Origin of the sequence: Vibrio sp. Vb1166 (assembly GCF_033338695.1) — a bacterium.
Classification (GTDB): Bacteria; Pseudomonadota; Gammaproteobacteria; order Enterobacterales; family Vibrionaceae; genus Vibrio; species Vibrio alginolyticus.
Genome location: NZ_JAWOTE010000002.1, coordinates 288,358 through 403,700 on the forward strand (window position 1 = coordinate 288,358; position 115,343 = coordinate 403,700).

The window sequence follows — 115,343 nt, forward strand, 5'->3', positions numbered from 1 at the left end:
GAACCGCATCCGTCACTTGATCAGCAATCACAGGAGAAGGAGTCACCAATACCACTTGAGAATCAGGACCGTGTTCCGCTTGGCTCAAAAGATCCGCAGCGATAAAGTCTGCATCTGCGGTTTCATCTGCAATCACTAGCACTTCTGATGGCCCTGCTGGCATATCAATCGCAGCACCGCGGAAATCATTGCTAACCTGTCGTTTTGCTTCGGTCACGTAAGCGTTGCCCGGACCAAAGATCTTATCTACTTTCGATACAGTCTCGGTGCCATAAGCCATTGCAGCAACTGCTTGGCCACCACCGACGTTGTACACTTCATCAATGCCACACAGCTTCGCGACATAAAGGATCTCATCAGCGATTGGCGGTGGAGAACAAAGAACGACTTTACGACAACCTGCAATTTTTGCAGGAACGCCGAGCATCAAAACAGTCGATGGCAAAGGCGCACTGCCACCAGGAATGTACAAACCCACTTTTTGAATTGGACGTGTTACTTGTTCACAAAGAACACCTGGCTGCGTTTCCACCTTGAGCGGTTGCGGCTTTTGCGCTTTGTGGAACTTAGAAATATTGGCGTAAGCTTGCTCTAGTGCGCTCTTCATTGACTCTGACAAACGCTCTGACGCTGCCTTAATTTCCTGAGAAGAAACACGAATGGATTCAGGCTTAACACGGTCAAACTTTTCTGTCAGCTCAATAAGAGCAGAGTCACCTTCTTCTCGAACTTTAGCAATAACTTCGGCCACAGCAGTGGTGATATTGGCACCTTCTGCAATAGCAGGGCGCTCCAAAATAGAGTCTTGCTGATTCTCACTTAATGATTGCCAAACGACTGTTCTCATGATGCTTACTCCATCATTTTTTCAATTGGTAGAACGAGAATTGAACTTGCGCCCAACTCTTTCAGCTGTTCCATTGTTTCCCAGAATAGGTTTTCAGAACTCACTAAGTGAACAGCCATTTTCTGCTTATCTGCAGAAAGAGGAAGAACAGTTGGGTCTTCAGCACCTGGCAGTAGTGCTTTAATTTGATCTAACTTCTCTGCTGGGGCGTGAAGCATAATGTACTTAGATTCTTTCGCTTGCTGCACGCCTTGCATGCGAGTTAACAGCTTTTCGATTAGCGCCACTTTGTCTGCGTCGAACTCACCTGTGCGTTGAATCAATGTCGCTTTTGATTTAAAGATAATTTCAGCTTCTTTAAGGCCGTTCGCTTCCAGTGTTGCACCTGTAGAAACCAAATCAGCGATAGCATCAGCGAGACCCGCGCGAGGGGCAACTTCTACAGAGCCTGTCAGCATACATGTAGAGAATGGAACGCCGGCTTCATCCATGTACGCTTTTAGAAGTTGAGGATACGTTGTAGCAATACGCTTGCCAGCTAAGTCTTGTGGACCGTTGTACTCTTCGTCCTTGTCGATTGCGATAGATAAACGACAGCCACCAAAATCAAGTCGACGAAGCTGAACAAACTCGCAGGGTTCACCTAATGCTTTGCGGTCAAGGCGAACTTCTTCTAGTTCATTTTCGCCAATAAAGCCAAGGTCAACCACGCCATCCATAATTAAACCTGGGATGTCGTCGTCACGAACCAAGAGTAAATCAATTGGCATATTTTCAGAATGGACAACTAAACGCTCGCCCATTACGTTGAACTTTACGCCGCACTGTTTTAGTAGAGCTTGACTCTCTTTGCTAAGACGACCTTTTTTCTGAATTGCGATTCTTAAACGTTGTGTTTGCATTGCTTTGTCCCTATGCAAGATTTTGATATCTAAGTATTTTTCAAACTAATAAAACTAAAAAACCCTCGGGAGATTGAAGTCTCCCGAGGGTTTAAAATCTGCTTTTACTTTGATTTTACCTCCGGGAGTTTCCTGCCTCCCGGGTATGCGTACATCGCCCGAAAGACTAGATTGGGTGATGATGGTGATGAATGTTCATTACAAAATTACGCATACTTATTTCAAGGCTCTTCTCATTTGCTTTGTTACCAACCACACTAACCAAGCTGATTACTTTTTTCAACCCTTAATTTTAAAAAAATTCGAATTGTATAATACAAATAAAAAAGGAGGCCGAAGCCTCCTACAATTTCACCTTTTAAATCAGTGAATTACGCACTCTGGCAAGATGCCATTTTTGACTTTGAAAGCCATGACAAAATCGCGCAAACGATAACGAATGTAATCGACGCTGCGATGAAAGAGAACGCAATTGAAGCTGTCATACCAAGAGCAATAAAGCCCACGCATGAAACAAGCGCGACTGATAATGCATAAGGTAACTGTGTTGATACGTGATCAATGTGGTTACAACGTGCACCCGTCGATGACAAGATAGTCGTATCTGAGATTGGTGAACAATGGTCACCGAATACCGCACCAGCTAAAACCGCACTCAACATCGGTAGCATTAGCGCTACGTCTGTTGCACCAGCCATGTCTCCGGCGATTGGAAGCATGATGCCGAACGTACCCCATGAAGTACCTGTTGAGAACGCCATCAGGCCAGACAGCAGGAATAAGATAACTGGGAGCCAATGAGGGTTGATATTTCCCTGCGCCATTGTCGAAAGGTAAGTACCAGTCTTCATATCACCGATAACAGAGCCAATGGTCCAGGCAAATACTAAGATTAGAATCGCACCAAACATAGACTTAGCACCAATCCAAAGTGTACGTGCGATCTCAGCCATTGGTAGACCTTGCTTCACAACAGTAAACAGTGCAACTGCTAAGCCAAGCAAGCTACCGTAGATTAGTGATGTACCTACATCTGTATTTTCAAAAGCACCAAGAAGCGCAAACTCCTTACCATCAGCAGCCAATGCTTGGCCACCCGTGTAAAGCATTGAAGCGATAGTCGCGATAATCAGCGTCACGATAGGAAGTATCAAATCTGACACTTTACCCTTTTCACTTTCACGGATATCTAGCTCTTCATTTAGGTCATGCGCTTCTTGCGAGTCATTTTCTTTGTCTTTATCAAAGCCACGACCTTGCGATGCAGAGATCTCATGCTCACGCATTTTACCAATATCAAGACCAAACCACGCAACAGCGAACACCATTAGCAGCGCAAAAACGGCGTAGAAGTTCATTGGGATAAGACGAACATATGCGCCAAGAGCCGAATACTCTGTGATCCCATGTGAGACTAAGATCCCGCCAATAATAGTAATAATGTAAGCACCCCAGCTAGAAGCAGGCATAATTACACACATTGGAGCAGCGGTTGAGTCTAGAATGTACGCAAGCTTAGCGCGAGACACATAAAAGCGATCGGTTACTGGGCGAGAGATCGCACCAACAGCAAGGCTATTAAAGTAATCATCGACAAAAATGAATACGCCTAAAAAGGCGGCAAGAAGTTTGGAGCCGCGTTTACTCTTCACTCGAGATTGTGCCCATTCAGCAAAAGCACGAGTACCGCCAGAAAGCGTTAATAAAGCTGTTGTCATACCTAATAAGATTAGGAAACCAACAATGCTCATGTTCCAAGTGTTAATTCCGCCATCTTCAATAAAGACAGAAGAAACTTGAGAACTGACGTAACCTGCGGTGTCGCTGATAGACCAGCTATTAAGTAGCACCGCACCTAGCACGATACCTACACCCAAGGAAACTAATACACGTCGAGTCAAAATCGCCAAAGTCAAAGCGACAATAGGTGGCAATAATGAAACAGGAGAACTAGAAAAATCTATTAAATTCATGATCTTCAAAAACCAAAGTTTGGCTAGAGATCTACTGCAGACAAGTCACGTAGCATACGATACGTGCTCATGTTGAACTTAGCGACAGGGAAGCGAACACTCCACCCAACCCTACAGTAGCGCTCCATAGTTTAATGTGAATATATACTATGGCAGTGTTGTTCCTTTCAGATACAACCCCAGCAAGTAACTTTGATGAGTTACTTACTTCGGCAATCTTCGCCTTCCACTATTATTCATTGGCATCACCCCAATAATAGCTACTCTTCGAGACCGCGCCTCTACGGCAACAACAAACAATTAACCACTAACTGTACAAATTAACAACAAATTGTCTGCAATATTGCATCAGGTGGCAGCCATTGTACTTATGATGAGAGTCAATGCAACACATCAAACTAAATTAAACAAATAAATAATGACTGAGATAATTTATAAACCTTGCCTACTTCCATAAGTTTTGTGCAACTGAAATCACATCAATCATGTTATTTATGAAACATTATTACTACCTTAGAAATATCATGGTTTATCTTATATCAATAAATTAAGGATATATGACACACCATTAAAGATGGATGCTTCATATTTTTAAGTAATAACTCAAATTTTTTTATAAAAAACCAAGCTGTCGCTCTCTCTATACAATAATGATTGTTGATTTTAGTTCTCATCTAATAATGATTTATTTCGAGTGTAATAATATTAATTGCTTTAAAAAATAGTCAAATTTAAACAAAATCTTGATTTAGCATTTGCACATAAGGAAAAGATAAAGTTAAATATAAGGACTCTTTGTTTATTTATAGATTGGCATTATTTAATCGTAACGATAAAAAGTGCCCAACACATTAACCTTTTAATAGGAATCGTTATGTCAGAGCTGACTAAAACCCTTCTAAATATCCGTAGCCTTCGTGCATTTTCTCGTGAGCTGACTCTAGAACAATTGGAAGAAGCTCTAGATAAACTCACTACTGTCGTAGATGAGCGTCGTGAAGCAGAAGAAGCAGAACGCGCAGCACAAGCAGAGCAAGAAGCTAAGCTTGCAGAGATTGCTGAGAAAATCGCTCAAGACGGTATTGACGTAGAAGCACTTATTACTGCGCTATCTGGCGAAACTAAGACGAAAGGCAAAGCGAAGCGCGCACCTCGCCCTGCTAAATACAAATACACAGATTCAAACGGTAATGAGAAAACTTGGACTGGCCAAGGTCGTACACCTTCGGCGATTCAAGAGCAACTTGATGCAGGTAAATCTCTGGATGAGTTCCTAATCTAGATCCGTGCTATTTTTAAAAGGCTCCCATAGGGAGCCTTTTTTATTTAAACCATTACAAATAAAAAAGCCACATTTCTTAATGTGCCTTTTACTTTAGTTACAGAATAGTTAATTAAACCGCTTCGTATTAACGTTCCCAGTATGCTTCTTCTAGGCTATCTTCTCGCTCAGGAAGTCCGCGCGACAATCGTGGTGAATGTTGCACGAGAACTTCGTAGCTAGCACGGTTTGCGTATTTGCAGACTTGAGAAAAAGAAGAGTAAGTTAAATACTCGTTACTGTGCTTGCTTGAATTAGGCACATTTTCTTTATGGTATTTATTTGCTGCCATATCATGAAGAACAGCAGATAACGCGGCATCACCTGCGCCATTTGTATTCTTAATTTTTTCTGGGCCACCCATATATGGCGAGATATGCGAGTACACTTTTATTGGCGTCTCGCATGAGTCTTTTTTCGCCGGACGACTGAATTCATAACGATTAAATTCAGCAATTGACCCTGGAAGTAATGGCAAAGAAGTTTCGCGCTTCGCGCTATCTTCCGTATACCCAGCCATAAATAGACCTACAGGACCCGCCGTGCACAATACTAGATCAGCCCACTCCAATGTTTTATCAGACGCAGCAAGTGGATCAGATTCCCCCGTCAGAGCTTCTGCTTCATCTTCATTCATCGCAACGACAGAAACGTTATCTCGAATGAATTCTTGCCAATATTTAGGATCATCTTGAATAACAAACTTTGTGCCTAGAGTCAGAACAACAGGCACATCATTCTTTTTCGCGTACTCAATCGCTTTCATTGTTGCTTCCGGCATTGGGTCGCCGTCTTTGCAACGTACTAGATATGACGTCAGTACAAGTGCTGATGCATTTTTAAAGATTTTCTCTGGAATGCTATCAGGATGGAGTTGGTTCATTTGCCCTTCGCTGATAGCAAAAGTACGTTCACCGTCTTCTGTGATAAGAGCAAAACAACGGCCAATTGCACCATCTACACCTTGTAGGTAGTTCAAATCCATGCGGCTTGATGTATTACAAAGATAACGGTAACCGTAGCTGCCAATCTTAATATCCTGGCTCATCACTCCAAGTAGTGTGGAGCGATCATCCGCTAGCACGGAGTAGTTATGTAGCGTGTTACCAATTGTACCGCCCGCATACTCATTGGTAATCAAGTTCTCTTCTTTCAGTTGCTGGTATAACTCTTCTGCTCTTTCGTCATCGATAACCAGAGAGTGACCTTTACTCAGACCGTACTTTTCAATCACATCCGTTGTAACTTTTGCTTCAATATCAACCAAGGTTTGGTCAATACCAATGATGTGAGTGCGCGTCATCTTCTTGCTTTCTTGTGCTTGGCTCACCAGCGGGTCACGAGCATGAACAGGAAAATAGTGCTTCGATTTGCGTTGTCCAGGAAATTTCATATTGTCAGTCTGAGTAAGGGGATGAAAAGGAGAGCGGATTCTATACCGCTAATAATAAAGCAGCAATAAAAGCGATTATAGCAAACGTTTGCTGACTACTTTTTTCTTTTAGGTGGCTTATTCACCTTCCATAAAGCTGAGATCTGGTAGTTGCTCAAGGTGCTCGCTATAACGCTTTAGGTTGAACTCACCCTCATTCTTCATTACATCAAAAATCTCAATTGACATCGCACATGCCATCATCGCAACCGCATCTTCACGTGGTGTGCCAGTCATCATTAAACGCATAAGGGTTTCTTTTACTTTAAGCGGGTTACCATCTTCGAGCTGATTTTCAACAATTTCAATCAACTCACTTTCTTGCATAAATTGGTTTTCTTCTGTCATTTGATGTTTCCTCTTGGATTTTGGCCAACTATGCCATATATACCTCTTCTATACTTGCGAAATTACTCGTTCGAATCTTTGTTGAAGAAAAATCCAGCGAAACGAATTGTGATTTCGATCTCGGATCTGTCACCGGTCTGTGGATTCTGATAGAATCTGCATCCCGTTTATTTAAGTGGTGTTTAGTAATGTCTGATAACAGCCAAAAGAAAGTCATCGTCGGTATGTCCGGCGGCGTTGATTCATCTGTTTCCGCGTATCTTCTAAAGCAGCAAGGCTACCAAGTAGAAGGCCTTTTCATGAAGAACTGGGAAGAAGATGACAACGAAGAATATTGTACAGCGGCAGAAGATCTTGCTGACGCTCAGGCAGTATGTGACAAGCTAGGCATCCACCTACACACTATCAACTTTGCTGCCGAATACTGGGATAACGTATTTGAGTACTTCCTTGCTGAATACAAAGCGGGCCGTACTCCGAACCCTGACATTCTTTGTAACAAAGAAATCAAGTTCAAAGCATTCCTAGAATTCGCTGATGAAGTACTTGATGCTGATTACATTGCAATGGGCCACTATGTGCGTCGCTCTTTCCCAGAAAACGGTGAAAAACCACAGATGCTACGTGGTCTAGATGGCAACAAAGATCAAAGCTACTTCCTGTACACATTAAGCAACGAGCAAATCGCACGTAGCCTATTCCCTGTTGGTGACCTAGAGAAACCAGAAGTACGCCGCATTGCGGAAGAACAAGACCTAATTACTGCTAAGAAGAAAGATTCAACTGGTATTTGTTTCATCGGTGAACGCAAGTTTACGGAATTCCTAGGTCGCTACCTTCCAGCTCAGCCTGGTAATATCGAGACTCCAGAAGGCGAAGTGATTGGTCAACACCAAGGCCTGATGTACCACACACTTGGTCAGCGTAAAGGTCTACACATCGGTGGCCGTAAAGGCGGCGGTGGTAACGAGGCCCCATGGTTCGTTGGTGAGAAAGATCTAGAACGTAACGTTTTGATTGCTGTTCAAGGTAAAGACCATCCAATGTTGAAATCAGAAGGTCTACTTGCATCACAACTTCACTGGGTAGATCGTGAGCCAATTCGCGATGTTATGAAGTGCACAGTGAAAACTCGTTACCGTCAGGAAGATATTCCTTGTACAATCATCCCTATCGATGATGAAAACATTAAAGTTATCTTTGACGAGCCACAAATTGCTGTAACTCCAGGTCAATCAGCAGTGTTCTACAAAGGTGACGTGTGCCTAGGTGGCGGCATCATCGAGCAACGCATTAAATATTCTCAAGCTTAGGAGTCGTTACGTGGCGAATACACTTTATGACCGTACTATCGCTTTCGCTGGGATTTGCCAAGCTGTTGCTTTAGTTCAACAGGTAGCGAGAAACGGACATTGTGATCAAGATGCTTTTGAAACATCAATCAACGCTATTTTGAGCACGAACCCTGCTAACACAGTTGGCGTATTCGGTCGCGAAGCCGATCTAAAGCTCGGCCTAGAATGCTTGGTTAAAGGGATTGATAGCACACCATCAGGCAGTGAAATTACTCGTTACATTATTAGTTTAATGGCGTTAGAGCGTAAGTTAAGCTCTCGTAACGATGCTATGTCTCAGCTTGGTGATCGTATTCAAATGGCCAAGCGTCAGTCAGAGCACTTTGAGCTACTAGACGATCAAATGATCAGCAATTTAGCGAGCATCTATCTGGATGTCGTTAGCCCTATTGGCCCACGCATTCAAGTAACGGGCACGCCATCTGTACTGCAGCAGACGGCAAGCCAACACAAAGTTCGTGCGCTGTTGTTATCTGGCATTCGTAGTGCAGTTCTTTGGCGTCAAGTTGGTGGTAAGCGTCGCCACCTAATCTTCGGGCGCAAGAAGATGGTAGAGCAAGCACAAATCCTTCTTGCTCGTCTGTAGTAAAATATCAAATAAGCAGCTCGCGTTTATCGCGAGCTCATTTTTTTCGACTAAAATAAATCTCGCGCAAACGTTTGCGCAATATTCGTGACAATTGCCACAGTTATTGGTATAAAGCTCACGAAATTTAGAAACCCAATTCAGGAGAACATCATGGAACTGTCAGCATTGACTGCTGTTTCACCAGTAGACGGCCGTTACGGAAGCAAGACAATTGCGTTACGCGAAATTTTCAGTGAATACGGTCTACTAAAGTACCGTACTATCGTTGAAATCCGCTGGCTACAAAAGCTTGCTGCTACTGCTGAAATTGCAGAAGTGCCAGCGTTTAGCGCAGAAGCAAACCAATTCCTAGACGACCTTGCAGCAAACTTCTCTGAAGAAGATGCACGCCGTATCAAAGAGATCGAGCGTACAACTAACCACGACGTAAAAGCGGTTGAGTACTTCCTAAAAGAGAAAGTAGCAGACGTTCCTGAACTGCACGCAGTAAACGAGTTCTTCCACTTCGCATGTACTTCTGAAGACATCAACAACACATCACACGCTCTAATGCTTAAAGAAGCGCGTGAGAACGTGATTCTTCCAGAAATCCGTAACCTAATCGACGCTATCAAAGCACTAGCAGTGGAATACCGCGACATTCCTCTTCTATCTCGTACACACGGTCAGCCTGCTTCTCCATCTACTATGGGTAAAGAAATGGCAAACGTGGCGTACCGTATGGAGCGTCAATTCAAGCAAATCGAAAACGTTGAGATCCTAGCGAAAATCAACGGTGCAGTAGGTAACTACAACGCACACCTTTCTGCTTACCCAGATCTAGATTGGCACAAGTTCTCTGAAGAGTTCATCACAGAGTCTCTAGGCGTAACTTGGAACCCTTACACAACTCAAATCGAACCGCACGATTACATCGCTGAGCTGTTCGACGCTATCGCTCGTTTCAACACTATCCTGATTGACTTCGACCGTGACGTTTGGGGTTACATTGCACTAGGCCACTTCAAGCAAAAAACTATTGCTGGTGAGATCGGTTCTTCAACAATGCCTCACAAAGTTAACCCAATCGACTTTGAAAACTCAGAAGGTAACCTAGGTCTTGCGAACGCTGTATTCGGCCACCTAGCACAGAAACTGCCTATCTCTCGTTGGCAACGTGACCTAACTGACTCAACGGTTCTACGTAACCTTGGTGTTGGTGTTGGCTACGCAATCATCGCTTACACTTCTACGCTTAAAGGCATCAGCAAGCTAGAAGTAAACCGTGAAGCGCTTCTTGCTGAACTAGACAAGAACTGGGAAGTACTAGCGGAGCCAGTACAAACAGTTATGCGTCGTTACGGCATCGAGAAGCCATACGAGAAGCTGAAAGAGCTAACTCGTGGTAAGCGTGTAGACGGCGAAGCAATGCGTAACTTCATCGACGGTCTTGAGCTTCCTGAGCACGAGAAAGCACGTCTGAAAGAGATGACGCCAGCGAACTATATCGGTCAAGCAATCGAGCTGACAGATAAGCTGTAATCCTCCTGTAACGACCAGATACCTAAAAGGTTGACGCGAAAGCGTCAACCTTTTTAGTTAGGGGAGTTAGGTCGGGAGAAAATAATTTTAGTTATATGGCATGGATTATTAATTGAAGATCTTCCCCATTTGTTATGGCTGCTTTTGGAAGAACAAGGTTATTGTTCCTACTTCCACACCAAACTTTTTTATTTTCGTTAGATTGAAAACGTGTCTGTCATCCTGACGGTAAAGCCAATCATCAAAAGCAACCGTCACTGATGAATCCTCCATTTGTAGCTCAAAGTCATATTGCCACTGTAGCGCATTGCCCTGCTCTTCCCCTGTTGCCACACCTATAATATCGTCTGCCTTACCTTCATAACGACCGTCTTCTAATCTAGTGATAACCCAAATTCGCTGGTCCACCTCTCCGTCATCAAACGCGAAGTCTTCCACTAGCGTCAGCGTATCACCCGCTACAGTACCCACTATATCGACTTCAAAGCGACGCGTTTGCTGTCCGGTATAATCTTGCACCATCCCCCACGCCTTTATGTCGCCTTCGAAATAACCGAATACGTCAAAAGTCGGTGTAGAAGAGCGGTAATTATCAATGTCTGCGGAACATGCCGAAAGAAAAACAGCTGCCACTAAAGTCGCTGATTTAAAAATTCGTTTAAACACTATCTAACCTGCCCTATCAATTGTTTTCGGAGTTTCGGAAATTCTGTGTTGGGTGATAACCATATAGCCAAAAATGCATCGTTCATTCGTTCGTCTTCAATGATGCCAACGTTCTTTACTTGCACGTCCCCAACCTGCTTATAAAACAGCTGACCAGATTTTCCATCTGTTAGATAAGTAAGCTCGTCACCTTTTTGAATATCAGGAAACATACGATCGAGCTCGCTGATCCAAGCTTTTCGATATGAGTCAGTAAAACCCAATTTCGCCCACTGCTCATCCGTCACATCAAGCAGCTGTTGCTTACTGATGTCTCTCTTGTAATTAATTTCCAACGCAAGGGGATGTGGCGATACGTCATCGCTTACGATGAACTTTCCATCAGGCGCTTTTAATCTTGAGTGATAAATATCGAAGATGAACCAAGTAAGTTGGGCTTCTCCAACAGTTTTCCATCCCTTCCAATTCGCAATGTTGCTTGCGGCTTCGCTGTTTCCAACAGGTTGAGCTTGCAGAGCAAAAGAGCCAGTTACTATTACCAACGCAAGCAGCCTAGTCAGTCTCTGAGTTAAGTCTCTCTTCAAGCTTTTCATTTCCGTACACCTTGAGTATCAAGAGCATCATGACGCACCATTCGACAAACAACATTGCCAGTGTAGCGCCAGTGCTAAATCCAAATTCAACGGCTTGGAGCTTATAGCCAGCAAAGTAACTCGCTGTTCCTCCGAGTCCGCCTACTATTGATACGTAGGTTTTTGGGAAACGGTACAAAATTGACTTAAGTTGATAGGCATACCAAGAAAACAAAACCCACAAGCATAATAACCAGACTGGCAGCCATGGGGTAGGAAAGACAAAGACCGAGAGTTGTTGATTGAGCGTATCAATCACGAGCCCGCTCGTGACGATCACACCAATACTTTTGAGCGAAGATGCATCGCTTTTCAGACAGTATAGTAGGGTTGCCAAAGTAAGGAATAACGTCACCCATTGCCATTGATAGGTTCCAAGCACCGCTGCAAACCAGCAGAGTTGGAACCATGTCGAAGCAAGAAATACCTTCATAACGAACTACGGGCGTTGAAACGTCATGTGAACTGCACTGATCGTGCGAGCCAAAAAGCCACCTTCACAGTAGCTCAAATAGTAGCGCCACATACGCACAAAGCGATCGTCGTAGCCAAACGAGCGCACTTCATTCTCTGCTCGATTAAAACGTAGGTGCCATTCGTTCAGCGTCTTGGCGTAGTCCAAACCAATATCGAACAAGTCTCGCGTCACTAAGTCACTGTATTTTGTTGTGGCTTGGGTTAGTGAGGTTACCGACGGTAAAAAACCACCCGGGAAAATGTACTTTTGGATAAAGTCGACGTTGTTACTGTAGTAATCGTAACGCTGATCGGCAATCGTAATTGCTTGAATCGCCATCAAGCCACCGGACTTCAACAAAGACTCACAGACCTTAATGTACGAAGGCAGGAATTGTTTGCCCACAGCTTCAATCATTTCAATAGAAACGAGCTTGTCATAAGTGCCGGTTAGGTTGCGGTAATCTTCTTTGAGTAGAGTGATTTTGTCTTCTAAGCCACGCTCTTTGATTTTTTGCTCCGCGTACGCGTGTTGCTCTTCAGATATCGTTGTTGTGGTGACCTGACAGCCGTATTGTTCGGCCATGTAAATCGCCATAGCGCCCCACCCAGTGCCAATTTCAACAACATGATCAGTGGGCTTCAGCTCAAGTTGCTGACATAGACGATCCATTTTGTTGATTTGAGCCTGCTCTAGAGAGTCATCCGCATGATTGTAAAGCGCCGACGAGTACAGCATATTGGTGTCAAGGAACGCTTCGTATAGGTTGTTACCCAAGTCGTAATGCGCATGGATATTTTTACGTGAGTTCTCTTCAGAGTTTCTGTTTGACCAATGGCTGAACTTGTACAGTATTTTAGTCAACCAACTGCCTTGCTCTTCGAGTTTATCTAGAGCACGCATGTTAAGGGCCATCAGCTTCATTAATGAGGTTAAATCGGGGCTATCCCACCACCCATCCATATAAGCCTCACCAGCAGCAATACTGCCGCCCTGCAAGATCCGTGAATAAAAACCTGGATGTTTTACCTCTATAGTAGCGACAACAGGTTGACCACTGTACTCCCCATTTGGCGCACTAAAACGCTCGCTTCGCTCTGTCGTTTCCGTCTTAAAACTTTCAATAACTGTTAAGCAGCCGATTTCCATTTTTTGCAGACATTGAAAAATAACTCCGCGAGCCGCTTTTTGCGTTGTAGTCAATTTACGCGGCAATGTCATAGAACTAGTATTTAACATGCAGAATTCTCCTTGTGCTTTTTATTTTTTTTGTCTGTTTTTTCAGTATCGGCTTCTATTTCTTCATGCGTTGAATATTTAGGATGAGAATAAAAAGGTGCGCCTTTCACCCAAAGTTTTAATGCGTGCCAATAAATACCAACCATTACTTTTACCGTTTGTATTGGTGTAACGATCAAACACCTCAATAAGGTTTTGCTTGAAAGTGGCTTGGCTTTCATAACCATGGTGGCATCAAAGTGTTTCTCTCCTTTGTGACATTCAAGATGAATATTCAACTTGTCTGTCAAAGGTTTAATTCTCCAGCGGTAGAGTTGGTCAATCGGGTTGAATGGTGAAACATGGAATGCTTTAACTTGTTCCCAACCAAACTTTTCTTCTTCTTTATCTGCTGACACCACGTAGTAATGTCGTTCATTCCAAGGAGTGTTACTCACCTCTGCGAGGAGATACTTCCATTCTCCTTCCGTGTTATAAACGTAGTAGAAATTAACGGGACTGAAATAAAGTCCTAGATAACGCAAGTGACAGACTGCGATTACTTTGCCGGTACAGCGAACACCTGTCAGTTCTTCAACTTTGCTGTGCACTGCCGACTTGACGCTACCTTCACCAATGTAATCACTGCGCTTGAAGCGAGCCCAATGCCACCAACGCGAACCAAAACCCCATACTTTTTTCTCTAAAGCATCGAGCTCGTCTACATCGATGGCGGGCATAAATAAAGAGTAGTTCAACTCATGATTCACCGGCGTGAATCGACGGTGACGAACGTTGCCTATAAACAATCGGCTGTTCATTTGGCTATCCATATCACGCCGCGCCTTTTTCAAAAGGAACCACATTTTGTTCACGATACTTTTCTTCTAATCCCTTAACTACGTCAATCGCGCTGCGCACACCATCTTCATGGAAACCGTTATACCAATAAGCGCCGCAGAACCATGTGCTCTGTTTACCTTGAACTTCGTCTTTGCGCTGCTGCGCTGCTATCGACTCCGTTGTAAATACAGGATGATGATAAGTGAACGAGCGCAAAATTTTATTTGGGTTGATTTGATTGGTGCTGTTCAACGTTACGCAAAATGTATGTTCTGATTGAACGTGCTGAAGGATGTTCATATTGTAAGTAAGCGAAGGAAGACGTTGCTGCTCATCTTCGCTACCTTCCAATAGGTAGTTCCAAGATGCCCACGCCGCCTTGCGTTTTGGCAATAGGCCGGTATCGGTATGAAGAACAACCTCATTAGCTTGATACGTCATATCCCCCAAGATTTCCTGCTCGATTGGGCTGATATCCTCTAGCATTCGCATTGCTTGATCACTGTGACAAGCAAAGATAACGTCATCAAACCAATGCGTTTCTCCGCGAACTTGAACGCCAACCCCTTTTTCGTTGCGAACCACTTTTTCGACAGGACTATTAAGACGAATACTCTCGGCAAAGCCTTTGGTCAATGGTGGAATGTATGATCGTGAACCACCTTTAATCACATACCATTGTGGCCGGTTAGTCACATCTAGCAGACCGTGGTTGAGGAAGAAACGTAAGAAGAACATAAGAGGGAATGCGCGCATGTCAGCTAAAGTCGACGACCAAATCGCAGCACCCATCGGTAATATGTAGTTATCGGTAAAGAAAGCACTGAATTTGTGTTCATCAAGGAACTCACCTAACGTCTGAGAGTGCGAGGATTGCTCGCTAGCGAAGCGCTTGGCAAGTTTATTGAAACGAAGTATCTCGAAGATAAATCGATAAAATTTAGGGTTTGCCCAGTTGCGTTTTTGAGCGAACAATGTCGACACTGTGTGGCCGTTGTACTCTAGTCCGTTCCCATCGTTTCTGACACTGAAGCTCATTTGAGTCGGCAGACCTTCAACGCCAATCTCGCTCATCATTTTAATGAAATTAGGGTACGTACGGTCGTTATAGACGATGAACCCAGTATCTATCGCGTATTCTTTACCATCAAGGCTCACATCAACGGTTGCAGTATGGCCACCGATGTAATCGTTCGCTTCAAACAGCGTTACATCATGTTCTTTATGCAAGTAATAACCACAAGTAAGGCCAGAGATTCCCGTTCCCACAATCGCTATCTTCTTTCTTCCTGCTGTTTTCATTCTTATTCCTTCTTATGCTACGAGTTTAGCAGTTAGGCGAGCTTGCCAACTGTATGGAAGTAACGAGATAAAACGTAAAATACTGGTAAATCTCGCTGGGAAATAGATATAGGTCTTGTTGGCGGCTAACTGCTTCCTGATAGAGTCCGACGCTTGCTGAGTAGAAATGATCATTGGCATTTCGAAGTCGTTTTTGTCAGTCAACGGCGTTTCAACAAAACCAGGAAACACCGTTACCACATTGATCCCTTTCTTTTTCAAGTCGACGGCGAGCGTGCGTGCAAAATAACTGACTGCCGCTTTGGATGCGCCGTAAGCTTCAGCACGAGGCAGTGCCACTTCTGATGCGATAGAGCCAACAATAACAATGCGGTGCCCTCTCTCTAAATGCACTTGGCAGCCTTCAACGCAGTTGGCAACACCGACAACATTTACGTTCATCACACGCGCCATGAGTTTCGCGTCGACCACTCCCTCATCCATGTACTCACAATCGCCTGCGTTAAAAACCCATGTGTTTGGCGTAAATGGCAAATTAGAGAGCGCCTGCTGAGTTTCCTCATAATTTGTCACATCAAACTGCAATGTATGAATTTTGGAGGAAACTGCCTCCAGTTCTGCAAGAACATCTTGATTCCGACCACAAGCAATCACATTCCATTCTGAGTTCGCGTAATCTAGGGCAAGCTGCCTTCCTATTCCGGAGGTGGCGCCTGTGATTAAGATGGTGTTGTTCATTGTCCTAACCTCTGCTTGATGGTTTTAACGACTGAACCAAGTAACGGTAAATGCTCATAGAGCATCTCTCCGAGATCAAAATAGTCTCGGTGATAAATGACCTGACCTTCGCTAAATTTGAGGTGCGAAACACCATTGACGAGAATAGGCGCACCCTTCTGAAGTTTGGGATGCTGAAGGTCCATTGTCCAAGTTAGGAAGCCTGTATCTCCGACTTGTTGATGCTCATGGATTACAAAATCACAACTGATGACGTTGGCATATAATGAGGTGAAATAATCCGAAAGTGCTGGCCATCCTTCTAAACGATGCGCTGCGTCCTCAAATACTACATCTTGGTGATATATATCCTTAAGCAGATGTAAGTTCGCTTTGTTGAGCTTTTGATAGATATTGCCAACAGACTGTATGTCCATTTTTTACTCCTACACGCCCATTAAGTTGTACAAAATTATTATATGTACAAGATAGTTCATTCCACCAAAGTTGTACAAAAATAATTTTGTATAACTTTATTTCTGTAAGTAGTACGTGATGAAGTTCGCACGCGATCAATCGGCGAAAAAAAAGGCTTGGTCAAAACCAAGCCTTTTCAGCAGATTAACAATTATTTAAGTAGGAACAATTAGTATTGCTGGCCTCGCAACGCTGCAATACGTTTATCTAGCGGAGGGTGGCTCATTAATAGCTCAGTCAGCGACTGCTTGCCATTGATACCAAACGCCATCATGGTGCCATCCAGTTGAGATTCATGACTCACCTTCAAACGCTCTAGAGCCGCAATCATTTTTTCTTTGCCAACGAGGCGCGCAGCACCTGCGTCCGCGTGGAATTCGCGATGACGGCTGTACCACATAGTCAAGAAGCTAGCTAGGAAACCAAATACCAGTTCAAGCACCATGGATACGCCAAAGTAAACCATCATATTTGTACCTTGGCCTTCTTCATCATCGTTCGATGCCACGATATTGGCAATAAAGCGTGATAGGAAGATAACAAACGTGTTCACGACACCTTGCATCAACGTCATCGTGACCATATCACCATTTGCAATATGGCTCACTTCGTGTGCAAGTACTGCCTCTGCCTCATCACGAGTCATATTGTGTAAAAGACCAGTAGAAACGGCGACAAGAGAGTCATCTCGTTTTGCACCTGTCGCAAATGCATTGATATCTGGTGAATCATAAATAGCCACCGTTGGCATACCAATACCCACTTGTTGAGCTTGACGACCCACAGTTTCGACTAACCAATGCTCCGTTTCGTTGCGCGGGCTTTCAATGACCATACCACCAACCGAGCGTAGCGCCATACCCTTTGACATCATCAACGAAATAAATGCGCCACCAAAACCAAATACAGCAGCCATTACAAGTAAACCTGACAGACTGCCTGGTTGCATTCCAGTTACAGCGTAAACAATATTCAGAACAACACTAAGCACTAGCACGACAGCTAGGTTAGTTGCTAGGAATAACATAATTCGCTTCATTACTTTTCTCCGAGGAAGCTTATCGTTTTTTTAAAACGGATTGTTATAAGGAACAAATGGTAATCGCTATAAAAGCCAATTCCGTTGATTTTCATGTTCCGTGCGTTATAGATATAGTCTATCCGCGATAAAAACAAGGTTAAGCAATAAATTGCAACATTTGTTTTCGGGACTGAAATATTTGATTCAAGCGATTTCAAAACATGCTTTGGTAGGAGCCGGAACCTCCGTTCATATACATTTATCAAAATGATAAAATAAGCTCTGAGCTACCCATCATCTATTGATAGATGATCTTGGTGTTAAATCTATCACCTCTTAGCAACTTAGCTAGAAATTTTTTAATAGACCAAAAACAGTACGTTAGCTCTGCTATAGACTTTGGTCTTATTGTGCGGCCACATGGACATGCTAAATTCGAATGAGATGAACAAAACAGAGCCACTCTAAGTACATTGCAAAAAGTGCATTGGGTGAGTTCAAAAACTCCATGTATTGAGGGAAAAACCATGGTAGAAACTAACGACTATCAAATGGCTATTGATTTACTACGTTGTCACCTAGGCATCTCAGAGGACGAGGCAAAGCAACAACTTGGTATTTCAACCGATCATCATATGTCTCAGCGTGTTGCAGAAACACAACAAGCATTGATGGGGCTCAGCCAAGATAAGTAATCTGACTTTTTAGGTTACACCAACAAGAAAGGGCTGCATTGCGCAGCCCTTTGGGTTTTTAGTCTTTTATCCTAAACACCATTAGTCAGTGTTTAGCAACGGCTCTACATTAATGTACTTGCCTAGCTCTTTGCGTTTAGCACTTGGAATATATGGAATTTCCCCAAGCTTAGGTGCATCGATACGTGCTTCTAGCATCTCGATAATGTCAGCGTAGTGCTCTGTGCCTGGGTTGACGCGGTTTGCCACCCAGCCAACAAGATTCAAACCATCCGCTTTAATACTCTCCGCTGTGAGTAAAGCGTGGCTCAAACAGCCTAATTTAATGCCAACCACCAGTACAACAGGTAACTGCTCTTCTTTTACCCATGTAGATAAACAGTCCGTATCGGATACTGGCACACGCCAGCCTCCAGCACCTTCAACGAGAACAACATCGGCTTGCTGCTTATGTTGAGCCAGTTTTTGACTCAGAACATCGTAACTTATTTCGACATGTTCATGCTTCGCTGCAATGTGGGGAGAAGCAGGCAACTCTAAAGCGTATGGGTTCACATCATCATAGGCCACATCGAGTGTTGCGGCGTCTTGTAAGTGTAAAGCATCAGAGTTACGCCATCCGGCTTCAGTCTTGTCACTCCCTGCTGCCACTGGCTTATAACCAATAGTGTTTAGTCCTTTTGCTGCGATCGCTTGCAAAATGGCTTTAGACGCTACCGTCTTTCCAACATCAGTATCCGTACCAGCAATAAAAAAAGCATCAATCATAGATGTATTACTCCAAAACAAACCTGATAACTTGCAGGTAGAAGACCTTGATCGTTTTTAAACGCTTGGTACGCATGCTCAACTTTTAACAAAGTCTCGCGACTAGTTAAACCGTGTGAGCGCCCGCTTACGTGATTTGCACCTATACCTTTGAGGTCACGCATAACTGAAAATGCAGAGTCGTACCAAACTGTGATGGTGGTCAAGTCTAGTTGATGGCTGTCACATCGAGATTGCGCTAACGCAATTTTTACCTGATTGAGCGTTAGAAAGTTATTGACGTGTTGATATGCATCAACTTTTTCCCATGATGCACGCAGCTCATACAGTGATCCATCAACCAGTGTAGAGAACCACGCTTTCCCACCATTTTTTAGCACGCGGCGCACTTCTTTTAGTGGGTAACTTAAATCTGTACACCATTGCAGCGCTAAACTTGAAAACACGTAATCGAAGCTATCATCGTCAAATGGTAAGTTTTCAGCATCAGCAACTTGGTAATGCATTCGTACTGCACCACAACGCTGCTCTGCTTTATCTAACATGGCTTGAGAGATATCGCCGCAGACTACTTCCGCACCGCGTTGTTGAAGTAGTTGGGAGAAATAACCCGTGCCACAACCTAAATCCAATACACGTTTTCCCGTCAAGTTTTCAGGAAGTTTATCAAGCAGCTGATGCCCGACATCACGTTGAAAAGCCGCATGTTTATCGTATGTTTCTGCTGCTTTACCAAACGAAGAGGCAATCGCGTCTTTATCTTGATGGAAACTCTCTAACGCGAGCGTTTGCGCTAATGCGGTAGTTGCATTATCCATTACAGCGCTCCTAATGCTTGCTTCAATGCGATTGAAAGCGTTTTAACTTGTTCATTAGTGTGATTGGCAGTGAGTGTGATTCGAAGACGAGACGTTCCTTTAGGCACCGTCGGAGGGCGAATAGCAGTCACCCAAATACCGTTTTGGCGACAAGCACCTGCTACTCGCAAAGCCAATTCAGATTCACCAATCAAAAAGGGCTTAATCGAAGTTTGAGTCTCAACAAACCCCTCAAGGTCGCTAAGGCTATCTCGATACACTTCACTAAGCTCAGAGAGCTTTTCACGTCGCCAAGACTGCTCTTGAACCATAGAAACCGCATGCGTGAGCGCGTAGGCTTGTGCCGGAGGCATCGCTGTGGAATACACATGGTGACGAGCAAACTGAGTCAAAAAGTCTCCCGTTGCGTGGTCACATAAAATAGCCGCGCCAGACATACCAAACGCTTTGCCGAAAGTAACGATCAGTATCTCGGGTTTAACCGTTGCCAACTCGCAAGAACCACCACCGGATTGACCAAGAACGCCAATACCATGAGCGTCATCGACAGCAAACCAAGCATCATGACTACGAGTGACTTCAGCTATATCGCTAAGCGGCGCACAGTCGCCGTCCATGCTGAATACCCCTTCAGTCACAACTAGATGGTTGTCTTCGCTATTAATCAGCGACTTTAGGTGCTCGATGTCATTGTGTTTGAAGCGCTTCATCTTAGCTGGTGACAACGCCCCCGCTTCCATCAGTGAGGCATGGTTCAAACGGTCTTGGATCAATACGTCTGATTTTTCCAACAAGGTGAACAACAAGGCTTGATTAGCACTGAATCCAGAACCAAACAGAATTGCTCTGTCGTAACCCAACCATTCGGTCAGTGCGGCTTCTAAATTGCTGTGCGCGGCACTAAAGCCAGTCACCATCGGTGATGCTCCACTGCCACTACCATATACGCTTAAACCTTGCTGCCAAGCCCGAACAAGCGCTTGGTCATTAGCCAATCCCAAATAATCATTACTTGAGAAATTAATGTAGCGTCTACCTTCGTGTTCCAAAACGGACTGGTTACCGGCAAACACCACATTCATAGAACGATTCAACCCTTGCGTTTTACGCTCAGCAAGGGCGGACTCGATACGAGATTTAAACGCTGGCATCGTAGAAAAGGTCGTCTTTTGTCGGACGGGCAGCAACGCGCTCTACGACGCGATCGAGTAACTCGTTTTCTTCGATTTCATCAGGCTTTTGAGACACCTCTTGGCTGTTAATACCGAGCTTATTGAACAGCATCATGTCCTTATCTTCAGAAGGATTTGGAGTCGTCAGAAGTTTGCAGCCATAGAAGACTGAGTTTGCACCCGCCATAAAACACAGCGCTTGCATTTGTTCGTTCATGTTTTCACGGCCAGCCGATAGACGAACCGCTGATTGAGGCATCATGATGCGCGCAATCGCAATCAAGCGAATGAAATCGAATGGCTCAACATCGTCCACCTCTTCCAGTGGTGTGCCTTTCACCTTCACGAGCATGTTGATTGGCACACTTTCAGGATGCACTGGCAAGTTAGCTAATTCAACCAACAAACCTGCTCGGTCGTTAGCACTTTCACCCATACCGATGATGCCACCGGAACAGATCTTCATGCCAGCATCACGAACATGAGACAAAGTATCTAAACGGTCTTGATAAGTACGTGTGGTAATGATGTTGCCGTAAAATTCAGGAGACGTATCTAGGTTGTGGTTGTAGTAATCCAAACCTGCGGTTGCCAGTTGTTTTGCTTGATCTGGTGTCAACATGCCTAATGTCATACACGTTTCTAAACCCATGCCCTTCACGCCTTTGATCATGTCGGTCAAATGCGGCATGTCACGCTCTTTTGGATTTTTCCATGCTGCGCCCATACAGAATCGAGTAGAACCAGCATTTTTGGCTTTTTGCGCAGCATCGAGTACGCGTTCTACTTCCATCAGACGCTCTTTCTCGATGTCTGTGGTGTAACGAGCACTCTGAGGACAGTACTTACAATCTTCTGGACAAGCACCTGTCTTAATCGACAGAAGCGTGCTTACTTGAACATGGTTGGTTTGTTGATATTGACGATGTACAAGCTGCGCTTCGAATAGGAGATCCATGAATGGTTTTTCCATGAGATCGCGCACTTCAGCATGCGTCCAGTTATGACGAACTTCCACGTGTATTCCTTTAGTCACTTTTGTTGTTGTGTTGACAGTCTACTGAGTCTCGATAAACTGTCAACACAACGCAAAAGATCAAAGTTTACACCTGTCTGTTTTTTAGCCTCAATTATTATTGGAATCGCACATGGATCTCGCCTTCGACCGCCAGCATATCTGGCATCCTTACACTTCGACATTGACACCTCTGACCTGCTACCCAGTGGCATCGGCAAATGGTGTTCATATTAAATTGGAAGACGGTACTGAGCTGGTCGATGGCATGTCTTCTTGGTGGTCGACGATCCACGGCTACAACCATCCGCATTTAAATCAAGCCGCTCACCAGCAAATCGATCAGGTCTCTCACGTGATGTTTGGCGGGATTACCCACCAGCCAGCAATCAGTTTGTGTAAGAAGCTATTGTCCCTTGCACCAAATAACCTTGAACATGTATTCCTTGCCGATTCAGGCTCCGTTGCCGTAGAAGTCAGCTTAAAAATGGCACTGCAATATTGGCATGCAAAAGGCGAACGCCGACCGAAGTTTCTTACTTTGCGACACGGTTATCACGGCGACACCTTTGCAGCTATGTCGGTTACCGATCCTGATAACTCAATGCACTCTCTTTACAAAGGCTTTTTGCCTGAGCATATCTTTGCGGAGTCAGCAACTTGTGGTTATTGGGATGAATGGAAGCCAGAGGACCTTACCGACTTCGAGCACAAGATTGAAACGCACCATGAAGAACTTGCTGCGGTGATCCTAGAACCTATTGTTCAAGGCGCAGGCGGCATGCGCATCTACCATCCAGAATTTCTCAAAGGCGTGCGTAGGCTTTGCGACAAATACGGCTTGTTATTGATTGCAGATGAGATCGCTACCGGATTTGGTCGTACCGGTAAGTTGTTTGCCTGCGAACATGCAGACATTCAACCAGACATTCTGTGTGTCGGGAAAGCACTCACTGGCGGCTACATGACCCTCTCTGCGACCCTGGCGAGCAAACACGTAGCAGACACCGTTTGTGGTGGTGATGCAGGCTGTTTTATGCACGGTCCAACCTTTATGGGGAATCCACTCGCCTGTGCTGTTGCCACCGCAAGTTTGGAATTGATTGAGCAAGGTAATTGGCAGCAACAAACCCAACAAATTGAAACGCTGTTTTCTGAGTTACTACCAAAACTTGAAGAATACGAGTTGGTGAAAAACACCCGTTGGCTAGGTGCCATTGGCGTAGTGGAGACGCATCGCCCTGTGAATATGGAAACCATCCAAGCCTTGTTTGTTGAACACGGAGTTTGGATTCGTCCATTTGGCAAACTGATTTATATGATGCCGCCGTTCATCAGCAAGCCGGAAGATATTGAGAAGCTAGTTAACGCGATTGATGCGGCGTTGCAACGTAAAGACTGCTTCGCTTCATAGTCCAATTCAATACGAAAACGGTTTGAGTATGAGACTCAAACCGTCTCATTATTTATTAGAACAGTAAAGTTATCGGAGTTGACTGTCTTTACTCGCTCGTCGATTGAACAATGCTTGGCGTTGAGACACCAATTCGATTGTTGACTGACATTCGATACACAAACGAACGCCTTTCATAGCAAAACGACGTGCTTCTGGGATCTCATCACCACACTCATCGCAATAATGGGCGCTTTCACCCCTTGTGATACTGCCACGAACACGGGAAATCTCGTCGTCTATTGTGTTTTGAATTTGTTGGCTGACGCTATCGTCATTTGCCACCCTACGGCCATAAGCCCTCCTCGTTACTTGAATGAGAAAATCTACTTACCGTGGTAAGGTGGATGATTATATCGATTACAAATAACAAGATAATTAGGGTAAATTCGAAAACACTATTGCAGCTTAGTAATAATCAATTTTCACTCGACGCAGATAACAAAAAACCCAGCACTAAGGCTGGGTTTTGGTGTTCTAGTGGTTAATGAATTAACCGATGTGCGTTGCGCCCGCCATGTACTTCTGAAGTACTGTAGGGATTGCAATGCGGCCGTCTGCTTCTTGGTTGTTTTCTAGGATAGCAACCATTGTACGACCTACAGCAAGACCAGAACCGTTTAGCGTGTGTACAAGCTCAGGTTTCTTCTCGCCTTTACGACGGAAACGTGCTTGCATACGACGAGCTTGGAAATCCCACATGTTAGAACATGAAGAAATTTCACGGTAAGTTTCTTGAGCAGGAACCCAAACTTCTAGGTCGTAAGTCTTACGAGCGCCGAAGCCCATGTCACCTGTACATAGAACCACTTTACGGTAAGGAAGCTCTAGAAGTTGTAGAACTTTCTCAGCGTGACCTGTTAGCTCTTCTAGTGCGTTCATTGAATCTTCTGGCTTAGTGATTTGTACTAGCTCAACTTTGTCGAACTGGTGCATACGAATCAAACCACGAGTATCACGACCGTAAGAACCTGCTTCTGAACGGAAACATGGCGTGTGAGCTGTCATCTTAATTGGTAGATCCGCTTCGTCAGAAATCGTGTCACGAACTAGGTTCGTTACAGGTACTTCTGCAGTAGGGATTAGAGACAGTTTACGTGGCTCTTCGTCGTTTACTTTTTCTACTAGCGGCTCAGTGTGGAAAAGATCTTTACCAAACTTAGGAAGCTGACCAGTACCGAATAGGCTGTCAGAGTTTACTAGGTAAGGTACGTACATTTCTGTGTAGCCGTGCTCTTCAGTGTGAAGATCCAGCATGAACTGAGCGATTGCACGGTGTAGACGAGCAAATTGGCCTTTCATCACGATGAAACGTGCGCCAGTGATCTTAACTGCACTTGCGAAGTCTAGACCGTCGCCCATTTCGCCTAGGTCAACGTGATCTTTCAGTTCGAAGTCGTAAGACTTTGGCTCACCCCAACGAGAGATTTCAACGTTGTCGTTTTCATCTTTGCCATCTGGCACTTCATCTGCTGGGATGTTTGGTACAGAAAGCGTGAATTCGTCTAGTTGAGCCATTACTTGCTCAAGTTCAACTTTCTTCGCATCAAGATCGCTACCTAGCGTACCGATTTGTTTCTTGATCTCTTCTGCGCCTTCTTTGTCGCCAGCCGCCATTTTTTGGCCGATTTGCTTGGAGATGGAGTTACGCGTGGATTGTAAATTTTCTACTTCTACTTGAATGGACTTACGTTGTTCTTCAAGTTTACGAATAGTATCTACGTCTAGCTTAAAGCCACGACGCGCCAGTTTAGCAGCTGTTTCATCCAGCTCTGTACGAAGTAATTTAGAATCCAGCATTGTTAATCCTATGCTTTTTGTTGTGAAATCACGCGCACTTTCCAAGCGTACGCGTTAAAAAAATTTACTGCACAAATGTATCCAAAAACGCCTACTTTTCATAGCGCTTTTGTGGGCTATTTGCGTCTAAAGTAGCCAAGTAATCTAACTTTTCGCCGATTTTGGTCTCTAGACCACGATTTGTAGGCTGATAGTACCTACGATCGCCCATTTCAGGTGGCAAATATTGCTCACCCGCAGCGTAAGCGCCAGGCTCATCGTGAGCATAACGATAATCTGCACCGTAACCCATGTCTTTCATCAAACTGGTTGGTGCATTTCGAAGGTGATGCGGCACTTCATATTCAGGTAAGTTATGAGCGTCCGTGAGCGCTTGTTTCCACGCCACGTATACCGCATTACTTTTTGGCGCACACGCTAAGTACACGATCGCCTGTGCAATCGCACGTTCACCTTCTGCTGGACCAACGCGCGTAAAACAGTCCCACGCGGAGAGTGCCACTTGCATGGCTCTAGGGTCCGCATTGCCGACATCTTCCGATGCTATCGCAAGTAATCGACGGGCAATGTAAAGAGGATCACATCCCGCTGCAATCATACGTGCAGCCCAGTAAAGCGCCGCATCTGGGTTAGAGCCACGAATTGATTTGTGGACCGCAGAGATTAAGTCATACCAGATATCACCTTTGTTATCGAAGCGAGAGACTTTCTCCCCTGCCACTTCAGCCAGCAACTTAAGCGTGATCTCTTTTTCACCTTGCGCATTGTCTTCTGCCATGTCGTAGAGCAGCTCAAGATAATTGAGAGACATGCGAGCATCACCGTTTACCAGTTCTGCTAGGCGGTCTAATACGTTATCAGCGAAGTGTGCAGGTGTGTTACCCAAGCCACGTTCTTTATCGCTGATCGCTTGGTTCAGCGCCAGTGAGATTTCATCTTTATCGAGAGACGTCAGCTTGTAGACACGTGCACGTGACAGCAATGCGTTGTTTAACTCAAACGATGGGTTTTCTGTCGTCGCACCAATAAAGGTAACCGTGCCATCTTCGATATGCGGCAAAAACGCATCTTGTTGAGATTTGTTGAAGCGATGCACCTCATCCACAAATAAGATGGTGCGGCGGCCCGCCATTTTGTTCTCACGTGCTTTCTCGATTGCAGCACGGATTTCTTTCACACCAGACGTTACCGCAGACACACGCTCTACTTCAGCATTGGCATAGTTTGCAGCCACTTCCGCTAATGTCGTTTTGCCTGTGCCTGGTGGTCCCCAAAGGATCATAGAGTGAATGTGACCCGCCTCTAGCGCACGGCGCAGTGGCTTACCAGGGCCTAAAATGTGCTGCTGTCCAATGTATTGCTCGATTGTTTCCGGTCTCATACGAGCAGCAAGGGGACGAAAATCTTCGTCCCCCGAGAAATCTAATGTGTAATTACTCACTACCAATTAATTCCTTTGGTCATCCACTTCCACACCTTTTGGAATTGTGAATGTGAATCTGTCTGCTTTTGGTTTACCCAGCTTCACGTTGTTAAAGGTGAACAAACCTTTTTGACCGTCTTGCTCAACCACGTTGAAGCCTTTCACGACACCTTTGGCATCAATATTAATCTGGAATTGACCTTGTGTGGAGTCTACTGCGGTAGGAATGAGAGTGAACTGGTCACCTTTTTGAGATATTTTGTAGTTATTCCAATCACTTGCTCGGTTACGCGTTAGCAAAACAAATGGCGTTTGCTCTGTTGCTTGCTCTTGCCAGTAGATGCTCACTTGCTCGATGAATGGGCTGTAGTACCACAATGTCTTACCGTCAGAGACCAATAGGTTCTCATCAGGGAATGTTGTGCTCCAACGGAACAGGCTTGGGCGGGCAATTTCAACCGTACCTTCTCCTTCCATAACCGTTTCGCCTTCAGGGCTGATAACCTGCTGAGAGAAATCTGCACTAAAGCCATCATTCATAGAAAGGCGTTTGTTTAATTCATCTTTAGGAGATGCTGCGTGTGCAGTAGAGAAGAGGGAAAAGCTTAAAACAAGCGCGGAGAAAAGTTTCGCTGAAAATAGTTTTTTCATTCAGATACCTATTATTAGAACCACTCACCTCAGTTGGACTGAGGTGAGTAACACAAGTTCATTAATCTTTTGGTGGCGCAGGTGCCAGTACTTCACGGTTACCGTTATGACCCGGAGCACTTACGATGCCCTGCGCCTCAAGCTGCTCTACAATACGGGCGGCACGGTTGTAACCTATCTTAAATCGGCGCTGAACACCGGAAACCGAACCTCGACGTGATTGAACCACGTGCTCAACAACTTGATCGAAGAGCGGGTCTACATCTTCATCCGCTTCCATTTGCTCACCTGGCAATAGACTTTCTGGAGTTTGATCTCCACTGATGATCTCTTCAATGTAGTTAGGTTTACCACGCGCTTTCCAGTTGTTTACAACAGCATGAACATCATCATCTGATGCAAATGCACCGTGAACACGAGTTGTATGACTTGACCCCGGCGGTAGATACAACATATCACCCATACCAAGTAGTGATTCTGCGCCGCCTTGATCTAGGATTGTACGAGAGTCCGTTTTAGTCGATACCGTAAACGCAACACGAGTTGGAATGTTCGCTTTAATTAGACCGGTAATAACATCAACCGATGGACGCTGAGTCGCAAGAATTAAGTGAATACCTGCCGCACGCGCTTTTTGCGCCAAGCGAGCAATCAGTTCTTCAACTTTCTTACCGACCACCATCATTAGGTCAGCAAATTCGTCAACAACAACGACGATGTAAGGCAGCTTTTCTAGCAATGGCGGTTCAGTATCCATGCTGTCGCCTTCTTGCCAGAACGGGTCATGGATTGGGTGGCCCGCTTCTGCTGCCATCTTCAGTTTTTCGTTGAAGCCCTTCACATTACGTACACCTAATGCCGACATCAATTTGTAACGACGTTCCATCTCGCCCACACACCAACGTAGAGCATTTGATGCGTCTTTCATATCAGTCACAACTTCAGAAAGAAGATGAGGGATACCTTCATAAATAGAAAGCTCTAGCATTTTCGGGTCAATCATGATGAAGCGTACATCTTCTGGGCCTGCTTTATACAGCATGCTCAAAATCATCACGTTCACACCTACCGACTTACCAGAACCTGTTGTACCTGCTACTAGCACGTGTGGCATCTTCGCAAGATCTGCCACCACAGCTTCGCCCGCAATGTCTTGACCTAACACAACCGTTGTTGGTGACGTTGCTTGCTCAAACTGAGGGCTACTGATGACATCAGATAAATAGACCGTCTGACGACTCATGTTTGGCAGTTCCAAACCGATGTAAGGCTTGCCAGGGATTACTTCCACAACACGTACCGCCATCGCAGACAATGCACGCGCTAAGTCAGTTGAAAGACCAGAAATACGACTTACTTTCACCCCCGGCGCCAAATCAAGCTCAAAACGAGTGATCACTGGACCAGGATAAATACCAACCACATCGGCTTTGATTTTGTAGTCAGCGAGTTTGCTCTCTACCAATCGAGCGACCTGCTCTAGCGCATCACGGTCGATAAAGTTTTCACGTTTTTCTGGATGATAAAGCAACTCGAGCGTTGGGAGTGGCTCTTCCGGAACTGGCAAGTTTTCTTCTTTCTGTACCAAAAATGGGTTCTGTGTTGCAGCGACTTTGGCTTGCGCATTGGAAACCATATCTTGGAATGCGGTAACGTCTTGGTCGTTGTCTTGGATCTCTTCTACTTCCACTTTTTGAGGTGCAGGTTCAAATGTTGTTGAAGGTGTTGCTGCTTGCTGATGAGGCGTTGTTGGCTGTACTTGCTGTGCAGGCTGAGACTCCACTTCGTCTTCATCATCTAACACATCAAAGTCAGAGATCGTAGGCTCAATATGTTGGCTCGACTCTGTTTGAGCCGTGATGCTATCTAATACAGCAGAATCAATTGCAGGCTCTTCATGTACAGGATGCTCTATACTTGGCTGCTGTACTTGCTCTGCTTCAAATTGTTCGTACTCCGCATAATCTGGTTCAACACTGATCGGTTCTTCTGTAGCTGTATGTGGCTCTACATAGGAAGAGTAAGTGTTTGCAAATGATGGGGCTGCCTGTTCTTCAGTTCCCCAGTCATCTGCTTGTTGCGCCGCTGCTTCAAGCTCTTCTATCGTAACATTCAGTTGCTTGGTGCGTTCCAAGAGCGGATCAACGTTATCCGTGTTAACCGTATGGATAGGTTGTATTTGAGGCTCAGGTTCAGAATAAACTGGCGCAGCATTAACCGTAGCCTTGCGTTGTGGTGGCGTCGGTTCTACCATCGCCTGTTCCGCAGGCTTATCAGGTTTAGCTTGCGGCATATAAATAGGATACTCATGCGCTGGCGCCGGCTCTTTCGGTTCATCGACATCGTACGCCGTTAAATGAGGAAGCGGCTCATCATCAATTTCATGGTCTACATTATGTTTAGGCGTAGAGACTTTATCTTCTACAAACTCATCAAGCTGAGGTTCTAAAACTTCCTGCTCTGAACCTCTTGCCTTATTTGCAAGCGCGGCAATTAGCGCTAACGCACGATCACCAAGCCATTCCACGATGTTAAGCCATGAGATGCCAGTGAAGAGCGTAAAGCCCGCTCCCCACAAGAACAGCAGTACCAATGTGGTACCGAGTACATTCAATGTAGGTAAAGCGAGGCTAGACAACACATCCCCGACCACACCTCCGGATGAAAAATACCAAATGTCATCAAAATTAATATCGGCAAGACCGCAACTGGTCATAATAAGGACGACAAGACCGAGCAGCCTTGTACCCCATAGCATGAAATCAATTGGCTCATCTTCTCCTCGTTTACGGCAAATCACCCATGCAGCCGCCGCTAGCAAGAAAGGGATTGGGTAAGCGAGAGAGCCAAATGTGAAGAATAGAGTATCGGCTAGCCAAGCGCCGAAAAGGCCACCAGCATTATCGATATCCCCTCCCCATGCGGTTTGGGACCAAGAAGGATCGGCCGGACTGAAGGTAAATAGTGCAACCGCAAGCAATACCGAGCTAAGAACGCCAACGATAAAGCAGCACTCTTTTAAGCGTTGGAAGCCATTTAAGCGTGAAGACTGGGGCTCTTCACTGGTTTTGATAATGGTTTCGACTTTCTTTGCGTTCTCTTTGAACATAAATCAACTTGAATATGGAAATGAAATAGGAAATTGCAAAACATTCCGAGCGGCATCAAGCCGCTCGGTAAATTGATTTAACCATATCAAGGAGAAAAACCCAATTACTCTCTGGCGAAAGCGGAAGCATATACCGCTTTCTTTGCAAGAAATTAACGAGTTTTGATCACAAGCTGGTTAGATTGTTTCACTTCTTCCATAACAACGTATGTGCGAGTGTCATTTACGCCAGGTAGACGTAGTAACGTATCGCCCAATAGTCGGCGGTAAGCACCCATATCTGATACACGGGTTTTAAGAAGATAGTCAAAGTCACCTGAAACAAGATGACACTCTTGTATGTCGTCTAGCTTTTGAACAGCTGAGTTAAACTGCTCAAACACATCCGGCGCACCACGGTTTAGCGTAATCTCAACGAATACTAATAGTGATGCATCCAGGAACTGCGGATTCAATAATGCAGTATACCCTGTGATATAACCCTGACGCTCTAAGCGACGTACACGCTCCAAACATGGCGTTGGAGAAAGTCCCACACGTTTTGAAAGCTCAACGTTTGAAATACGACCGTCTTTCTGCAGCTCATTAAGAATGTTGCGGTCGATACGGTCTAGTTCCTTGGACGGCTTTTTATAGTTGTCTGCCATTTTTTATTCCACCTTATTACTTCCTTGCAAAAAAATATACTACAACTTTTTAATATTTGGTGCCAAATTTTACAAATCTATAACTATACTAGTTATTAATTCGACAATAACACCCTACTAACAGTTAATACAACCATTATAGAAAGAGGATACAGGATGATCATTGGCGTACCTAAGGAAATCAAGAATCACGAATATCGTGTTGGTATGATCCCAGCTAGCGTGAGAGAACTCATCTCACATGGTCACCAAGTTTTAGTTGAGACCAATGCAGGTGCCGGCATTGGTTTTTCAGACGATGATTACATCGCTGTCGGCGCATCCATTCTCCCTCATGCTGCTGACGTATTTGCGCAAGCAGACATGATTGTAAAAGTAAAAGAACCCCAAGCAGTAGAGAGAGCAATGCTCCGCGAAGGGCAAATTTTATTTACTTATTTACACCTAGCACCAGATTTTCCACAAACTGATGAGCTAATCAAGAGCAAAGCTGTCTGTATAGCCTATGAGACTGTAACAGATAATATGGGTCGTTTGCCACTGTTAGCACCAATGTCAGAAGTGGCAGGTCGGATGTCTATCCAAGCTGGTGCGCAAACGTTGGAAAAATCGCATGGCGGTCGTGGTCTACTCCTAGGCGGCGTACCTGGTGTTGAACCTGCAAAAGTCGTTATCGTTGGTGGTGGCGTTGTTGGTGCAAACGCCGCTCGTATGGCGGTTGGCCTTCGCGCTGACGTCACCATTCTAGACCGTAACGTAGACACACTTCGTAAGCTTGACGAAGAATTCCAAGGTCGCGCAAAAGTGGTTTATTCTACTGAAGACGCTATCGAGAAGCATGTTCTAGAAGCGGACCTTGTTATCGGTGCCGTTCTAATTCCTGGCGCAGCAGCACCTAAACTGGTCACTAAAGAGCATATTGCTAAGATGAAGCCTGGTGCGGCAGTGGTTGACGTGGCAATTGACCAAGGCGGTTGTTTCGAAACTTCACACGCGACAACTCACGCAGATCCAACTTACATCGTTGATGAAGTGGTTCACTACTGTGTAGCAAATATGCCTGGCGCAGTTGCTCGCACTTCAACATTTGCACTCAACAACGCTACACTTCCATACATCGTGAAGTTAGCAAATAAAGGCTACCGCGAAGCACTTCTAGAAGATAAAGGCTTCCTTGAAGGTCTAAACGTTATTCACGGAAAAGTAACGTGTAAAGAAGTAGCAGAAAGCTTTGACTTGGAATACGTTGAACCAACTCAAGCTATTGCTATGTTCAATTAATGACAAAATAAAACATAACTTGTCACGTTTTGTTTACAAAAGCCCACACTGAAGTGGGCTTTTTCATATAGAGTATTTGGCTATAAAGAATAACTAAATCTTATATGCACAAATTAAAATATTTCTAGGCGTGACCGATTTAGGGCAAAACTCTGACAATCTAACACGGTAACCACGTTCTTCAAGATAAAGCACTTTGTCTAATGCGAGCCAGATCTCCAACGGACGTTGAAAAACAAGTTGCACTAAGCTCATTCTCTCCATTTGCCAGAAGCGTTGTTCGCTTAACTTTTCAAAATGAGAGAAATCGATTTCTTGAGGAAGAATAATGCCTTTTTGCTCCGCTGCCCAGCGACAGAACAATTCAAAACCATCACTTAATTGCGACTTACGGATACTCGGCACAGGCTGATACTCTGCCATTCCCAAAGCTTGTCGCGTGATCAAATCAAACCCAAGACGAAACATCATTTCCTGCTGACGATGACGACGCACGCGCTCTCCTCCCGTCACCGTTTGTTGTAATGGGATACGCAGTTCTTGCTTAGACAATGAGAGAGAAGAAGCCCTGCCCGATTCCGACATCGGCTGGTATTGTTCCGACTGAATCAAGTGGTAACAACAAGGTGATATGGTCATCGCAGCAACCCCATTTTCACTGCCGTACTGCATTAGACGAACGTGAAGGTCACCGCATGCATGCAGTGCTACTGCGTGTTGCGTTGGCTTAAACACGGCTTTCGCTTTGCTATCAAACGCGTCGCCTTGAATAAACGTCATCTTCCAATGATGTTCATTGGCTGCTTGTTGCCCCGAATCGCACAGTGCTTGTTGGTATTCAAAGCTGGTTACAGGCTGATCGGTTTGCGTTGTCAGGATTCGCCCCAAGTAACCTTTACCTGAGCACCATTCTAGCCATTCTTCGCCACAGTGTTGTTGAATTGCAGCTTCACCCATCGAGCTAATTTGCTCCAACTTACGTCCCGGAATACCGTTATCTAAACCACGAGCGAGTTCCAAGCCGTTTAACGACAAAAGCTCTAAATGAGTCAGTTCTGCGAGTTGTTCAAGCTCAGGCAAAAACGGACTAAGTGCTTTTAACGCGAGTTCTGGTGCTGCTTTGTATTCTTCGATTTGAGAGGGAGTAAGAGACGCTAGCCATTGGCACAGTCGAGGATGTTGCTCCTGCCAAGGTAATGATGTGTGAATGCTGCTTTTAAAAGGCTCGAATCGCCACAAAGATTGGTTTTCGATTAAGCAGTCATTAATAAACTGAAATTGCGTTTTCATAGCTCCCCCTACAACGAGCGCATTGTAGAGGGAATCGAAACATCAATGAAGTGTTATCTCACCGGAAGCTCGATGTCTTTAAACATCTCTTCGATTTCTGCATTAGACTTCAACGAAATCGCCTGCTCAACCACTGGACGCGTTAAGTGCGGTGCAAAACGCTCCATAAAATCGAACATGTAAGAGCGTAAGAATGTACCACGGCGGAAGCCGATGCTCGTGGTGCTCGCGCCAAACAAATGGCTCGCATCTATTGCAACCAAGTCACCGTCCTGCTCTTCATCCACAGCCATGCTTGCAATCACACCCACACCAATACCCATACGAACGTAAGTTTTAATGACGTCTGCATCAGTTGCCGTGAACACCACTCGCGGGGTTAAACCTTCGCGGTTGAATGCTGTATCCAGCTCTGAACGACCAGTAAAACCGAACACGTAAGTGACTAATGGGTAAGCGGCAAGATCACTGATCGTTACTTTGTCTTTCTTCGCTAGTGGGTGGTCTTTAGGCACAACTATTGAACGATTCCAGTGATAACAAGGCAGCATGATGGCATCTTGATATAAGTGAAGAGCTTCTGTCGCAATCGCAAAATTCGCAGTGCCTTTAGCTATCGCCTCAGACATTTGTGACGGTGTACCTTGGTGCATGTGTAACGACACTTTTGGATAACGAGAAGTAAAACCTTTGATGACATCTGGCAGTGCATAACGAGCCTGCGTATGTGTCGTGGTGATATTCAGCGTCCCCATTTCTGGATGGGTGTGCTCTCCAGCCACCGCTTTGATACTTTCTACACGAGCGAGAATTTCTTGAGAGATACGTACAATTTCTTCTCCAGCTGGCGTCACTTGCGTTAAGTGCTTACCGCTACGTTCAAAAATCTGAATACCTAACTCATCTTCCAGCAACCGAACCTGTTTACTAATACCTGGCTGAGAGGTATATAAGCTTTCCGCCGTTGCAGATACATTCAGATTATGGTTTACAACCTCAACAATATACTTCAGCTGCTGCAGTTTCATCGTAATCCCTTACTTATTCATGAGAGAGTTTATTGGCCACTCAAGCGAGCGATATAATAATTAGTTATAACGCGTTCAAATCGAAATGAACAGCAATTTCTAACTTATACCTCAATCACATACTAATAATCTTCAAGCAAGAAACAATATGCACAAAGTTGAGCCAATAAATGACCGAAGTTCTATGATGTGACTTCTATCAGTAACTAAAACGTGGGAGAGACAAAATAATCAAACAAATAAGGTGCCGAGTAAGATAAGATTCATGTATTCTTTAACGCTAGCCGCAGAAAAGTAAAGCAGACGCAAAGATATGAATATTGGTTTAATAATCGCTTTGGTAGCCATCCTACTGGTGTTAATCCTAGGCTATAACATTATGTTGCAATATAAGGTTAAAGTTGAAACCGCAAAAAGGCAGGAATCAGCGCGATATGTAGCCTTGATAGATGGTACTGAAGAGTTGATTGGTCATGCGCACCATATCCCTTTTAGTAAAGAGCTGTTGCTGTGTCTAAACAATCGTATTCTTGACGCGCTAGAGAGCATGCATGAGCTGGACCCGAAGAACAAGCAACTTGCTCAACGTATCGAAAATATGAAGCAGCAGATTACGCAGCTAAAAGAGAATGGTCCTACTGGCGAGAGTACCACTTTCAAGATGCCGAGTAGTGATAAACAAGCTATCGTCATGCTTAAGCTGGTTAAACGACTTCGCGACACTATCCGTAACGAGCACAACAAAGGCCGATTGGATACCCAGACTTACGTCACTGAAAATGCGCGCTTGGAAACGATGCAAATTCGCATCAACATTGAAAATGTCATCAAAAGAGCAAACGACTCTATCGCTCGTGGCCAACCAGGCACCGCGCTTCAACTGCTGCGTAAAGGTATCGATGCTTTGAGCACTAAGAGCGATCCTTATTCTATTCAAGCGAAACAAAAGCTTGAAGAGATGTTGGGTGACTTAGATAAAAAGCGCCAAGATAAAAGCGATGCTGAAATGCAGCAGATTGCTGACAAAGAGCGTGACAATGACATGGAAGCACTCTTCGGCGAGAAGAAAAAGTGGTAACATTCACTTCAGGTCAAGAAAGGCTGCAATTGCAGCCTTTTTTCTATCCGCAAGACAACGGATATGCCCAATAAAAATGTGAAGTACTAAAACTAAAATGATGAATCTAGACGCCTATCAAGATCTTCTTGCTCCCATTAACCAATTTCTGCAATGCAGTACACCTGATGAATGGGTAGAGGAAGCAAAGAAACCAGAGAACCTTCAAACCATTTTGTTAGACCACCTACTGTGCGAACTAAAAGCTGGCCAATCTGCCATGTTTTTAATTCGTAAGTATGCCGTTGACCAATCCAGTTCACATGCTCTACTTGACTGGTTTAAGCCCTACGAAGATTTTGCTTACCGTAACGTAGGCTCATTGGAAACTTTAAAAGGCAAGAGCAATATTTCTAAGTCAATCATGGCTAAGTCCGACTCACCATACAGCCAAGATTTGATCGATAAGATGGTGCTTTTGATAAAAGAGGAGTTACACCACTTTTATCAAGTTTTAGAGATCATGGAAAGTCGTGGAATTGAGTACAAAAATATTCCAGCAAGTCGTTATGCTAAAGGACTGATTTCGCATATGAAGACTCATGAGCCGGAAACGCTGATCGATAAACTCATCATTGGTGCGTACATCGAAGCCCGATCTTGTGAGCGTTTTGCCAAACTAGCACCACATATGGATGACGATATCGCAAAGTTCTACATTTCTTTATTACGTTCAGAAGCACGCCATTACCAGGATTATCTTGTATTAGCGGAGCAAATCGCAGGCAAAGATATCAGCGAGCGCATCGCCTACTTTGGACGTATAGAGGCAGATTTAATTTCTACGCCAGATACAGATTTTAAGTTTCACAGTGGTATTCCAGTCTAGCGAGCATATTCTCCCAAGGTTGAGCATACTCTGAACTTATATAGACAGAGAATAAATAAGCCGGACATTTCGTCCGGCTTATTTATTGTAGCAATGAGGTTAGGAATAAAGCTGAAACACAACAACTAGAGCTGGAATGAACCCATTCGAGTTTTCAAGTTGTGCGCTAGGCTACTAATCTGCTGACAAGCCACAGCCGTTTGTGAAGCTCCCTCAGCCATCTCTGTTGAAGCACTATTAATATGCTCCACACTGCGATTCAGCTCTTCGGATACAGAATTCTGCTCACTGCACGCCGTTGCGATTTGTGTGCTCATTTGCGCTATGTTATCGACAGAATGTTCAATTTCTTTTATCTGGCTATCAGCATCATTAACTTGCTCAACACACTGAGAAATACCCTCCTGACAATCACGGCTTGAATGCCCTATTTTACTGCTGCTCTCTTGTAGCTGATTAACAATTTCCACAATTTGTGAAGTGGAGTCTTGAGTGCGTTGCGCCAGAGAACGAACCTCATCTGCCACAACAGCAAACCCACGTCCTTGTTCACCTGCCCGAGCGGCTTCAATTGCGGCGTTCAGTGCTAACAAGTTTGTTTGCTCGGCAATCCCGCGGATCACATCGACGACCACATTGATATTGTTTGAGCTCGATTCAAGCTCACGTGCCAGTTCATCTGATTCTTGGATCGTATGTGATACACGCTCAATTACTGCGATAGTTTGTTGTAACGTCGCCGTTCCTTGCTTTGCCACTTCCGCAGCCGAATAAGCAGAGGTTGCGCCAACTTCGGTATTTTGTGCCACTTCACTTACAGCAGCTTGCATCTCTGTCATCGCAGAAGCCACCGAGCTAAGTTCAATTTGTTGATTTTGCATACCAGAGGCGGTCTGAGAAGAAATAGCACTCACTTCCTCTACTGCTGCCGTTAGCTGAATCGTTGAGTCATTAATCTCAGAAACCAGCGAATGTAAGTTTGTTTGCATACCGACAAGCTCTTTAAGCAACGTTCCTAACTCGTCTTTGCTCAATTCACTTTCGTCGATTTGATTATTCAATTGACCCTTGGCGATTTTAGAAGCGAATTCCAATGCTCGATCAACAGGCCCGCAAATGACTCGAGAAAGCAGCATGGCAGACATTACCATGACCAATGCGACGACAAGCGCACCAACAGCAGCGCTGTATTGTGTAAATGCCGCTTCACTTTGTACTTCTTCGCCAATCAAATTCACCAACTCATCGTTCAACGCGAGGGTATCATCCAAGCTGCTCAACGCTTTTGAGTAGGTATCGAAACTTGATAAAATTACATCATTTGCACTTTCAGCATCGCCTTGGCTTAGCAATACGTTGTAAGTCTTCGTTTCTTTGATGTATTGATTCCAAGTTTCTTTAAAAACGCTAAAGGACTGCGTTTCACGCTTATTAAGGTCGAGCTTTTCGTATTCTGCAATACCAGTCTGCACATCAGAACGCCATTGGTCGAGGCCTTTTAACCACTCACCAATTTTGGGGTGATTTGCGTTTGGCAATAAAGAGAACTCATCTTTACGCACTTTAGTAATATCAACTTGGATACCTTTCAAAATCGCAACAGAAGGTAAACTTTTATCTGTTAACACTGAGATGTCTTTATTCAGTGTTAACAAACCTTGCACCAACATTACTGACACTAAACCAAACACGGCAAAAACGGTTAAATAACTAACCGATATTTTCTTTACGACACTTAAGTCTTTAATACGCATGCACTTTCTCCCCGCAGCCTTTCCAAACCTCTCACTTAAGTGAAAGCTTAACCTCTAAAACACACTGTTTTTTGCGCTCGATATCATTGAACGCTCTTATATACATCGGCTTGAGAGATCAAATCTTGACCAGTAATTGATAGTTTTATCACATGCTATTTTAGAGATAGGCTCGTATGCTCCTTATTGTGTCTACATCTTTTCATGAGCGCTTCTCGGCGCAGATCCAAGATCTCATCGATGAGCTTTTCTTTCGCGTTTATCCCAAAATGCTGGGCATAATTTTTTACTTTTGCTATCTCATTAGGCTGCAAGCGGTACACCTCTTTCTTTAAACGCGCTTCTGCTTCACTTCTAATCAGACCTTGCTCTTGTAACAATTTAATGATGGTTTCATCGGTTGGATTTACTGCTCTAGCCATGGTGCTCCATCTATCAATTTGAGTTCTAGCCATATGGCTAGATGAATGACGCCGCACAACTTATAGAGCAAAGATGACAGCTTGATTGCAGTGAATGCAATTCGTTGACTGTTGGTATTATTTTCCACCGCTTCAACGGCAACACACTCAATACCTCCACCCTCACCATTGAATAAAGATCACATTCTGATAACAATTTTCAGCACTGACTTAGATGTCATCCATATTTAACGTGCAAGTAACATTTATAAACAAGAATGATTACTCTAGTTCAAATGATGGAAAAATAAGATGAAATTTTCGCAGTGGAGCCTTTTATTAAGTAGCTTGATAGCGTTACCCAGCATTGCAGATACCGACGTTTACCTAACGAATAACTCTGATCAACCGTTAACTATTCAAGTAAAACATGAAGGTAGTGATTTGCTTCAATACGGAGACGAGTGGCAACAACATGTGCAGGTACTTGGTCCGTGGGAAACTAAATCTGTATTAAGCTTCAACCGCTGGGAGGGCGTGAAATCAAATCAAACTTACCGTTTTGAAACTGTGGTTTCTAGCCCCGAAGGTGAAAGCATAACACTCAATCAAATAATGGAAGGCCATTGGTACAATTCGACCATTGAATACGGCTTATCCGCAGCCGATGTCGAGTTATCTCTCAAAGATGATCGTAACATTCATCGTGCCAACACTAACGCTTTTGGTACGAGAGAAACCGAACTGGCATTTAAGTCAGACAGTACCGCTCGATATGATGATCTTTACTACACCATCACGCCAAGCAAGGTAGCGGAGTCTGTCGACAACGAAGAACAAAACCTTAAGTTGATGACTTATAACATCTGGGCGTTGACGGCTATTGCATCGCACATTGGAGATCGTTACGAACTGATTCCTCAACATGTAAAAGGTTACGATGTTTTGGCGCTGCAAGAGGTGTTTGCCAGCGGCCGTGAAGCATTCTTACGTGAGTTAGCCAAGGAATATCCTTACCAAACAAAGATGTTAGATAAAGAAGGCGTTAATATTCATGATGGTGGCGTAATCATAGTTAGTCGCTACCCTATCGTGAATGAAGCGCAATATGTCTTTCCCGATTGCTCTGGTACAGACTGCTTTGCCGATAAAGGCGTAAATTATGCGGAAATAATTAAAGGTGGTCAGGCTTACCATGTGTTTGCTACCCATACCGCATCTTTCGATACAGACACCGCCCGTGAGTATCGTCAGCGCCAGTTCAAACAAATCCGCGCACTCGCCCAATCTCTTGACATTCCTTCGAGCGAAACTGTGGTTTACAGCGGCGACTTTAACGTAAACAAAAGAAAGTTCCCTGGTGACTACCAACAAATGATCGCTAACTTAAGTGCCATAGAGCCTCACTACTCTGGTTACACGGAGTCAACCTTTGATCCCCGTATCAATAACTTCGCAGGTGAAGCGTTATCAGGTGGCGAAAACGTGGAATACCTTGACTATGTTATGGTGAGTAGTGAATACGGGGTGAAATCATTCAATGACAACCGCGTAGACGTGCCGCGCACAACCGCAGAGAGTTTATGGAAACACTATAACCTTTCTGACCATTTCCCAGTAAGCGCAACAATCAAGCCATGAAGAAAATCGCTTTGATAATCATGTCCGCCATTATGGCGGGCATGATATTTTTAACTTTCAGTCACGATGTTCAAAAAGAAGAGCTCGCTTCCTCTCCTTCCCCTAAGACAAAAAATCAGAGTGTCTCCAGTACATCACCACAAACAAGCAGCATCGTGCCCGATACAGATACTTCACCACAAACAGCTAAGCTCCCTTCCACAGTTCAAATAACGACTGAGCGATTAACTCAACTCAAAGGCAGGAAACTTGTCGCCCAACTTGAGACGTTTTGGCAAGAGTGTATGTTGAACCGTAGTTGTGAAGAGCAGGTCGCCTTGTTTGAGGCGCATTTATCTTCAGCTCGATTCCAGCTTTTGGCGAACTACCCTCAGCTCAGCAGCCAATGGCAAGAGAGTGTAGGAAATTTGTTATTTGATGAGCAACAATCACTGGCGTCGCGTATTGCACAGCTGAAGAACGAAGCAAGAAGCATCTGGGGAGAATTGGCTGATGTTGTTTTCGCGGATGAGTTCGCGCTGTACGATTTCAACTTAGAAGCCCAAAAGCTGGACACTCAAAGCCCAGATAACTTTTTGCGAGCTTTCGAGCAACTCACCATTGACTGGCAAGAACATGCAGGTGCTATCGGGCTAACAAGCGACCAGGAAAAATATGAGCGTGCGGTCACCCTGATTCCTAATAGTATAAGCCTACCAGATCGCTTGGCGATCATCGCAGAGCTAGAACGAACTTACTTAACGAAAGAAGAAAGTAAAAACATTCATGCTCGTCAGCAGCAAATTACAGAGCAAAAAAAACGAGTCAAAGATTATCAACAAGCATTACAGCAACTTGAGTCCAAACTAAGAACGCAAAGAGCCTCTAGCCATTCACATTTGTCAGAACCGGAATGGCAAAGCTATTACCAACAAGAAGTCGCGGATTTTCGTCGTGAATTTTTTTCTTCTTAATAATGCGCTTTGACTGACTGGGAACTTAAAAAGGCACGTTGCTAACCAGCCGTCGTGCCTTATGTTCAACTCTCTACTTTTAATTCAGAACAAATTTAAACCAAATACATCTTTCACATCAAATAGCACTTTTTCGGTTTTCTCGCGAGAACACTCACTACCTTGTTTTAAAATATCAATCAGCTGCGCTTTATCATTCAAATACATAGCGCGCTTTTCTCGAATAGGGCGAAGCATCTCTTGTAAGCATTCTTCTAACACTTTCTTGGTCAAACCATCACCTAATCCACCTCGTCGATAATGGTCTTTTAGCTGTTCGACATAATTTTTATCAGGATGAAAAGCATCGAGGTAGATGAATACAATATTCCCTTCGACTTGGCCAGGGTCCTCAATTTTCAGATGATTGGGATCGGTATACATAGATTTCACTGCCGCGGAAATCTCCTTTTCAGACGCCCCTAGGTTGATTGCATTCCCCATGCTTTTAGACATCTTATTTTTGCCATCAGTACTCGGCAAACGAGGTGCATCACTAAGTAATGGACGGCATTCCCTAAGAACCTCTTTTCCACCCAGGTGGTTTATTTTTCTCACGATTTCATTAGTTTGCTCTAACATCGGCAGCTGGTCATCACCCACTGGTACTAGCGTCGCATGAAACCCCGTAATATCAGCAGCTTGAGAAATTGGATACGTTAAAAAGCCTGCGGGAATAGAGCGTTCAAAGCCTTTACTTTGAATCTCATTTTTAACCGTGGGGTTTCGCTCTAATCGTGCGATAGAAACAAGATTACTGTAATACATTGTCAACTCGGCTAACGCTGGAATTTGAGACTGCAACGTGATCGTAGTTTGAGCGGGGTTGATACCAACAGCCAAATAATCTGCAACGACATTGAGAATATTAGAGGATACCTTTGATGGGTTATGCGCGTTATCCGTCAACCCTTGCATGTCCGCGACCAAGATCGTTTGCTCGTGCTCCGTTTGCAATTTGACTCGTTGTTGCAATGAACCAATATAGTGCCCGAGGTGTAATGGACCTGTTGCTCGATCTCCGGTAAGTATAATTTCACGCTGAGATGTATTTTTATGGGTATTCATATTTGTCTCCAAGTATTTAATAGATCGCTACTGGAGATAAAAAGATCAAACACTCTTAGCTACCATCCAGCAGCTTAAGAATGTAAGTATTCCGCGCCGCTCTATTTAGAGCGCCACCAAGAGAAGGTTGTTAATGAAGGGCGAACGTGTATTTTCATGTTTTTTAAACTAACAGCACATACCGCAGAACTCAATCTGTTTTGTACTGAATTAGAGTGAGTGTTCCAACAGCCAATTAAGAGGATTACATTGGTAAAGACATCGCAATGACCAAAACCGCACCAAATACCGAACCAGAGACAAACGCACACAGTACAGTTTTGTTGTGTTTCCTTTTCATTGATGAACTCCTATCCATAACTACGATGACCAGCCCTCACATCTAATACGCATGTGGATGCATCACGACAACGAGTTAACCAACATATCGCACGTAGGACCAGTACCGCTTTGTTAAATTGGGACCTCGTCCATAACTTGGAGTGTAAATGACTCCGGAACCTACAACAGAAGAAAATTTCATCACGTTACTGTCCTACCCTCCGGGTTTGTGGCTTAATAGGCAACAGGAACACTTTTTTCTTTTGCTGCGGATACTTACATGGAAGCTGTTTTACATCAGTTGCAATTCTCTTTGTCGATAACCGGACCTATCTGTTTGATGTTGGTACTTGGCGTTCTTTTTAAGCGCTTTGGTCTAATCAACGATAATTTTATCGAAGTAGGCTCTAAACTGGTGTTTCAAGTTACCTTGCCTGCGATGTTATTTGTCAGCATTGTGGCTTCAGAACACGACTTTTCCGCGGCAAGTGGATTCGTCAATTTCGGCGTCATCGCTAGTATTTCGTTTTTCATTTTCACCTACCTTTCCGTCAAACTTCTGTTCAAAGCATCGCCTGACCAAGGCGTTCTCATCCAAGGTGGGTTCCGAGCAAATACAGGTATTATTGGTATCGCTTACGTTGCCAATGCGTATGGTTCTCAAGGTGTGGCGCTAGCAGCGCTCTATGTCGCGGTCACCACATTTATTTATAACGTCCAAGCGGTAATTTGCTTATCGCCCAAGGGGGCAACGTCTGCCTCGCAAGCAGCAAAGATGATGGGCCGAACACTGACTAGGAATCCGCTCATAATCTCCATTGTTCTAGGAATGGCTTTTTATTTACTCGCTATTCCAGTACCGAATGTGGTTATTGACGCAGGAGACTACTTGTCCAAAATGACATTGCCTTTGGCGCTGTTGTGTACGGGTGGCTCACTTGACTTTAGCTTGATGAGAAAAGAGAAAGGTCCATCTTGGTTTGCGAGCAGTTACAAGCTCATCGTAGCGCCAGTCATCATCACCATGGGAGCTTACTTAGTAGGATTTCGAGGAATTGAGCTAGGTATTCTTTTCTTTATGAACGCCTCTCCAGTCGCTGCTGCCAGCTATGTCATGGCGCGTTCCATGGGAGGCAATGCCACGTTAGCTGCAAATATCATCGCACTCACTACGGTGCTTTCTACCGTGACCTGTACGTTGGGCATCCTATTTCTTAAGTTCTACAACTTAATATAATTGGTCCGCGATAAAATAAAGACGCTAAACGGCATTGATGTCAGTTACTGGTCGTGATTCGCAAAAGTGAGCTTTCTTACCAGACGAAAAAATTCACTCGCTTCAGATTCCGACAAACAAGAAAAAAACTCTTTCTGTAAATTCGTCATGATTTGATGAACTTGCTTTAAAGCATTTGCTCCCTCTTTTGTCATGCTTAGCATTTTAAGGCGCTGATTCGATTTACTTTTAGAAACTTGAACAAACCCTCTCTTTTCCAGATTGTCCACCATCCGCTTTGCTACACTTCGCTCAGTTCGAACCGCATCAGCCAACGCTTGCTGGCTCATAGGTTGAAATTCTTCTAAAGCGGCCAGTGCACTTGCCATTTCTAGTGTCATCAAATTTTGCCGAGAGAGCTCGGCTTGGGCACGATTGCGGTACATGCGCTGCATCACACCGCAGACAAACATAGGGCTTTGATCCAAAACGGAAATTGGAGAAATTTTCTGATCTTTCATCGTCGTTTTTCTTCTTTAGGCTTTCATTCGGTCGAAAAGGCTGTGCTGATACTGCACACAACACGCCGTCTTTCAGGCTCGCGTCATAGACGGTAACCACCAAGTGAAAACATAAAATAAAGAGCGCCGAAGCGCCCTTTTATTGTGTTTATTATCACTAGTATAACTCAGTTAACACAACCAAGTCCTACTCGCTTTGCTGAGTGGGTTTAGTGCTGGTCTCAGACAACTCTGCCTCCGACTCTTTTCTCGCACGTCGATCAAACAATCGCTCAACCACTACAAAGAAGATTGGGACGAAGAATATACCCAATATCGTGGCACTGATCATGCCACCAAGTACGCCGGTACCCACTGCGTTTTGACCTGCCGATCCCACACCTGAACTGATAGCAAGTGGTACCACACCCAAACCAAAAGCAAGCGATGTCATGATAATTGGGCGCAGACGAACGCGAACAGCATGTAAGGTTGCTTCGATAAGCCCAGCGCCTTTCTCATAGTAGTCCTTTGCAAACTCAACAATCAGAATGGCGTTTTTGGTTGCCAAGCCGACCGTCGTTAATAAGCTCACCTGGAAGAACACATCGTTATCCATACTGCGCGTCATTACCGCAAGCACAGCACCAAGCACACCAAGAGGAACAACTAACACCACGGCGAAAGGTACTGACCAACTTTCATACAAAGCGGCAAGAACTAAGAATACGACGAGGATAGATAGCGCATATAGCATCGGCGCTTGGTTTCCGGAAAGGCGCTCTTCATACGAAATACCATTCCAGTTCACCGTGAAGCCTTCCGGTAGCTTTTCTACCATTGCTTCAATTTCTTCCATGGCTTCACCAGTACTTACACCAGGAGCTGCATCGCCTTGAATATTCATTGCTGGCAAACCATCAAAGCGCTGCAAAAGAGGAGAACCATAGGTCCACTCGCCACTCGCAAAAGCAGAGAAAGGCACCATCTCTCCTTTAGCGTTGCGTACGTACCATGAATCGAAGTCTTTTGGCTGCATGCGGTATTCCGCATCACTTTGCACCATCACTTTCTTCACACGACCGCGGTCAATATAATCGTTAATGTAAGCCCCGCCCCATGCAGCTGACAGGATTTGGTTTACGTCATTGATACTGACATCCAAAGCACGAAGTTTGACGTGGTCAATGTTCACTTTGTACATTGGCGCATCTGCCTGACCGTTTGGACGAACACCAACAAGTTTCGGGTTTTGTGCTGCCATGCCCAGAAGTTGCCCTTGAGCCGCAACTAATGCATCGTGCCCTTTATTCAACGAGTCTTGGAGATAGAAATCGAAACCTGTCGAGTTACCTAGCTCTTGAATCGCTGGAGGGGCGAACGCAAACACCAAAGCTTCTTTAATAGTAGAGAAGTACCCCATCGCTCGGCCCGTAATGGAAGCGGCATCGGCGCCTGGCGCTTCACGCTCAGACCAATCTTTCAGGCCGATAAATGCCATACCCATATTTTGGCCTTGGCCTGCGAAACTAAATCCAGCAACGGAGAAGACAGATTTTACATTGTCTTTTTCGTCTACTAGATAAAAGTCACGCATTTTCTCAAGTGTTTTTTCCGTCTGCTCTTGTGTTGAGTTAGGCGGCAAAATAGCCATTGAGAATACTGTGCCTTGGTCTTCATCTGGCAAAAATGACGTTGGAAGGTTCATAAATAACCAGCCAGCACCTGCACTCATTGCCAAAAATACAACCAACATGCGACCTGTGCGTTTTAAAAGTTTAGCAACACCGGTTTCATAGCCAGCTGTCATCGCATCAAACTTGCGGTTAAACCAGCCAAAGAAGCCTTTCTTTTCTAGAAGCTCAGCATCGCCTTTTTTCAGTAATGTTGCACATAATGCTGGAGTCAGAATTATCGCAACCAAAACGGAAAGCGTCATAGCCGCCACAATAGTTATTGAAAACTGACGGTAAATAACCCCGGTAGAACCAGACATAAACGCCATAGGGACGAATACCGCTGAAAGCGTCAACCCCACACCAATCAGGGCACCAGTGATCTGCCCCATCGATTTTTTGGTCGCTTCTTTGGGCTCCAACCCATCTTCATGCATCACACGCTCGACGTTTTCCACCACAACGATGGCATCATCCACCAGCAAACCGATAGCCAGAACCATCGCGAACATGGTTAACGTGTTTACGCTAAATCCAGTCGCGTACAAAATAGCGAAGGTTCCGAGCAATACGACAGGCACTGCGATCGTTGGAATGATCGTCGCACGGAAGTTCTGCAAGAACAGGTACATGATTAAGAACACAAGAAGAATAGCTTCTAATAGCGTTTTAACCACTTCTTGAATCGAGGCTTTGACGAATGGCGTTGTTTCAAATGGGTACGCAATCTGCAACCCTTCTGGGAACGTTGCACTCAGTTGTTCTAAGCGCTCTTTTACCGCATTGGCTGTCTCAAGCGCGTTTGCGCCAGTACCTAATGAAATACCTAACCCCGACGCTGGGAAGCCATTATATTGGCCTCGAATATCATAACTTTCTGCACCACGCTCAACGCGAGCTACATCTTTCAAATAAACATTCGAACCACTGGCGTCGGACTTAAGAATGATGTCTTGGAACTCTTCTACACTGCTCAAACGACTTGCAGAAGAAATCGTAGCATTCAACAACTGACCTTCCTGCGCAGGTGCCGCACCCAGTTGACCTGAAGAAACTTGCGCGTTCTGTTCACTGATCGCGTTCGCTACATCGATTGCGGTCAAGTTGAACTGCGTAAGCTTAAATGGATCCAGCCAAACTCGCATCGCATACTGCGCACCAAACGCCTGCACTTGTCCTACGCCAGTTACACGACTTATCGGGTCTTGAATATTCGTTACAACAAAGTCGCCGATATCGTTTTCTGTAAAGTCAGGATCTTCAGAATAAACTGCGACAACCATGAGAAATGCCGTATTGGATTTATTGACGACAATACCTTGGTTTTGTACCTCCATCGGCAATGAAGTCAATGCCAATTGCAGTTTGTTCTGCACCTGTACTTGCGCGATATCAGGATCAGCTTCGCTATCAAACGTCAGGGTAATTGTCGCATTACCAAATGCATCACTGCTCGATGATAGGTAGCGAAGGTAATCTAATCCCGTCATGTTTTGCTCGATAACTTGCGTTACCGAGTCTTCAACGGTTTTTGCTGATGCACCTGGATAGCGAGCACTGATGGTGATCGTCGTCGGTGAAATCGTTGGGTATTGCGAGACGGGTAAATTGAATAATGACATTACCCCCGCCAACATCGTTAGAATCGCGAGAACCCAAGCAAATACCGGACGATCGATAAAAAATCGTGCCATGATTACTCCTGTTCACCGTTTTGGATAGTTACCGAACTGCCTGGCCCTACCTTTTGTAAACCGGCGGTAATGACTTTATCACCCGCGTTCAAACCATCAATAATGCGCCATTGGCTATTGATCGCTTCAGCAGTCTTCACTGGTTTCGCTTCCACTTTGTTCTCGCCATTAACCGTCATCACTGTCGCTTTACCTGTCGCATCACGAGATACCGTATTTTGTGGTATTAGAATCGCATCAGGGTCGACACCAGTAATGACCGTCGCACGAACAAACATTCCAGGTAGCAACAAACCGTCAGGGTTTGGGAATTCGGCACGAAGCGTCACGCTGCCCGTACTTTCGTTCACATTGACCTCAGTAAATTTCATTGTGCCTTTGTGTTCGTAAGTGCTGCCATCTTCAAGCATCAATGTAACTTGCGCAGAGTCATCTTCTTGCATATGGCCTTGGGAGAGTGATGCTTTCAAACGCAGCAGTTGCGCGGATGATTGCACAATATCAACATTGATAGGGTCAAGCTGCTGAATGGTCGCTAATTTGGCAGCTTGGTTAGCCGTAACCAACGCACCCGCTGTCACACTCGATTTACCGATCACCCCGCTAATCGGAGCTTTGACTTGCGTATAATCTAAGTTGATTTTTGCTGTGTTGATTTTGGCTTTTGCGACTAGGACCTGTGCTTTCGCTTCTTTGTATGCCGCTTCTGCTTCATCCAAGTCTTGTTGGCTGATGGATTTTTTGGTGATCAAGGTTCTGTAACGCTTCACCGTGGCATAGGTCGACTCTGCCGCAGCTTGCGCACGGATTAATTCCGCTTCAGCGCTCAGCAAATCCGCCTGAAATGATGAATCATCAATTTGATATAGCGACTGCCCTTGTTCAACAAATCCACCTTCAACAAAATTTCGTTCCGAAATAATGCCAGTAACTTGCGGACGAACTTCTGCTTCTTTGAATGCTCGGCTACGACCCGGCAACTCCACTGTTAATGCTTGGCGCGTTGGCTGCACTGTTAACACTTCTACTTCGGTTGCGGGCGCAGGCCCCCCACCTTGGCTCGATCCTTCTTCGCTAGGTTGACATCCAACCACAAAAAGGCTCGACGCAATCAGCAGAGATAGCGTGGTTTTACGTCTCATGAATTTTTTCTCTCTTATCTACCGACAAGCCTTCAAGATTCCTTATTAAAAGCTTCTAGAATGACTTAATAATGACTAAAGGATGTATATCCAGAACAAATTAATTAGGATGATAAATACCCAGTGTTGTACATACAACAAAATTTACAGTTCTATACGCTTACGAAAAACGTTTATGGTAAAGGTGTTATGAAGTTCTCAAATTTGAAGATTTTGGGTTGGAAATCACATTTTCCTGTGTGCAATTGCAATGGTTAAAAAGCAGCAAAAGTGATGATAAAAGCATCATCACGCTGTACAGAGTTTGTTACCGCTGTCTAGGGTTATTTACCCACTCTGGAATACGAACTAAAGTGAGAAAGGAATGTAAATATAGTCAAAATTTCACAAGTCAGGTTCGCCACTTATCTAAAAAACAACCCGCTAAGAAGCGGGTTATTTCGTCAGTGAGATTGCTGTTCTCAAGCTTATACTTTGAACTGACTGACCTGATGATCTAAACGTTGAGTTTGCTCTGACAACATGGCTAAAGAAGCTTGCGCTTGGTTTACGATTTCCACAATTGAAGTGCTACTGTCTGCAATGCCTTGTACGTTGCTATTTACTTCGTCACTTACTGTACTTTGCTGGCTCGCAGCCGTTGCAATGTGTGTATTCATCTCGTTCATACGTGAAATCGCGTTCAAGATTTCAGAAAGGGATTCACTCGCTCGGCCAGCGGACTTGATCGTTTCATCACTGCTATTTTGGCTACCGCGCATCACTTCTACAGCTTGTCCTGCACCAGATTGTAGCTTTTCAATCATGGTTTGGATTTCACCCGTACTCTGTTGCGTACGACTGGCTAAAGAACGAACCTCGTCCGCTACCACAGCAAAGCCTCGCCCTTGCTCTCCAGCCCGAGCCGCTTCAATGGCTGCGTTAAGCGCTAATAAGTTTGTTTGCTCGGCAATACCACGAATTACATCCAGTACGGACGCAATGTTACTCACATCATGATCCAATGTGTTAATGACGTGGCTTGCGCTTTCGATTTCACTTGCGAGGCTACGAATTGAGCTAACCGTTTGATCCAAAATAACATTGGTATTGGTAAGTTCATCATTCGCTGTTTGGCTCGCAACCGCAGCTTCGTTAGCGCTATCGCTTACATTTCTGCTGGTGACTTGCATTTCATGCACTGCCGCCGCTACCGCCTCGCTATCTTTTTGCTGAGAAACGGTCGAGTTCGCGATGGTCGTGGTCAACGAGCTAAGATTTGCCATTTCGTTACGTAAGGTATTTGAGCTTTCAATTACCTGAGCGACTGTCATTTGAATTTTGGACACAAACTGGTTAAATGCGTCTGCTAAATTGCCAATTTCGTCTTGTGTTTTTACATCGATTCGCTGACTTAGATCACCTTCACCGGACGCAATTTCTGTCATCGCATTTTTAATATCATTGATAGGCTTCACAACCGTTTGTAACAACAAAAAAGCCATCGCGATAGCGGCAAAAATAACAATCACAATGCCAGCCTCAAGAATGAGTTCTGCTCTTGTTGCAGCCGCTGATATTTCGTCCTTCAATTGGCTTTGCTTTTCTTCTATTGCATCTTTTACAACGTTAAGCTGCGCTCTAACCTCGATAAATTGGTCTTCAAAGGTATGTTTGTGCTCATTGTAGTAACCACGCCATTGAGATTGAGGTAAACGTAGCATCGCTTCATAACTTGCTAACCACTTTTCACCCAAAGAGACAAGCGTTCGAACTTCATTACCATGTGTAGAAGGCATCACACCGGCTTGTGATAGCTCAATCATTTGTTCCATACGTGGCAGTGCTTTGTAGGCGTTGTCTTTGTATTCACCGATGTGATGATCAATATCGTTTTGAGTATCAGAAAGAGCAACACCTTGGATTGCAGATGTTGCTTGGTAAAGATCGCGATAAGCATCCTCAATCGTTAATAAGTTCGGCACGATCTGTTCGTTGAGTGTCTCACTCAATTCAGATTGCTTCCAACTTGTCATAACGTTTAATACAGAGCTCACAATAAACAATCCAATAATCAATGACAGCGGAATCACTATCTTCTGCTTGATCGTTAAGTTCTGGAACATGAATAGACTCTCTTTATTTATGGTATACAAACTGCCGGAAATTATATCAAACAAATAGAGTATACTATTAGGTAAAAGAGGCTATTCAATATGAAATCTAATGACTTTTTGACAAGGGTTCTAATTTCAACAATTAGTTGATTTTATACAAAATTTAACAAAGAGATCTTTTCAAAAGATGCAAATTAAAATGCTCTTTCAAAACGAAAAATATGTAACAGAAAGTGAATTAAAAGGGACCACATTTTGAAGAATAGATCGAATCAATGATTTACTGAGAACACATACAAAACACAGTTCTTGGATTGAGCACCACCGCGGAATATGCAAAGGTCCGAACATTTCTTCTAAAGCTCAAAAAAACCATTGTTTATCTGACGTGTTTAAGGGTACTCCTTGATGATGTTAGTCGTGATGTTGGCAGACAGGATGCTTACAAGTTTTCGAAGTTAACCAGTAGCACAGTGAACGATTCAGATTTTCTTGAGCGCCAAGGCAATAAAAAAGTTTGCTATTTTCCTCTCAAGAGACGCATTAAAGAAAATAATGCAACCTAGTCACAAAGTCTTGCTACATCTTCAGAAAAGAATGATGTTGCTAAACAAATCTGGTGCAGCATACACATTGAAGCTAAACTCGTTTAAGGAACTTTTTCATATCAATATGAGAAAACATAGATTTCTCAAAGTTACATCAACCATTCAACGATTAAACTAATGTTAGCGTACCGGTACGTCCGAAAACTCCATGCATGAACCATTTAAAAGAGCCAAAATGTTCCAACCCAACTTCGCCTCAGTGGAGTGGCGAGTCGTTTCGCTCGCTCTCCTACTCTCTCTACCTCATACTGCTCATGCGGATCCACTAGATAAGGAAATTAGCAACCTTCTTCAACAACGTTTTTCTATCGCGGTGTTGCTGTCCGATACTGACGCAATTGCGTTTGGTATTGGCGACTTTGATCCGAATGCATTATTTGATACCGCCAACCCAGAGTTCGGGACTGACGAGTCAATCAATGAACGTCGAAGCAAATCCGTATATGTTCTCCCTTACACGACTAACTTTGACATAGAGGGCAGCGAGGATTTACATGAGCTGTCGTTTAAGGCATTTACGATACAAACAGAGAATGATCTCAAACTATTCGGCACAAGTAAGGATCTTCTCAAGGAAAGGACATACGGTGCATCGATTGGTTATGGGTATCTATACAAAGCAAGTGAAAACGTCACCCTTAGCACCAGAACGACGACTCACCTTATGCGTTATGAAAACTCATTCTCTACCGATAATAAACTTTCCTCCATCATTGGAAGAATCCTAGACGGCCGTGCCGTTAACGTTTCAGCATGGGCGGCAATAGTTCAACCATCCATTAAAGCCAAATACACGTCTCCCACAAGTTGGGGGAAATGGCATGCCAGTTCGACATTGAATTCATTCATTGGGCACAGCTGGGGAAGCGCAAATAACGGCAATATAGGCAACCCTAAAGGTTGGTACCTATCTAATGAAATCACCGGTTACTACAATATTTATCACGGTGAGCAAGCTTTATTTACTGGGATTAAAAGAGTCGACCTTTCGCATGATTTAAGCGACGAACTTGGAAGTCCGCATTACTACGAAGCTTCTATAGGATGGCTATTTTATGCACCAAAGCCCTTTGATTGGTTGGACAATTTCGGCATAGGCGTTAACTTCAACTACGGCTCGACTCTCAGAGGTGGCAGCATTCAACTTTACTACAACAAACAATAACGCTGTCAGTACAGGAACCAGTTGGTAGCATATATAACAAGAAGAACTAGAAGACACAAAAGGAATGGCAGAGTTAGCGTCTTCGCAAACTTTTTCATGAGACTTGGGTTATCAAACACTACACCTTCCGCTTCTCTTACCCTTCGCTCTTCGTCAAAATGCCATTTAATGGCTAAGTAGGCTCCTATCCCTAATACAATAAGCTTAAAAGCTCCAGCAAAGTAAGGAAAGAAATTAGCCCAACTGTCGTTCATTATCCATCTCCATCAAATTCAATATCAGCTTTGCGGTGGCAGAATCCAAAGTTCATGTAGAATGCCCCCCTCAAAGTCAGACTCTCTGGCTAGCGCCAGTCTACTGCTCGAGATAGCTGTCCACAACTCTCTTTACCATATCGGCATTTATTAATTATTTAATAAATAACAAGAAAGACACTAGCACACTTGCTGAAAAGTAAGTGTCAGTTTGGATTGAAACTCATCAGGAATCGAAAATGGTCCGCAGTCGACTTGTTGATCTAGTGAAAGCCGAATTACCTAGCGCCAAATCGTTCGCTAGTATAAAAATGTAGCCTATCGCACTTCTGGTCGAGTGCTAACAAACTTATGATGTATATGTCATTAGCGGTGCAATTTTAAGTTTATCAATTAGCTAAAGTTTCCCACCTTAACTGTCAGTAAGCTTGCTGTGTTTGAGACGATCTCGACATGACTAGTGTATAAATAGTATGGAGGTTCAAAGTGAAGGCAAGGCAAATTTCCTTACTAAAAATATTGTTTCTGTAATTTTATTTCAGGATTATCGAAACCATCATAAGGATAATTCGAACTAATCTTAATCCATGCTCCTTCAGTTACATTTGCTTTCTTTTACTCACTTCTCGCGACTATTAGTGGCATTTTGAGACAATTTCCTACACTCCTTTCTTTGTCTTAGTTGATATAAATCATTGTTAGAAGAAAACAGAATCACCTGTATTTCTCGATACATAAATCCAAACTGCCCGACTTTTCGTAACTAAATTACAGATAGACACGATTTTTAGTATGGCACGTTTTTGAGGAACCAAGATGTTAGATACCCTCATGCTGTCGCGGATCCAGTTCGCGGCCAATATCAGCTTTCACATTCTCTTCCCGACCATCACCATCGCGTTGGCATGGATGTTGGTGTTTTTCAAGTGGCGATATAACCGCACCCAAGCCCCCGTATGGCTCGATGTTTATTACTTCTGGGTCAAGATATTCGCTCTTACTTTCGCCTTAGGTGTGGTATCCGGCATTACGATGAGTTTCCAGTTTGGTACCAACTGGCCAGGCTTTATGGAACGAGTCGGTAACGTAGCAGGACCATTGCTCGGATACGAAGTGATGACCGCCTTCTTTATGGAAGCCACCTTCCTTGGCGTGATGCTTTTTGGACGAGGACGAGTGCCGGAATGGGTTCATACTCTCGCCACCGTTCTGGTTGCTGTTGGGACAAGTATGTCCGCGTTTTGGATTCTAGTGCTTAACAGCTGGATGCACACACCAAGTGGCTATGAAGTGATTGACGGAATTGTACATGTAACCAGTTGGAAGGAAGTTATTTTCAATCCTTCTTTACCTTACCGTCTTCTGCACACGCTATTAGCATCGGCGCTGACTGCCAGCTTCTTGATTGCGGGTATCTCAGCTTATCAAATAATGAAAAAGCCAGATCACCGCTCAGCCAAACTTGGCCTAAAAGTCGCGCTGTTCGCGGCGGCTGGATTCATCCCAATTCAAATCTTTGTCGGTGACCTTCACGGGTTAAACACGCTTGAACATCAACCTGCAAAAATCGCAGCGATGGAAGGCGTGTGGGAGACCGAGCAAGGCGCGCCTCTTCTTCTGTTTGCGATGCCAAATGAAGAAACTCGCAGCAATGATTTTGAAGTGGGCATCCCAAAGCTGGCGAGTTTGATTCTTACGCATGACTTAGATGGGGAAATCCAAGGACTTAACGAGTTTGCACCTGACCACCCGCCAGTGAAGCCCTTGTTCTTTGGTTTCCGCGTGATGGTTGGTGTTGGTGTCCTTATGTTGCTTGTTAGCTGGTATGGCGCGGTGAAGCTAGCACGTAAAAAAGCGCTACCTAAACCTTACCTGTACACGGTATTAGCCATGACGTTCTCTGGTTGGATAGCCACACTGGCGGGTTGGTATGTTACTGAGATTGGTCGACAACCTTGGTTGGTCAGCGGTGTATTGCGAACATCCGAAGCCGTCACCACGGTTGCGAGCAGTAGCGTGATGACTTCGCTCATTATGTACTTAGCCATTTATGCTGCATTGCTGGTTGCGTACATCCATACCCTATTCTATTTGGCGCGCAAAGACGTTGCAGCCCATGAAGTCCCACTGACACAACAAGAGGCCTAATCATGCTCGACTATCTACCAGAAATTTATCTTCTGCTGCTTGGCTTCTCGGTCTTTATGTATGCCGTGCTCGACGGCTACGACCTTGGCGTCGGTATCCTTTTACCAAGTGATAATGAAGCGCAACGTGACCGAATGATAGCCTCTATCGGCCCTTTCTGGGACGCGAACGAAACGTGGCTGGTGTTAGCCGTTGGTATTTTGTTGATTGCCTTTCCTACCGCTCACAGTTTGATTTTAACGGAGCTCTATATGCCGACCGCCATCATGCTTATCGCACTGATAATGCGTGGCGTGGCGTTCGATTTCCGAGCCAAAGCGAACTCGGATCATAAACCTCATTGGGATTGGTGCTTCAGAATTGGCTCGCTAATCACCGCACTAACTCAGGGTTACATGGTGGGTCGTTACATCATGGGATTTGAACAATCAACCGAAGCATTTGGCTTTGCTTGGTTAAGCGCACTTTGTGTAGCGGCGGCGTACGTTTACATCGGTGGCGCATGGTTAGTACTAAAAACGGAAGGTGATTTGCAAATACGCTCGGCCCGTTGGTCTCGCCGTGCTGGTTGGTTAGCAGCCTTAGGAATCTTGGTGGTTAGCGTTGTAAACCCAATTGTAAATCAACAAGTTGCCTTGCGTTGGTTCAGCTTCCCAGAAATCTTGTTGCTTGCCCCAGTTCCGTTAATTGTATTGGCAACCATCTTCCTAGTTGATCGCTATTTGCGTCAGGTTCCAATGGTGAATGATCTGGGTGTGCGCTGGCCTTTCTTTGGTGTCACCGTCATTTTCGCGTTGAGCTTTCTCGGGCTTGCGTATAGCTTCTTCCCAGAAGTTGTGCCGGGGTTGATGACCGCACAACAAGCGGCCTCCTCACCTGCGACATTAATAATCGTGGGCTACGGTGTGATGATTGTTATGCCGGTGATATTGCTTTACACCTTTGTGGTATACCGGATCTTCAAAGGCAAAGCGACAGAACTTAGCTACAAGTAGGAAAGGTAATTCCTCAACAAAGCGCCGCTGCTCATGCGGCGTTTTTTTTTTGCAGTACTCACGACTAAAGTATCTACCCAAGGCGACTGAGTGGAAACGCTTGAGAATGTAGCGGCAGCCAGTAGTTTGTTCCTAACTAGAACGAAATAACCATTTCTCAACGATGGCGATACAGGCACAAAAACAGAAAGAACATTTGATGTTACAAAAGGTAGACCACCACTTTAAAACGCTTTGAGTATTTTTTGCGCTCAATGAGGTGCAAGTATACTTATGCTTTTTATGACTTGTGAACACTCAATTGCATGTTATGTTGCTGTTGAAATCGTACATGAAATAAGGACAAGAACATGAAGATAAGATGCAAAACGACGCAAAGCATTGAAAAATTTAACCCTGATGACCTCAATCTAAACACAGATCTCTTTGGTATGATTGCTGTTGTATTCGTGTTCATGGCTGTTTTGCTTAGCATCTAGTAGCACTACGTTCATTCTTGTGGCCGTATTCATACCTCATGTGATATGGGTGCTAAATTCTAGATTAAAGCGGATGTGCTAACCCGCACCAATCAGATTATGGCTGCCTCTGTATAGCATCTTCAATTTTGGCGTTGTATAGAGGTGAGATGTGAATAGTTGGCTTGTAGATAGAATGGCGCTTGCACCTTGAGCACTCTTGTGTACTTTCAATGACGCATTACTTTAGTGTAGATACGAAAAAAGGCCTAATAAATCAGACCTTTTAGAATGTGGCGGTGAGTGAGAGATTCGAACTCTCGATTGCAAGCTACCAAGTGTAAACCATTAAATATCAATTACTTAAATTACACCAACTTCTAGCTTTGTACCAACTTTTTGTACAACAATACACGCAATATATAGCTTTAGAAGCTAACTTAATCTTTTCGAACAAATTAGACTCTGCGGTCGACCATTCAAAAGCTCAGCAGAGAACTCATTCATAAGGTGCTAATGTCAACGATGTTCACTTCGGCACCGAGCTAGCCGAAATGCTCCTTTCTGTGACAGTTTGGACATAAGGCTATGGCATTTTCTACAGTATCGTCTCCACCGTCAGCTAGGCGAATCCTATGATGAACTTCTAGGTAAGGCTGACCGTCCGATCTTTTCTCAAACGGAGCCTTGCTATTACAAGACTCACAATAACCCATCGCTCTGCTTAGCACTTCAGCTACAACATCTGGATTACGGTCATACACGTAGGTATGTACCACTCGTCGTTTCGGCTTCTTTGGGGCCTTAGCTAAGCGTTTCTTGCGCTTGTCAGATGACAACCTAAGTGATTCAGTAACTGACTGATTGAATACTTCAATCTCTGATGATTGGTTTATCTCAGGAGTTAATCCTAAAGCTCCAAGCTGGAACCACTTTGCATTTCCTTCGTCAAAATGGTTTAGGTACTTAAAGGCGCCTTTAAATTTAAACTTGGATTCATCATTGGTTTGACGAGTGAAGACAAAAATAGGAACAGAACCTGAATTGATAATGGCATGGTTTTCCTTGTAATCATCTTTGAATACATCACCGATGCTTTTCATGAAGTACTTAAGCAGCTTATTTTCAATCAACCATTTATTTTTATACTTGCCACCCTCGAAAGTTACTTTGACCAAAATACTTTTTAGTTGACCGTTTTCGAAGTATGGCAGAATCCCACCAGAACGAGTGTCATACCTGCCAACGATAGGAAGAAACTCTCTCGAGGAATATTCATTGTCAATGACAAACTCATCGAATGAGGTGAAGTCGTTTAGCTCGTGTTTAAACTTTTTTTCAAAATCAGGCAATATTTGCTCATATGACTTTAGCCCCAGCTGCTCAATTTCATCAACACTACCGTCTCGACTTTTCGTCGTGCTCAACAAGTACTTGTAAACATCACCAACTTTTCTGAAGCCGTTAATCCAAGGAATTTGGCTCTTGGTAACATTCTTCACCTTATCGGAAGTTCGGTGATCGTCAATTGCAGGTTTTAGTACAGACTCAAGAACAAATTTCTTAGCTAATTCAATGCTCACGGCTTCACCAGGTAATAGAGGTTTAGATAATATGGATACTACTAAAGTATACCGATTAGGTATACCCAAACGACTACGGTCAAACCTCCATCAAACAGTACCCATTAGGGTTGAATTAAAATTGTGACCACAATAAAATTTCTAACATCTTAGAGTTAAACGGGTACACCTAATGGCACACATAGCTTATCTGCGAGTTTCGACCACAGACCAAAATACAGACCGTCAACTTACAGATTCTGGTATCACCTTTGATAAGAGCTTTACAGATAAATGCAGTGGTGGCTCAACTAAACGGCCAGCGTTAGAAGCTCTTAAAGACTACGTTCGCGAAGGAGATACAATCCACGTTCATAGCATCGACCGCCTAGCGCGTAATTTGGTTGATTTAAAGCAGCTAATAAACGACTGGACTAACCAAGGTGTTAGCGTGAGATTCCACAAGGAAAACCTAAGCTTTAATGCTGGTGGAAGCGATCATATGTCTGAGCTCATGCTGAACATGCTAGGAGCTGTAGCTCAATTCGAGTTAGCAATGATTCAGGAAAGACGTCAGGAAGGCATTGAGAAAGCTAAAGCAGCAGGGAAGTATAAAGGTAGACCAACTAACACAACTAACCACCAGCGTATCGCTGAGCTACGTTCACAAGGAATGTCTTTAAGAAAGATCGCTTCCGAAGTGGGAGTCTCCTTATCCACAGTCCAAAGAGCCTTGGTAAAAGCTTAAAATACCGTAATCACAAAAAAATGAAAAAACGATCCGCTCATTTGGTGTAAAGATTACTACTAGCCGCAATCATGTTCGATATGTATTACCCCGAACCCTCCCCCCTCCTAGGGTTCCAATCAAACCAAAAAGAGAAACATTAATAATCAGTCATAGACCTACAGGTACATAACACACTATGAATCAATTCATGGCAGATAGCAGATTTGCGTATTTAGACCCTCGAACTCTCATACTCGATCCCGCGATGCAAGCCCGTGACGTTGAACTCATTAAAGACAAACGAGTACGTTCAGCGCAAGAGATTAAGCAAGAGAGTCAAAGCAAGGAGATTCTTGAAGACCTTCGTAATGGACAGCCTATAAGGCAGCCTATCACTGTTTTTGTGGTTGATGATAAGTATTACGTAGTGGATGGTTTCCACCGCACTGGAGCTTGTTTGAAGTACCTTGAAGAAAACCCTGATGCTGAATTGATGATTAACTCGTTGATCATAGAAAACCGTACTTACGCTGAGGCATTCTCAGCAGCCCAAGATGTCAATCAAGCGCATGGGGTTGGAGTTACTAAGGATGAAATAATGCAAGCTCAGTTTCGCAAGCTAATTGTTAACCGAGAGTTTGACCTGAGCGTCTCTCAAGTATGTGAGCTTGTTGGATGTAGTCGTGGTCAGGCTGCACACATTGCTAACGGCTTAAAAGCTTGTAAAGAAGCATTAGGGACTGACATCGAGATGAACGACTTAGAGAGCTTTGTTGAAGGCCTCCAGTTTGGCTTGGAGTCACGTTATTACCTACCCCAAAGCTGCTGGGACTCTAAGGGGTTTCCGAAGATTAGACGCCTCTCAGATGCTTTTAAGGGCAAAGATAATATATCTGACAAAGATGATGAGCAGTGGGAGCAAAAGCAAATTAAAGACGTCTCAAATAGCATCAGCCGCCTCATTGAGTTCTTTGGAGAGGATATCTTCAGGGAAGGTTTAAGAAAGGTCACTAGGGGATCTCAATTAGGTATCTCGATATCTCAACGGAGTAAGTGGCTGGAACAAGCTGGGACTATCGAAGGGAGTATTCAAGATAAAAATAGTGGAAATAAAGCTCCTAACGTAACCGAAAACTACGACTTTTAGAAATGACATTGCGAGCTCGTAAGCCTTATACCACAAGGCCTACGGGCTATTTAAGACCAAAGTGTACACGTGTGAACAGTGGGGAGACTTTAGGTGTACACAACAGTGTAAATACATTAACTAAAAGCTACCAAAGGCGTGGGACAGCCAACCTAGGCAAACAGTCTATTGCTTTCTTCTTAGCCTTCATATCAACCGTACCGTATGCTGCACCGATATTAGCCGGAGCGTGACCAGTGATAGCATCACTAACAGAATCAACCACTCCTAGACCACGCAAAACTGTTCTCAAAGAGTGCCTAAACGAGTGTGATGGCTGCTTGGTTATGCCTACCGTCTTGACCTGTTTACTCCACCACTTACCAATAGCACCAGACCTTTTACCGTGTTTGTTTGGCTTGTGCTCAGGGAATAGAAACTCTCCACAGGACGCCACATAATCCAAAAAGCCTAAATCAATGAGGTGCTCATGAATCGGTACTTGTCGAACAGACTTAACGTTTTTTACGTTCTGCTCTTCACCCTCACGAACATAAATAAAGTGAATATCTTCGTCTGATCGTTGTATATCTGAACTTCTAAGTTGAACCATTTCTTCAATCCGAGAACCCGTATACCTGCATAGAAGAGGCACCCAATAACAAGCCATGCCATAAGGCTTACTAGCAGTGACATCAGTGAATATATCTAGCTTAAATAACTGATTGATCTCACTAGGAGTAAAACCTTTAGCTTCCGCTACCGCAGACTTATTCTGTACTTTAGGAAGTGTTACGCCTTTGTACGGGTTGACGTCTATCAGACCAAGCTCAACAGCATAGCCAAATACAGGAGAAGTCTTTCTGAGAATAGTCTTAACGGTTGAAGGAGAGATTGTCTCAAGCCCTTTTGTTTTAACAAGCTCAAGCTGCTCAGGTACTGATTTGTTTCTAATCTCTTTAGCTTTAGACTTAGGCAATTGTAACAGGGTATCTTTGTATTTTGAGATATGACCTCTCGTTACATCAGCAACATCTAGATCCCCTATTATCTCTATAAGACGCTCTATCTGAGACTCAACCTCTGCCAAGGATTGAGAAGCTTTGCCATTAATAGATGCAGACTCAAGGTAACGCTTCAATAGACTCGAAATGGAGTTCTGAGATGGTTTCAAAGCCCTAGACGGTATCTTATCAGGCCTAGGTACTGAAATGGGCTCACTAGCGATTGAACTGGTTACGGGCTCATACCCAAAGTCTCGCTTGTGACGAGCCAAGCAGAGAGACTCAACTCGACGGGCGTAATCGTAAAAGGCACAGACCAAACGTCTATATGAAGCGCTTGTCTCACATACAACTAAACCTTCTATCTTTAGCTGTTCCTCAATGAAGTCTTTAAAACCTTCCAAAAGCTCTTGGTATTCCTCTTCAGTAGCTTTTGACGCATCTAGACCACTAAACTCAAATGTGTCAGACAAGCCGAATACGTGGAGACGCTTATCGCCCTCAACGCCATACCATTCATATCGAAGATAGCAATCATAGTTACCATTACCATCAACCTCATCTTTGACACGCAGATACCAACGCTCGGCAATGATCGCGCAATCACGGACATTAAGCTCAATATCAGATGAATTAGATAGCTTTAAATTAGCGAACTCGATTTGCTTGAGCGCATCATCAAGATGCTGAGGAAATCGCTGCTTTGCTTCAGAAAGGTTTTTCGTTTGAAGAGATTTCTTGAAGACTGTCTTACCGATTATAGGAACCAGCTTTTTTGGGACAGCCATTCTAAAGTAGTAAACACCAGTTTGAGGATGCTTATAAGGACTTGCCATGATGTTCGACATTGTACCTACTCTTTGTACCAGTAGGCAGCTTACATTAAAACACCAAACCCCTGTATTATAAGAAGTTCTTACACTACAAGGGCTTATAGAATGTGGCGGTGAGTGAGAGATTCGAACTCTCGATACGTTGCCGTATACACACTTTCCAGGCGTGCTCCTTCAGCCACTCGGACAACTCACCGAATCAAATTTTGGTTAGCATCATTGGCTAACGAGGCGCTAATTTAATGATTATGTGCCTGATGGTCAAGGCTAAACATAAAAAAAAGCGCCCTTTTCGAATCGATTGCTCACTAAGTAACTAAATTGAGCAAAACTGGGGCATTTACATGCTTTGAGAATAACCGGGAACACGGAACCAACGGCGGCACATGTCCAAGAAGTACCCATACAACACACCCATGCCACAAGAAATAACAGCGTTACTTGCCACTGCGGTCACAATTTGATCTGTAGACGCGCCAACTGCGAATAAAATACCCGCATAAACTGGAGATTGAAATAGTACATAAGCGACCAGATCAGAGATGTTCTTCATAAAGGAAGACGGTGACACCTTACTACCTTGATGCAGCATCCAATCACGAAAAACCCCATACGGCCAAGCAATGGCGATATTCACTGGAATCGATAGCGTACGCGATGCTAGAGATTGCTCAAATGTCATCCCTGAAATCAAAATCTCGACAATCATCCCTGTGATAAAGCAAAAAACAACCATAGCAAAGGTATCCGCTGCGGCGTGACGAATACAAAATGGTCCACGAGACTTCATTTACAAAACCCTTAAAATCAAACACTGCAATTAATAAAAATAATAAAACTATTAACCACTAAAAAGACATCAAGCCAGTTAATGATGCAATTAGAACACACAAAAACTAGCTTATGGCTCTGTATTTAAAATTAAGTTGTAAATTTATAACCAACTTTTAAAGTAAAAGTAGTTTTTTTCACCAATGGCGAGTAAAAACGCCTAAAATTACGTAAAAATGGTACAAAAACACGGATTTCACTTACATAAAAAGGGGTTACGATAATTATTTTGACGTAAAGTTAGAACAAAACTCGGACTGTAAACAGTCACTCCTATAGCTTATGCTACCAAGCTGCGAAAATTCAGAGTATTACCGATATAATCACAGTAGAAGGTCTTGCTGCTTTACTCGTAAAAGTAAAACTGCAAGCCTGTTCATTGCAGGTTAGAAGAGTTTGTGACGACGCTGGATGACGTATGAATAGTAAGAACAATTTACAGTTGCGCCATATTGATTCAGTTATGGTGAGGCCAGCAAAATCGTTAATGTATCGATATCATCTTGGTCCGGGGATTGCTGACGCTTTAAGTTACTTCTTATCCGTTCGGCGACTGAAGAAACGTCGCCACTGAGTTCAAGGGGAGCCTCCGCAATGATCGCTGAAATAGCCTCAAGTGCTTCATTAAGATGTCCATTATCTAGAGCGACATAGAAGTTGAGTAACCACTTTTCAGCATTAAAGCTATCTGCTGCATTTCCATCAAAGTCCGATTGGTACTGATATAACTGTGTCGCATGAAGATACAGTGCATCATTTAATTCAGACTCCACTATTGGTTTCGCTATTATGTGGTCTGCTCCTACATTAATCATACGCTCTTGTGTTTCTTTGAACACATCCGCTGTACAGCCAAAAATCAGTACCGACTTAGCAGGTGAACTCATTGCTCGAATGGCTGATATGGCCCCAACGCCATCTAGAACAGGCATATGATTATCCATCAGTATCAAATCAAATGGTTTGATCGCAACCTCATCGACTGCAAGCTGACCATTTTCGACACTTGTGCACTCAAAGCCCTTGGCTCGGAGGAAAGTTTCCATAATGATCGCATTTGTTCGGTTGTCTTCAACAATGAGTGCTTTCAACCCTTTACAGTTCAATTTATGTGTATTGATTGACTCTACTTTACCCGGCTTGCAAGGTGTAAGGGCAATTTCGACAGTAAAAGTCGTTCCAGCGTCCTCCTGACTCTCTACAACCACTTGCCCACCCATATGTTCCGCGATTTCTTTGACTATTGCTAAACCAAGCCCTGTACCACCAAACCGTCTAGTCGTTGATGACTCTGCTTGCTCAAAAGGACGAAAAATGCGTTTTTGTGCCTCTTTTGAAATACCAATCCCTGTATCTTTTACCTTTAGTATCAGCTTGGTGCCAGCCTTACTCGATTTCTCGGCTAGCTCTACCTCTACGATGCCACGATCGGTGAACTTAACAGCGTTATTGAGTAGATTGAACAGTACTTGACGCAAACGGGCTTTGTCATTGTTGTACCAACGACCCGTTGGTAAATGCGAGACTACTCTAAAGCGAAGACCTTTTTCTGCACATAGCGTTTGATAAACACTCTTGATACTGCCGATAATCGACTCAATTGGGAAAGGCTTATTTTCAAACTCAACATGCCCTTGTTCAATTTTTGAGTAATCTAAAATCTCATTGAGTAATGTCATCATGTGATCACCTGAATCATAAAGTGTTCTCAGGTGCTTACGCTGCTCATCGGTAAGTGGTGTTTTTAACAGTATCTGGGCAGTTCCTAGTACACCGTTCATTGGTGTGCGAATCTCGTGGGACAATGTGGCTAAGAATGCCGTTTTAGCGTTTGTCGAAGCCTGAGCTTTTATTCTCTCCTGCTCTAAATAGATCGTCTTTTCATTGAACTTCTCGATAAGCTGTCCGATTTCGTCATCGCTATCGTAGTCAATATCTATGATCCCACCAGTTTTCGAGTCATCAATCTTAGCGGCAATGCGAACAATTGGTTCAACAATATAGCGATTCAGTAAGTAGTAACCGACCAAGACACACAAGAGCAAAAATGGAATGATCCTCCCCTCAACGCTCATCACTTGTTCAAACACTTGATCGGCGACTTTAGCTTTTGCGTTGACAACTTCCATGCGCCAATCGAACTCTCCGAAATCAAGCTCGCTGACATAAATTTCGTCCGTCAGTTGAAAGTTGTGTTCAATAATCACGTTTGAGTCAGCATCGCGAACCACTACCCCCAAAGAATGCTGGTTCGTGTGCTCTCGAATAAACTGAAAAAGTGCATCAAGTGATAGGTCTACCGTTACAACTCCAGCGAATCGACCGTTTTGGTAGTACGGAGAAGACGCGGTAATCATCTGGACCTGAGTAAAGGTATCGATGTAAACCGTAGACCAACTAACAGAACCTACCGGAGCATCGGCGGCAGCGACATACCAGGCTTCATTATCATAACCGCCAGATTCGGGGTTATTGTAGGAGTGAATTTGGTCAATACCACTATCACTGTTTTTATTGAAGAATAGACTTTTATATCTCCATTGTTCTGCTTTTAGTTCGGGTTTAGGCCATACGCCACCACTAACAAGCATCTTGTCACTCAATTGAAGTATATGTGGAATTATTGTGTTGAGAGATTGAATATTTTCAGTCCCTTGGGCTAGCCCTACTAAGCTGCTCAATACACCTGTAGAACTGAGGAGGGGCTCTTTTATCTCAAGAGCCAGGAGTTGGGTACGTAACTCTAGGTTTTGCTCTAGCTTTTGTCTAACCGGTGGCTCAACAACCAAATAGGCGACAGAACCGATAGTGGCGATAAAGAAGCACAGGTAAAGTGTTAGGGCGAGAATGCTTTTTTTTCTAAGTGATGAGCGAATTTCCATAGATGTGTGAATCATTCCCTAATATCGATTTATCACTAATTGATTGGTAAGATGAGCGCAATCAACCAGCCCATTAACAAATGGTATTCTATTTTGAAACTACAAGACATCCTTTCTCTCCCAGAACTTGACGGTAAACTACTAAACCTAGCAAAAACTCAAGGCTTTGTAACAGCGATGGCTGCAGCGCCAAACGTATTAATGCCTCAAGAGTGGTTGCCATTCTTATGGGGTGGAGAAGAAACAGCGCCATTTACTGACGGTGAACAACTAGAGCAGTACATTGACGAGATTGTACAAATGTGGAACCAAACTCGTCCCGCTCTCCTAGAAGGCACTTGGCAGTGGCCTGCAGGGTGCGCGCTAGATGAGCAAGACATTGTAACAAGTCAGGCTCGCGATTTCTGTGAAGGTGTATTACAAGGCTGGCAACTTGCGCGTGATGACTGGGAAACGTTGATGCCTGAGGATAGCGAAGATAATGCCCTACTCGGTGGTGTTTTACTTTCTCTTACTATGCTTTACGACCCAGAAACAACCATTGAAACATTGGCCGAACAAGGTATGGAAGGCTTAGAGCAGTTTGAAGAGATCTTCAATGCAATGCCAGTGATGTTATGTGGTCTTACCCAGCGCGGTGTTGCATTAGCTGAAGAACAATAGACGCAACGCTGTCGACCATCAAGATTGAACGGCTGAATAGACAAAAAGCTCTCCAAATGGAGAGCTTTTTTGATCATGTTAAAATTACATGTGGAATATACCGCGCCATATCTTGAGTCACTAAGCTACTGTCTTCCCTAATCGAAATACCGGCAGCTCTATCATTGACCAACCAACTGCCAATTAACGTATGGTTGTGCCCAAACTTAGGTAGTGGATGGTATTGCTGGACGATATTGAATTTAGATTCATAAGGCCCTGACGTTTTAACAAAACGTTTTCCATCGATGACGATCTCGATGTTCGCGCCCTCTCGAGAAAATAGTGGCTTGATGACATAATCTCTCATAGTGTTCGCTTTTGAATCGTTAGCAAAATAAGCGGGCAAAAGGTTCGGGTGATTAGGAAAGCGCTCCCACAATAACGGTAAAAGTGCTTTATTGGATAGAATCGACTTCCACATCGGTTCTAACCAGTTTACGTTCGCAGTCGCTAAGTACTTCGCATATTCCTCTTCAAACATAAACTCCCAAGGGTAAAGCTTAAACATCCAACGAATCGCTCTGTCGTCAGCATCCACAAACAGACCATCTTCCGTCACTCCAATATCTTCGACATGCACGAATGCCGTTGCTAACCCTGCCTCTCGCGCGCAATCCTCTAAATACTGGACAGTCCCTTTATCTTCTTCAGTGTACTTGCAGCAGCTAAAGTGAAGTGTTTGTCCTGGTTGGTATTTTGCTATTTCGGCAAAGCGCTCGATCAAAAAGTCTTGAAGAATATTGAATTGATCCGCGCTCTGGTGAACTCGACCTTTATTTACAACATCTTCTAGCCACACCCACTGCCAAAAGCCAGTTTCAAACAAGCTGGTTGGCGTATCCGCATTGTTTTCCAGTAATTTTGCTGGCGAGGTCCCGTTGTACGCGAAATCCAGCCGCGAATAAAGCGAAGGTTCGCTTCGTCTCCATGAAGAAGCGACCTGCTCCCACATAGATTCAGGGATCGCACATTGCGTCAGCAACCGCTCACTCCGAACGACTTCATCCACAATAGCCAGGCACATCTGATGCAGCTCTTCAGTGGGCGCTTCTATATCGCGCTCAATTTGCTCCAGCGTGAATTGATAGTAAGCACTCTCATCCCAATACGGTTGGTCATACATGGTATGGAAACCAAAACCAAACTGGCGTGCTAATTCACGCCAGTTTTCGCGCTCTTGTATTTCTCGTCGAAACATAGTGCTTTTTAACCGCCTCGACTGACCGACACCGCTTTACCAAACCCGCCTCGAGACATCGCCCTGCCAATGGTGCCGCCACCACGTTTATTAAGGCTATTCGTCGCAACTTTGGTCGGCTGATTTCGGTAGGAGCCAAAGAATTGTCCTGCTCCATTATAGAATTTGGATTTATAACGGTACATCGGCTCTGAGTAATAGCTCTTGTTATAACCTTTCAACCCGCTTAATGAGCGACTGTAAAAAAAACCGCCAAAGTTAGGTACATAAGCTCGGGAACTGGAACTGTAGTAACAATCATCCTCGTAGAAATCATTCTCGCATTCGAACTCGCTGCGGTAGCGAGGGGCATTTTGTTCGGCACGAGCTAAAGCTTCTTGGTATGCAATGTCACACTGTTCACTAAACTCAGGCGAGTTAGATTTACACTCATCAGCATCAGAAAAAATGTACCCTTCTGTTTTTGACTCGTACGTAGCAAAGAAGAAAATACCACCAAAGGCAGCAAAGGGAAGAATTTTCCCAAGCTTTAAGCTTTTGTCCATGGAAGAACGTTTAACGTTAGAACTCCGCTTCATCGTTCCTCCTAGTAAGTCATGCAAGCGGCATTCAATACGCCGACCGAAACAGAAACTGCGGCTAATACAATACCGGCTGGCAGTTCATCTTTTTCGATACGCTCTGCCACTTTCGGAAGTAAAATAAAGCGTACAATTGCAAATGCGATAATTTGAGCAAGCATTGCAACAACGCCCCACACCATAAAATCGACGATATTGACCGAGTTTTTTGCCGCCCCCGAAATCGCGAGACAATAACCAAGGAAGGCCCCACTTAGCGCAATCGCTGCTGCTGTATTTTGTTTTTCTTTGATCAGATGCCACTCATCGTATGGCGTCAACTTGACGTAGATGAACTTAAACGCCAATACAAAAATAATAGAAACAGAGAAATAGAGTAAAAAGTTTGGGAAGCCTGCTAACAGGCCAGCAATCATGTGCATTATTGTTCCTTGTTCATTTCTTTCCAGGCAAAATCTTCAATACGTTCATCTGCAATGTAAAACAGCTTGGTACTCGCGGGTACTTCAGCATCTAAATCTGGGTTGAGTTGAATACCATCGCCAATATCAAAAGCAATCAGCGTGGCATGATGGCGTCTTTTGAGAAAAACGAAGAGATTCTCAATAGTGGTGGCAGACTGACCCTCGGGATAAATAACTGAGTATTGCGTCATACCTCGTGTTGAAGCCAAAAGCTCCTGATGAAGCGCACTTGAGCCCGGGTCAACCGCCGCTTTTGCCAACATTTCTGCGCCAACAGCAGGTATGCATTCCGCTTTCGGGCAATGCTGACTTAGAAGTCGGCCTAGCGCTTCATCTTTAAAGTAAGCGACCAAATGAGCGGAAGGGTTTACAGATGCGCAGTATAGAGCGGCTGACAAGGTAATGTCGTCCGAGAGATTATCCACAATAATGCAAGCGGCTTCGGCAATATTGGCGTTTTTCATTTCTTGCGAATCGGTATAACTGGTCACTTTGATAAAACTGATTTCGCCAGGTAACGGGTTCTCTATTTCTGAACGGCTGCATAAAACAATCGGACGCTTTCCCTCTTCTTCATGTTGTAACATGCGAATAAGGTGCATCGTTCTCGATCCATTCCAGCCCAACAATACAATATGGTTTTCCACTCTTACTCTCCGTTTTCCTAAAATACCCGCTCGCCAATAGTCCATCGCTGCTCCAGCGACACGCCCCAATAATGCGGCGAATAAGCTCAAACCGCCGGGGATTACAAATAGTACGACAACCCATTTACCCATATCTGTTACTGGAGAATGGTCGCCATAACCCACCGTACTCGCCGTAACCATGAGGTAATAGATAAAGTTAGCGAAACTGTCTGTTAATGCTGTTTCACCAGCGAGAACCAGCAGCCACCATGAAAGGCTCACATATAAGCCACTAAAGATGAGAAGGCTTCGGTTGCTCAATTTAAAAAGGTGGGAACTAAGCCACTTTTTAACTACTAACCACACCGCCATAAATTTATGACCTCGATATTCATTGATTGCATCAATAGTAACTCATTGATAGTAAGACACAAAAAAACCAGCCATATTCGGCTGGTTTTTGAGATTTACTTTCAGTTACGCCTACTTTTTAAGCATTACCTTTCACTTGCATATTTAGCTGCTCAGCAAAATCTAGCATGCGGTTCAGTGGGATAAGTGATTTCACACGTAGCGCTTCATCAACAAAAATTTCGTGCTCTTCACCACCTTCACTAAGCGCTTTCTCAATTGCTTTCAAACCGTTCATTGCCATCCAAGGACAGTGTGCACAGCTGCGACATGTTGCGCCTGCACCTGCGGTTGGCGCTTCGATAAGTTCTTTCTCTGGCACAAGTTGCTGCATTTTAAAGAAAATGCCTTTGTCTGTCGCAACGATCATTTGTTTGTGAGGAAGCTCTTTCGCTGCTTTGATCAGCTGACTCGTTGATCCAACGGCATCGGCAAGTTCTACGACGCTTGCTGGTGACTCAGGGTGAACCAAAATAGCCGCATCTGGATACACGCTCTTCATTTTTCGTAGCGCATCAGCAGAGAACTCATCATGAACCACACACTCACCCTGCCAAAGCAGCATATCTGCGCCAGTTTTGTTAGCGATGTACGATCCTAGGTGACGGTCTGGTCCCCAAATAATTGGCTTATCTTCAGCGTCTAAGTGTTCCACGATTTCAAGCGCAATGCTCGATGTAACGACCCAGTCGGCACGGGCTTTAACCGCTGCTGAAGTATTTGCGTAAACTACAACCGTATGATCAGGGTGAGCATCACAAAACTCGCTGAACTTATCCGCAGGACAGCCAAGGTCAAGCGAACATTCCGCTTCCAACGTTGGCATTAGAATGCGCTTTTCTGGTGTCAGAATTTTGGCCGACTCGCCCATAAAGCGAACACCACCAATAATCAATGTACTTGCAGGGTGACGATTACCAAACTTCGCCATTTCCAACGAGTCACCAACAAACCCGCCAGTGTCTTCAGCTAGGGCTTGAATCTCAGGGTCGGTATAGTAGTGCGCGATAAGTACCGCATCTTTTTCTTTGAGTAACTTTTTAATACGCTCAATGTAAGATGCTTTTTCTTCTTCGCTTAATGGAACTGGTTTCGGTGGGAATGGGTAAACAGTGTCGATTTTATCTAATATATGGCTCATTGCTCTTGCTCTACGCAACTTCCTTTAATCCGAGTATTGTAACCTCGTTAATTTTCAAAAACCAACTTGTCGCGGGGATTTCTAGCGGTCTAGCCGTATATCTTTGTTACAGGTAGCATTTCCGAGTAGCGAAATTCGGTGCAACATAAGGTCAGAGGCTCTGCATCATTGCTATCGACTTAGCCGTTCTGCACCAAAAGAAAATGGAAAAGAAAAAGGAAGCCGAAGCTTCCTTTTCAAAACATAACGTCTTACAGCTTAGAGCTGGCAAGTTTTGCAGATGCACTACCTGGGTATTCATCAACCACTTGTTGGTAGTACTTTTTCGCTTGAGCTGCATTGTTATTACGCTCAGCGATTTCGCCTAACTTAAGCAACGCATCGGCTCGCTTATTGGAGTCTTTATAAGACACCACAGCGGCAAAACTTTTCACTGCATCCTCATCCTGCTTTTTAGCGAAGTACAACTGACCTAACCAGTAGTGAGAATTCGCTGAATATGTAGAATCAGGATAATCTTTCTGGAACTGCTGGAACGCTGCAATTGCGCCAGTGTAATCACGCTTTTTGAGAATGAGGTCAACTGCATTCTGATATGCCGTTTGCTCATCAACATTTGGAGTGTACTGACCACCTGTTTTCACAGGTTGTGCTTCTTGTGCAGGTGCGGATTTTATCTCTCCACGAACACGATCCAGCTCGACAAACAACTCACGTTGACGTTGCAACATTTGTTTCATTTCGTAGCTATTTCGCTCTAATTGACCACGCAATTCACTGATCTCTTGTGACATTTGGTCAATTTGCTGTTGCATTTGGAGCTGAACGCGATTGCGATTTTGTAGCAAACGTTCTAGACGCTCTACTTCCGTTTCAGATGAACGGCTCTTAGAGACGGATGATGTGCTGTTGAGATCGGATACTGGAGCTGGTGCAGCGAACGCAAAGTTCGCTGCACTTGCCAGTAACGTAAGCGCAACAGCGCGCTTAGTGTTACTGAACATGAGGATTACCTCGAATTAGTATACTAGAACCGCGCGACGGTTCTTAGCGTAAACTTCATCTGATTGACCTAGAAGAAGTGGCTTCTCTTCACCGTAGCTAACGATTGAGATTTGGTCAGCTTGAACACCTAGTGCTTGTAGGTAGTTCGCTACTGCTTGCGCACGACGCTCACCTAGAGCAATGTTGTACTCAGGCGTACCGCGCTCATCAGCGTGACCTTCGATAGTTACGTTAAGTGCTGGGTTCTTGCTTAGGTAAGAAGCGTGAGCCGCTAGCATCTCTTCGTAATCTGCTGCAATTGTTGAGTTGTCAAAAGCAAAGTAGATTGTTTGAGTTTCACGTAGCGCTTGCTCTTTTAGCTCTTGCTCTGTCAACTGACCGCTTTGATCAATTGGCGTAGCTACTGTTGTTTCCACTGCGCCATTGTTGTTTGTTGCTGCACCAGTGTTAGAAGCAGCGTCGTCGCTTGAACTACACGCTGTAACAGCCATTACAGGAAGCGCGATTAGTAGCCCTTTTAGAACCTTGTTCAGTTGCATCTTATTTTCCTTTATTAATCAAACTTATTACTACAAAAACGGTGACCATGCAGGCGCTCGAACACGCCCATTTGTTGCCGGTAATCTAGCTTTGAATCGACCATCAATTGACACCATCGATAGTACGTTTTTCTTGTTGTAAATCGAGCTATACACAACCATGCCACCGTTTGGGGCAATACTAGGAGACTCATCAAGCAAGGTCTTAGTTAAGACTTGAAGAGCACCAGTTTCCAAATCTTGTTTCGCCAAATTAAATCCTGCGTTGCTGCGGTTCACCATAACTAGGAATCGCCCATCAGGAGTAATCTGACCACCCAAATTTTGGCTGCCTTGCCAAGTCAAACGGTCAATAGAACCGCTGCCCAAATTTACTTGATAAATCTGTGGTTTACCACCCCTATCCGATGTGAAAATCAACGATTTTCCATCCGGATGCCAGAACGGTTCCGTATTATTTGATCTGCCACGCGTAATTTGCGTCAGCTTACGAGTGTTAAGGTCAAACGTATAAACATGAAGCGAGCCTGTTTTAGAAAGAACAATCGCTAACTTATTGCCATCTGGCGAAAATCTTGGCGCACCATTGTGACGTGGGTATGAAGTAATTTTCTCACGTTCACCGGTGTAGATGTTCATGATGAAGATTTCTGCTTGGCCATTTTGGAAGCTAACATATGCAAGCTTTTTACCATCGGGTGACCACGCTGGTGACATTAATGGTTGCTTAGAGCGTAAAACCAGACGCTCATTGTAGCCATCGTAATCAGCGACTCGAAGTTGGTAAGGGAAACGGTCTTTATCGTTCACTACCACATATGCGATACGAGTCATGAAAGCGCCACGGTCGCCAGTTAACTGCTCATACACCAAATCAGAGATACGGTGAGCGTACTCACGCATACGAGGCCCTTGAACAGTGGCTACTTTATTGAACAACACATGATCTTTTGACAGGACTAATTCACCGTCACTACCAAGCGCCTTACTCTTCCCACCTGTTAACTGACCACGCACAATATCAACAAGTTGATAGTTGATAACGTAGTCACCTTGGTCGTTTTGCTTGATTGAACCAGTCAATAGCGCATCCACACCTAAATTGGTCCAAGCATCAAAATTAACTTCTGATTCACTGAACGGTGTTTGTGGCATTTTGCTCGTTGGAACTGGGCTGAATTTACCACTACGTTGTAAATCCGAGGCGATAACAGCAGAAACATCCGTTGGAAGCGCTTGTGTGCCCTCCCACTTAAACGGAACAACAGCAATTGGTCGTGCTGAATCAATACCATCGGTAATGACCAACTCTAATGCGGCATTCGCCACATTTGTCATACTGCTAAACAGTACAAACATTCCTAGTAAAAGGCGTCTAATCACGTCTTATTCCTTATTCTAGTATTCAACGGTTAAGTTGATATCTCTAACTTTATCAATAACATCTCTATCTTTAGGCATCGGAAAGTTGCCAACTTGGGCTACTGCACTTTTGGCTGCACTACAAAGACGAGAGTCACCGTTTAACACAGTAACATTACTCACAATACCATCAGTCCCAGTTGGAACTAGCTTCACATTAAGCCTACACGACTTTCCCACAAGATAATCGTCCTTAATGATACGACTCTCTATCAATTGTTTGTAAATTGCACCATAGCGGTCAACTTCAGATTGCACATGTTGATTTTTCGCTTGCTGATTCTGTTCTGACTCACTCTCGAGACCCGCAAAAATATCATCTAACGCGGCTTCTTGAGCTTTACGCTCACGCTCGGCACGCTCAGCTGCTTCTCTCGCTTTACGCTCTCGCTCCGCTGCCTCTTTTGCCGCTTTCTCTTTTGCGATGCGCTCTTGTTCAGCTTTTTCAGCTGCTTCACGCTCACGACGTGCTTTTTCTTCCGCTTCTTTTGCTGCTTTTTCACGAGCTAAACGTTCTTGCTCAGCTTTTGCGATAGCCGCCTCTTTTGCTAAACGCTGCTGTTCAGCTTTACGCACGGCTTCTTCTTTTTCCTTGCGCTCTTTTTCTAGCTTAGCAGCTCGCTCTTTTTCTTTGCGAACACGTTCTTCTTCCTGCTTGCGCTCTTGCTCTTTTTTCTTACGCGCAGCTTCTGCTTCTCGTGCCGCTTGAGCATCTTTCGCTTGCTGCTCTTTCAACTTGCGAATTTGCTCTTCTTCAGCTTTGCGGTTTTTTTCTAGCTGCTCTGCTTCGCGTCTCAGTTTATCAAGACGCTCTTGTTCTTTTTTCGCTGCCTTTTCGCGTTGCTGGCGAATTTCTTTCGCTTGTTGCTGCACAAGTTTTGGATCGATGACAACAGCTTGAACCATTTGCCCTGTAGGCTCTGGTTTAGACATATTGAAGTCCGTCCCCCAAAGCAGGGCTGCAACTAGAATTGCATGCAAACCAACCGATATTGCTATCGGTTTGGCGTATTGGTTGGGTTTCTTCTTGTGATCTTTCATAGATAATTGATGTCTATTCCCTGATATCGGTCATTAGACCTACCTTAGGGATACCAGCTCGACTTAGTTCATCTAGCAATAGAACAACATCGGCATATGGTGTTGCCGCGTCGCCACCTACCGCAACTGGTGAATCCGGCTTAACCTCTCGCTCCGCTTTCACTCGCACAATAACATCTTGCAACGACAAACCTCGTTGAACTTCTTCATCATTTACGCTTAGGCCTAAATTACCCTCGCTATCAATTTCGATGATAATAAAGCTACTGTCAGTCTCGCCAGCAAGGTCTTGCATAGATTCTGCGGTCGATGTTTTCGGAAGATCAACGTCGACGCCTTGAGTCACAAATGGAGCGGTCGCCATAAAAATGATCAACAGTACGAGCATTACGTCGATATACGGAACAACGTTGATCTCCGCTGTCATTTTTCGCTTTTTAGGTTGATAACCCGCCATGCTTTATTCCTTATCCGCGCTGTCTCGGCCAGCCATCGCTTGACGATGAAGGATGCTGTGGAATTCTTCAGAAAATGTTGCGTAAGTGTGCTCTAGTTTACTCACTTTATTGCTTAGGCGGTTGTACGCCATTACTGCCGGAATAGCCGCAAATAGCCCCATCGCTGTCGCGATAAGTGCCTCGGCGATACCCGGTGCAACCATAGACAACGTAGCTTGCTTTACTTCACCCAGCGCAATAAAGGCGTGCATGATGCCCCAAACGGTACCAAATAGGCCGATATAAGGGCTTATAGAACCGACTGTTGCCAAAAACGGTAAGCTTGTTTCTAGCTCATCTACTTCACGAGAAACAGCAACGCGCATTGCGCGGCCAGTGCCTTCCATGATGTAAGCTGGTGAATTTGCGTTGCTCTTACGTAGGCGAGCAAACTCTGTAAAACCTGCGTAGAAGATTTCTTCTGTGCCTTCAATTTCGTCTTTACGCGCTTTTACTTTTTGGTAAAGCTGAGAAAGATCAGTACCCGACCAAAATTTGTCTTCAAACTGCTCTGCATTTTTTGATGCTTGAGAAAGCACTTTGCTGCGCTTGATGATCATTGCCCATGACACAATTGACATGCCAAGCAACGTCAGCATCACAAGCTTTACCAACAGACTGGCCTGAAGAAAGAGATCTAAAATGGAAATATCAGCAGTCACTATTTGTTAGCTCCGAATTTATAAAGGTTGGAATAGCTATTGGTTTCATTTTCTTATTATCGATACATGCTACCTTAACCGAGGCCTTGCACAATATCTTGCCTTGATCATTGACCAACTCTTGACAGAATTGCAGAGAAGCACGTTTTATTTCTGACACTCGGGTTACGACTGTCAGATGCTCGTCCAGCCTAGCCCCTTGGTTGAAATCGATATCCATGTGTCGGACAACAAAGCCGATATTTTGTTCCAGTAACACATGTTGAGAAATGCCTTTAGCACGTAACATCTCTGTCCGTGCGCGCTCAAAGAATTTTAGATAATTAGAATGATATACAACACCGCCCGCATCAGTGTCTTCATAGTACACGGTGATCGGCCAGTGAAAGAGATTTGATGTGCCTTGCAAGGGAGTACCAATATATTCAATTCTTTAAAGTAATTACTATAACTGAAGCGACAGCAATTGGTACCGAGCTAAGGAAATATTTTTGAAATTTGTAGAAAAAATAAAAGCTAGGCGAGATACCTAGCTTTTATTCGATGATTTAGTAACCGACTTTATTACAGCATATTTCAGCCTAAATGAAATAAAGTGCCGTTAGATAAATTAAGATAGCTAACGAGAAATAAGGACTAAACAAAACTTGCCAGTACCAGTTTCTTGGCTTGAAGCCCACCCCATACACCATGCTTGAACATACAGACCAAATCAGTGCTGGTGCGACGATTGAGTTAAAACCACCAATTGCTTGATGGTAAGCTTCAGGGTCCCACATCACCAATCCTACGTGCATAAAGCCAAGGATGAGAGATAAGACTCGTAGCAGAGTCTTATCCATTGGTGCGTGAAGTTTCGCTACCTTATCAGCGAGGTTACTCACTGTCTTTATCCATCATTTCTGAGTGCTCTAGCCAAAGAGCGTTGATGATACCGAATGCACAAGCAAGTAGTACACCTAGAATCCATGCGAAATACCACATAGTAAATGCCCCTTAGTAAAGTGAGTTTTTGTTGTCTTCAATGTACTGGTCATCAAGGCGACCAAACATCTTGTAGTAAGTCCAAGATGTGTAACCAAGGATGATTGGCACCATAACAAACGCAACGCCTGTCATTAGGTTCAGAGTCAGCTCAGATGACGTTGCATCCCACATTGTTAAGCTGTGGCTTGGCATTAAGTCTGAAGGCATGATGAATGGGAACATCGCAAAACCTGCAGTAAAGATAACACCAGCAACACCCAAGCTTGAAGTAATGAACGAAATCGCACATTTTTCAAGACGAGATGCCAATACAGCGAGAAGCGGCATTGCAACACCTAATACAGGAGCAGCCCATAGTAGTGGGTAGTTTTCAAAGTTCTTCATCCACGCACCAGCTTCACGGATAACCTCTTTCTTTAGAGGGTTAGAAGCAGCGTTAGTGTCGATACCGCCAACAATGACGTAGCCATCGATATTTTGGATCCAGAAACCAGCCGCTACAAACGCAGCAACCGTCAGTAAACCAGCCAACTGAGCAACGTTGCGCGCACGCACATGCACTTCGCCTGTTGTTTTCATTTGTAGCCAAGTAGAACCTTGCATCAAAATCATGAACAAGCTTACTAGACCACACAACAGTGCAAATGGATTTAGTAGACCAAAGAATGAGCCATGGTATGTTGGCATCAAGAACTCACTCAATTGGAATGGTACACCTTGTAGAAGGTTACCAAACGCCACACCAAAGATGATTGGCGGAACAAAACCACTGATTGAGATACAGATATCCCAGGTATTGCGCCATTTTGGTTCTTCGATTTTAGAGCGGTAGTCTAGACCCAGAGGACGAAGCCATAGCGCTGCTAGTGTCAAAATCATCGCTAAGTAGAAGCCTGAAAATGACGTTGCGTAAACCAAAGGCCAAGCTGCGAACAGTGCACCACCAGCAGTGATAAGCCAAACTTGGTTACCATCCCAGTGAGGAGCAATTGAGTTAATCATGACACGGCGTTGCGTGTCGTTTTTACCGATGATAGGTACAAGCGCGCCTACACCCATATCGAAGCCGTCTGTTACTGCAAAACCAACTAGTAGAACACCGATTAGTACCCACCAGATGAGTCGCAAGATTTCGTAATCAAACATCTTGTTATCTCCTTACCTTACGCTTCTACTTGGCGACTAACTTTGTCTTCAACAGAGTCAGCATTTTGCTCGAAGTGGTAGCGACCCGTTTTCAGGCTACTTGGGCCTTTACGAGCGAATTTCAACATTAGGTAAACTTCTGCAATCAGGAATACCGTGTATAGCGCCAGAATTGCGAAGAGTGAAGTCCAGATTTCACCTGCAGTCAGCGCAGAAGCTGCAACATGCACTGGTAGAATTTCACCTACAGCCCAAGGCTGACGGCCGTACTCAGCGACGAACCAACCCGCTTCAATTGCAATCCAAGGTAGTGGAATGCTAAATAGTGCAGCTTTTAGAATCCATTGTTTCTGTTCAATCTTCTGACGACACGTTTGGATAAACGCCGCACCAAAGACAAACAACATGATGAAGCCACAAGCAACCATGATACGGAATGACCAGAATAGCGGCCATACTGTTGGGATTGAGTCGTCCGCAGCAGCTTGGATTTGCTCTTCTGTTGCATCAACAACATTGTCTGTGTAGCGTTTTAGAAGTAGACCGTAACCTAGGTCACCTTTCACTTCATCAAACGCAGTCATGTTTTCTTCTGACTTGTCGCCCGCGCGAAGCTTCTCTAGAAGTTCATAAGCGTACATGCCGTCACGAATACGATCGACGTGTTCATCACGTAAATCACGAAGACCTGTTACTTGCTCATCAAAAGAGCGTGTCGCGATAATACCCATTACGTAAGGGATCTTAATTGCGTAATCGGTATGCATCGTTTCCTGGTTAGGAACACCAAATAACGTAAATGCGGCAGGTGCAGGTTCAGTGTGCCACTCTGCTTCAATTGCAGCGAGTTTCACTTTTTGAACTTCACCAAGCTCGTAGCCAGATTCGTCACCAAGAACGATGGTAGATAAGATAGCTGCAATACCGAAAGAAGCAGCAATAGCAAACGAACGACGAGCAAACGCAATGTCACGACCTTTTAATAGGTAGTATGAACTGATGCCTAGAATAAACATTGCGCCACAAGTGTAACCAGAAGCAACCGTATGCACGAACTTAACCTGAGCAACTGGGTTTAGTACAACCTCAGAGAAGCTCACCATTTCCATTCGCATGGTTTCGAAGTTGAAATCTGCGCCTACTGGGTTTTGCATCCAACCGTTTGCGATAAGAATCCAAAGAGCAGAGAAGTTAGAGCCTAGTGCCACAAGCCAGGTAACCGCTAAGTGTTGGCGTTTAGATAGACGATCCCACCCGAAGAAGAATAGACCAACAAAAGTTGACTCCAGGAAGAATGCGACAAGTGCTTCGATCGCTAGCGGTGCACCGAAGATATCACCTACATAGTGGGAGTAATAAGACCAGTTCGTACCAAACTGGAACTCCATGGTAAGGCCTGTCGCCACACCAAGTGCAAAGTTAATACCGAATAGCTTACCCCAGAACTTGGTCATGTCCTTATAGATTTGCTTGTTCGTCATTACGTACATCGATTCCATAATGGCCAGAAGGAAGGCCATACCAAGGGTCAATGGTACGAATAGGAAGTGATACATCGCTGTCAGTGCAAACTGCAACCGCGATAGATCAACTACGTCAATCATGGTAACTCCTATGTGTCGGCTGAATGACACTCTCTACATATTGCAATCCATATTCAGGTGTTATTTACACTTGAAAAATGTTGAATTATCACAACTCATTGTTGCAAAAATGTGCTTCATTGGTTAGTTAATTGTTAAGCATCAGCTAATATAGCTGGGACTAATATTACTTGTAAAAACAGATTGTTTCAAAAGGTTTATAGCCGTAACGCGCTTTGATATACATCAATGTTTATGCGCGGAATTTGCACAAAAATCCATCACATTGATCTAGATCAACCAGTATTGGATACGGATGTTAAGAGAGAGTAATCAGGAGAGAAATTAACCAGTTGCAAGCAAACATCGAGTTAACAATCAATGCTTTTTACTTACTAAACCAGTATGAGAAAAAATTCAAAAAATGTGAGTTTGGTCAACTTTAATGAAGCGCTGGGCAACAAAGGCCCAGCGAGGGAATCTTATTTTTCAATTCCGAAATGCAAATACGCACGATCTGTCGCGATTCTTCCACGCGGAGTGCGTTGTAAATAACCTTGCTGAATAAGATAAGGCTCAAGAACGTCTTCAATAGTGTCCTTTTCTTCACCTATCGCCGCTGCCATGTTGTCGAGCCCGACCGGACCACCACCAAATTTTTCCATAATCGCGAGTAGTAGCTTACGGTCCATGTAATCGAAGCCTTCGGCGTCCACATCAAGCATATTCAACGCCTTATCAGCAACATCGGCACAAATGTGACCATTGCCTTTTACTTCCGCATAATCACGAACACGGCGTAGCAAACGGTTAGCAATACGTGGTGTGCCACGCGCACGTCTTGCCACTTCCAATGCACCTTCAGGTTCCATTGATAAACCTAAACAATCCGCGCTTCGCTGCACGATATCTTGGAGGTCTTTTATCTTATAAAACTCAAGGCGCTGAGTAATACCAAAGCGGTCGCGCAATGGTGACGTTAAAGAGCCCGCTCGGGTCGTCGCACCAATTAACGTAAATGGTGGTAAATCGATCTTAATAGAACGAGCGGCCGGACCTTCACCGATCATAATATCCAGTTGATAATCTTCCATCGCCGGATATAGCACCTCTTCAACCATCGGACTCAAGCGGTGAATCTCATCGATGAACAACACATCGTTTTCTTCAAGGTTGGTTAACAGCGCGGCCAAATCGCCTGCTTTCTCAAGTACAGGGCCTGAAGTAGTGCGAATGTTCACTTCCATTTCATTGGCAACGATATTCGCAAGTGTGGTTTTACCCAAACCTGGGGGACCAAAAATCAAAAGGTGATCAAGTGCTTCGCTACGTAACTGAGCAGCTTTAATGAAGATCTCCATTTGGTCACGGACATGGTCCTGACCTTGGTAATCCGCTAATTTTTTTGGCCGAATAGCACGATCAATGACATCTTCATCACGAAAGGCAGGGTTTTCTGGCGCGATTAAACGATCGGCTTCAATCATCTTTTTACCTTGAAAAATGGTTACCTGAGAGAATAATGCCGCTCGTTTAACAGCAAGTGGCATATTTCTATATCTCGTCATCCTGTACAGCGACGAAGGAGCGTGATACAGGATCTTCTACCCGAGCGATTTATGGTCAAATTGTTTCATTAACCGCTCAGCGTGCTGCTATTAGATTCCCAGTCTCGCCAGGCTCGCTGAAATGACACAAAAAAACATCGTTAAGCGATTGGCATTAACCTTAGAGAATGAGTTATCTTGAACAAATGTTCACTGTGCAACCAGCGTTACACCATTGATTTTAGAGCTTCACGGATCATTTGCTCACTGCTCATGTCCGGTTTAGCGATCTGAGATACCACTTTCGACGCTTGAGTCGGCTTGTAACCTAGAGCTAGAAGCGCACTGATTGCTTCTTCTTCCGCGTTGTTGGATGTCGCACTAGAATCCGCAGGAGCAGCATCCGTAAATGGTGTAAATAGATCGCCAGCGCCCCACCCTTTCAAGCGGTCTTTCATTTCAACAACCAATCGCTCTGCGGTTTTCTTGCCAACGCCTGGAAGCTTAACCAGCGTAGAAACGTCTTCATGTTCCACACAAGTAACAAATTGCGTTGCTGTCATACCAGAGAGAATACCAAGACCGAGTTTAGGACCAACGCCATTGGCTTTGATCACTTCACGGAAAAGTGCTCGTTCTTTTACCGTGTTGAAACCGTATAGCAATTGCGCATCTTCACGGACAACAAAGTGAGTATAAATAATGGCTTCTTCGCCAACATTTGGCAGTTCGTAAAAACAGCTCATTGGCATCTGGACTTCATAGCCAATGCCATTAACTTCAATTAATACTTCAGGTGGTTGCTTTTCAATCAGTATGCCACGAAGACGTCCAATCACTATAAATACTCTTTGGAAATGAATTTGCGACAGGATAATAAAGAACTGGATAGACATCCAGTTAATTTTAACGGTAGCGCCCTTTTCTGGCACTGGTTGCTTTGCCCGCTAACGCAACGAGAGTCTTGTTAGTATTGGCATGACAAATCGCCACACCTAAAGCATCGGCTGCATCCGCTTGAGGCTTGGCGGGCAATTTAAGCATCTGCTGAACCATATGCTGAACTTGCGCTTTGTCCGCGCCACCAGTGCCGACGACAGCTTGCTTAATAAGACGAGCCGCATATTCAAATACCGGCAACTCCGCATTCACCGCAGCAACAATTGCACTGCCACGAGCTTGGCCAAGTTTTAGCGCTGAATCCGCGTTTTTGGCCATAAACACTTGCTCGATCGCGAAAACGTCCGGTTGAAACTGGGTAATGATTTCCGTGACGCCTGCATAAATCTGTTTAAGCCGACCCGGAAGTTCTTTTTCTGAAGTACGAATGCAGCCACTACCAAGGTATTGCAAGTGGCGTCCATTTTGACGAATGACCCCATAGCCGGTAATGCGCGAACCTGGGTCAATGCCCAAAATAATTGACATGAATGTTCCTAAAAATGAGGCCTAATTCGGCCTCAGTCTTTTTATTATTACTTGCTAACTTCGGAGCAAATACCGCTCCCGACACCTTGAGTTTAATCTAGCGTAGCCGCAACGTCGTCAGAGATATCACCATTGTGATAAACCTCTTGAACGTCGTCCAGATCTTCCAAAGCGTCAATCAAACGAAGTAGTTTTGGCGCAGTATCCGCGTCCAAATCTGCTTTCGTAGATGGGATCAGCGACACCTCCGCGTTCTCTGCCTCAAACCCTGCGGCATCAAGAGCATCTTTTACGAGTCCAAAATCGCCTGGGGCCGTGTAGACATCAATCGAGCCATCTTCTGCCGTTTCAATGTCATCAGCACCACTTTCTAATGCTACTTCCATTACCGCATCCTCATCTAAACCTGGGCCATATGAAATCACGCCTTTCTTGTCGAAAAGATAGTTGACGCTACCATCCGTCCCCAGATTACCGCCTGACTTTGAGAATGCATGGCGTACGCCAGATACCGTACGATTTCGGTTATCCGTCATACATTCGACCATGACCGCCGTACCACCTGGGCCATAACCTTCATAGATCACGGTTTCCATGTTGTCGTCGCCTTCACCACCAGCACCTCGGCTGACAGCGCGGTTGACAGTGTCACGTGTCATGTTGTTAGACAGTGCTTTATCAATTGCTGCTCGCAAACGTGGGTTATTTTCTGGCTCACCGCCCCCCTCTTTTGCCGCAACAACGATTTCACGGATTAATTTAGTAAAGATTTTGCCGCGCTTCGCATCTTGCGCTGCTTTACGGTGACGAATATTCGCCCATTTACTATGACCAGCCATAATTCACCTTTTAATGTATTTTGACGCTTAATAACAAAACATGTTCTAAAAGCGTTGCTTGGGAAATTGCTTTGGAAGTTTCTTGGGTTTATTTAAACAAAAACTCCCGCAGTTGCGGGAGTTTTCTTCAAATGTTGTGCGCTTATTCTGCGTCTTTTTCTTTCGCTGCAGTTACTGCGATTGCTAGCTCTTCTAGCGCTGCTGGGTTCGCAATACTTGGTGCGTCTGTTAGTAGACACGCAGCTGCTGTTGTTTTAGGGAACGCGATAACATCACGGATGTTCTCTGTACCACATAGCAGCATTACTAGACGGTCTAGACCAAATGCAAGACCAGCATGTGGAGGCGTACCGAATTTCAGCGCATCAAGCAGGAAGCCGAACTTAAGCTGTTGCTCTTCAGGTGTGATGCCTAGAATATCAAATACGGCTTCTTGCATATCTGCGTTGTGGATACGAACAGAGCCGCCGCCCACTTCGTAGCCATTTAGAACCATATCGTAAGCGTTAGAATTTGCCGCAACAGGGTTTGCTTTTAGCTCTTCTGCAGTCACACCTAGAGGCGATGTGAATGGGTGGTGCATCGCGTGTAGGTTGCCTTCGTCATCTTCTTCGAACATTGGGAAGTCAACAACCCATAGTGGAGCCCATGCAGACTCATCCGTTAGCTCTAGGTCTTTACCTAGTTTCAAACGTAGCGCACCCATTGCTTCTGCAACGATGCCCGCTTTATCAGCGCCAAATAGGATAATGTCACCAGATTCCGCTTGAGTACGATCTAGAATGCCGTTGATCACGTCTTCATTTAGGAACTTAGCGACTGGAGATTGGATACCTTCCATGCCCGCTGCACGGTCGTTAACCTTCATCCAAGCTAGACCTTTCGCACCGTAGATGCCAACGAATTCACCGTAGCCATCAATTTGCTTACGAGTCAAAGATGCACCACCTGGAACGCGAATAACGGCAACGCGGCCTTTTTCGTCGTTTGCTGGACCTGAGAATACTTTGAACTCAACATCTTTCACTAGGTCAGCAACGTCTACTAGTTCCAGTGGGTTACGTAGGTCTGGCTTGTCAGAACCGAAACGACGAATCGCTTCGCTGAACGGCATTACTGGGAATTCACCTAGGTCAACGTTTAGTAGCTCTTGCCACATTTCACGAACCATTTTCTCAGTCGTTGCACGAACTTGGTCAGCCGTCATGAATGACGTTTCGATATCGATCTGAGTGAATTCTGGTTGACGGTCAGCACGCAAGTCTTCATCACGGAAACACTTAACGATTTGGTAGTAACGGTCAAAACCAGACATCATTAGAAGCTGTTTGAATAGCTGTGGAGACTGAGGAAGCGCGTAGAAGCTGCCTTTGTGAACACGGCTAGGTACTAGGTAGTCACGAGCGCCTTCTGGTGTCGCTTTTGTTAGGACTGGTGTTTCAATGTCTAGGAAGCCGTTGTCATCTAGGAAACGACGAACAAAGCTAGACGCTTTAGCTCGTAGCTTGATGCGGTCGCTCATTTCTGGACGACGTAGATCTAGGTAACGGTACTTCAGGCGCTGCTCTTCAGAGTTCTTTTGGTTGAAGTCTAGAGGCAGAACATCAGAACGGTTGATGATTTCAAGACCTTTCGCAAGGATCTCAACTTCACCTGTTGCCATGTCTTTGTTTGCTTGGCTCTCTGGGCGAACGCGCACTTCACCCGTTAGTTTGATACAGAATTCATTACGAAGTGTGTTCGCCACTTCATACGCATCCGCCATATCTGGATCAACAACTACCTGAACGATACCTTCGCGATCTCGCATATCAATAAAAATAAGACCGCCTAAATCACGACGACGGTTAACCCAGCCGCAAAGTTCTACAGTTTGTCCTGCAAGGGACTTGTTCAGGTGACCACAGTAATGGGTACGCATAATGAAATTCCCAATCTCTCAAATGTTGTTAACTACGCTCTGTCAGCCTCATTGCTAAGCAGAGTAAAGATTCAGTTATACGCTGAATGTCCACGAAAATCGACTACTCAACATACAATTACGTGTGTTTTATCATTCACTGGTGCTTTTTAGTACAACAAATGTTCAAAAGCGCACCAAAGCGAAAAAATTGGGGAGGATTATAGCGTGAAATTACCTATTTCAGCAAAACTCTCGTAAAGTATTCACACGAGTAGCAAGCAGTAAAGAATAATGGATAACTTACCTCTTCGACTTGGATTGACGATGTGGTCGCACAATCAATGGCAACAAAGTTTTTACGGCAGCGGGACAAAGCCCGCTGAACGTTTAGAAAGGTATGCGCAAGTGTTTCATACCGTGGAAGGCAACACGACATTTTATGCCACACCGACGCTCAATACAGTGCAAAACTGGAGAGCCGCAACCCACGATGATTTTCGCTTTACTTTCAAACTTCCTAAAGCCATCACTCATGAGCAAATGCTAAGAGGTTGCAGCGAACAACTGAGAGACTTCATGAAAGTCATGGAGCCTTTGCATGACCGTGTGGGCCAATGGACAATTCAATTGCCAGCCGCATTTGGTCCTGAACACCTTGTTCGACTGAAAAAGTTCTGTGCGAGCTTTCCACCTAACTTCCCTCTCGGTGTTGAGGTTCGCCATATGGCATTTTTCTCCAAAGGCGAAGAAGAGCGAGCACTTAACCAATGGTTAGTAGAGAATAATATTGACCGCATTATTATGGATAGCCGCCCAGTCTTTGCCGCTAAGCCCGACAATGAGGCGATTATTGATGCACAAATGAAAAAACCACGAGTCCCTGTTCACGCCATTGCTACCGCTTCACATCCTTTGATTCGCTTTATTGGTCATCCAGAAGAACAGCAAAACTACGAGTTTTTTAAACCATGGCTCAGCAAGTTGCCACAATGGATTGCCGAAGGTAAGCAGCCATATGTCATGATCCATACTGCAGACAATATAATTGCGCCAGAGTTGGCTGCAAACCTATATAAAGACATACAAAAGCGTATCACGCTCCCTGAGTTAGCGCCTTTCCCAGCTGACGATGGTAACTCGCAGTTACAGATGTTCTAACGCAACACATGACAGAGGCGCGAAATTCCCATAAAATACGCGCCTTTTTTGGTGCCTGACATTTTCAGGCGGCTTGTATGCAGAGACTTAGTTATGAACCCTAAGAGCAATCCAGATACTATTTTTTCGGCTCCAATCGATAAAATTGGGGATTTCACGTTCGATGAACGCGTAGCAGAAGTATTTCCTGACATGATTCAACGATCGGTACCGGGTTACAGCAATATCATTTCTGCAATCGGTATGCTGGCAGAGCGTTTTGTAAAACCTCACTCAAACATCTATGACCTTGGCTGTTCTTTGGGTGCTGCAACATTGTCTATGCGTCGCCATATCAAACAAGAAGGTTGCCAAATCATCGCAGTGGACAACTCTCCTGCGATGGTTGAGCGTTGTAAACTTCACGTCAACGCTTACCGCAGTGACACTCCTGTGGATGTAGTAGAAGCAGACATTCGCAATATCGAAATTGAAAACGCGTCAGTGGTGGTGTTGAACTTCACTTTGCAATTCCTCTCTCCAGAAGATCGTTACTCCTTGCTCGAGAAAATTTACGCAGGCCTGCGTCCAGGCGGCATTTTGATTCTATCGGAGAAGTTCGTCTTCGAAGATGAAGTGTCGAACGAACTGTTAATTGACCTTCACCACGACTTTAAACGTGCGAATGGTTATAGCGAACTAGAAATCAGCCAAAAGCGTAGCGCGATAGAAAACGTAATGCGCCCAGATTCAAAGAAAGAACATAAAGAGCGTTTCGCTAAAATTGGCTTTTCTAGCTACGACGTTTGGTTCCAATGCTTTAACTTCGGCTCCATGTTCGCGATTAAATAGACCATGCATACCAAGCCTGAACCATACCGATTTCGGCTTTTGTTAATAATTTATACCCATCAACTCAGCGATTGACTAACTATGTTTAACTTTGCAAATTTCTACCAATTGATTGCCCAAGACACTCGTCTTCAACCTTGGCTTAATGTGCTTCCGCAACAGCTAACGGATTGGCAAAATGCAGAGCACGGTGACTTTGGTCGCTGGTTGAAAGCCCTGAACAAAATCCCAGCGGGTAGACCGGACAACATCGACATTGTTGATTCTGTCACGATTTCAAACAATGAGCCGATGCCTCAAGGGGAACTTAAAAAGCTAGAAAGCTTACTTCGTACATTCCATCCTTGGCGCAAAGGCCCATACCAAGTACACGGCATCCATATTGATACTGAGTGGCGCAGTGATTGGAAATGGGACCGCGTGCTTCCGCATATTTCACCATTAAAGAATCGCAGCGTACTCGATGTAGGTTGTGGTAACGGATACCACATGTGGCGCATGCTAGGCGAAGGTGCACGCTTAACTGTCGGTATCGATCCATCTCACCTGTTTCTAATTCAGTTCGAAGCAATTCGTAAACTAATGGGCGATGACCAACGTGCACACCTATTGCCATTGGGTATTGAACAACTACCTAAGTTAGAAGCGTTCGATACGGTATTCAGCATGGGCGTGCTTTACCATCGCCGCTCGCCTCTCGATCATTTAGTGCAACTAAAAGATCAATTGGTATCTGGTGGTGAACTCGTATTGGAAACACTCGTGATTGAAGGTGATGAGAATGCAGTACTGGTCCCGACTTCTCGTTACGCGCAAATGCGTAATGTCTATTTCTTCCCTTCAGCAAAAGCCCTAAAAGTGTGGTTAGAATTGGTCGGTTTTGAAGATGTTCGTATCGTTGATGAAAACATCACGTCCGTAGACGAACAACGTACCACAGATTGGATGACGCATAACTCTCTACCTGACTACTTAGATCCGAACGACCCAAGCAAAACTGTAGAAGGCTATCCTGCCCCTCGCCGCGCGGTTCTTGTCGCTCGCAAATCATAATTCGCTGAGATTCCTGACATTGTCTTAACTCATTTTACGAGTTAAGACATTACCCTCTTTCCTCGTAATGAGCGAGTTTGTTTTTTGAATCCATTTTTCACGTCAAAATATAAGCACGCTCTAAATAAGGATGCGCTTTTATGTCCTTGATTTTTGGCTTTTCATCACTATTCCTCAAACAATAAGTAATAGAGAAACATTCTTACTTGTGAGGCTTTATCGATATAAGCTAAACTCCTAAAAAATAAACAACTTAATCCAATCCCAAGGTTTTCAATGTTATTACGATTGACCCCGATTGTTGCCATCGCCTTACTATCTGGATGCTCACTAACCAAAGGCGAACAGTACCACCAAGAAACGTTAGCGGCGATTCAAAATTCAGAAGCGAATGTCAATAATCGCATTACCAACCTAGAGCTACAGCTCAGCAACCAATCGGACTATATCGACAGCCTTGAAGAACAAGTCGATAAACTACAGGTTGAACTTCTTACATTTCGCGATGAAGCAATGGCAGAAGTAAAAAAACCGAAAGAGCCGATTATTGTCCAATCTCCCGCTCCTGTGGAACCAACCCCAACTCACGATATTGTCCTTGGCTCTATCGAAAAGGTCACGGTAGAGTCGATTAAGCAAACTTTTGATGCACGTATCGACACTGGTGCCGCGACGTCGTCTTTAAATGCCGTTGATATTGAAGAGTTCGAAAGAAATGGCAAAAAATGGGTCCGATTCCACTTAGCAGACACCAGTAAATCCGAAGAAGAGAAAAGTACTTGGATCGAAGCTCCTGTCATTCGCTACGTCAAAATCCGCCAGGTTACCAGTGAAGAGTTAGAACGCCGCGCTGTGGTAGAACTTTGGGTACGCGTTGGAAAAATTCATGAAAAAGCGCAATTTACGTTGGCAGATCGCTCACATATGAACCATCCTATTTTACTGGGTAGAGAATTTATGCGCGACATAGCACTTGTCGATGTAAGTCGTACCTATATCCAAACGGACGAAGATAAAAAATAATAAGGTAGATTATGACGTCAAAAATACCGTTTTACCTTTCTATCATCTTATTGGTGATTGCGGGCATTGCTCTGAGTGTTTTCAGGCATGAAAACTACGGCGTGCCTTGGACGCCAGGCGAAACTCGCCAGGTGTGGGATGTAGAAGCTCGTATTGAGTTCAATGCTAACGGCAACGAAGTAAAAGCGTCACTTGCAGCACCTCATACACAAAGTGGTTACACACTTATCGGTGAATCTGCTTCCTCATCAGGTTATGGCGTTTCCTACATCAATGACGATTCAGGCCGTCGTGCAGAATGGTCAATTCGCCAAGCTCAAGGGCCACAAACCATATACTACAAAGCCCAGTTCTTAGTAGACCCTCAGGCTAAAGTCACTCCTTTACCGCCAACGGAAGACATTACGCCACCAACGCTATCAGCACCACAAGCAGCAGCGGCAAATGCCCTTATCGAACGTGCGATGAGTCGCTCAGCCGATAATGTGACGTTTACTCGTGAGCTTATCAAAGCGCTTAATGACCCAGATAGCCAAAACTCGTCGCTACTACTGAACGATTTCAGCCGTACTGATGCACTGCATAATATTTTGCTTACCGCAGGTATACAGAGCAAAACCGTCGGTGTTATCGAACTAGAAGATGGTCGTCGACGCCAAACAATTCAACCAATGGTTCAGGTTTGGTCAGGTAAAGATTGGGTACTGTTTTCGCCAAAATCCGAACAAAAAGCAGTGAAACCCAACTTGTTAGTGTGGGATGAATCAAACGTATCCTTACTTGACCTTGTTGGTGGTAAAAATAGCCAAGTGCATTTCTCGATGATTAAGCAAGAAATGACACCACAACAAGCTACAAACAACAAAATAGAAGCAGATGGATTACTGAATATTTCAATTCATAGCCTACCTTTGGAAGAGCAAGCGATGTTCAAAACCATCATGCTCATCCCTATTGGTGCTCTGATCGTTGTGTTCTTGCGTGTGATTATCGGCCTGAAAACATCCGGTACCTTCATGCCTGTGTTGATTGCCGTTGCTTTTGTTCAAACTCAACTATTAACGGGTATTGTCGGTTTCTTGCTAATTGTAGGTACAGGCCTGATTATTCGAAGCTATTTGTCTAGGTTGAACTTATTGCTGGTAGCAAGGATATCTGCGGTCATTATTACCGTTATTATGATCATCTCGGTGTTCACCGTTGTTGCGTTTAAAATGGGCTTAACAGAAGGCCTAACAATTACCTTCTTCCCTATGATCATCTTGTCTTGGACGATTGAACGTATGTCAATCCTATGGGAAGAAGAAGGTGCGAAGGAAGTTGCTCTGCAAGGTGGTGGTTCATTGCTGACAGCGGTATTAGTTTACCTTGCAATGACGAACTCATACATTCAACACTTAACCTTTAACTTCATTGGTCTACAGTTGATTGTTCTGGCCGGTATTCTATTACTAGGTACTTACACAGGTTACCGCCTCACTGAGCTACGACGCTTCAAACCACTAGCGGAGGACTAAACGATGTTCGAAAGTTTTACTTCGCCGTCTAAGCTTCGCCATAAAGGCATTATGGGGATGAACAAGCGTAACCACAGCTATATTGGCCGTTACAATGATCGTTCTAAATACCCACTTGTCGATGACAAGCTAAAGACCAAAATTATTGCACAGGCAGCAGGAGCAACCGTTCCTGCCCTGATCGGTGTCATTCACAACCAAGCTGAAGTTAAGACTATCCACAAAATGGTTGAGAACTGGCCTGGTTTTGTAATCAAACCTGCACAAGGTAGTGGCGGTAAAGGCATTCTGGTTGTTACGTCTCACAAAAACGGGGTATATACCAAACCCTCCGGCTCTACAATTGGTAGGGATGAGGTCGAGCGTCACATTAGTAATGCGCTTGCTGGCCTTTTCTCTCTTGGTGGTAAAAATGACGTTGCTGTGGTTGAAAACTTAATCAAGTTTGATGACTGTTTTGATGGCTTCAGTTATGAAGGCGTACCAGATGTTCGGATCATCGTATTTAAAGGTTATCCAGTTATGGCGATGATGCGCTGTTCTACAGCGGCTTCCGACGGCAAAGCAAACCTTCACCAAGGTGCCGTAGGAGTAGGCATTGACATCGCGACAGGTAAAGCCGTCAGAGCGGTGCAGTTCGATCATCCAGTTACTCATCACCCTGATACAGGTAAAGACCTTTCGACCCTTCAAGTACCGCATTGGGAGCGCTTGCTGGAGCTTGCGTCAAGTGCCTGGGAAATGACAGGTTTGGGATACATGGGTACGGATATGGTGCTGGATAAAGATGAAGGACCTATGGTTTTAGAGCTTAACGCTCGCCCTGGTCTGGCAATCCAAATCGCTAATGGTGCAGGCTTGCTTCCTCGTTTGAAACACATAGAGAGCCTTGGCACACCTGCTGAGTATCCAAAACCGATTGAACGCGTCGCTTACGCGGCAGAGCAGTTCGGTGTGAAGCCGTTGTTCTAACCCTCCGACATAATGTTCGTTATTACTCGCCAGTAATTGTCATGATTACTGGCGTTTTTGTTCCCGCATCCAAAAACCTTGCAGTTGCTCTCCTTATTAAACACATCCTTCTCATATATAAGTTGAATCAATGATCGAGCTAACAAAATCAACATAGATCGTTTCTTTTCTACTTTGCCTTTTGAGTATGATGAGAGCTCCCCTTACTCAACTTGAGAGGTTGGGAAATGCTAATAAAAGAAACAAATAATGATGAACCAGAGCTTGAAGAACAAGAGAGCTTAGACCAACACCTACAACGCTTGTCTGAGCTTTCTGTCCAAGCACTTGAAGAGCTTGCTGAAATGATCGAAGTCAGGGACGATATTCCAGAGGAATAAACGTCGCTTCCTCATTAAGTTCCGTTAATAAGCCGAGACTGCCGTCCTACAGTCTCGGCTTATCTTATGTATTTCGAAGCCTGCCTCGTAAACAGATACAAAAACGCCCGCGTTCATTGCGGGCGTTTTGTTAGATTCGAAGTTTACGATTCAAACTCTTCAATCATCTCTTGTGCTTCGGTCTTAGGCTTATCCGTTTGACCAAAACCGCGCAGACCCACTACGTGTACGTGTTCGTGGTCTTTAAACACCTTACGCACCAGTTTGTAGGTCGTACCTTTCTCTGGGCTGATGTTTTCTGGTGCCGCGATAAGAAGCTGCATATCCAGACGGTCACACAATTCGAACAATGTCGCGATCGATTTCGCATCCAGACGCGCTGCTTCATCTAAGAACAGCAGACGACAAGGCACAATGTCTTTACTGCGCAGGCGGCGTGATTCTTCTTCCCAGCTTTGAACAACCATCAGTAGGATTGACTGACCAGTACCGATCGCCTCACCTGTTGATAGCGCGCCAGACTCAGCCTGTAGCCAACCATCTGTACCACGGTTCACTTCTACACTTAGCTCTAGGTAGTTACGGTAATCCAGTAGCTCTTCACCCAAAACCTGAGGAGAACGTTGACCCATATCGATATGTGGGTTCACACGTTGGAACAGCTTCGCCATTGCTTCGGAGAAAGTAAAGCGAGTCGATTCAAACAGGTCTTTGTGCTGCTCTTGTTGTGTCGCTAGACCGTTCAGTAGCACTTCGTGACTTTCGCGGATCTTCACGTTTAGACGTACGCCCTTCACCTGACCAAACGAAATGTTCGACAAGCCTTGATTCAGCATACGAATACGGTTTTGCTCACGCTGAATCGTCTTCTTGATGATGCTCGCTACCGACTCAGAGCTGATCGCTAGACGGTTTTCACGTTGCGTTAGCTCTTCCGTTAGACGCGCCAGCTCGACTTCCATCTCTTCGATTGCTTCAACTGGGTCATCAGTACGGATGATATCCTGACGAATACGCTCACGAAGGTGTTGGTATACAGCAATATAGAACAGAACTTTACGCTCTGGGCGAGCGTTGTCTTCTGATAGACGCAGCGCATCACGCAGGTCGTCATTGTTCGCAACCGCTAGACGCAGCGCACCCAGTGATTTATCCGACATCGAACGCAGTTCATCCGCTGACATGTAAGCCAGTTCACGCTTGTGTAGACGACGTTCAACATCGTTCTCGCGCGCCAGACGAAGTACAGAGCACCAGCCAGCTTTCGCTGCAACCACAAAGGTACGTAGCTCAACGTATTCTTTCTGAACTTTCTTCAGACGTTTCGCCAAGCCTTTCATCTCTAGTTCAGTAGAGGTGATTGTGCGCTCGTATTCGCTCTTACGGCTACGAGACGTGTGTAGACGCTCATGCAATTCATCACGACGACGCATTGCACGTTCTTCAGCACCTTCGTCCGCGTTCACGCCAAACTCTTGAAGTTCTTGTTTGAACTCTTGAACCGTTTCCAGTTTCGCTTGGTGTGAACTCTTCAATGACGCCAATACTTGGTTGTATTGGTTCATTTGGCCTTGCGACTGTTTCAACTCTTCACGAGAGCGTGTACGCATTTGTTCAGCTTGAACCAGTTTTGCTTTTAGCTGCTCGCTCAGTTCGCTGCTCTTGTTCAGTAGGTCTACTGAATCTGAGTAAGCGAAGTAGTGGCGACGCTCAACGAGATCTGAGAGTGCAAAGATTTGCTTCTTAAGATCTTGTAGCTGTTCGTCTGCCGCTTTGTATTCTGCTTCTAGCGCGTCGAATTGCTCTGGGTCAGCATCAAGCGCAGACGCAATATTCTCTAATTGCGCGACGGCTTTTGCATGGTTGCTTAAGAAGTTCTTCGCCTCTGCAAGCTGAGCGATTTTCTCTTCTAGCTCATCAAAACGCGCTTGCAATGACTCATCTTCAACAAGCACCATGTGTGACGCTAGCTTGTCCAGAGAAGACAACGCTTGCTTGCTGGTTTGAAGCTGAGAACGTTGTTGTTGCTCTTTCACATCCAGATCCGCCAACACGCGAGCAATTTGGTTACGCTTATCACGAATAGTTGCCAGTGCTTGTTCTGGATCGGCGTCAAAAGCAACCTGAATGTGGTTAGACACAAATAGGTTAAACGCTTGGTACAAGCGCTGCATTTTCTGAGAATCAAACGCCGCTTTTGCGTGTTTCTCTACCACTTCTTCTCGTTCGTTACGCAGCAACTCTAGACGCTGCTCACGTGCCGCACGGCCAAACAATGGGATCTCAGGCAAGCGAGAGTAACGCATTTGGCGATCGTTCATACGAACGCAAACCGCGCCCTCTAACTCTTCTGCATCGAACGAGCTGTCATCAAAGGCATCGATGTCACCTTCAATGATGTACAAGTCTTCTGGACAGTCGTCTAGCTCTACCAGTTTCTCTTCGATGCCTGACAAGTCAGAAACAACGATAGCGTGACGAGCCGGACCGTACATCGCACTGAAATAAGGCGCGTCATCAATCGTGATGTCATCGTAGATCTCAGACAGCAATACACCGCCCAGCGTATCTGCCAAACCTTTCAGGCGAGGGTCATTTGAACCACCAGGAGAAGCAAGACGCTCAATCTCAGAGTCTAGCTGGCTACGGCGCTCAGCAAGCTTATCTTTAGCTAAAGACAGCTCCCTTTCTTGTTCAAGGACAACTTGCATGTGGTTCATTACCGCATGGCGATCCTCAAGCTCTTCACCGCTCTGCTCTCTCAGTTTCTCTAGCGCATCGTTCGCCGCGATCCAAGCTGGTGCTATTGCTTCAAGCTTACTGATTTCTGCCACCGCGTTTTGCTCTAGACGGCGCTGTTCACCACGCTGATCACGAACTTCTTCTTGAGCTATCTCTAGTGATTCGATTTGCGTCGCATGACGTTCACGTTCTTGTTCAAACGTAACCTCATCGGTTAGTTCAACGTGATATTGCTTTTTGTATTCAGCAACCAGTTCACGTGCTTGACGCTGCTGGTTAAGGCTGCGTTCGAGATCACGGTGTTGTGCTCGCCATTGCTGTTCGTTTTGTGCGATTTGTTGTGACTCACGCGCTTTCGCGATTGCAGTTTTCGCATGTTCAGACGCGTCTTTGCGCTCAACTTGACCAACGATGCTTTGTACCAGTTTAAGCGCGGTTTCAAACTGCTCTGCCGCTGCAGAGGACATGTCCAGTTTGTGCTTAACCGATAGCAACGCATTGGTGTGTTCTGATTCTTTGCTCTTAAGCTCAGAGACAAGCGCTTGAGCCGATTCCGCCGTTAGGCTGTCATCGCCAAGTAGCTGCTTCGCTTTCTCCAGCGCTTGAACTGCTTGTTGATATTGAAGGGCGCGAGTTTGCTGAACGTCAAGAGCTTGCTGGTAATCAGCAAGTTGCGTCTTAAGGCTATCCACCTCTTCTTCTGCAACGGTAGCTTGCTCTTCAGCCATCATCACGCGTTCTTGCGCTTCTTCCACTACCATCATTTGTTCTTCAAGACGCTCGCTCAGCTCTTCAAGATCTTCTTGGTAGCGTTCGATCTTCTCTTGCTGACGCAGCGCGTTTTGCACCAGTTGCAAGTGATCAGAAGCCGCTTGGTAGTCTTGCTCTAAAGAAGATTCTGATTCGATCAGCAGTTCCAGCTCTTCTTGAACGCGATTAAGCAGATTGTTTTGCTCAATCAAGGTCTCGCGAGAACCAAATAACTCTGAACGCAAAGACAATGTCTGTTCTAGTTTTTTACGACGCTCGTTAGCATGGCGCATATAGTCCGCTGCCACGTAGTTAGTCGACTCTGTGATCAAGTGTTTGAACAAGTCACGGTCTGCTTGCGTAGTTTTGATCGCTTCTAGCGTCATGCGGTTTTCACGCAGCGCCGATTCCATATCTTGGAACGCTTTCTTCACGCCGCCGTTTTGTGGCAGAAGGTAGTCACGTAGCGAACGGGTAATCGCACTTGAGATACCACCGTAAAGCGATGCTTCGATCAGGCGGTAGAATTTAGAACGGTCACCAGAGTTACGCAGTTTCTTCGGAATCACACCGAATTCAAACATTTGTGCGTGGTAATCCACGATAGAAGAGAACGCTTTGAACTGAACGCCTTCAAATTCCGCGATCGATTCTTTTACTTCGTTGATTTGACGTACACGAGCTTGAGTCGCAGATACGCTTTCAACCAAGATATCCGTTGGTTTCACATGGCTTGGAAGACCTTGGATCACAAACGGTTTGATGTCTACTTTCTTATCACGACCCGCAACTTGCTGTAGTTTTACTGCAAACAATAGGCGTTGGTTACGTGAGTTCACCACGTCTAGCGCCGCATAACATGCGCCCGGCTGTAGCTTACCGTACAAACCTTTGTCGCGAGACGATTGGCTGCTGCCTGCTTCTGTCGTGTTACGGAAGTGCAGCAGCGTTTGGTCAGGAATCAATGCGGTGATGAACGCCGCCATTGTGGTTGATTTACCTGCACCGTTACCACCTGATAGCGTGGTGACCAGACCATCGATGTCAAACGTACGGGCAAAGAAGCCGTTCCAGTTGACCATGGTCAGCGATTGGTATTTACCGCGTTCAATCATGCTCATGCTTCACCCTCTTCTGTTGTTTCTTCTTGGGCTTGGTCGTCTTGATCTTCTTCAGACAATAGGCTGCCTTGGCTTGGCTCTTTGGTGTGCACTACCGCTTCACCATCACGGATCAGACGCAATTGCGCTTCACGCATATCATCGCCAATACGTACATCGGCACCAAAGCGGAATACCGCTTCACTGATGCTGAATTTACCGGTCTCACCGATGTTGATGATCATGCCTAGGCGACGCAGACGACGAAGTGACGTACGTACTTTTTCAAACAGCTTTTCTTTATCAAGGTCAGAACCGGTAGCACGGTTCGTCACTAGCTTCATCAGCTTATTTTCATCTGCTAGAGCAAGCAGTTCGTCGTACAGCTCTTGGTTAGTGAAGATGCCTTCGTGCGCAAGACGCTCTGGGCTTAGGTAAAGGAAACACAGTACCTTACCCACCAGCATATCCAGTTCAGAAAGAACACTACGGCCAATCAGAGATGTTGAACGTGGACGAAGGTAGAAGAAACCTTCTGGCGCTTTCACCAATTCGGTGTTGTAGCGTTGGTAGAAAGAAGAAAGCTCAAGTTCGAAATCCGACAACAACGCGTGGTTGTCTAGATCTTCACTTGAGATATGACGCCCTGCTCGAAGCATGCTGTCTAGCGCTGGGAACAGAGGGTTAGAAATTGCTTTTGCCAGATTCTCTGACATGTATTCATTAGTATCGGTCGATGACATTCGCTTGTACCTTTGCCCCAAATTCGTTGATTGCTTTCCAGTCTGGCTGAACAGCTTGGTAGTCGGATTCTGAGTAACCCAGACGTACCGCCTGATCAACGACAATGCGAGCTAAATCAAAGTGATGAGTGTATGGGTGTTGTGCAAGGTAATCTCGCAGTACCACGCTCAAGTCGATTGGTGTGCCTTGATCTTTATGCGCTTTTAGCATGTCACCAATTCGCTCTGCCAACTCATCATTGACTTGTTGAAACTCTTCGTATTCTACTTCCATCGGAACTTGACCCGTTACCTCGTCATCACGCAGTACTAGGGCTTCATCACGAAGGTCAGAAAGCCTTTCCGCATCTGCATAAGTCAGATACCAAGGCGCATCGAAGTAATCTTTGACGGATTGACGCAGACGCGAGCTAAACGCACGGTTCTTATCCATATCAATAGCAGTACGGATAAACTTGTGTACGTGTCTGTCATAACCAATCCAGAGATCGATCGCTTGCTGGCCCCAGCTTGTGATTCGGTCCAGCTTCATTTGCAGACCAAACAAGGCTTCTTCGATGAACTCCAGCTCAGGGTCACCGTAAACAATTTCTTGAATATCTAGGATCTGAGTTTGCAGTTCATCACTGGCAGCTTGCAGCGTATCTTGAAGTTCACGCAACGTGCTCGACGTTTCTGACAGTAGCGCTTCACAGTTGTTGATCGCTTCACGCCAGTCTTTGTTAAGCAGATCAGCAATCTGTTGTTTAACAGACTGTTGCTGCTCATCCATCACACGTTGGTTAAGGTCGATTTGATCGAAGATCTCGCCTACAGAATATTTCAAAATTCCGTAAACGTTTTTCTTCCAGTGGCCCGGAGTGCCACCCTTTTGTGCAGCTTCAATCGCTTTTGCCATTTCATCCGCTACCATCGATAGCTGGATAGAAAGACGCAGTTTCGAGAACTCGCGATGACGCACGTAGTAGTCGGTAATTCCTATCGCTAATGGCGACAAGCGGTAAATGCTCGCTCCGTCAGTAATCTCACTGACAAAACGGCTCATAAGACGCTGCTTAACCATCTCGTTGATGGCATTGTTCGCACGGAAAGCCGAAGCTTCGCCGGTCTCATCAAAAAGTCGAGTGACGATGGCAAATGCGTCGTGCAATTCACCTTCACCCAATTCTTCATCGAACCTTTCATTACTTAGTACAGCGATGGCAATCAAAAATGCCAATCGCTCAGTGGTCAGGTTCAACGAGAAATCGTGCTGCTTAACCCAGCCAACCAACTCATCGATTGGTTGCTCTGCAGCATTGAGAGTCATCTCACTCATCGTTATTCCTGTTTATCGTTCTTCTTAGCCCACACGTGTATGTAGCGGCCTAATGAGAGGTATGGCTCTTGTCGACAAAGTTGTTTTTCTAGCGCCAACACATCTTCAAACTCGTAATCGCCCATGTATTGCATATTGCCTATGTAATCACTGAAGGAACGAATACCAGATTTGCCACAAATACTAAAACCAGAATCTTCTATCCATTGATAGACCTCTTCGGGTTTTAGGCCTTTCTGCGGCTGTAGTTTAAATCTTTTCCGGTGAGGCATGCCGTCTAAAATATGAGGAATGTTGCCACAAACCACATTTTTATAGACTAAACCGTGGTGGTTGTAGAACATGACTGATGCGATGCCTCCCGGTTTTACTTGCTCTAGAACTGTTTCAAGTGCGGCCTTAGGATCAACCAGCCACTCCATCACAGCGTGGAACATAACCAGATCGACCTGTACATCCATATGTTCACCGATGGATTGGACAGGCGAATGAATCAGGCGATACTGCTCAAGCAAACCGTTTTTTTCAATATCCTGCTTAGCCAACTGCAGCATTTCCGAAGATAGATCACATAAAGCGATTCGATGTCCGAGCTTAGCAAGCTTTTGCGACATTTGTGCCAAACCACCACCAGCGTCTAACACTTCTAGGGGTTGCTGGTCAGCATCTAATTCACTTAGAATCTGTAGAAAATCTTCCCACACAATGATTTGGCGGATCTCCCCTTTATCGGAGCCGTAAATATTTTTTGCAAATTTGTGGGCGATATCGTCGAAATTGCGGTCTTCTGTCACTTCTGCTGAGTTATCATAACGGATTGTGCCGCTATTCTGGCACAAGGAAAGCAGGAATAAAGAGGGATACCCTCATTTTTATTATCAATTGATGTTTTTTCGGACTATTTATGTATGTTTGAGCTGAAAAAAGTAGTGTCAGCCATGCTTATGCCCCTTCCGGCATTGCTGCTGATAGGCTTGTTGGGTCTTGCTCTCATTAGTTTTACTACAAAACGTAAAACTGGCTGCTTCGTTGTTCTATTCTCTTTTGTTGGCATTTTTCTTGTTGCCTTCCAACCTGTTTCAACCAAGCTTCTTATGCCGTTAGAGCGAGAGCATAAAGCCTTTTTGCCAGTTTCTGGCACCATCGACTACGTGATGGTTTTAGGGAATGGTCATGTTATCGATGACGAAATTCCACCCACCTCGCAGTTAAGCCGTGCAGCATTAATGCGCTTAACTGAGGGCATTCGTATTTTAAGAATGTATCCAGGCGCGAAATTAATCTTATCCGGCTATGCTGGCGGTTCTGAAATTAGCCACGCGCGAATGATGGCGAACGTTGCCCTTGCGTTGGGAGTCGCGAAATCCGATATCATTTTATTAGAAGATGCGAAAGATACGTGGGAAGAGGCGCGTCAAGCGGCTGCATTCGTTCAACAAAAGGAGATTGTGTTAGTCACTTCTGCGAGTCACATGAGCCGTGCATTGTATGAGTTCAACGCAGCAGGCATTAAACCAATCCCAGCCCCGACCAACTTCTTAGCTATTAGCGAGATAAGTCAACCTTGGGATAAATACTCACCTAAAGCGCGTTACTTAGAACAAACAGAGCTTTATTGGCATGAGTACTTGGGCAGTATTTGGCAAAGGTTGCGTGATACTGTCGGCCAAACACCAATGGTTGAAGCAAACTAGTATTATCTTGAAGCCACAAAAAAGGAGAGCCGAAGCTCTCCTTTTCTTTTTACGATTGAGTTATGTTCAAACTAGTCACCAGCAAACATATAGCCTTCGCCGTGCACCGTTACAAAAATCTGTGGGTTCTTAGGATCGAACTCCATTTTTGCGCGCATACGTCGAATAAGAACATCAATGGTGCGGTCATTCGGCGCATCCACTCGATGGCTGATCATGTTCAAAATACGCTCACGACTTAACACCTGGTTAGGGTAAGACGATAATGCCACCAAAAGTTCATACTCTGCTTTAGTTAGTTTTACTGGCTCACCGTTGCGGCTAAGTGCGCGACGTTGAATGTCGAATGTCCACTCCCCAAAGCGCACAATGTGCTCTTCACTGGTTTCATTCGCTTTCGAGCTGCCACTGCGCGCTGCTGAAATACGCCACAGCAAGTTTTTAACGCGAACTAACAGCTCTCTCAGTTCAAAAGGTTTTGTCACATAATCGTCAGCACCCATTTCTAGGCCTACGATTTTATCAATGCTATCCGTGCGTCCTGTTACTAATATGATACCAATATCCGATTGGCTACGTAACTCACGAGTAAGCATCAGGCCGTCTTCACCAGGCAGGTTAATATCCAGCATGATCAGGTCTACATCGCCCGCTTGCAAAACTTCACGCATTTCTGCGCCACTCTCTGCTTCGCTGACTTGGTAGCCCTCATTTTGGAAATATCCCGCAAGCTTACTACGAGTTACAACATCATCTTCTACGACTAATACGTGATAGCTCATTTACACCACTTTTCTGTCTTCTTATTATCCAAGACGTATTCTATTCATAACTAGTAACATTTCTAGTCATAGATACATTAAAACGCAAGATTTAGCGTTTTTATTGATTCAAAACAAGCTTGCCCATTGCTATTAATAAACGGTCATTTTTGACCATAAAACATAACAATTATAGTTACTGCTATTCATTTTAATTGATTACACTTAGGGGATATCCCTAATTGACTTTGTGATGCATGACTTGAAGCATCATTCAGGAGCCCAAAATGCAAGAAGTGAAAGCTTTTAATGAAAAACGCGCTGAAATTTACTGGTGGTTTTCGAGCTTGTTCGCAAAAGAACTAACAGAGAAAGAATTGGAAGCCTATCACAGTGTTGAAATTCGCAGTTTTCTCGCAGGTTTAGGTGAAAATGAGTCGCTAAAACCAGCCGTTGATAGCCTAGTTGATGCATTGAATCGGTTACAAGATCGTGAAGATGCACAACTAGAGCTTGCAGCTGACTTTTGTGAACTGTTTTTGAAGACAGAAAAATACGGCGCTCTTCCTTACGCATCCATGTACATTGGTGAATCAGGTTTACTGAATGACAAGCCAGCTGAGGAAATGGAAAAGTTGATGGCTGAATTTGGCGTTCAAGTAGACGAAAACCTAAAGGAACCTGCGGATCACTTAGCCGTTGAGCTCGACTTTCTCGGGAACATGATTATCCGCTCAAACGAGCTTGAACAAGAAAAACACATGGAAGAAGCCTTCGTTAAACAAAACGACTTTATCCAGCAACAATTGATGTCTTGGTTACCTCAGTTTTCAGACAAATGTAAACAATTCGATGAATTTGGATTTTACTCAAGTGTCGCGAAACTATTAGTTGCATTTTGTAAACTAGACAGCGCCTACCTTCTTGGTGAATAATTGCCGCCTATTTTTAGGGAGCCTGCCTATCGGGCTTCCTGTATGCCTGAAAGTGACCGATTGTAAGTAACTTGGGTATAATATTCGTTTGCCTTAACTTAGCGCAAAGACGCTTGGTTATTTAGCAGTCAAAATGTGACTTCAAATACACAAATCTCTTGCTGAAAACATTGCTAGTCAGTCCACATAGGGCTAAAATGTGAGCGCAAACGATTAAATATGATTTATATGTAAACCGCTGAAATATAGCGGTTTTTGTGTTTTCTTAACAGGTTGATGGCAATTTCTCATCAGATAGAAAAAAGATAAAATTCATCGACCGATGCTGCTACGTACCCTTTTGTCGCACTTGGATCAACCGCTGCCGAGACACTTAGCGCCAATTTTATATTGCTAGGTGTGAAACCATTAGAGCATCAGGTACATCCAATACGACATATTTCAGTAGCTCGATACAGGACACCATTTATGGCCACGATAAAAGACGTTGCTCGCTTAGCCGGCGTTTCCACTACGACAGTTTCGCACGTTATCAATAAAACGCGTTTCGTTGCAGAAGCAACGCAAGAAAAAGTAATGAAAGCCGTTGACGAGCTGAATTACGCGCCAAGTGCCGTTGCACGCAGCCTAAAATGCAACTCAACTCGTACGATTGGCATGTTAGTAACTCAATCAACTAACCTATTTTTCTCAGAAGTGATTGATGGCGTTGAGAGCTACTGTTACCGCCAAGGCTATACTCTGATTTTATGTAACACAGGCGGGATTTACGAAAAACAACGCGATTACATTCGTATGCTGGCTGAAAAGCGCGTTGATGGCATCCTAGTGATGTGTTCTGACTTAACCGAAGAACTAAAAGAGATGCTTGACCGTCATGCGGACATTCCTAAAGTGGTCATGGATTGGGGCCCAGAGAGCTCACAAGCAGACAAGATCATGGATAACTCAGAAGAAGGTGGCTACATTGCAACCAAACATCTGATTGACAATGGTCATACGGATATCGCTTGTCTAAGCGGTCATTTTGAAAAGCTTGCTTGCCAAGAGCGCATTGCAGGTTTCCGTCGCGCAATGAGCGAAGCGAACCTAGCTGTAAATGAAGACTGGATCCTTGAAGGTAACTTTGAATGTGATACGGCCGTATTAGTTGCAGATAAAATTACCGCAATGGACAAGCGCCCGACGGCGGTATTCTGTTTTAACGACACAATGGCTCTAGGCCTAATGAGCCGCTTGCAACAAAACGGGATCAAAATTCCTGAAGATATTTCAGTGATCGGCTACGACAACATCGAGCTTGCGGAATACTTCTCTCCACCGCTAACGACTATCCACCAACCTAAACGTCGTGTTGGTAAAAATGCATTCGAAATTCTACTTGAGCGTATCAAAGATAAAGAACACGAAAAACGAATTTTCGAAATGCAACCTGAGCTTGTAATTCGAAATACTGTGAAAAAAATGAACTAAATTTCACTGTATTTAACCGTGTTAAATAAGCGCTCTACAGGGGCGCTTATTTTTTTGGAAAAATTAAGCATTCTCTAATACTTCACACCACTCTAATAACAATTGACTAACGTTAACTCCCTGTTTTATATAAATGTAATATATATTAAGAACTCCTTTTCAAAGGCCAATTTGCACCTTTCCATATGCAAAATAGAGCATTCAATCTATCATTTTTATTGAACCGAAATCACACTTTTAACGCTAAACCGTGATGTTAATTCAATATAAGAAGTATGCTCATTGTGTCACGCACAGGGCAAACCATTCGAAAGAGTGGGACGCAAAGCCTCCGGCCTGAACCATATTACGATATGGAAGGTAGCGGGGTTACCGATGGCAAGTGTGTAAGCAATGACTTTACTCTGTAATGACATTGTTTTTACGCATGTTTGCTACTCTCTCGGACCTGACTTTTGGTGGCGTAATATTAATTACACCGAGATAACAAAACATGGATAAACCGATACTCAAAGACTCTATGAAGCTATTTGAGGCACTTGGTAATATCAAGTCGCGCTCAATGTTTGGTGGCTTCGGACTATTCGCTGATGAAACAATGTTTGCACTAGTGGTAAACAATCAGCTTCATATCAGAGCAGACCAAAAAACTTCATCTGACTTCGAGAAACAAGGGCTAAAGCCTTACGTTTATAAAAAACGTGGCTTTCCAGTCGTTACAAAGTACTACGCTATTTCCAGCGATTTATGGGAATCAAGCGAACGCTTAATCGAAGTAGCGAATCAATCATTGAAAAAGGCAAAGCTTGAGAAAGAACAGCAAGCAAGTACAAAGCCTAACCGTTTGAAAGATTTGCCTAACTTACGACTGGCTACCGAGCGCATGCTAAAAAAAGCCGGCATCGAATCCGTAGAGAAGCTTGAAGAGGAAGGTGCGCTTAACGCCTATAAAGCGATAAGAGATACGCACTCTGCAACCGTCAACATTGAGTTGCTATGGGCACTAGAAGGTGCTATCAACGGCACTCATTGGAGTGTGGTACCTCAAGCTCGCCGAGATGAGTTGATGAACGGCCTCCAATAAAAGTCGGCCTAAAAACTATCTTGTAAAACCGCAGTCTAATCTGCGGTTTTTTTGTGAAATTTTTTCGGTTTTCCTACTGTCTTATTACATATATCCCAAATTGGAATCAAAATTATGAATAAGAAACTGATATTAGGTCTCATCCTACTAGCGGCTATCGTCTTTTTAGGTATTAACTTTGGCCAGTATTTAACCTTAGAGAATGCAAAAGCCCAACAAGAAGCACTAACTACATACATCGATCAGAATTTTGTATTCTCGGCTGCGATTTACTTTTTTACCTACATTGCAATTACCGCTTTTTCTATCCCAGGAGCGGCAGTAGTCACCTTACTTGGTGCAGCCTTATTTGGTTTTTGGACAAGCTTGCTACTGGTTTCTTTCGCTAGCACTATGGGGGCAACACTGGCCTTCTTGAGCAGCCGATACTTATTGCGTGACTGGGTACAAAACAAATTCGGAAATAAACTCAACGCAATTAATCAAGGTGTCGAAAAAGACGGAGCTTTTTATCTATTTTCCTTGCGTCTAATCCCTGTATTCCCTTTCTTTCTAATCAACTTACTGATGGGCTTAACACCGATGTCTGTAGGTCGATTTTATCTCACTAGCCAAATAGGTATGCTGCCAGGCACAGCCGTATATCTGAATGCAGGTACTCAATTAGCAACAATTGAAAGCCTATCGGGCATTGTTTCACCCGCAGTATTAGCGTCTTTTGCGCTATTGGGACTATTTCCAATCATCACTAAATGGGTTATGAATAAAGTAAGGCCGACACCAAGTCAGCAAAACTCGTAATTGGTGAAGTGGGTATTTTGATGAAAATATTTATCGCTAAAAACCCAGCAGAAGCACACATTGTATGTGAGCTGCTTAAAGTGGAACAAATTTACTGTGAAGTTCGCGGAGAAGGTATTTTCGGCTTAAAAGGAGAACTGCCGTTTGGTGATGATACCGATCCTTATGTGTGGCTTTTTGACACGGCACAAAAGATGAAAGCTGAAGAAATAGTAAAAGCATATCGAAAACAATCCGATAGGCATGAGTATCAAGATTGGCAATGCCCAAAATGTCATGAAATAAACGAAGGGCAATTTGGTGCATGTTGGCAATGTGGATATCAACTAGGAGAGCTATAGCGGCTCTCCTATCCAGTGGATGCACTCAGTTTTAAGCACATACAGCTTGCTGTTTAATAAACTCGATGGAGTGTTGATTGAAGTCTTCTGGACGCTCTACATTGCATACATGACCACAATTCGGGATTTCTCGTAGAATGCTGAGCTTATGTGCTGCAACCATTTCTTTGACAGGTTTAATAAACATGTAATCCCTGTCGCCCATTAAGTAAAGAGTCGGAATGGGTAACTCTCGATCTTTAAAATATTTCATTAACGGATTTACATCAGCGGCAAGAATAAACCAACGTTTAAATTCTTTTTGGCAAAGCTTCTTGGCTTCGCGAATAAAAAGGTGGCGAGATTCTCGTTGGCTTCTTTGAGGCATAACAATATAAGCGAACAGTTTGTAGAGCCACATGTACGGTAGGATATGCTTACAAAAATTACCTAATTTCACCAATATCTGAGAACGAGTGTTAAGCCTTGTGACAGCACCGCCGAGCACCATCGAACGTACGCGCTCTGATGACAATTCAGCAAGGTTTCGAACAATAATAGTACCAAGCGACATACCGACAAAATGAGCGGATTGGATCTTTAAATGGTCCAATACTTTCAAAATATCTTGGGTAACTTCCGTAAAGGTATAACGGCTAGCAATGAGCTCTTTAAGTAACTGATTTGACTTTCCATGACCTCTTAAATCGATCAGCAATAAGTTAAAGTGTTGCTTGTAAGCTTTAATTTGCTTGAACCAGATAGAAGAGCTACCACCAGCACCGTGCACAAATACAACCCACTCATTACTAGTAGGGTGCAAATAGGTTTTATGAAAAAGTAGCGGCTGGGTCATATTGAGTATCAAAAAGATCGTGCTATTGAGTAAAAAGCCATCCTACCACACTCCCCTTACTCAAGATAATAAAGGCACCTCATTCGGTGCCTTTCGTTACAATTTTAAGTCAAACTAACGCTGAGTGGTAAAGCTGCAAATAAGATTCTGCGGCCTTTTGCCAACAAAAGTCTTGTTGCATCGCGTGCAACTGTACTTTATTCACTTCAGGCTCGTTTTGAGCGTAGAGCAACAGTGCCCTTAGCATCGTTAACAACAATGCCTTCGGTGTCGGTTCGAAAAAAACAAACCCCGTTGCTTCAGATGGGTTTACATCATAATCGCTAACGCTGTCCTTTAAGCCACCAACACCGCGTACTATCGGTAATGTCCCATAAGCCATACTATAGATTTGGTTTAAGCCACATGGTTCAAACTCAGAAGGCATCAAGAAGAAATCCGAACCAGCTTCAACGATATGCGCAAGTTCATTGTCATACGCTTCTACAAAGGCAAATTTGCTAGAAAACTGCGCGGCAACCTCTCGTAACTGAGCGGCAAGAACAGGGTCTCCGGTCCCAACGACAACTAGCTGAACATCGTGCTTTAAAAAATCGGCCAAAGCAGGCAACAAGTAATGAACGCCTTTCTGCTGGGTCAACCGACAAACCATACCGAACATAGCTACATTTTTTTCGGGCAAATTTAGTCGTTGTTGTAATGCTTTTTTACAAGCTTTCTTCCCTTGCGACATACTTTGCTGGTCGGCGCAGTAATTAACCGGCAAGTAGGTATCAGTTTCCGGATTCCAAGCGCTGTAATCACAACCATTCAAGATGCCGACTAAGTCCTGCGCACGTTGCTGAAACTCCCAAGCCATGCCGTGACTGCCAAGCTCTGTTTTTAGTTCCTCTGAGTACGTAGGGCTAACCGCGTTTATCTTATCTGCATTCATTACACCAGCTTTAAGCATCGTAATATGCGTTGCACTCACCGCAGCATCGGGAACGTTTCTACAATGAAACTCTGGCAAACACTGCACGTCTTCATAACTAAATACGCCTTTAAAGACCGCATTGTGAATTGAAATGACGCTTTTAGTATGAGCAAAAAACGGATCATTGCCATACCTGTGCTTGAGCAAAAATGGAACAAGACCTGTGTGCCAATCGTTCGCGTGTATGATATTAGGTTGAAAGGCGAGCTTGGGTAACATATCGAGACATGCTGCACTAAAAAACGCAAAGCGCTCGCCGTTATCAGTATACGCTTGGTTGTTCTCCGCATACATTGATGGTCGATTGAAATACGGCGGACAATCAATCAGGTAAACAGGATTTTGACCTAACATGAGCCGCAAAACTCGATACTCCGTATGCGGCCATGATGTTAATTCTGTTTCTAATACAACTTCTGCGTCTGCGAGTTTATCAATACTGCTGTACGCAGGGATGGTAATTCTTACGTCTTGCTGTAGGTTTTGAAGGGCTTCCGGTAGTGCCTTGGCAACATCTGCCAAGCCACCACTTTTAATGAGGCCTTCAACCTCAGAAGCTACAAACAGAATAGATAAGTTGTTAGTAGCCAACTCGAGCTCCTTTCGGAATAACAACAATGCCCTCCTCAGACACGTGGAAGTGTTTTTTATCTTCTTGAAGATTCACACCAATCTGAGTACCAGGAGCAATATCGGCATCCTTGTCGACAATCACACGACGTAAAACACATCCTTCGCCAATTTTTACGTCACCAAGAAGTATACATTCGCTGATATCGCAAGCAGAAGCAATATTACTGCGAAAACCAAGCACCGACTTTTCGATTCTTGAGCCTCTAACATAGCTGCCATTACACACTAAACTATCGATTATCTGCACACGACCATTATCAGAGTCGGTAAATGTCGCAGGTGGCAATGGTGGGTAGTAGGTATGCAACGGCCATTTACGGTTGTACAGCGAAAATGGTGCATCTTTTTCTAGCAGATCCATATGCGCTTGCCAGTACGCATCAATAGTTCCGACATCACGCCAGTACACCTCTTCTTTTTCGCCACTGATTTTGTTGGTACTGAAGTCATACACGAACACATCACCTCTAGGGAACATCTTTGGAATGATGTCCTTTCCAAAATCATGTGATGAAGCTTCATTATCCGCATCTTCGACCAACTCTGAGAACAGTACCTGAGCTTCAAAAACATAGTTACCCATTGAAACTAAAGCGTAATCAGGGTCCCCAGGAATCGACTTCGGATTTGCTGGTTTTTCTTCAAAGCCAATCATACGACCTTCACTATCCACTTCGATAACCCCAAATTGCGACGCCTCTTTTAGTGGCATGCGCAATGCAGATACCGTCAGAGAAGCCTGCTTTTCTGAGTGGAAGTTCAGCATTTGTTTGATATCCATCTTATAGATATGGTCAGAGCCAAAAATACAAACTTGCTCTGGTTCCTCTAACTCCATAAAACGCAGGTTTTGATAGATCGCGTCCGCCGTCCCTTCGTACCAACGTTTACCAGTACGCATTTGAGCGGGAATAGGATCGATAAAGCGGTCTGTAATGCCGTTGATGTTCCACCCCTTTTTTAAGTGATGGAATAAAGATTGAGATTTAAATTGGGTTAGGACGTAAATGCGCATCAGATCCGCATTAACAAAATTGTTTAGAGCAAAATCGATCAATCGATAACTACCACCAAACGGTACCGAAGGTTTACTGCGAGATTCCGTTAAAGGTCTCAAACGAGAGCCTTCACCGCCAGCAAGAATCATTCCCAAAACACCAGCCATTTGTTGTTCTCCATATCGTTATAGCTTGGATTTGGTACTCGCTTGAATGAGTCATACTCGGGGAGTCAAGCGAATACATTTAGCAACCGTCTCTGAGTTTCTGTGAACTCTTACAACACGGATAAAAAAGCTACGGCACTTCCAGTATGCAACGTCCACTCTTTCCTTATTTTTTGACGCAAACAATGCACACAGTTGCACTAATTTTTGTAATAAATTATCTAAGCGGGTTCTAAATTACAATTTTTAATACGCCATTCTGTGTACCATACAGCTCTTGCGTACTCAAGACGATATCTAGATCACACATGGAAAAGCAAACGATTACATTGTGAAAACAATTTACGAACGGATTCACTACACCGCCGATTTTTTAGCCCAATGTATAACAAATATGTGAATGCAAAATGAAAGTTACAACGAATATTTTTTACATAAAAAATACATCAGCGACCAAGAAATATTGATGCTGGGATCTTCTCGCGTCAGCAAAACTCAGTCAAAGCAGCAAAGATCTATACGAACAACACAGTGGCCTTTACGCAAAAACAAAACGCAAAAAAGGCAGCGATATCGCTGCCTTTTTACATTACTTAGATCGTACGTTTTTATGCTTTCGCTTTTTTACGCTTATCAGTGACTTCCCACTTACCGTCAACAAAGAGCGCTGTCCAACCAGATGGTTTGCCATTCTCTTCCGAACGAACATAGTTCTCTTTTGTTTTGCGACTAAAGCGTACGACTGCAGGACGACCATCAGGATCTTCTTGCGGTGCGGTCGCTAGGTATTTGAACTTCTCAGGTAAACGCTCTTCAAAACGTGCCAGTTCAGCAACCAAAGGAGCACGTGTCTCGCGCGATTTCGGGAAATTGCTTGCCGCCATAAATAGACCCGAAGCACCATCACGAAGTACGAAATACGCATCTGAGTTTTCACATGGCAACTCGGGGAAATGAACAGGATCTTCTTTCGGGGGCGCGACTTCGCCATTCTTCAAGATCTTACGAGTGTTCTTACACGTTTCGCTCGTACAATCCATGTATTTACCAAAGCGACCGTTCTTAAGCACCATATCAGAGCCACATTTGTCACATTCAACAACTGGACCATCGTAGCCTTTTACTTTGAACTCGCCGTATTCAACAAGGTAGCCTTCACAGTTCGGGTTATTACCACAAACATGCATCTTACGCTTGTCATCAATCAGGTATGCGTCCATAGCTGTTTCACAGATCGGACAACGCTTTTTAGCACGAAGAGCTGCGGTTTCAACGTCTTCTTCTAGAACGTTAATAATACCTTCTTCGTCACCCAAGTTGATGGTTGTCTTACAACGCTCTTTTGGTGGTAACGCGTAACCTGAACAGCCTAAGAACACACCTGTTGAAGCAGTACGGATGCCCATTGGACGGCTACACGTCGGACACTCGATATCCGTCATGACGATGTGGTTTAACTTCATACCGCCTTCTGACTCATCCAGCTCCGCTTTTTCAAGATCGCCAGTAAAATCAGCAAAGAAGTTGTCTAACACAGCTTTCCAGTTCACTTCACCTTCAGCGATTTGGTCCAATTTCTGTTCCATACGCGCAGTAAAGTCGTAGTTCATCAAATCGTTAAAGCTGTCATCAAGGCGGTCAGTAACAATTTCACCCATTTTTTCAGCGTAGAAACGGCGCTGATCAACTTTCACGTAGCCACGATCTTGAATCGTAGAAATGATCGATGCGTAAGTCGACGGACGACCAATGCCTCGTTTCTCCAGCTCTTTAACCAGTGCTGCTTCAGTGTAGCGCGCAGGTGGCTTTGTAAAGTGCTGTTTAGGGTCAAGTGACTCTAAGCTTAGCTTATCGCCAAGTTGTACCGCTGGAAGGATTGTATCCTCGTTTTTGCCCATTGGACGCTGTACACGAGTCCAGCCGTCAAATTTAAGGATACGGCCTTTCGCTTTAAGCGTGTATTCTGCCGCTTTTACGCTGATGGTTGTTGAATCGTATTCTGCTGGCGTCATTTGACACGCTACAAACTGATTCCAAATCAAAGCGTAAAGTTTGTGCGCATCAGCATCGACACCTTGCAGGTCTTCCGCCTTAACACCCACATTTGAAGGACGGATCGCTTCGTGCGCTTCCTGTGCCCCTTCTTTGCTACCGTACGTCAATGGTTTCGCTGGCAGGTACTTATCACCAAACTCAGAACCAATAAAGTCACGTACAGCGTCCACAGCCTCGGCACTTAGGTTAGTCGAGTCAGTACGCATGTAAGTGATGTAACCGGCCTCATAGAGGCGCTGAGCTAGCATCATGGTCTTTTTCACGCCGTAGCCCAGACGTGTACTCGCTGCCTGTTGAAGCGTAGAGGTGATGTAAGGTGCTGAAGGCTTGCTCTTTGTAGGACGGTCTTCACGCTTACATACTTCGTAACTTGCATTCTCAAGTACAGACATCGCTGCTTTGGTTTCTGCCTCATTAACTGGCTTAAACGCAGAACCGTCTTTCTGCGCAACAAGCAGTTTAAAGTCCGCTTTGTCTTTCGTTTTCGTATTCGCATGAATGTCCCAGAATTCTTCTGGTACAAACGCGTTAATCTCACGCTCACGCTCAACTAACAATTTCACCGCAACAGACTGCACTCGACCAGCAGATAAGCCACGAGCCACTTTTTTCCAAAGTAAAGGTGAAACCATAAAACCAACGACACGGTCCATGAAGCGACGTGCTTGTTGGGCATTTACACCATCCATGTTCAGCTCGCCAGGTGTCTGGAAAGCTTGTTGGATCGCGTTTTTCGTAATTTCGTTAAAAACTACACGTTTGTATCGCTCTTCATCGCCACCGATGATCTCACGAAGGTGCCATGCGATTGCTTCCCCTTCGCGGTCCAAATCGGTTGCGAGATAAACGCAATCTGCGTCTTTGGCGAGTTTTTGTAGTTCGTTGACAACTTTTTCTTTGCCTGGAAGGATTTGGTAATTCGCTTCCCAGTCATGATATGGGTTAATCCCCATTTTTTTGATCAACGCTTTGCGGTCTTTCTCTTTTTTAACGCGCGCTTTCTCTTCCGGACTCATCCCTTTAGTTGAGATGGCTGCGGCTTTTTTCTCACCAGTGCTTTGACCGGCCGTAGGCAGATCACGCACATGACCAACACTAGACTTAACAATAAAGTCTTTACCAAGGTACTTATTTATCGTCTTTGCCTTGGCTGGTGACTCCACTATAACGAGTGATTTACCCATAACTGACTCTAACGTCCTTCATAATAATGCGGGTAGAAACCTTGTTTAAAGGCCACCCGCATAATGTTCTATTTCATTGCTTCTTTTTTTACTATTGTGCGAGATGAAAAGAAGATCAACTGCTTTTTTGAAATTCAGATCCGATTGGTTGACAATTCATCGTCTTTATACTTCAAAGAGACAGGGTTCTGAAAGGTATTGAGCGGCATATCTAAACAGGCAAACTTAGCATCCGCTAATCCAATGCAATAAATTTTGTTACCCATCACAAAATAGTTTGGTTCAATGCTCTGCCATCTTCCTCCGCATCATGCTTATACTCTAAAAATTGATCTGTTTAGTCTTACTGAACGATTGACTGAATTAATCATGCAAACCCATTTTAGTTGTAGGTATACTCAGCATTCTTAACTAAATAGAATGGTAGAAAGAATATGTCTGATAGAACGTTTATCGAAGAGTTCGACCTTCTTTTGATCGCTAACCAAATCATCCAAGAGCACGATGATTACATCGAGGGAATGCGAGCAACAAGTGTAGAAGAAAAAGAAGGTGTTTTAGTTTTTAAAGGTGAATACTTCCTTGATGACAAAGGTTTACCAACTTCAAATACGACTGCAGTATTCAATATGTTCAAATACTTAGCGCATCACCTTTCTAAGGAATTTACGCTGGTTAAATAGTATTGGGAAACAAAAAAGCCAGAGTGTTATTCACTCTGGCTTTTTTGTTTTAGGTCAGAATATTTAGCAGCTTAAAGCCTTAAGTTTGTCGAAGTAGTCAGGGAACGTTTTCGACGTACACTTTGGATCGTTAATCGTCACAGGCGTATCACTAAGTGCCACCAGCGAAAAACACATCGCCATTCGATGATCATCGTAAGTATCAATCGCAGCATGCTTTAACTGAGAGACAGGTTTGACGATGATGTAGTCTTCCCCTTCTTCCACTTCCGCACCGACTTTACGTAACTCAGTCGCCATAGCTGACAAACGGTCTGTTTCTTTTACACGCCAGTTATAAACGTTACGAATAGCGGTAGTGCCTTCGGCAAATAGCGCTGTTGTCGCGATGGTCATTGCAGCATCAGGGATATGGTTGTAATCCATATCGATGCCTTTCAATTGACCAACACGTGAAATTACGTAGTCATCACCCCATTCAATTTCTGCACCCATTTTTTCAAGCGCATCAGCAAATTGAATATCACCTTGAATGCTGTTTTTACCGATACCCGTGACTTTAACTTCTCCACCTTTGATGGCTGCCGCCGCCAAGAAGTAAGAAGCAGAAGACGCGTCACCTTCAACCAAGAAATCACCTGGAGCAATGTATTGCTGACCGGCTGGGATCACAAACTCTTGATAGTCGTTGTTGATCACATCGACTCCAAACTGCTTCATGATATGCAGGGTGATATCGATATAAGGCTTAGAAACCAAATCGCCTTCGATGTTGATGCGAATTTCACCTTCAGCCAATGGCGCAGACATTAAGAAAGCGGTCAAGAACTGACTTGAAATGGACCCATCGATAGAAACTGTACCTGCTTTTAGGCCAGTACCAATTATTTTGAGAGGCGGAAAGTTCTCGTTTTCCATGTACTCAACGTTCGCACCAGCATCTTTCAGTGCCGTGACAAGGTGACCAATTGGACGCTCTTTCATACGAGGTTCGCCCGTCAGTACATACTCCCCTTCTCCAAGACAAAGAGCCGCAGCTAATGGTCGCATCGCAGTGCCAGCATTGCCGAGAAATAACTCTACCGGCTCTGAGACAGAAAACGGACGCCCAAGGCCTTCAACGAGACATTCTGTTTTATCTTCGGAAAGTTGGTATTGAACGCCTAGTTTAGTCAGCGCATTCAGCATATGACGAATATCATCACTGTCGAGGAGATTAGTAAGGCGAGTTCTGCCTTTAGCAAGAGCAGCAAGTAAAAGAGCTCGATTAGAAACACTTTTAGAGCCAGGAAGGTTCACTTCCCCTTGAATTTTATTGATAGGTTGTAACGTTAGGCTTTCCATTAAAAGTTGATAATCCTTTGTGCCCTCAACATACGATTTTTTATGAGGGCTAAACAATTCTTCGTGAATTCAGACTACCCAAAAAAACACGACAAAACCAGAGTAAATCGGCGCTAATTTATGAATATCCTCAAGCAGCCTAAAGATACAGAATTAAAGGCATTGCCAGCGATGTAAATCAGAGCGAAAGAAGCAAGGCGAAACAGCAAACTATTTCGACTTTATTTGACGATAAGCCAGCCCGACTGTA

At 44.4% G+C, this 115,343-nt stretch carries 102 protein-coding genes, 1 tRNA gene, 2 riboswitches and 1 other annotated feature (1 of these 106 running past the window's edge); of the genes, 33 read left to right on the top strand and 70 right to left on the bottom strand.

Going from position 1 to position 115,343, the window contains the following annotated elements; genetic code table 11:
- The 3 genes from hisD to tet(35) form a co-directional block, all read right to left on the bottom strand.
- On the bottom strand, nucleotides 1-847 hold the 5' portion of the coding sequence (gene hisD, locus R7E51_RS03725; RefSeq protein ID WP_054577956.1) for a histidinol dehydrogenase. 446 nt of this gene lie to the left of the window's left edge; only the first 847 of its 1,293 coding nucleotides appear in the window; it begins with the start codon at nucleotides 845-847; its stop codon lies beyond the left edge, outside the window.
- A gap of 5 nt (nucleotides 848-852) precedes the next feature.
- Nucleotides 853-1,749 carry an ATP phosphoribosyltransferase gene (gene hisG / locus R7E51_RS03730; protein ID WP_005378180.1) on the bottom strand — a complete coding sequence of 299 codons (897 nt, stop codon included), beginning with the start codon at nucleotides 1,747-1,749 and terminating at the stop codon, nucleotides 853-855.
- Between the two features lie 53 nt (nucleotides 1,750-1,802).
- Nucleotides 1,803-1,940 (bottom strand) — a sequence feature (His leader region).
- A 180-nt stretch (nucleotides 1,941-2,120) separates the two neighbouring features.
- Nucleotides 2,121-3,722, bottom strand: a complete 1,602-nt coding sequence (gene tet(35), locus R7E51_RS03735) for a tetracycline efflux Na+/H+ antiporter family transporter Tet(35) (RefSeq protein ID WP_053307447.1) — start codon at nucleotides 3,720-3,722, stop codon at nucleotides 2,121-2,123.
- 109 nt (nucleotides 3,723-3,831) lie between these two features.
- Nucleotides 3,832-4,014: riboswitch (Lysine riboswitch) on the bottom strand.
- Nucleotides 4,015-4,596: 582 nt separating this feature from the next.
- Between tet(35) and R7E51_RS03740 the strand changes: the two genes are divergently transcribed.
- Complete coding sequence (locus R7E51_RS03740; RefSeq protein ID WP_005378185.1) at nucleotides 4,597-5,004, top strand: H-NS family histone-like protein; 408 nt, start codon at nucleotides 4,597-4,599, stop codon at nucleotides 5,002-5,004.
- A gap of 127 nt (nucleotides 5,005-5,131) precedes the next feature.
- Here the strand turns inward: R7E51_RS03740 and R7E51_RS03745 are convergent, their stop codons facing one another.
- Both R7E51_RS03745 and R7E51_RS03750 read right to left on the bottom strand, forming a co-directional pair.
- Nucleotides 5,132-6,436: an inosine/guanosine kinase gene (locus R7E51_RS03745; protein WP_005378187.1), complete on the bottom strand. Its 1,305-nt coding sequence runs from the start codon at nucleotides 6,434-6,436 to the stop codon at nucleotides 5,132-5,134.
- 117 nt (nucleotides 6,437-6,553) lie between these two features.
- Nucleotides 6,554-6,823 (bottom strand): hypothetical protein, encoded by a 270-nt coding sequence (locus tag R7E51_RS03750; protein ID WP_005378190.1) that lies wholly within the window; start codon nucleotides 6,821-6,823, stop codon nucleotides 6,554-6,556.
- Between the two features lie 188 nt (nucleotides 6,824-7,011).
- Between R7E51_RS03750 and mnmA the strand changes: the two genes are divergently transcribed.
- From mnmA to purB, 3 genes are all read left to right on the top strand, one after another.
- Nucleotides 7,012-8,136 (top strand): tRNA 2-thiouridine(34) synthase MnmA, encoded by a 1,125-nt coding sequence (gene mnmA / locus R7E51_RS03755; protein WP_206954051.1) that lies wholly within the window; start codon nucleotides 7,012-7,014, stop codon nucleotides 8,134-8,136.
- A gap of 10 nt (nucleotides 8,137-8,146) precedes the next feature.
- Nucleotides 8,147-8,764 (top strand): high frequency lysogenization protein HflD, encoded by a 618-nt coding sequence (gene hflD / locus R7E51_RS03760; protein WP_005378194.1) that lies wholly within the window; start codon nucleotides 8,147-8,149, stop codon nucleotides 8,762-8,764.
- 153 nt (nucleotides 8,765-8,917) lie between these two features.
- Entirely contained in the window at nucleotides 8,918-10,288 is a 1,371-nt protein-coding gene (purB, locus tag R7E51_RS03765; protein WP_206957371.1) for an adenylosuccinate lyase, read from the top strand.
- A gap of 132 nt (nucleotides 10,289-10,420) precedes the next feature.
- Here the strand turns inward: purB and R7E51_RS03770 are convergent, their stop codons facing one another.
- The 9 genes from R7E51_RS03770 to htpX all read right to left on the bottom strand — a co-directional run bounded on the left by R7E51_RS03770 (nucleotide 10,421) and on the right by htpX (nucleotide 17,639).
- On the bottom strand, nucleotides 10,421-10,954 hold the full coding sequence (locus R7E51_RS03770) for a DUF3833 domain-containing protein (RefSeq protein WP_206957373.1): 534 nt from the start codon (nucleotides 10,952-10,954) through the stop codon (nucleotides 10,421-10,423).
- Nucleotides 10,954-11,547: a chalcone isomerase family protein gene (locus R7E51_RS03775; protein WP_017821712.1), complete on the bottom strand. Its 594-nt coding sequence runs from the start codon at nucleotides 11,545-11,547 to the stop codon at nucleotides 10,954-10,956. The genes R7E51_RS03770 and R7E51_RS03775 overlap by 1 nt, the downstream gene beginning before the upstream one ends.
- On the bottom strand, nucleotides 11,507-12,019 hold the full coding sequence (locus tag R7E51_RS03780) for a DUF2878 domain-containing protein (protein ID WP_206957375.1): 513 nt from the start codon (nucleotides 12,017-12,019) through the stop codon (nucleotides 11,507-11,509). The genes R7E51_RS03775 and R7E51_RS03780 overlap by 41 nt, the downstream gene beginning before the upstream one ends.
- A gap of 6 nt (nucleotides 12,020-12,025) precedes the next feature.
- Nucleotides 12,026-13,282, bottom strand: a complete 1,257-nt coding sequence (locus tag R7E51_RS03785; RefSeq protein ID WP_017821710.1) for an SAM-dependent methyltransferase — start codon at nucleotides 13,280-13,282, stop codon at nucleotides 12,026-12,028.
- Nucleotides 13,276-14,094, bottom strand: a complete 819-nt coding sequence (locus R7E51_RS03790) for a DUF1365 domain-containing protein (RefSeq protein ID WP_206957378.1) — start codon at nucleotides 14,092-14,094, stop codon at nucleotides 13,276-13,278. Before R7E51_RS03790 ends, R7E51_RS03785 begins: the two co-directional genes overlap by 7 nt.
- A gap of 1 nt (nucleotide 14,095) precedes the next feature.
- Entirely contained in the window at nucleotides 14,096-15,406 is a 1,311-nt protein-coding gene (locus R7E51_RS03795) for an NAD(P)/FAD-dependent oxidoreductase (RefSeq protein WP_206957381.1), read from the bottom strand.
- Between the two features lie 12 nt (nucleotides 15,407-15,418).
- Nucleotides 15,419-16,144, bottom strand: a complete 726-nt coding sequence (locus R7E51_RS03800; protein ID WP_033905083.1) for an SDR family oxidoreductase — start codon at nucleotides 16,142-16,144, stop codon at nucleotides 15,419-15,421.
- Nucleotides 16,141-16,560, bottom strand: coding sequence for a nuclear transport factor 2 family protein (locus R7E51_RS03805; protein ID WP_005378211.1), 420 nt, complete (start codon nucleotides 16,558-16,560; stop codon nucleotides 16,141-16,143). Before R7E51_RS03805 ends, R7E51_RS03800 begins: the two co-directional genes overlap by 4 nt.
- A gap of 209 nt (nucleotides 16,561-16,769) precedes the next feature.
- Nucleotides 16,770-17,639 carry a protease HtpX gene (htpX, locus tag R7E51_RS03810; RefSeq protein ID WP_005388085.1) on the bottom strand — a complete coding sequence of 290 codons (870 nt, stop codon included), beginning with the start codon at nucleotides 17,637-17,639 and terminating at the stop codon, nucleotides 16,770-16,772.
- 473 nt (nucleotides 17,640-18,112) lie between these two features.
- Here htpX and R7E51_RS03815 point away from each other — a divergent pair, with 473 nt between their 5' ends.
- Complete coding sequence (locus R7E51_RS03815) at nucleotides 18,113-18,316, top strand: hypothetical protein (protein ID WP_054575128.1); 204 nt, start codon at nucleotides 18,113-18,115, stop codon at nucleotides 18,314-18,316.
- A gap of 81 nt (nucleotides 18,317-18,397) precedes the next feature.
- Here R7E51_RS03815 and bioD read toward each other — a convergent pair whose 3' ends face one another.
- From bioD to bioB, 4 genes are read right to left on the bottom strand one after another with little or no spacing between them, the layout of a single operon-like run.
- Complete coding sequence (gene bioD / locus R7E51_RS03820; protein ID WP_005378217.1) at nucleotides 18,398-19,084, bottom strand: dethiobiotin synthase; 687 nt, start codon at nucleotides 19,082-19,084, stop codon at nucleotides 18,398-18,400.
- Nucleotides 19,081-19,902, bottom strand: coding sequence for a malonyl-ACP O-methyltransferase BioC (gene bioC / locus R7E51_RS03825; protein ID WP_206957383.1), 822 nt, complete (start codon nucleotides 19,900-19,902; stop codon nucleotides 19,081-19,083). Before bioC ends, bioD begins: the two co-directional genes overlap by 4 nt.
- A complete protein-coding gene (gene bioF / locus R7E51_RS03830) occupies nucleotides 19,902-21,053 on the bottom strand; it encodes an 8-amino-7-oxononanoate synthase (protein WP_017821706.1) in 1,152 nt (383 codons plus the stop codon). Before bioF ends, bioC begins: the two co-directional genes overlap by 1 nt.
- Nucleotides 21,040-22,092 (bottom strand): biotin synthase BioB, encoded by a 1,053-nt coding sequence (gene bioB / locus R7E51_RS03835; protein ID WP_005378222.1) that lies wholly within the window; start codon nucleotides 22,090-22,092, stop codon nucleotides 21,040-21,042. Before bioB ends, bioF begins: the two co-directional genes overlap by 14 nt.
- 130 nt (nucleotides 22,093-22,222) lie before the next feature.
- Here bioB and bioA point away from each other — a divergent pair, with 130 nt between their 5' ends.
- On the top strand, nucleotides 22,223-23,503 hold the full coding sequence (bioA, locus tag R7E51_RS03840; RefSeq protein WP_017821705.1) for an adenosylmethionine--8-amino-7-oxononanoate transaminase: 1,281 nt from the start codon (nucleotides 22,223-22,225) through the stop codon (nucleotides 23,501-23,503).
- Between the two features lie 69 nt (nucleotides 23,504-23,572).
- Here bioA and R7E51_RS03845 read toward each other — a convergent pair whose 3' ends face one another.
- From R7E51_RS03845 to lrp, 6 genes are all read right to left on the bottom strand, one after another.
- Nucleotides 23,573-23,827 carry a DksA/TraR family C4-type zinc finger protein gene (locus tag R7E51_RS03845; RefSeq protein WP_017821704.1) on the bottom strand — a complete coding sequence of 85 codons (255 nt, stop codon included), beginning with the start codon at nucleotides 23,825-23,827 and terminating at the stop codon, nucleotides 23,573-23,575.
- A 207-nt stretch (nucleotides 23,828-24,034) separates the two neighbouring features.
- The gene (gene serS, locus R7E51_RS03850; protein ID WP_005437179.1) at nucleotides 24,035-25,342 is read right to left on the bottom strand and encodes a serine--tRNA ligase; all 1,308 of its coding nucleotides are present in this window, start codon (nucleotides 25,340-25,342) and stop codon (nucleotides 24,035-24,037) included.
- Nucleotides 25,343-25,433: 91 nt separating this feature from the next.
- Nucleotides 25,434-26,789 (bottom strand): replication-associated recombination protein A, encoded by a 1,356-nt coding sequence (locus tag R7E51_RS03855; RefSeq protein WP_242531367.1) that lies wholly within the window; start codon nucleotides 26,787-26,789, stop codon nucleotides 25,434-25,436.
- Nucleotides 26,790-27,416 carry an outer membrane lipoprotein chaperone LolA gene (lolA, locus tag R7E51_RS03860; protein ID WP_005388103.1) on the bottom strand — a complete coding sequence of 209 codons (627 nt, stop codon included), beginning with the start codon at nucleotides 27,414-27,416 and terminating at the stop codon, nucleotides 26,790-26,792. It lies immediately after the preceding gene.
- A gap of 61 nt (nucleotides 27,417-27,477) precedes the next feature.
- Nucleotides 27,478-30,525, bottom strand: coding sequence for a DNA translocase FtsK (locus tag R7E51_RS03865; protein WP_017821701.1), 3,048 nt, complete (start codon nucleotides 30,523-30,525; stop codon nucleotides 27,478-27,480).
- Nucleotides 30,526-30,677: 152 nt separating this feature from the next.
- Complete coding sequence (gene lrp / locus R7E51_RS03870) at nucleotides 30,678-31,172, bottom strand: leucine-responsive transcriptional regulator Lrp (protein ID WP_005378234.1); 495 nt, start codon at nucleotides 31,170-31,172, stop codon at nucleotides 30,678-30,680.
- 156 nt (nucleotides 31,173-31,328) lie between these two features.
- Here lrp and ald point away from each other — a divergent pair, with 156 nt between their 5' ends.
- The gene (gene ald, locus R7E51_RS03875) at nucleotides 31,329-32,453 is read left to right on the top strand and encodes an alanine dehydrogenase (protein ID WP_005378241.1); all 1,125 of its coding nucleotides are present in this window, start codon (nucleotides 31,329-31,331) and stop codon (nucleotides 32,451-32,453) included.
- Between the two features lie 93 nt (nucleotides 32,454-32,546).
- Here the strand turns inward: ald and R7E51_RS03880 are convergent, their stop codons facing one another.
- Nucleotides 32,547-33,743 (bottom strand): methyltransferase, encoded by a 1,197-nt coding sequence (locus R7E51_RS03880; RefSeq protein WP_054577965.1) that lies wholly within the window; start codon nucleotides 33,741-33,743, stop codon nucleotides 32,547-32,549.
- 53 nt (nucleotides 33,744-33,796) lie between these two features.
- Nucleotides 33,797-34,771 (bottom strand): HTH-type transcriptional regulator CysB, encoded by a 975-nt coding sequence (gene cysB, locus R7E51_RS03885; protein ID WP_005388967.1) that lies wholly within the window; start codon nucleotides 34,769-34,771, stop codon nucleotides 33,797-33,799.
- Between the two features lie 313 nt (nucleotides 34,772-35,084).
- On the opposite strand from cysB, the gene R7E51_RS03890 reads away from it, so the two are divergent.
- Both R7E51_RS03890 and miaE read left to right on the top strand, forming a co-directional pair.
- On the top strand, nucleotides 35,085-35,849 hold the full coding sequence (locus R7E51_RS03890; RefSeq protein ID WP_005378247.1) for a hypothetical protein: 765 nt from the start codon (nucleotides 35,085-35,087) through the stop codon (nucleotides 35,847-35,849).
- A 97-nt stretch (nucleotides 35,850-35,946) separates the two neighbouring features.
- Nucleotides 35,947-36,717: a tRNA isopentenyl-2-thiomethyl-A-37 hydroxylase MiaE gene (miaE, locus tag R7E51_RS03895; protein WP_064353786.1), complete on the top strand. Its 771-nt coding sequence runs from the start codon at nucleotides 35,947-35,949 to the stop codon at nucleotides 36,715-36,717.
- A gap of 125 nt (nucleotides 36,718-36,842) precedes the next feature.
- Here miaE and R7E51_RS03900 read toward each other — a convergent pair whose 3' ends face one another.
- A complete protein-coding gene (locus tag R7E51_RS03900) occupies nucleotides 36,843-38,471 on the bottom strand; it encodes a methyl-accepting chemotaxis protein (protein WP_064368020.1) in 1,629 nt (542 codons plus the stop codon).
- Nucleotides 38,472-38,626: 155 nt separating this feature from the next.
- Entirely contained in the window at nucleotides 38,627-38,893 is a 267-nt protein-coding gene (locus R7E51_RS03905) for a hypothetical protein (RefSeq protein ID WP_025766895.1), read from the bottom strand.
- A 291-nt stretch (nucleotides 38,894-39,184) separates the two neighbouring features.
- On the opposite strand from R7E51_RS03905, the gene R7E51_RS03910 reads away from it, so the two are divergent.
- Nucleotides 39,185-40,513: a sphingomyelin phosphodiesterase gene (locus R7E51_RS03910; protein WP_047100810.1), complete on the top strand. Its 1,329-nt coding sequence runs from the start codon at nucleotides 39,185-39,187 to the stop codon at nucleotides 40,511-40,513.
- Complete coding sequence (locus tag R7E51_RS03915) at nucleotides 40,510-41,466, top strand: ATP-dependent dsDNA exonuclease (protein ID WP_206957387.1); 957 nt, start codon at nucleotides 40,510-40,512, stop codon at nucleotides 41,464-41,466. Before R7E51_RS03910 ends, R7E51_RS03915 begins: the two co-directional genes overlap by 4 nt.
- A gap of 84 nt (nucleotides 41,467-41,550) precedes the next feature.
- On the opposite strand, the gene trpS is transcribed toward R7E51_RS03915, so the two are convergent.
- Nucleotides 41,551-42,573 (bottom strand): tryptophan--tRNA ligase, encoded by a 1,023-nt coding sequence (gene trpS / locus R7E51_RS03920; RefSeq protein ID WP_206957389.1) that lies wholly within the window; start codon nucleotides 42,571-42,573, stop codon nucleotides 41,551-41,553.
- 601 nt (nucleotides 42,574-43,174) lie between these two features.
- On the opposite strand from trpS, the gene R7E51_RS03925 reads away from it, so the two are divergent.
- Nucleotides 43,175-44,131, top strand: coding sequence for an AEC family transporter (locus tag R7E51_RS03925; RefSeq protein WP_005388415.1), 957 nt, complete (start codon nucleotides 43,175-43,177; stop codon nucleotides 44,129-44,131).
- 44 nt (nucleotides 44,132-44,175) lie between these two features.
- On the opposite strand, the gene R7E51_RS03930 is transcribed toward R7E51_RS03925, so the two are convergent.
- The 4 genes from R7E51_RS03930 to R7E51_RS03945 all read right to left on the bottom strand — a co-directional run bounded on the left by R7E51_RS03930 (nucleotide 44,176) and on the right by R7E51_RS03945 (nucleotide 51,227).
- Nucleotides 44,176-44,631: a MarR family winged helix-turn-helix transcriptional regulator gene (locus tag R7E51_RS03930; protein ID WP_017635039.1), complete on the bottom strand. Its 456-nt coding sequence runs from the start codon at nucleotides 44,629-44,631 to the stop codon at nucleotides 44,176-44,178.
- 187 nt (nucleotides 44,632-44,818) lie between these two features.
- Nucleotides 44,819-47,980 (bottom strand): efflux RND transporter permease subunit, encoded by a 3,162-nt coding sequence (locus tag R7E51_RS03935; protein WP_203345787.1) that lies wholly within the window; start codon nucleotides 47,978-47,980, stop codon nucleotides 44,819-44,821.
- A 2-nt stretch (nucleotides 47,981-47,982) separates the two neighbouring features.
- Nucleotides 47,983-49,122 (bottom strand): efflux RND transporter periplasmic adaptor subunit, encoded by a 1,140-nt coding sequence (locus R7E51_RS03940; RefSeq protein ID WP_053349487.1) that lies wholly within the window; start codon nucleotides 49,120-49,122, stop codon nucleotides 47,983-47,985.
- 467 nt (nucleotides 49,123-49,589) lie between these two features.
- The gene (locus R7E51_RS03945; RefSeq protein ID WP_053307463.1) at nucleotides 49,590-51,227 is read right to left on the bottom strand and encodes a methyl-accepting chemotaxis protein; all 1,638 of its coding nucleotides are present in this window, start codon (nucleotides 51,225-51,227) and stop codon (nucleotides 49,590-49,592) included.
- Between the two features lie 774 nt (nucleotides 51,228-52,001).
- On the opposite strand from R7E51_RS03945, the gene R7E51_RS03950 reads away from it, so the two are divergent.
- Nucleotides 52,002-52,991, top strand: coding sequence for a Solitary outer membrane autotransporter beta-barrel domain (locus tag R7E51_RS03950; protein ID WP_005388404.1), 990 nt, complete (start codon nucleotides 52,002-52,004; stop codon nucleotides 52,989-52,991).
- A 5-nt stretch (nucleotides 52,992-52,996) separates the two neighbouring features.
- Here R7E51_RS03950 and R7E51_RS03955 read toward each other — a convergent pair whose 3' ends face one another.
- On the bottom strand, nucleotides 52,997-53,245 hold the full coding sequence (locus R7E51_RS03955) for a hypothetical protein (protein WP_005378271.1): 249 nt from the start codon (nucleotides 53,243-53,245) through the stop codon (nucleotides 52,997-52,999).
- Nucleotides 53,246-54,061: 816 nt separating this feature from the next.
- Here R7E51_RS03955 and R7E51_RS03960 point away from each other — a divergent pair.
- From R7E51_RS03960 to R7E51_RS03970, 3 genes are all read left to right on the top strand, one after another.
- Nucleotides 54,062-55,393, top strand: coding sequence for a cytochrome ubiquinol oxidase subunit I (locus R7E51_RS03960; RefSeq protein ID WP_005388402.1), 1,332 nt, complete (start codon nucleotides 54,062-54,064; stop codon nucleotides 55,391-55,393).
- Nucleotides 55,394-55,395: 2 nt separating this feature from the next.
- Complete coding sequence (locus R7E51_RS03965; protein WP_005388401.1) at nucleotides 55,396-56,388, top strand: cytochrome d ubiquinol oxidase subunit II; 993 nt, start codon at nucleotides 55,396-55,398, stop codon at nucleotides 56,386-56,388.
- A gap of 350 nt (nucleotides 56,389-56,738) precedes the next feature.
- Nucleotides 56,739-56,867 carry a hypothetical protein gene (locus tag R7E51_RS03970; protein WP_005378275.1) on the top strand — a complete coding sequence of 43 codons (129 nt, stop codon included), beginning with the start codon at nucleotides 56,739-56,741 and terminating at the stop codon, nucleotides 56,865-56,867.
- A 524-nt stretch (nucleotides 56,868-57,391) separates the two neighbouring features.
- Here R7E51_RS03970 and R7E51_RS03975 read toward each other — a convergent pair.
- On the bottom strand, nucleotides 57,392-58,429 hold the full coding sequence (locus tag R7E51_RS03975) for an HNH endonuclease (RefSeq protein WP_318117461.1): 1,038 nt from the start codon (nucleotides 58,427-58,429) through the stop codon (nucleotides 57,392-57,394).
- A 172-nt stretch (nucleotides 58,430-58,601) separates the two neighbouring features.
- Here R7E51_RS03975 and R7E51_RS03980 point away from each other — a divergent pair, with 172 nt between their 5' ends.
- Together R7E51_RS03980 and R7E51_RS03985 are read left to right on the top strand one after the other, a co-directional pair.
- Nucleotides 58,602-59,156: a recombinase family protein gene (locus R7E51_RS03980; protein ID WP_069513722.1), complete on the top strand. Its 555-nt coding sequence runs from the start codon at nucleotides 58,602-58,604 to the stop codon at nucleotides 59,154-59,156.
- A 190-nt stretch (nucleotides 59,157-59,346) separates the two neighbouring features.
- Nucleotides 59,347-60,285, top strand: a complete 939-nt coding sequence (locus tag R7E51_RS03985; protein WP_242531368.1) for a hypothetical protein — start codon at nucleotides 59,347-59,349, stop codon at nucleotides 60,283-60,285.
- 127 nt (nucleotides 60,286-60,412) lie between these two features.
- Here R7E51_RS03985 and R7E51_RS03990 read toward each other — a convergent pair whose 3' ends face one another.
- From R7E51_RS03990 to R7E51_RS04005, 4 genes are all read right to left on the bottom strand, one after another.
- Nucleotides 60,413-62,116, bottom strand: coding sequence for a site-specific integrase (locus tag R7E51_RS03990; RefSeq protein ID WP_193291840.1), 1,704 nt, complete (start codon nucleotides 62,114-62,116; stop codon nucleotides 60,413-60,415).
- 93 nt (nucleotides 62,117-62,209) lie between these two features.
- Nucleotides 62,210-62,297, bottom strand: a tRNA-Ser gene (locus R7E51_RS03995).
- A gap of 144 nt (nucleotides 62,298-62,441) precedes the next feature.
- Nucleotides 62,442-62,891: an L-alanine exporter AlaE gene (locus R7E51_RS04000; protein WP_025766903.1), complete on the bottom strand. Its 450-nt coding sequence runs from the start codon at nucleotides 62,889-62,891 to the stop codon at nucleotides 62,442-62,444.
- A gap of 502 nt (nucleotides 62,892-63,393) precedes the next feature.
- A complete protein-coding gene (locus R7E51_RS04005; protein WP_017820050.1) occupies nucleotides 63,394-65,814 on the bottom strand; it encodes a hybrid sensor histidine kinase/response regulator in 2,421 nt (806 codons plus the stop codon).
- Nucleotides 65,815-65,865: 51 nt separating this feature from the next.
- Here R7E51_RS04005 and R7E51_RS04010 point away from each other — a divergent pair, with 51 nt between their 5' ends.
- Nucleotides 65,866-66,477, top strand: coding sequence for a YecA/YgfB family protein (locus R7E51_RS04010; RefSeq protein ID WP_005378278.1), 612 nt, complete (start codon nucleotides 65,866-65,868; stop codon nucleotides 66,475-66,477).
- 73 nt (nucleotides 66,478-66,550) lie between these two features.
- On the opposite strand, the gene R7E51_RS04015 is transcribed toward R7E51_RS04010, so the two are convergent.
- The 21 genes from R7E51_RS04015 to aspS all read right to left on the bottom strand — a co-directional run bounded on the left by R7E51_RS04015 (nucleotide 66,551) and on the right by aspS (nucleotide 85,560).
- The gene (locus R7E51_RS04015; protein WP_042522104.1) at nucleotides 66,551-67,717 is read right to left on the bottom strand and encodes a glutathionylspermidine synthase family protein; all 1,167 of its coding nucleotides are present in this window, start codon (nucleotides 67,715-67,717) and stop codon (nucleotides 66,551-66,553) included.
- Nucleotides 67,718-67,725: 8 nt separating this feature from the next.
- Entirely contained in the window at nucleotides 67,726-68,295 is a 570-nt protein-coding gene (locus tag R7E51_RS04020; RefSeq protein ID WP_025766906.1) for a DUF1190 domain-containing protein, read from the bottom strand.
- A gap of 8 nt (nucleotides 68,296-68,303) precedes the next feature.
- Nucleotides 68,304-68,720: a DUF350 domain-containing protein gene (locus R7E51_RS04025; protein ID WP_005378281.1), complete on the bottom strand. Its 417-nt coding sequence runs from the start codon at nucleotides 68,718-68,720 to the stop codon at nucleotides 68,304-68,306.
- Nucleotides 68,720-69,763 (bottom strand): potassium channel protein, encoded by a 1,044-nt coding sequence (locus R7E51_RS04030; protein WP_017820047.1) that lies wholly within the window; start codon nucleotides 69,761-69,763, stop codon nucleotides 68,720-68,722. The genes R7E51_RS04025 and R7E51_RS04030 overlap by 1 nt, the downstream gene beginning before the upstream one ends.
- Nucleotides 69,764-69,881: 118 nt before the next feature.
- The gene (gene nadA, locus R7E51_RS04035; protein WP_017820046.1) at nucleotides 69,882-70,943 is read right to left on the bottom strand and encodes a quinolinate synthase NadA; all 1,062 of its coding nucleotides are present in this window, start codon (nucleotides 70,941-70,943) and stop codon (nucleotides 69,882-69,884) included.
- 251 nt (nucleotides 70,944-71,194) lie between these two features.
- The gene (gene ybgF / locus R7E51_RS04040; protein ID WP_167415111.1) at nucleotides 71,195-71,947 is read right to left on the bottom strand and encodes a tol-pal system protein YbgF; all 753 of its coding nucleotides are present in this window, start codon (nucleotides 71,945-71,947) and stop codon (nucleotides 71,195-71,197) included.
- A gap of 15 nt (nucleotides 71,948-71,962) precedes the next feature.
- On the bottom strand, nucleotides 71,963-72,487 hold the full coding sequence (gene pal, locus R7E51_RS04045; RefSeq protein WP_005378293.1) for a peptidoglycan-associated lipoprotein Pal: 525 nt from the start codon (nucleotides 72,485-72,487) through the stop codon (nucleotides 71,963-71,965).
- 30 nt (nucleotides 72,488-72,517) lie between these two features.
- Nucleotides 72,518-73,870, bottom strand: a complete 1,353-nt coding sequence (tolB, locus tag R7E51_RS04050) for a Tol-Pal system beta propeller repeat protein TolB (RefSeq protein WP_005387925.1) — start codon at nucleotides 73,868-73,870, stop codon at nucleotides 72,518-72,520.
- Between the two features lie 15 nt (nucleotides 73,871-73,885).
- Nucleotides 73,886-74,950 (bottom strand): cell envelope integrity protein TolA, encoded by a 1,065-nt coding sequence (gene tolA / locus R7E51_RS04055; RefSeq protein ID WP_025523094.1) that lies wholly within the window; start codon nucleotides 74,948-74,950, stop codon nucleotides 73,886-73,888.
- Nucleotides 74,951-74,963: 13 nt separating this feature from the next.
- Nucleotides 74,964-75,407, bottom strand: coding sequence for an ExbD/TolR family protein (locus R7E51_RS04060; RefSeq protein WP_005378298.1), 444 nt, complete (start codon nucleotides 75,405-75,407; stop codon nucleotides 74,964-74,966).
- A gap of 3 nt (nucleotides 75,408-75,410) precedes the next feature.
- Entirely contained in the window at nucleotides 75,411-76,109 is a 699-nt protein-coding gene (gene tolQ, locus R7E51_RS04065) for a protein TolQ (protein ID WP_005378301.1), read from the bottom strand.
- Entirely contained in the window at nucleotides 76,099-76,518 is a 420-nt protein-coding gene (gene ybgC / locus R7E51_RS04070; protein ID WP_017820044.1) for a tol-pal system-associated acyl-CoA thioesterase, read from the bottom strand. Before ybgC ends, tolQ begins: the two co-directional genes overlap by 11 nt.
- A 172-nt stretch (nucleotides 76,519-76,690) precedes the next feature.
- Nucleotides 76,691-76,993, bottom strand: a complete 303-nt coding sequence (gene ybgE / locus R7E51_RS04075) for a cyd operon protein YbgE (protein ID WP_017820043.1) — start codon at nucleotides 76,991-76,993, stop codon at nucleotides 76,691-76,693.
- The gene (cydX, locus tag R7E51_RS04080) at nucleotides 76,986-77,093 is read right to left on the bottom strand and encodes a cytochrome bd-I oxidase subunit CydX (protein WP_000270284.1); all 108 of its coding nucleotides are present in this window, start codon (nucleotides 77,091-77,093) and stop codon (nucleotides 76,986-76,988) included. Before cydX ends, ybgE begins: the two co-directional genes overlap by 8 nt.
- Nucleotides 77,094-77,105: 12 nt before the next feature.
- Nucleotides 77,106-78,242: a cytochrome d ubiquinol oxidase subunit II gene (cydB, locus tag R7E51_RS04085; RefSeq protein ID WP_206957390.1), complete on the bottom strand. Its 1,137-nt coding sequence runs from the start codon at nucleotides 78,240-78,242 to the stop codon at nucleotides 77,106-77,108.
- Nucleotides 78,243-78,259: 17 nt separating this feature from the next.
- The gene (cydA, locus tag R7E51_RS04090; protein WP_005378311.1) at nucleotides 78,260-79,846 is read right to left on the bottom strand and encodes a cytochrome ubiquinol oxidase subunit I; all 1,587 of its coding nucleotides are present in this window, start codon (nucleotides 79,844-79,846) and stop codon (nucleotides 78,260-78,262) included.
- Nucleotides 79,847-80,307: 461 nt separating this feature from the next.
- Nucleotides 80,308-81,312 (bottom strand): Holliday junction branch migration DNA helicase RuvB, encoded by a 1,005-nt coding sequence (gene ruvB / locus R7E51_RS04095; RefSeq protein ID WP_005378312.1) that lies wholly within the window; start codon nucleotides 81,310-81,312, stop codon nucleotides 80,308-80,310.
- Between the two features lie 287 nt (nucleotides 81,313-81,599).
- Nucleotides 81,600-82,211, bottom strand: coding sequence for a Holliday junction branch migration protein RuvA (ruvA, locus tag R7E51_RS04100; protein ID WP_017820041.1), 612 nt, complete (start codon nucleotides 82,209-82,211; stop codon nucleotides 81,600-81,602).
- 67 nt (nucleotides 82,212-82,278) lie between these two features.
- Entirely contained in the window at nucleotides 82,279-82,800 is a 522-nt protein-coding gene (ruvC, locus tag R7E51_RS04105; RefSeq protein WP_005387909.1) for a crossover junction endodeoxyribonuclease RuvC, read from the bottom strand.
- A 92-nt stretch (nucleotides 82,801-82,892) separates the two neighbouring features.
- Nucleotides 82,893-83,639 carry a YebC/PmpR family DNA-binding transcriptional regulator gene (locus R7E51_RS04110; protein ID WP_005378402.1) on the bottom strand — a complete coding sequence of 249 codons (747 nt, stop codon included), beginning with the start codon at nucleotides 83,637-83,639 and terminating at the stop codon, nucleotides 82,893-82,895.
- A 142-nt stretch (nucleotides 83,640-83,781) separates the two neighbouring features.
- A complete protein-coding gene (gene aspS, locus R7E51_RS04115; RefSeq protein ID WP_017820040.1) occupies nucleotides 83,782-85,560 on the bottom strand; it encodes an aspartate--tRNA ligase in 1,779 nt (592 codons plus the stop codon).
- A gap of 273 nt (nucleotides 85,561-85,833) precedes the next feature.
- Here aspS and R7E51_RS04120 point away from each other — a divergent pair, with 273 nt between their 5' ends.
- The 7 genes from R7E51_RS04120 (at nucleotide 85,834) to R7E51_RS04150 (ending at nucleotide 92,476) form a co-directional block, all read left to right on the top strand.
- Nucleotides 85,834-86,700, top strand: coding sequence for a DUF72 domain-containing protein (locus R7E51_RS04120; protein ID WP_053349443.1), 867 nt, complete (start codon nucleotides 85,834-85,836; stop codon nucleotides 86,698-86,700).
- 93 nt (nucleotides 86,701-86,793) lie between these two features.
- Nucleotides 86,794-87,531, top strand: coding sequence for a carboxy-S-adenosyl-L-methionine synthase CmoA (cmoA, locus tag R7E51_RS04125; RefSeq protein ID WP_017635063.1), 738 nt, complete (start codon nucleotides 86,794-86,796; stop codon nucleotides 87,529-87,531).
- An 81-nt stretch (nucleotides 87,532-87,612) separates the two neighbouring features.
- Nucleotides 87,613-88,584, top strand: a complete 972-nt coding sequence (gene cmoB, locus R7E51_RS04130; RefSeq protein ID WP_176310868.1) for a tRNA 5-methoxyuridine(34)/uridine 5-oxyacetic acid(34) synthase CmoB — start codon at nucleotides 87,613-87,615, stop codon at nucleotides 88,582-88,584.
- Between the two features lie 276 nt (nucleotides 88,585-88,860).
- Nucleotides 88,861-89,607, top strand: a complete 747-nt coding sequence (locus tag R7E51_RS04135; protein WP_005378391.1) for an ATP-dependent zinc protease family protein — start codon at nucleotides 88,861-88,863, stop codon at nucleotides 89,605-89,607.
- 11 nt (nucleotides 89,608-89,618) lie between these two features.
- On the top strand, nucleotides 89,619-91,124 hold the full coding sequence (locus R7E51_RS04140; protein WP_005378389.1) for an inactive transglutaminase family protein: 1,506 nt from the start codon (nucleotides 89,619-89,621) through the stop codon (nucleotides 91,122-91,124).
- Nucleotides 91,125-91,127: 3 nt separating this feature from the next.
- Nucleotides 91,128-92,096 carry an alpha-L-glutamate ligase-like protein gene (locus tag R7E51_RS04145; protein ID WP_005378387.1) on the top strand — a complete coding sequence of 323 codons (969 nt, stop codon included), beginning with the start codon at nucleotides 91,128-91,130 and terminating at the stop codon, nucleotides 92,094-92,096.
- A 227-nt stretch (nucleotides 92,097-92,323) separates the two neighbouring features.
- Entirely contained in the window at nucleotides 92,324-92,476 is a 153-nt protein-coding gene (locus R7E51_RS04150) for a hypothetical protein (RefSeq protein ID WP_005378381.1), read from the top strand.
- Between the two features lie 143 nt (nucleotides 92,477-92,619).
- Here the strand turns inward: R7E51_RS04150 and mukB are convergent, their stop codons facing one another.
- The 4 genes from mukB to cmoM are packed head-to-tail and all read right to left on the bottom strand — an operon-like array spanning nucleotide 92,620 to nucleotide 99,923.
- The gene (gene mukB / locus R7E51_RS04155; RefSeq protein WP_031777201.1) at nucleotides 92,620-97,083 is read right to left on the bottom strand and encodes a chromosome partition protein MukB; all 4,464 of its coding nucleotides are present in this window, start codon (nucleotides 97,081-97,083) and stop codon (nucleotides 92,620-92,622) included.
- 2 nt (nucleotides 97,084-97,085) lie between these two features.
- On the bottom strand, nucleotides 97,086-97,811 hold the full coding sequence (gene mukE, locus R7E51_RS04160; RefSeq protein WP_005378379.1) for a chromosome partition protein MukE: 726 nt from the start codon (nucleotides 97,809-97,811) through the stop codon (nucleotides 97,086-97,088).
- A complete protein-coding gene (mukF, locus tag R7E51_RS04165) occupies nucleotides 97,792-99,129 on the bottom strand; it encodes a chromosome partition protein MukF (RefSeq protein WP_009707095.1) in 1,338 nt (445 codons plus the stop codon). The genes mukE and mukF overlap by 20 nt, the downstream gene beginning before the upstream one ends.
- A 2-nt stretch (nucleotides 99,130-99,131) precedes the next feature.
- Nucleotides 99,132-99,923 (bottom strand): tRNA uridine 5-oxyacetic acid(34) methyltransferase CmoM, encoded by a 792-nt coding sequence (cmoM, locus tag R7E51_RS04170; protein ID WP_033905340.1) that lies wholly within the window; start codon nucleotides 99,921-99,923, stop codon nucleotides 99,132-99,134.
- A gap of 114 nt (nucleotides 99,924-100,037) precedes the next feature.
- On the opposite strand from cmoM, the gene elyC reads away from it, so the two are divergent.
- The gene (gene elyC / locus R7E51_RS04175; RefSeq protein ID WP_005387893.1) at nucleotides 100,038-100,823 is read left to right on the top strand and encodes an envelope biogenesis factor ElyC; all 786 of its coding nucleotides are present in this window, start codon (nucleotides 100,038-100,040) and stop codon (nucleotides 100,821-100,823) included.
- Nucleotides 100,824-100,894: 71 nt separating this feature from the next.
- Here the strand turns inward: elyC and torR are convergent, their stop codons facing one another.
- Nucleotides 100,895-101,605 carry a two-component system response regulator TorR gene (gene torR, locus R7E51_RS04180; protein ID WP_005378370.1) on the bottom strand — a complete coding sequence of 237 codons (711 nt, stop codon included), beginning with the start codon at nucleotides 101,603-101,605 and terminating at the stop codon, nucleotides 100,895-100,897.
- Between the two features lie 266 nt (nucleotides 101,606-101,871).
- On the opposite strand from torR, the gene torD reads away from it, so the two are divergent.
- The 5 genes from torD to R7E51_RS04205 all read left to right on the top strand — a co-directional run bounded on the left by torD (nucleotide 101,872) and on the right by R7E51_RS04205 (nucleotide 106,218).
- The gene (torD, locus tag R7E51_RS04185) at nucleotides 101,872-102,519 is read left to right on the top strand and encodes a molecular chaperone TorD (protein ID WP_017820035.1); all 648 of its coding nucleotides are present in this window, start codon (nucleotides 101,872-101,874) and stop codon (nucleotides 102,517-102,519) included.
- Between the two features lie 468 nt (nucleotides 102,520-102,987).
- Nucleotides 102,988-103,992: an HTH-type transcriptional repressor PurR gene (purR, locus tag R7E51_RS04190; protein WP_005378368.1), complete on the top strand. Its 1,005-nt coding sequence runs from the start codon at nucleotides 102,988-102,990 to the stop codon at nucleotides 103,990-103,992.
- Between the two features lie 287 nt (nucleotides 103,993-104,279).
- Nucleotides 104,280-104,369, top strand: a riboswitch (cyclic di-GMP riboswitch).
- A gap of 116 nt (nucleotides 104,370-104,485) precedes the next feature.
- Nucleotides 104,486-105,076 carry a TfoX/Sxy family DNA transformation protein gene (locus R7E51_RS04195; protein WP_005378367.1) on the top strand — a complete coding sequence of 197 codons (591 nt, stop codon included), beginning with the start codon at nucleotides 104,486-104,488 and terminating at the stop codon, nucleotides 105,074-105,076.
- Between the two features lie 114 nt (nucleotides 105,077-105,190).
- Nucleotides 105,191-105,877, top strand: coding sequence for a TVP38/TMEM64 family protein (locus R7E51_RS04200; RefSeq protein WP_005378366.1), 687 nt, complete (start codon nucleotides 105,191-105,193; stop codon nucleotides 105,875-105,877).
- Nucleotides 105,878-105,897: 20 nt separating this feature from the next.
- Nucleotides 105,898-106,218: a DUF2007 domain-containing protein gene (locus tag R7E51_RS04205; RefSeq protein WP_017820033.1), complete on the top strand. Its 321-nt coding sequence runs from the start codon at nucleotides 105,898-105,900 to the stop codon at nucleotides 106,216-106,218.
- A gap of 31 nt (nucleotides 106,219-106,249) precedes the next feature.
- On the opposite strand, the gene R7E51_RS04210 is transcribed toward R7E51_RS04205, so the two are convergent.
- The 4 genes from R7E51_RS04210 to topA all read right to left on the bottom strand — a co-directional run bounded on the left by R7E51_RS04210 (nucleotide 106,250) and on the right by topA (nucleotide 113,066).
- A complete protein-coding gene (locus R7E51_RS04210; RefSeq protein WP_017820032.1) occupies nucleotides 106,250-107,053 on the bottom strand; it encodes an alpha/beta fold hydrolase in 804 nt (267 codons plus the stop codon).
- A gap of 109 nt (nucleotides 107,054-107,162) precedes the next feature.
- Nucleotides 107,163-108,620 carry a glycogen synthase GlgA gene (gene glgA, locus R7E51_RS04215; RefSeq protein ID WP_206957392.1) on the bottom strand — a complete coding sequence of 486 codons (1,458 nt, stop codon included), beginning with the start codon at nucleotides 108,618-108,620 and terminating at the stop codon, nucleotides 107,163-107,165.
- Entirely contained in the window at nucleotides 108,610-109,827 is a 1,218-nt protein-coding gene (gene glgC, locus R7E51_RS04220; RefSeq protein ID WP_017634726.1) for a glucose-1-phosphate adenylyltransferase, read from the bottom strand. The genes glgA and glgC overlap by 11 nt, the downstream gene beginning before the upstream one ends.
- 608 nt (nucleotides 109,828-110,435) lie before the next feature.
- A complete protein-coding gene (gene topA, locus R7E51_RS04225) occupies nucleotides 110,436-113,066 on the bottom strand; it encodes a type I DNA topoisomerase (RefSeq protein WP_005378351.1) in 2,631 nt (876 codons plus the stop codon).
- Between the two features lie 434 nt (nucleotides 113,067-113,500).
- Here topA and R7E51_RS04230 point away from each other — a divergent pair, with 434 nt between their 5' ends.
- Nucleotides 113,501-113,749: a YciN family protein gene (locus R7E51_RS04230; protein ID WP_005387884.1), complete on the top strand. Its 249-nt coding sequence runs from the start codon at nucleotides 113,501-113,503 to the stop codon at nucleotides 113,747-113,749.
- 63 nt (nucleotides 113,750-113,812) lie between these two features.
- On the opposite strand, the gene aroA is transcribed toward R7E51_RS04230, so the two are convergent.
- Nucleotides 113,813-115,093 (bottom strand): 3-phosphoshikimate 1-carboxyvinyltransferase, encoded by a 1,281-nt coding sequence (gene aroA, locus R7E51_RS04235; RefSeq protein ID WP_005387883.1) that lies wholly within the window; start codon nucleotides 115,091-115,093, stop codon nucleotides 113,813-113,815.
- Nucleotides 115,094-115,343: the final 250 nt, after the last annotated feature.

What these genes read in the sequence shown, in the direction of transcription:
- glgC (WP_017634726.1), bottom strand. Translation starts at nt 109,827, where the DNA reads ATGGCTGGTGTTTTGGGAATGATTCTTGCTGGCGGTGAAGGCTCTCGT.
- R7E51_RS03790 (WP_206957378.1), bottom strand. Translation starts at nt 14,094, where the DNA reads ATGGATAGCCAAATGAACAGCCGATTGTTTATAGGCAACGTTCGTCAC.
- miaE (WP_064353786.1), top strand. Translation starts at nt 35,947, where the DNA reads ATGATGAATCTAGACGCCTATCAAGATCTTCTTGCTCCCATTAACCAA.
- R7E51_RS04020 (WP_025766906.1), bottom strand. Translation starts at nt 68,295, where the DNA reads ATGAAGCGGAGTTCTAACGTTAAACGTTCTTCCATGGACAAAAGCTTA.
- mukF (WP_009707095.1), bottom strand. Translation starts at nt 99,129, where the DNA reads ATGAGTGAGATGACTCTCAATGCTGCAGAGCAACCAATCGATGAGTTG.
- R7E51_RS03745 (WP_005378187.1), bottom strand. Translation starts at nt 6,436, where the DNA reads ATGAAATTTCCTGGACAACGCAAATCGAAGCACTATTTTCCTGTTCAT.
- R7E51_RS04145 (WP_005378387.1), top strand. Translation starts at nt 91,128, where the DNA reads ATGTTCGAAAGTTTTACTTCGCCGTCTAAGCTTCGCCATAAAGGCATT.
- R7E51_RS03990 (WP_193291840.1), bottom strand. Translation starts at nt 62,116, where the DNA reads ATGTCGAACATCATGGCAAGTCCTTATAAGCATCCTCAAACTGGTGTT.
- R7E51_RS03940 (WP_053349487.1), bottom strand. Translation starts at nt 49,122, where the DNA reads ATGAGACGTAAAACCACGCTATCTCTGCTGATTGCGTCGAGCCTTTTT.
- R7E51_RS03900 (WP_064368020.1), bottom strand. Translation starts at nt 38,471, where the DNA reads ATGCGTATTAAAGACTTAAGTGTCGTAAAGAAAATATCGGTTAGTTAT.
- bioD (WP_005378217.1), bottom strand. Translation starts at nt 19,084, where the DNA reads ATGATTGATGCTTTTTTTATTGCTGGTACGGATACTGATGTTGGAAAG.
- R7E51_RS04015 (WP_042522104.1), bottom strand. Translation starts at nt 67,717, where the DNA reads ATGTTTCGACGAGAAATACAAGAGCGCGAAAACTGGCGTGAATTAGCA.
- cysB (WP_005388967.1), bottom strand. Translation starts at nt 34,771, where the DNA reads ATGAAACTGCAGCAGCTGAAGTATATTGTTGAGGTTGTAAACCATAAT.
- cydX (WP_000270284.1), bottom strand. Translation starts at nt 77,093, where the DNA reads ATGTGGTATTTCGCATGGATTCTAGGTGTACTACTTGCTTGTGCATTC.
- nadA (WP_017820046.1), bottom strand. Translation starts at nt 70,943, where the DNA reads ATGAGCCATATATTAGATAAAATCGACACTGTTTACCCATTCCCACCG.
- R7E51_RS03910 (WP_047100810.1), top strand. Translation starts at nt 39,185, where the DNA reads ATGAAATTTTCGCAGTGGAGCCTTTTATTAAGTAGCTTGATAGCGTTA.
- R7E51_RS04025 (WP_005378281.1), bottom strand. Translation starts at nt 68,720, where the DNA reads ATGCACATGATTGCTGGCCTGTTAGCAGGCTTCCCAAACTTTTTACTC.
- R7E51_RS03800 (WP_033905083.1), bottom strand. Translation starts at nt 16,144, where the DNA reads ATGAACAACACCATCTTAATCACAGGCGCCACCTCCGGAATAGGAAGG.
- ruvC (WP_005387909.1), bottom strand. Translation starts at nt 82,800, where the DNA reads ATGTCAATTATTTTGGGCATTGACCCAGGTTCGCGCATTACCGGCTAT.
- R7E51_RS03950 (WP_005388404.1), top strand. Translation starts at nt 52,002, where the DNA reads ATGTTCCAACCCAACTTCGCCTCAGTGGAGTGGCGAGTCGTTTCGCTC.
- R7E51_RS04140 (WP_005378389.1), top strand. Translation starts at nt 89,619, where the DNA reads ATGACGTCAAAAATACCGTTTTACCTTTCTATCATCTTATTGGTGATT.
- lrp (WP_005378234.1), bottom strand. Translation starts at nt 31,172, where the DNA reads ATGGCAGACAACTATAAAAAGCCGTCCAAGGAACTAGACCGTATCGAC.
- R7E51_RS04110 (WP_005378402.1), bottom strand. Translation starts at nt 83,639, where the DNA reads ATGGCTGGTCATAGTAAATGGGCGAATATTCGTCACCGTAAAGCAGCG.
- R7E51_RS03740 (WP_005378185.1), top strand. Translation starts at nt 4,597, where the DNA reads ATGTCAGAGCTGACTAAAACCCTTCTAAATATCCGTAGCCTTCGTGCA.
- R7E51_RS04200 (WP_005378366.1), top strand. Translation starts at nt 105,191, where the DNA reads ATGAATAAGAAACTGATATTAGGTCTCATCCTACTAGCGGCTATCGTC.
- R7E51_RS04005 (WP_017820050.1), bottom strand. Translation starts at nt 65,814, where the DNA reads ATGGAAATTCGCTCATCACTTAGAAAAAAAAGCATTCTCGCCCTAACA.
- R7E51_RS03880 (WP_054577965.1), bottom strand. Translation starts at nt 33,743, where the DNA reads ATGAAAACGCAATTTCAGTTTATTAATGACTGCTTAATCGAAAACCAA.
- hisG (WP_005378180.1), bottom strand. Translation starts at nt 1,749, where the DNA reads ATGCAAACACAACGTTTAAGAATCGCAATTCAGAAAAAAGGTCGTCTT.
- ruvB (WP_005378312.1), bottom strand. Translation starts at nt 81,312, where the DNA reads ATGATTGAAGCCGATCGTTTAATCGCGCCAGAAAACCCTGCCTTTCGT.
- R7E51_RS04060 (WP_005378298.1), bottom strand. Translation starts at nt 75,407, where the DNA reads ATGGCGGGTTATCAACCTAAAAAGCGAAAAATGACAGCGGAGATCAAC.
- bioF (WP_017821706.1), bottom strand. Translation starts at nt 21,053, where the DNA reads ATGCCAGCGTTTAAATCTCGTATCGAGTCCGCCCTTGCTGAGCGTAAA.
- R7E51_RS03890 (WP_005378247.1), top strand. Translation starts at nt 35,085, where the DNA reads ATGAATATTGGTTTAATAATCGCTTTGGTAGCCATCCTACTGGTGTTA.
- R7E51_RS03750 (WP_005378190.1), bottom strand. Translation starts at nt 6,823, where the DNA reads ATGACAGAAGAAAACCAATTTATGCAAGAAAGTGAGTTGATTGAAATT.
- R7E51_RS03865 (WP_017821701.1), bottom strand. Translation starts at nt 30,525, where the DNA reads ATGTTCAAAGAGAACGCAAAGAAAGTCGAAACCATTATCAAAACCAGT.
- tolA (WP_025523094.1), bottom strand. Translation starts at nt 74,950, where the DNA reads ATGAAAGATCACAAGAAGAAACCCAACCAATACGCCAAACCGATAGCA.
- purB (WP_206957371.1), top strand. Translation starts at nt 8,918, where the DNA reads ATGGAACTGTCAGCATTGACTGCTGTTTCACCAGTAGACGGCCGTTAC.
- aroA (WP_005387883.1), bottom strand. Translation starts at nt 115,093, where the DNA reads ATGGAAAGCCTAACGTTACAACCTATCAATAAAATTCAAGGGGAAGTG.
- R7E51_RS03960 (WP_005388402.1), top strand. Translation starts at nt 54,062, where the DNA reads ATGTTAGATACCCTCATGCTGTCGCGGATCCAGTTCGCGGCCAATATC.
- R7E51_RS03795 (WP_206957381.1), bottom strand. Translation starts at nt 15,406, where the DNA reads ATGAAAACAGCAGGAAGAAAGAAGATAGCGATTGTGGGAACGGGAATC.
- trpS (WP_206957389.1), bottom strand. Translation starts at nt 42,573, where the DNA reads ATGAATACCCATAAAAATACATCTCAGCGTGAAATTATACTTACCGGA.
- R7E51_RS03965 (WP_005388401.1), top strand. Translation starts at nt 55,396, where the DNA reads ATGCTCGACTATCTACCAGAAATTTATCTTCTGCTGCTTGGCTTCTCG.
- ald (WP_005378241.1), top strand. Translation starts at nt 31,329, where the DNA reads ATGATCATTGGCGTACCTAAGGAAATCAAGAATCACGAATATCGTGTT.
- htpX (WP_005388085.1), bottom strand. Translation starts at nt 17,639, where the DNA reads ATGAAGCGAATTATGTTATTCCTAGCAACTAACCTAGCTGTCGTGCTA.
- pal (WP_005378293.1), bottom strand. Translation starts at nt 72,487, where the DNA reads ATGCAACTGAACAAGGTTCTAAAAGGGCTACTAATCGCGCTTCCTGTA.
- mukB (WP_031777201.1), bottom strand. Translation starts at nt 97,083, where the DNA reads ATGATTGAACGCGGTAAATACCAATCGCTGACCATGGTCAACTGGAAC.
- torR (WP_005378370.1), bottom strand. Translation starts at nt 101,605, where the DNA reads ATGAGCTATCACGTATTAGTCGTAGAAGATGATGTTGTAACTCGTAGT.
- cmoB (WP_176310868.1), top strand. Translation starts at nt 87,613, where the DNA reads ATGTTTAACTTTGCAAATTTCTACCAATTGATTGCCCAAGACACTCGT.
- R7E51_RS03925 (WP_005388415.1), top strand. Translation starts at nt 43,175, where the DNA reads ATGGAAGCTGTTTTACATCAGTTGCAATTCTCTTTGTCGATAACCGGA.
- torD (WP_017820035.1), top strand. Translation starts at nt 101,872, where the DNA reads ATGCAAGAAGTGAAAGCTTTTAATGAAAAACGCGCTGAAATTTACTGG.
- R7E51_RS03955 (WP_005378271.1), bottom strand. Translation starts at nt 53,245, where the DNA reads ATGAACGACAGTTGGGCTAATTTCTTTCCTTACTTTGCTGGAGCTTTT.
- cmoA (WP_017635063.1), top strand. Translation starts at nt 86,794, where the DNA reads ATGAACCCTAAGAGCAATCCAGATACTATTTTTTCGGCTCCAATCGAT.
- R7E51_RS03915 (WP_206957387.1), top strand. Translation starts at nt 40,510, where the DNA reads ATGAAGAAAATCGCTTTGATAATCATGTCCGCCATTATGGCGGGCATG.
- R7E51_RS03775 (WP_017821712.1), bottom strand. Translation starts at nt 11,547, where the DNA reads ATGAAAAGCTTGAAGAGAGACTTAACTCAGAGACTGACTAGGCTGCTT.
- R7E51_RS03985 (WP_242531368.1), top strand. Translation starts at nt 59,347, where the DNA reads ATGGCAGATAGCAGATTTGCGTATTTAGACCCTCGAACTCTCATACTC.
- bioC (WP_206957383.1), bottom strand. Translation starts at nt 19,902, where the DNA reads ATGGATAATGCAACTACCGCATTAGCGCAAACGCTCGCGTTAGAGAGT.
- R7E51_RS03905 (WP_025766895.1), bottom strand. Translation starts at nt 38,893, where the DNA reads ATGGCTAGAGCAGTAAATCCAACCGATGAAACCATCATTAAATTGTTA.
- R7E51_RS04195 (WP_005378367.1), top strand. Translation starts at nt 104,486, where the DNA reads ATGGATAAACCGATACTCAAAGACTCTATGAAGCTATTTGAGGCACTT.
- R7E51_RS04210 (WP_017820032.1), bottom strand. Translation starts at nt 107,053, where the DNA reads ATGACCCAGCCGCTACTTTTTCATAAAACCTATTTGCACCCTACTAGT.
- R7E51_RS03980 (WP_069513722.1), top strand. Translation starts at nt 58,602, where the DNA reads ATGGCACACATAGCTTATCTGCGAGTTTCGACCACAGACCAAAATACA.
- lolA (WP_005388103.1), bottom strand. Translation starts at nt 27,416, where the DNA reads ATGAAAAAACTATTTTCAGCGAAACTTTTCTCCGCGCTTGTTTTAAGC.
- ybgF (WP_167415111.1), bottom strand. Translation starts at nt 71,947, where the DNA reads ATGTTCAGTAACACTAAGCGCGCTGTTGCGCTTACGTTACTGGCAAGT.
- mnmA (WP_206954051.1), top strand. Translation starts at nt 7,012, where the DNA reads ATGTCTGATAACAGCCAAAAGAAAGTCATCGTCGGTATGTCCGGCGGC.
- R7E51_RS03930 (WP_017635039.1), bottom strand. Translation starts at nt 44,631, where the DNA reads ATGAAAGATCAGAAAATTTCTCCAATTTCCGTTTTGGATCAAAGCCCT.
- R7E51_RS04000 (WP_025766903.1), bottom strand. Translation starts at nt 62,891, where the DNA reads ATGAAGTCTCGTGGACCATTTTGTATTCGTCACGCCGCAGCGGATACC.
- R7E51_RS04150 (WP_005378381.1), top strand. Translation starts at nt 92,324, where the DNA reads ATGCTAATAAAAGAAACAAATAATGATGAACCAGAGCTTGAAGAACAA.
- R7E51_RS03780 (WP_206957375.1), bottom strand. Translation starts at nt 12,019, where the DNA reads ATGAAGGTATTTCTTGCTTCGACATGGTTCCAACTCTGCTGGTTTGCA.
- R7E51_RS03785 (WP_017821710.1), bottom strand. Translation starts at nt 13,282, where the DNA reads ATGTTAAATACTAGTTCTATGACATTGCCGCGTAAATTGACTACAACG.
- mukE (WP_005378379.1), bottom strand. Translation starts at nt 97,811, where the DNA reads ATGTCATCGACCGATACTAATGAATACATGTCAGAGAATCTGGCAAAA.
- R7E51_RS03970 (WP_005378275.1), top strand. Translation starts at nt 56,739, where the DNA reads ATGAAGATAAGATGCAAAACGACGCAAAGCATTGAAAAATTTAACCCT.
- purR (WP_005378368.1), top strand. Translation starts at nt 102,988, where the DNA reads ATGGCCACGATAAAAGACGTTGCTCGCTTAGCCGGCGTTTCCACTACG.
- serS (WP_005437179.1), bottom strand. Translation starts at nt 25,342, where the DNA reads ATGCTGGATTCTAAATTACTTCGTACAGAGCTGGATGAAACAGCTGCT.
- bioA (WP_017821705.1), top strand. Translation starts at nt 22,223, where the DNA reads ATGGATCTCGCCTTCGACCGCCAGCATATCTGGCATCCTTACACTTCG.
- R7E51_RS03805 (WP_005378211.1), bottom strand. Translation starts at nt 16,560, where the DNA reads ATGGACATACAGTCTGTTGGCAATATCTATCAAAAGCTCAACAAAGCG.
- R7E51_RS04120 (WP_053349443.1), top strand. Translation starts at nt 85,834, where the DNA reads ATGGATAACTTACCTCTTCGACTTGGATTGACGATGTGGTCGCACAAT.
- R7E51_RS03935 (WP_203345787.1), bottom strand. Translation starts at nt 47,980, where the DNA reads ATGGCACGATTTTTTATCGATCGTCCGGTATTTGCTTGGGTTCTCGCG.
- aspS (WP_017820040.1), bottom strand. Translation starts at nt 85,560, where the DNA reads ATGCGTACCCATTACTGTGGTCACCTGAACAAGTCCCTTGCAGGACAA.
- R7E51_RS04205 (WP_017820033.1), top strand. Translation starts at nt 105,898, where the DNA reads ATGAAAATATTTATCGCTAAAAACCCAGCAGAAGCACACATTGTATGT.
- R7E51_RS03945 (WP_053307463.1), bottom strand. Translation starts at nt 51,227, where the DNA reads ATGTTCCAGAACTTAACGATCAAGCAGAAGATAGTGATTCCGCTGTCA.
- topA (WP_005378351.1), bottom strand. Translation starts at nt 113,066, where the DNA reads ATGGGTAAATCACTCGTTATAGTGGAGTCACCAGCCAAGGCAAAGACG.
- R7E51_RS04030 (WP_017820047.1), bottom strand. Translation starts at nt 69,763, where the DNA reads ATGGCGGTGTGGTTAGTAGTTAAAAAGTGGCTTAGTTCCCACCTTTTT.
- R7E51_RS04010 (WP_005378278.1), top strand. Translation starts at nt 65,866, where the DNA reads ATGAGCGCAATCAACCAGCCCATTAACAAATGGTATTCTATTTTGAAA.
- cydA (WP_005378311.1), bottom strand. Translation starts at nt 79,846, where the DNA reads ATGATTGACGTAGTTGATCTATCGCGGTTGCAGTTTGCACTGACAGCG.
- cydB (WP_206957390.1), bottom strand. Translation starts at nt 78,242, where the DNA reads ATGTTTGATTACGAAATCTTGCGACTCATCTGGTGGGTACTAATCGGT.
- R7E51_RS04135 (WP_005378391.1), top strand. Translation starts at nt 88,861, where the DNA reads ATGTTATTACGATTGACCCCGATTGTTGCCATCGCCTTACTATCTGGA.
- R7E51_RS04230 (WP_005387884.1), top strand. Translation starts at nt 113,501, where the DNA reads ATGTCTGATAGAACGTTTATCGAAGAGTTCGACCTTCTTTTGATCGCT.
- elyC (WP_005387893.1), top strand. Translation starts at nt 100,038, where the DNA reads ATGTTTGAGCTGAAAAAAGTAGTGTCAGCCATGCTTATGCCCCTTCCG.